General features: G+C 62.7%; 68 protein-coding genes (1 of these 68 cut by a window edge). 42 read left to right on the top strand and 26 right to left on the bottom strand.

From position 1 onward, the window contains the following. Window positions 1–30: 30 nt before the first annotated feature. The 3 genes from HX821_RS31930 to HX821_RS08940 form a co-directional block, all read right to left on the bottom strand. Complete coding sequence (locus tag HX821_RS31930) at window positions 31–1,731, bottom strand: transporter (RefSeq protein WP_177035632.1); 1,701 nt, start codon at window positions 1,729–1,731, stop codon at window positions 31–33. A 69-nt stretch (window positions 1,732–1,800) separates the two neighbouring features. Next, the gene (locus HX821_RS08945) at window positions 1,801–3,231 is read right to left on the bottom strand and encodes a glutamate decarboxylase (protein ID WP_087692662.1); all 1,431 of its coding nucleotides are present in this window, start codon (window positions 3,229–3,231) and stop codon (window positions 1,801–1,803) included. Window positions 3,232–3,419: 188 nt separating this feature from the next. After that, window positions 3,420–4,442, bottom strand: coding sequence for an AraC family transcriptional regulator (locus HX821_RS08940; RefSeq protein ID WP_177035631.1), 1,023 nt, complete (start codon window positions 4,440–4,442; stop codon window positions 3,420–3,422). A gap of 168 nt (window positions 4,443–4,610) precedes the next feature. Between HX821_RS08940 and efeU the strand changes: the two genes are divergently transcribed. The 4 genes from efeU to efeO (HX821_RS08920) are packed head-to-tail and all read left to right on the top strand — an operon-like array spanning window position 4,611 to window position 8,840. Next, window positions 4,611–5,459: an iron uptake transporter permease EfeU gene (gene efeU, locus HX821_RS08935; protein WP_003218412.1), complete on the top strand. Its 849-nt coding sequence runs from the start codon at window positions 4,611–4,613 to the stop codon at window positions 5,457–5,459. Window positions 5,460–5,469: 10 nt separating this feature from the next. Continuing rightward, a complete protein-coding gene (gene efeO / locus HX821_RS08930; protein WP_008436219.1) occupies window positions 5,470–6,672 on the top strand; it encodes an iron uptake system protein EfeO in 1,203 nt (400 codons plus the stop codon). Between the two features lie 14 nt (window positions 6,673–6,686). Then, a complete protein-coding gene (gene efeB / locus HX821_RS08925; protein ID WP_008436218.1) occupies window positions 6,687–7,994 on the top strand; it encodes an iron uptake transporter deferrochelatase/peroxidase subunit in 1,308 nt (435 codons plus the stop codon). 27 nt (window positions 7,995–8,021) lie between these two features. After that, complete coding sequence (gene efeO, locus HX821_RS08920; protein WP_003218415.1) at window positions 8,022–8,840, top strand: iron uptake system protein EfeO; 819 nt, start codon at window positions 8,022–8,024, stop codon at window positions 8,838–8,840. A gap of 47 nt (window positions 8,841–8,887) precedes the next feature. Here the strand turns inward: efeO (HX821_RS08920) and HX821_RS08915 are convergent, their stop codons facing one another. The 9 genes from HX821_RS08915 to HX821_RS08875 are packed head-to-tail and all read right to left on the bottom strand — an operon-like array spanning window position 8,888 to window position 26,442. Continuing rightward, on the bottom strand, window positions 8,888–10,297 hold the full coding sequence (locus tag HX821_RS08915; protein ID WP_003218416.1) for an isochorismate synthase: 1,410 nt from the start codon (window positions 10,295–10,297) through the stop codon (window positions 8,888–8,890). Next, window positions 10,290–10,604, bottom strand: a complete 315-nt coding sequence (locus HX821_RS08910; RefSeq protein ID WP_003218417.1) for an isochorismate lyase — start codon at window positions 10,602–10,604, stop codon at window positions 10,290–10,292. Before HX821_RS08910 ends, HX821_RS08915 begins: the two co-directional genes overlap by 8 nt. A 12-nt stretch (window positions 10,605–10,616) precedes the next feature. Then, window positions 10,617–11,396 (bottom strand): thioesterase II family protein, encoded by a 780-nt coding sequence (locus tag HX821_RS08905; RefSeq protein ID WP_177035630.1) that lies wholly within the window; start codon window positions 11,394–11,396, stop codon window positions 10,617–10,619. Then, entirely contained in the window at window positions 11,393–12,481 is a 1,089-nt protein-coding gene (locus HX821_RS08900; RefSeq protein ID WP_177035629.1) for a saccharopine dehydrogenase NADP-binding domain-containing protein, read from the bottom strand. The genes HX821_RS08905 and HX821_RS08900 overlap by 4 nt, the downstream gene beginning before the upstream one ends. Next, window positions 12,478–17,901, bottom strand: a complete 5,424-nt coding sequence (locus HX821_RS08895; protein ID WP_003218420.1) for a non-ribosomal peptide synthetase — start codon at window positions 17,899–17,901, stop codon at window positions 12,478–12,480. Before HX821_RS08895 ends, HX821_RS08900 begins: the two co-directional genes overlap by 4 nt. Continuing rightward, complete coding sequence (locus tag HX821_RS08890) at window positions 17,898–21,305, bottom strand: non-ribosomal peptide synthetase (RefSeq protein ID WP_177035628.1); 3,408 nt, start codon at window positions 21,303–21,305, stop codon at window positions 17,898–17,900. Before HX821_RS08890 ends, HX821_RS08895 begins: the two co-directional genes overlap by 4 nt. Continuing rightward, window positions 21,295–23,052 carry an ABC transporter ATP-binding protein gene (locus HX821_RS08885; protein WP_003218423.1) on the bottom strand — a complete coding sequence of 586 codons (1,758 nt, stop codon included), beginning with the start codon at window positions 23,050–23,052 and terminating at the stop codon, window positions 21,295–21,297. The genes HX821_RS08890 and HX821_RS08885 overlap by 11 nt, the downstream gene beginning before the upstream one ends. Next, window positions 23,049–24,797, bottom strand: a complete 1,749-nt coding sequence (locus HX821_RS08880; protein WP_003218426.1) for an ABC transporter ATP-binding protein — start codon at window positions 24,795–24,797, stop codon at window positions 23,049–23,051. Before HX821_RS08880 ends, HX821_RS08885 begins: the two co-directional genes overlap by 4 nt. Next, window positions 24,790–26,442 (bottom strand): (2,3-dihydroxybenzoyl)adenylate synthase, encoded by a 1,653-nt coding sequence (locus HX821_RS08875; RefSeq protein WP_003218428.1) that lies wholly within the window; start codon window positions 26,440–26,442, stop codon window positions 24,790–24,792. The genes HX821_RS08880 and HX821_RS08875 overlap by 8 nt, the downstream gene beginning before the upstream one ends. A gap of 352 nt (window positions 26,443–26,794) precedes the next feature. Between HX821_RS08875 and HX821_RS08870 the strand changes: the two genes are divergently transcribed. The 8 genes from HX821_RS08870 to HX821_RS08835 all read left to right on the top strand — a co-directional run bounded on the left by HX821_RS08870 (window position 26,795) and on the right by HX821_RS08835 (window position 35,673). Beyond that, window positions 26,795–27,697 (top strand): AraC family transcriptional regulator, encoded by a 903-nt coding sequence (locus HX821_RS08870; RefSeq protein ID WP_003218429.1) that lies wholly within the window; start codon window positions 26,795–26,797, stop codon window positions 27,695–27,697. Between the two features lie 133 nt (window positions 27,698–27,830). Beyond that, window positions 27,831–30,059 carry a TonB-dependent siderophore receptor gene (locus tag HX821_RS08865; RefSeq protein ID WP_003218431.1) on the top strand — a complete coding sequence of 743 codons (2,229 nt, stop codon included), beginning with the start codon at window positions 27,831–27,833 and terminating at the stop codon, window positions 30,057–30,059. Window positions 30,060–30,064: 5 nt separating this feature from the next. After that, on the top strand, window positions 30,065–30,916 hold the full coding sequence (locus HX821_RS08860) for a PepSY domain-containing protein (protein WP_177035627.1): 852 nt from the start codon (window positions 30,065–30,067) through the stop codon (window positions 30,914–30,916). Next, window positions 30,913–32,028 (top strand): ABC transporter substrate-binding protein, encoded by a 1,116-nt coding sequence (locus tag HX821_RS08855; RefSeq protein ID WP_003218435.1) that lies wholly within the window; start codon window positions 30,913–30,915, stop codon window positions 32,026–32,028. The genes HX821_RS08860 and HX821_RS08855 overlap by 4 nt, the downstream gene beginning before the upstream one ends. Further along, window positions 32,025–33,092 (top strand): iron ABC transporter permease, encoded by a 1,068-nt coding sequence (locus tag HX821_RS08850; RefSeq protein WP_023658859.1) that lies wholly within the window; start codon window positions 32,025–32,027, stop codon window positions 33,090–33,092. Before HX821_RS08855 ends, HX821_RS08850 begins: the two co-directional genes overlap by 4 nt. 26 nt (window positions 33,093–33,118) lie before the next feature. Beyond that, complete coding sequence (locus tag HX821_RS08845) at window positions 33,119–33,898, top strand: ABC transporter ATP-binding protein (RefSeq protein ID WP_177035626.1); 780 nt, start codon at window positions 33,119–33,121, stop codon at window positions 33,896–33,898. A 3-nt stretch (window positions 33,899–33,901) separates the two neighbouring features. After that, complete coding sequence (locus HX821_RS08840) at window positions 33,902–35,122, top strand: MFS transporter (protein WP_177035625.1); 1,221 nt, start codon at window positions 33,902–33,904, stop codon at window positions 35,120–35,122. 107 nt (window positions 35,123–35,229) lie between these two features. After that, window positions 35,230–35,673: a hypothetical protein gene (locus HX821_RS08835; protein ID WP_008436193.1), complete on the top strand. Its 444-nt coding sequence runs from the start codon at window positions 35,230–35,232 to the stop codon at window positions 35,671–35,673. Between the two features lie 18 nt (window positions 35,674–35,691). Here HX821_RS08835 and pssA read toward each other — a convergent pair whose 3' ends face one another. Next, on the bottom strand, window positions 35,692–37,035 hold the full coding sequence (pssA, locus tag HX821_RS08830; RefSeq protein ID WP_177035624.1) for a CDP-diacylglycerol--serine O-phosphatidyltransferase: 1,344 nt from the start codon (window positions 37,033–37,035) through the stop codon (window positions 35,692–35,694). A 125-nt stretch (window positions 37,036–37,160) separates the two neighbouring features. On the opposite strand from pssA, the gene HX821_RS08825 reads away from it, so the two are divergent. Together HX821_RS08825 and HX821_RS08820 are read left to right on the top strand one after the other, a co-directional pair. Next, on the top strand, window positions 37,161–37,712 hold the full coding sequence (locus tag HX821_RS08825) for a TetR/AcrR family transcriptional regulator (protein WP_177035623.1): 552 nt from the start codon (window positions 37,161–37,163) through the stop codon (window positions 37,710–37,712). Window positions 37,713–37,744: 32 nt separating this feature from the next. Further along, complete coding sequence (locus HX821_RS08820; RefSeq protein ID WP_102604993.1) at window positions 37,745–38,224, top strand: nuclear transport factor 2 family protein; 480 nt, start codon at window positions 37,745–37,747, stop codon at window positions 38,222–38,224. Window positions 38,225–38,350: 126 nt separating this feature from the next. Here HX821_RS08820 and HX821_RS08815 read toward each other — a convergent pair whose 3' ends face one another. Together HX821_RS08815 and HX821_RS08810 are read right to left on the bottom strand one after the other, a co-directional pair. Continuing rightward, window positions 38,351–39,511, bottom strand: coding sequence for a PQQ-dependent sugar dehydrogenase (locus HX821_RS08815; protein ID WP_177035622.1), 1,161 nt, complete (start codon window positions 39,509–39,511; stop codon window positions 38,351–38,353). A 30-nt stretch (window positions 39,512–39,541) separates the two neighbouring features. Then, window positions 39,542–39,862, bottom strand: coding sequence for a hypothetical protein (locus tag HX821_RS08810; RefSeq protein ID WP_177035621.1), 321 nt, complete (start codon window positions 39,860–39,862; stop codon window positions 39,542–39,544). A 196-nt stretch (window positions 39,863–40,058) separates the two neighbouring features. Here HX821_RS08810 and HX821_RS08805 point away from each other — a divergent pair, with 196 nt between their 5' ends. After that, entirely contained in the window at window positions 40,059–40,907 is an 849-nt protein-coding gene (locus HX821_RS08805) for a Ku protein (RefSeq protein WP_177035620.1), read from the top strand. An 11-nt stretch (window positions 40,908–40,918) separates the two neighbouring features. Continuing rightward, window positions 40,919–43,417: a DNA ligase D gene (gene ligD / locus HX821_RS08800; protein ID WP_177035619.1), complete on the top strand. Its 2,499-nt coding sequence runs from the start codon at window positions 40,919–40,921 to the stop codon at window positions 43,415–43,417. An 18-nt stretch (window positions 43,418–43,435) separates the two neighbouring features. Here ligD and lpxO read toward each other — a convergent pair whose 3' ends face one another. Then, window positions 43,436–44,335: a lipid A hydroxylase LpxO gene (lpxO, locus tag HX821_RS08795; RefSeq protein WP_008436177.1), complete on the bottom strand. Its 900-nt coding sequence runs from the start codon at window positions 44,333–44,335 to the stop codon at window positions 43,436–43,438. Between the two features lie 262 nt (window positions 44,336–44,597). After that, window positions 44,598–45,938 carry an LPS O-antigen chain length determinant protein WzzB gene (locus tag HX821_RS08790; RefSeq protein WP_087692674.1) on the bottom strand — a complete coding sequence of 447 codons (1,341 nt, stop codon included), beginning with the start codon at window positions 45,936–45,938 and terminating at the stop codon, window positions 44,598–44,600. A 400-nt stretch (window positions 45,939–46,338) separates the two neighbouring features. On the opposite strand from HX821_RS08790, the gene HX821_RS08785 reads away from it, so the two are divergent. The 4 genes from HX821_RS08785 to HX821_RS08770 all read left to right on the top strand — a co-directional run bounded on the left by HX821_RS08785 (window position 46,339) and on the right by HX821_RS08770 (window position 51,789). Continuing rightward, the gene (locus HX821_RS08785; protein WP_177035618.1) at window positions 46,339–46,725 is read left to right on the top strand and encodes a TIGR03067 domain-containing protein; all 387 of its coding nucleotides are present in this window, start codon (window positions 46,339–46,341) and stop codon (window positions 46,723–46,725) included. A gap of 541 nt (window positions 46,726–47,266) precedes the next feature. Next, a complete protein-coding gene (locus tag HX821_RS08780; protein ID WP_087692676.1) occupies window positions 47,267–48,505 on the top strand; it encodes an MFS transporter in 1,239 nt (412 codons plus the stop codon). 162 nt (window positions 48,506–48,667) lie between these two features. Beyond that, window positions 48,668–50,257, top strand: a complete 1,590-nt coding sequence (locus HX821_RS08775) for an ABC-F family ATPase (protein WP_008436174.1) — start codon at window positions 48,668–48,670, stop codon at window positions 50,255–50,257. Between the two features lie 347 nt (window positions 50,258–50,604). Then, entirely contained in the window at window positions 50,605–51,789 is a 1,185-nt protein-coding gene (locus HX821_RS08770; RefSeq protein ID WP_177035617.1) for an MFS transporter, read from the top strand. On the opposite strand, the gene HX821_RS08765 is transcribed toward HX821_RS08770, so the two are convergent. Then, window positions 51,783–52,820, bottom strand: a complete 1,038-nt coding sequence (locus HX821_RS08765; protein WP_177035616.1) for a dienelactone hydrolase — start codon at window positions 52,818–52,820, stop codon at window positions 51,783–51,785. The genes HX821_RS08770 and HX821_RS08765 overlap by 7 nt on opposite strands. Window positions 52,821–53,047: 227 nt before the next feature. Further along, the gene (locus HX821_RS08760) at window positions 53,048–53,659 is read right to left on the bottom strand and encodes an FMN-dependent NADH-azoreductase (RefSeq protein WP_177015418.1); all 612 of its coding nucleotides are present in this window, start codon (window positions 53,657–53,659) and stop codon (window positions 53,048–53,050) included. 125 nt (window positions 53,660–53,784) lie between these two features. Between HX821_RS08760 and HX821_RS08755 the strand changes: the two genes are divergently transcribed. Next, on the top strand, window positions 53,785–54,693 hold the full coding sequence (locus HX821_RS08755; RefSeq protein WP_003215364.1) for a LysR substrate-binding domain-containing protein: 909 nt from the start codon (window positions 53,785–53,787) through the stop codon (window positions 54,691–54,693). Continuing rightward, the gene (locus tag HX821_RS08750) at window positions 54,690–55,052 is read left to right on the top strand and encodes an MmcQ/YjbR family DNA-binding protein (protein WP_032899493.1); all 363 of its coding nucleotides are present in this window, start codon (window positions 54,690–54,692) and stop codon (window positions 55,050–55,052) included. The genes HX821_RS08755 and HX821_RS08750 overlap by 4 nt, the downstream gene beginning before the upstream one ends. Here the strand turns inward: HX821_RS08750 and HX821_RS08745 are convergent. Beyond that, window positions 55,035–55,418 carry a DUF1294 domain-containing protein gene (locus HX821_RS08745; protein WP_003215359.1) on the bottom strand — a complete coding sequence of 128 codons (384 nt, stop codon included), beginning with the start codon at window positions 55,416–55,418 and terminating at the stop codon, window positions 55,035–55,037. The genes HX821_RS08750 and HX821_RS08745 overlap by 18 nt on opposite strands. After that, window positions 55,415–56,245, bottom strand: a complete 831-nt coding sequence (locus HX821_RS08740) for an undecaprenyl-diphosphate phosphatase (RefSeq protein ID WP_003215357.1) — start codon at window positions 56,243–56,245, stop codon at window positions 55,415–55,417. The genes HX821_RS08745 and HX821_RS08740 overlap by 4 nt, the downstream gene beginning before the upstream one ends. 229 nt (window positions 56,246–56,474) lie before the next feature. Here HX821_RS08740 and HX821_RS08735 point away from each other — a divergent pair, with 229 nt between their 5' ends. The 4 genes from HX821_RS08735 to HX821_RS08720 all read left to right on the top strand — a co-directional run bounded on the left by HX821_RS08735 (window position 56,475) and on the right by HX821_RS08720 (window position 61,041). Further along, window positions 56,475–58,109 (top strand): methyl-accepting chemotaxis protein, encoded by a 1,635-nt coding sequence (locus HX821_RS08735; RefSeq protein WP_102369157.1) that lies wholly within the window; start codon window positions 56,475–56,477, stop codon window positions 58,107–58,109. A gap of 191 nt (window positions 58,110–58,300) precedes the next feature. Continuing rightward, window positions 58,301–58,864 (top strand): nicotinamide riboside transporter PnuC, encoded by a 564-nt coding sequence (gene pnuC, locus HX821_RS08730; RefSeq protein ID WP_003215352.1) that lies wholly within the window; start codon window positions 58,301–58,303, stop codon window positions 58,862–58,864. Beyond that, window positions 58,861–59,382, top strand: a complete 522-nt coding sequence (locus HX821_RS08725) for an AAA family ATPase (protein ID WP_177022621.1) — start codon at window positions 58,861–58,863, stop codon at window positions 59,380–59,382. The genes pnuC and HX821_RS08725 overlap by 4 nt, the downstream gene beginning before the upstream one ends. Window positions 59,383–59,523: 141 nt before the next feature. Then, entirely contained in the window at window positions 59,524–61,041 is a 1,518-nt protein-coding gene (locus HX821_RS08720; RefSeq protein ID WP_177035615.1) for an FAD-dependent oxidoreductase, read from the top strand. On the opposite strand, the gene ggt is transcribed toward HX821_RS08720, so the two are convergent. Further along, window positions 61,038–62,762, bottom strand: coding sequence for a gamma-glutamyltransferase (ggt, locus tag HX821_RS08715; protein WP_003215346.1), 1,725 nt, complete (start codon window positions 62,760–62,762; stop codon window positions 61,038–61,040). The genes HX821_RS08720 and ggt overlap by 4 nt on opposite strands. Window positions 62,763–62,915: 153 nt before the next feature. On the opposite strand from ggt, the gene HX821_RS08710 reads away from it, so the two are divergent. Further along, window positions 62,916–63,572, top strand: a complete 657-nt coding sequence (locus tag HX821_RS08710) for a TetR/AcrR family transcriptional regulator (protein WP_003215344.1) — start codon at window positions 62,916–62,918, stop codon at window positions 63,570–63,572. A 121-nt stretch (window positions 63,573–63,693) separates the two neighbouring features. Here the strand turns inward: HX821_RS08710 and HX821_RS08705 are convergent, their stop codons facing one another. From HX821_RS08705 to HX821_RS08690, 4 genes are all read right to left on the bottom strand, one after another. Then, window positions 63,694–67,230, bottom strand: coding sequence for a molybdopterin cofactor-binding domain-containing protein (locus HX821_RS08705; protein ID WP_177035614.1), 3,537 nt, complete (start codon window positions 67,228–67,230; stop codon window positions 63,694–63,696). Between the two features lie 16 nt (window positions 67,231–67,246). Then, the gene (locus tag HX821_RS08700; RefSeq protein WP_008436149.1) at window positions 67,247–67,723 is read right to left on the bottom strand and encodes a (2Fe-2S)-binding protein; all 477 of its coding nucleotides are present in this window, start codon (window positions 67,721–67,723) and stop codon (window positions 67,247–67,249) included. A 193-nt stretch (window positions 67,724–67,916) separates the two neighbouring features. After that, entirely contained in the window at window positions 67,917–68,351 is a 435-nt protein-coding gene (locus HX821_RS08695) for a MarR family transcriptional regulator (RefSeq protein WP_177035613.1), read from the bottom strand. A 189-nt stretch (window positions 68,352–68,540) separates the two neighbouring features. Then, window positions 68,541–69,593, bottom strand: a complete 1,053-nt coding sequence (locus HX821_RS08690; RefSeq protein WP_003215335.1) for a 2,5-dihydroxypyridine 5,6-dioxygenase — start codon at window positions 69,591–69,593, stop codon at window positions 68,541–68,543. Between the two features lie 308 nt (window positions 69,594–69,901). Here HX821_RS08690 and HX821_RS08685 point away from each other — a divergent pair, with 308 nt between their 5' ends. The 15 genes from HX821_RS08685 to HX821_RS08615 form a co-directional block, all read left to right on the top strand. Continuing rightward, window positions 69,902–71,035 carry an FAD-dependent monooxygenase gene (locus tag HX821_RS08685; protein ID WP_177035612.1) on the top strand — a complete coding sequence of 378 codons (1,134 nt, stop codon included), beginning with the start codon at window positions 69,902–69,904 and terminating at the stop codon, window positions 71,033–71,035. Continuing rightward, window positions 71,032–71,841 carry an alpha/beta fold hydrolase gene (locus HX821_RS08680; RefSeq protein ID WP_177022551.1) on the top strand — a complete coding sequence of 270 codons (810 nt, stop codon included), beginning with the start codon at window positions 71,032–71,034 and terminating at the stop codon, window positions 71,839–71,841. Before HX821_RS08685 ends, HX821_RS08680 begins: the two co-directional genes overlap by 4 nt. A gap of 11 nt (window positions 71,842–71,852) precedes the next feature. After that, window positions 71,853–72,605, top strand: coding sequence for an Asp/Glu racemase (locus HX821_RS08675; protein WP_102606103.1), 753 nt, complete (start codon window positions 71,853–71,855; stop codon window positions 72,603–72,605). 139 nt (window positions 72,606–72,744) lie between these two features. After that, complete coding sequence (locus HX821_RS08670) at window positions 72,745–73,377, top strand: N-carbamoylsarcosine amidohydrolase (protein WP_003215327.1); 633 nt, start codon at window positions 72,745–72,747, stop codon at window positions 73,375–73,377. 223 nt (window positions 73,378–73,600) lie between these two features. Next, window positions 73,601–74,911, top strand: coding sequence for an MFS transporter (locus HX821_RS08665; protein ID WP_008436141.1), 1,311 nt, complete (start codon window positions 73,601–73,603; stop codon window positions 74,909–74,911). A gap of 24 nt (window positions 74,912–74,935) precedes the next feature. Then, a complete protein-coding gene (locus tag HX821_RS08660; protein WP_177035611.1) occupies window positions 74,936–76,018 on the top strand; it encodes a nucleoside hydrolase in 1,083 nt (360 codons plus the stop codon). A gap of 71 nt (window positions 76,019–76,089) precedes the next feature. After that, window positions 76,090–77,373 carry a glycosyltransferase gene (locus HX821_RS08655; RefSeq protein WP_177035610.1) on the top strand — a complete coding sequence of 428 codons (1,284 nt, stop codon included), beginning with the start codon at window positions 76,090–76,092 and terminating at the stop codon, window positions 77,371–77,373. A 71-nt stretch (window positions 77,374–77,444) separates the two neighbouring features. Then, window positions 77,445–78,350 (top strand): AraC family transcriptional regulator, encoded by a 906-nt coding sequence (locus tag HX821_RS08650; RefSeq protein ID WP_003215319.1) that lies wholly within the window; start codon window positions 77,445–77,447, stop codon window positions 78,348–78,350. 336 nt (window positions 78,351–78,686) lie between these two features. Continuing rightward, window positions 78,687–79,997: a sugar ABC transporter substrate-binding protein gene (locus HX821_RS08645; RefSeq protein ID WP_177035609.1), complete on the top strand. Its 1,311-nt coding sequence runs from the start codon at window positions 78,687–78,689 to the stop codon at window positions 79,995–79,997. 178 nt (window positions 79,998–80,175) lie between these two features. After that, window positions 80,176–81,102, top strand: a complete 927-nt coding sequence (locus tag HX821_RS08640; RefSeq protein ID WP_003215314.1) for a carbohydrate ABC transporter permease — start codon at window positions 80,176–80,178, stop codon at window positions 81,100–81,102. A gap of 10 nt (window positions 81,103–81,112) precedes the next feature. Beyond that, entirely contained in the window at window positions 81,113–81,943 is an 831-nt protein-coding gene (locus HX821_RS08635) for a carbohydrate ABC transporter permease (RefSeq protein ID WP_003215312.1), read from the top strand. A gap of 37 nt (window positions 81,944–81,980) precedes the next feature. Continuing rightward, window positions 81,981–83,084 (top strand): ABC transporter ATP-binding protein, encoded by a 1,104-nt coding sequence (locus HX821_RS08630; protein ID WP_003215310.1) that lies wholly within the window; start codon window positions 81,981–81,983, stop codon window positions 83,082–83,084. A gap of 18 nt (window positions 83,085–83,102) precedes the next feature. Continuing rightward, window positions 83,103–84,584 (top strand): mannitol dehydrogenase family protein, encoded by a 1,482-nt coding sequence (locus tag HX821_RS08625; RefSeq protein WP_008436132.1) that lies wholly within the window; start codon window positions 83,103–83,105, stop codon window positions 84,582–84,584. Window positions 84,585–84,731: 147 nt separating this feature from the next. Next, window positions 84,732–86,213, top strand: a complete 1,482-nt coding sequence (gene xylB / locus HX821_RS08620; protein ID WP_003215305.1) for a xylulokinase — start codon at window positions 84,732–84,734, stop codon at window positions 86,211–86,213. A gap of 12 nt (window positions 86,214–86,225) precedes the next feature. Further along, window positions 86,226–86,228, top strand: the beginning of a protein-coding gene (locus HX821_RS08615; protein WP_177035608.1) for a carbohydrate kinase. 936 nt of this gene lie beyond the right edge of the window; 3 of the gene's 939 nt are visible here — the first part of the coding sequence; its start codon is at window positions 86,226–86,228; the stop codon falls past the right edge of the window.

Raw genomic sequence — 86,228 nt, 5'->3', positions numbered from 1 at the left:
ACCGCAGCAACGGATATGTACCCAATACAGCTACCGCGCCAGCACCATGGCAAAATACCCAAACACCGTGAGCAAAATCCCCGACACCGCATACGCCACCGGAAACCCAATCCACGGCACCGTACTATCAATTTCCTTGGCCGCCTCCCGCGCCGGCCCCGAGTGACTCCGCGCCCCCGCAACACCGCCCATGAGAATCGCCGGGTTGATCTTGAACACATGAAAACCCACAGCCCAAACAATAAACGGTGGAATCGTACAAGCCACGAACCCAAGCAAAAAGATCTTCAACGCAATGATCGCGCTAATCTGCGAAACCAAGTTAGCCCCCGCATTCACCCCCACAATCGCGACAAAGAATATCAACCCCATGTCCTCGAGAATGTTGCGCGCCGCATTCGGCGTATTCCCAAAAAACCGCACCCGCGACACCAGCGACGAGACGATAATCCCCGACACCAGCAACCCGCCCGCATTGCCCAGCCCCACCGCCGCACCGAACGCCGGCACCTGAATCAGCCCGATCAACAACCCCAGCACCATACCCAGCGACAGCGTCAGCAAATCCGTCGCCGTACTCGCCCGCCCCGCCTTGCCCAGCAACGCCGTGGCCTTGTCGATGGCACTGCGCAAGCCAATCAAGTGCATCACATCCAGGCGCTGCAACCGCGTTTCCAGCCCCACCGGAATCGGCGCACCACCCCGCTCAATCCCCACCAACTGCACCTGCCCGGCAATCGGCGACTGGCTGAATTCCTTGAGCGCCCTGCCCACGGCATCCTTGTGAGTCACCAGAATCACCGCCTCATCCAGCGGTATATTCAACGCCCGGGCATCCGGTACTTCCGGCCCGATCAGGCCCATGTGATCGGTCAGCGCATCCAGGCTGCCGCCCAGGGCGATCACATCGCCCAGCTGCAACACCAGCGTCGGATCAGCCCCCAGCAACTCGTCACCACGCTCGACGTTCTCGATCTGGTACAACGCAAAGCGCTGGCGAAACTGCGCGATGCTCTGCCCCACCAGCTCCGGGTTCACCAGGCGATAGGCCCGCAGGTCAAACGGCCGATACCCACTGAGCCCGGCATCGTCGACGTTCGGCACACCGTGCTCCACCTCGAATTCCTTGGCCGCCTTGCGCGCATCCACACCCCACCAGCGCGGCAGGTATTTGCAGATCAGGATGATGCCGACCGTGCCCCAGATATAGGTGATGCCGTAAGACAGCGCGATCATCGCGGTGGCCGCCGCCGCCGTGGTGCCCGGTGGCAGCGGCACCACGCCCGAGGTAATCGCCTGTTCGGCGGAGCCAATCGCCGCCGACATGGTTTGCGAACCGGCAAGAATCCCGCCCGCCGCGCCCACCGGCAGGGATAACAGCCGCACGCCGAGCACCACGATACCCAGCCCGAGGAACGAGGACAGGATCGCCAGGAAGGTGAATTTCAGGCCATCACCCTTGAGACTGTTGATGAACGAAGGCCCGACCCGCAGCCCGACGCCGTACATGAACAGGTAGTAAAACAGGCTCTTGGTAAAGTTATCGAGTTCGAAATGCACGCCGTAGTAAGACGCCCACGTCGCAATCGCGCAGCCGATCACGATGGCCCCGGCCACCGCGCCCAGGCCATAACCCTTGATGGTGCCGCGCCCGACCCAGACGGACAGGCCAACCACCAGGAACAGCAGGATGTAGGGGTTGTCATGCAGGAAAGTAAAGAAGGCAGTCACGATGATTCGTACCTGGCGATGCAACGCTAAAGGCACCGGGCCTCGAGGCCCGGTGAGTGTTCAGTGCGTTCAGTCGAGGTTCGGGGTGTCGGCCGGGATGACCGGGTCGGCGATGGCGCCATGGCTGAAGCTGGGGCCCGCATCGGAATGCGCCACCGGGTTTTTCTGCAGGTGGGCAACGGCCTTGCGCAGGTCTTCCAGCAGCAACGCCACCAGGTCACGGCTCACGCCATGCCGCACCAGGATGCGCTGTACCACGACGTTCTGCCGATCGGACGGCAACGGGTATGACGCGATCTGCCAGCCGCGCATGCGCACGCGCTCCGACAGGTCGTAGAGGCTGAAGCCGTGGTCGACGCCGTCCTTGAGCTTGTAGCAGACCGCCGGCAGCCCATCCTTGCCGTCGTACACCAGTTCCAGCGGGGCAAACTTGGTGATTTCCGAGGCCAGCCATTGCGCCGTGTCGGAGCACGCTTGTTGAATCCGCGTGTAGCCGTCGCGCCCCAGCCGCAGGAAGTTGTAGTACTGGGCGATGATTTCACCGCCGGGCCGGCTGAAGTTCAGGGCAAAGGTCGCCATGTTGCCGCCCAGGTAGTCGACGTAGAAGATCAACTCTTCCGGCAGGTCTTCGGTGGAGCGCCAGATAACCCAGCCGACGCCCAGCGGCGCCAGGCCGTACTTGTGGCCGGAAGCGTTGATGGACTTGACGCGCTCGATCACAAAATCCCATTGCAGCTCTTGCTGGATGAACGGGGCGATAAACCCGCCGCTCGCCGCGTCGACATGGATCGGGATATCCAGGCCGAGGTCACGTTGCATCGAGTCCAGCTCGGCCGCCAGGGCTGCGACCGGTTCGTAGATCCCGGTGAAGGTCACGCCCAGGGTCGCGACGACACCGATGGTGTTTTCGTCGCAATATTCCCGCAGGTCGGCCGGGCGCAGGCCCAATGCGTCACCGCGCAACGGCACTTCGCGAATTTCCACATCGAAATAACGGGCGAATTTCTTCCAGCAGATCTGCACCGGGCCGCACACGAAATTCGGTTTGTCGGTGGGCAGCCCCGCCGCTTCGCGGCGCTTTTTCCAGCTCCACTTCAGGGCCAGGCCGCCAAGCATCGCCGCCTCGCTGGAACCGGTGGTGGAGCAACCCACGGTTTGCCACGACTTCGGCGCGTGCCACAGGTCGGCAATGATATGCACGCAACGGTTTTCGATCTCGGCCGTCTGCGGGTACTCATCCTTGTCGATCATGTTTTTGTCGAGGGCATCGGCCATCAACTGCTGCACTTCGGGCTCGACCCAAGTGGTGCAAAAGGTCGCCAGGTTCTGCCGGGAATTGCCGTCCAGCAGCAGTTCGTCGCGCACCAGGTTATAGGCGGCCGACGGCGTGGTCGAGTGGTCCGGGAGGCGGTACTTGGGCAGTTTGTGCTGGGCGGAGCCACTCGAATAGACGTCTTCGATGGCTTGGTCCTGGGTCTCTACGGTTCTGTGAAGTGCCATGAAATCCTGCTCTTGAATGAGGGAAATGGCGTAGACGTTGATCGCGACAAATGCCGATCAGGCTGCGTCAGGAAACGAACGATGGAGCGGTGGCGCCGAATATCACACGCACGGCGGCGCAGGAAAGTGACCCAGATCATTAAAGGCGTGGATAAGCAGGCAAACGTGCCGGGGTGCCTGGCAGTGACCTACTGGCTCAGTGCTTCGTTCAATATCAGGCTGCGATAGTGCCCGGGGTTGGAGCCCGACCACTTGCGAAACGCCTTGTAGAACGAGCTGGCATCGGCAAACCCCAGGCGGGTGGCGATCTCGGCAAAGCTGATGTCGGAATCGGCCAGCCAGACGATCGCCAACTCCTTGCGCACGCTGTCCTTGAGGCCCTGGTAGGTCTGCCCTTCTTCCGCCAGGCGCCGGCGCAGGGTCGAGGCCGAGATGCACAGGGATGCGGCCAGGCCTTCGGTTTCCGGCCAGGTGTCGGCGGGCATGTGCCGCAGGTCGGTCTTGATGCGGGTGGCAAGGCTGTCCGGGTCGCGGTATTTGACCAGGATGTTGGCCGGCGCATGGGCCAGGAAGCGATTGAGCTCCTCCGGGCTGCGCTTGATCGGCAGGTCGAGGCAGTCGGCGGAAAAGATCATCCGGGTACGCGGCCGGTCAAAGCGCAAGTTGTCGGAAAACATCACCTGGTAGTCGTCGCAGAAGTCCGGCTGCGGGCAACGCAGTTCAATCGCCAGGATCGGGATCCGGCGCCCCGCCAGCCAGCAGGCGACGCCGTGGACGATCATCCAGTAGGCGAAATAGGTGAAGGCGCGCCTGGGTGCGGGCTCCGGCTCCAACAGTACGATTTCCGCCAGGCTCTGCTGGCGCACCAGTTGCGCCGGCATGCGCTCGAGCATCAGCGACAGGAACCCCAGGCCGGTTTCCAGCGCAGTGGCCAGGCTCGGTTGTGCCATGGAGGCCCGGCAGAGGAACTCCAGGCTGCCGGATTTGAGCTTGCGCGGGTCCATGCCAAAGAATTCATCGTCCATTCGCCGTGCCAGCAAGCGCCATAAGCGTGCGTAAGCGGTTGCCGGGACGCGTGCGGTTGGCTGGCCCAGCAGTGCTGGATCAATCCCGACCTTGGTCAACACTTCATCGGTCGCCGCACACGGCGCACAGCTCTGCAACAGGGCTTCGCGGACCAGTTGGATGGAAATCGTGTCTTTTTCCGACATGGGGAATGGCGCAATCCGGTGGCTGGGACGATGCCGCGCATTCTAGTGTCGGATGCGGTTTGCCACCACCGTTCAGTCAAGGTTCAGTAAAGGTCAATATTCCCTGTTTAGTAATGAGTATCATTATGTTACAACTTAGCATCCTATCTAGTGACGATTCGGTGCCGAATGCTTGTTCCCTTTTTAATCATGCTGCGCGAAGGCATAGAAGCCGCCTTGATCGTTGGCATTATCGCCAGCTACCTCAAGCAAACTGGCCGTGGCCAGTACATGCCCGCAGTGTGGATCGGCGTATTTCTGGCAGCGGCCCTCGCGCTGCTGGTCGGCGGTGGCCTGGAACTGGTGAGTGCCGAATTCCCGCAGAAACAACAGGAACTGTTCGAAGGCATCGTCGGCCTGGTGGCCGTGGGCATTCTCAGCTCCATGGTGTTCTGGATGCGCAAGGTCGCGCGCTCCATCAAGCATTCCCTGCATGAATCCCTCGATCATGCCCTGGCCGGCTCCAAACACCAGGTCACCGCACTGATTGCCATGGTGTTTTTCGCCGTGGCCCGTGAAGGCCTGGAAACCGTGTTCTTCCTGCTGGCCGTGTTCCAGCAAAGCGAAGGTCCGGGCGCGCCGATTGGCGCCCTGCTCGGCCTGATCCTGGCGATCATCGTCGGCTTCCTGATCTACACCGGCAGCATGCGCCTGAACCTCGGTGCGTTCTTCCGCTGGACCGGCCTGTTCATCCTGGTGGTGGCCGCCGGCATCCTCGCCAACTCGGTACAAGCCCTGCACGAAGCCGGGGTATGGAACCACCTGCAAACCGTACTGTTCGATTTCAGCGCGACGCTGCCGATGGATGGCCCGCTGGGCTCGGTGCTGGCCGGCATGTTCGGCTATCAGGACGCCCCGACCATCAGCACCCTCGGTGCCTACCTGATTTACCTGGTGGTGGCCCTGGTGATGTTCTTCCTGCCGGCGCCGCCGAGCAAGCCGGCTACCCGCACAACCTCTTCCGTTTCCAGCCAGTAAGGACCGCCTCTTGTCCAACCAAACCCCTCAACCGGCTCCGCCCTCCCGCGCCTTGCGCTGGGCGGTGGGCGGCTCGGTGGTCGTGATGATCGCCGCCGGTGGCCTGTTCTACTACGCCTCGCAACTGGCCGCCTCCAAACGCCAGGCCAACCACAATGAAATCGCGGTGACGATCCACGCCCATAGTTGCGAACCGAATGCGCTGACGGTACCGGCGGGACGCGCCAGCTTCCGCATCATCAACCGCTCGGACCGTGCCGTGGAATGGGAAATCCTCGACGGCGTGCTGGTGGTCGAAGAGCGCGAGAACATCGCCCCGGGCCTGAGCCAGGTGATCAACGCCAACCTGCTGCCCGGCGACTACCAGATCACCTGCGGCCTGCTGAGCAACCCGCGTGGCACCTTGAAGGTGACACCGACTGCCGAGTCTGACGCCCAAGCCAAGGCCAAGCCGTCGATGGTCGCGTTTATCGGCCCGCTGTCGGAGTTCCGCGTGTACCTGAGCAGCCAGGGTAGCGCCCTGGTCAAGGCCGTTACCGCGCTGGACCAAGCCATCGAAGCCGGCGACCTCGCCCAGGCCCAGGCGCTTTACGTACCGGCCCGCGAGGCTTACCAGCGCCTGGCCCCGGCCTCGCAACGCCTGGCGGAACTGGACAACGCGATCAACGCCCGCGCCGACTACTTTGAAAAGCGCGAGCAGGACCCGGCCTTCAGCGGCTTCCACCGTCTCGAATACGGCCTGTTCCAGCAACGCAATCTCGACGGCCTGGCGCCGATTGCCCAGCGCCTGGTCACCGACGTCACCAGCCTCAAGCAACAGCTGCTGGCCCAGTCGCTGCCGCCGGAGCAACTGGTGAGCATCGTGGTGCGCAACCTCAACAGCCTGGCCGACGTACGTGCCGCCAGCGGTGAGGAAGAACGCTACAGCCATACCGACCTCAACGGCTTCGCCGCCAACCTGGACGCCGCCCGCAAAGTGGTCGACCTGATGCGCCCGCTGCTGACCAAATCTGCCGCGCAATTGCTGCCGGGGATCGACAGCGCGATCACCGCCCTCGATGCCGAACTCAACGGTTTGAAAGTCGATGGCCGCTACGCCTCGTATGACAGCGTTACCGCCGATCAGCGCAAGCAGATCGCCGACAAGGCCAAGGCTCTGGCCGTTGCACTCGATGGAATCGACCCCGCCCTTGGCCTTTCCGGCCTGAAGTGAAGACGACCGTAGACATGAGTGATTCAGAACAATTTTCCGCCCAGCGTCGTCGTGTATTGTTGGGTATGGCCGCCACTGGCGCGGCCATTGCCGGCAGCAGCCTGAGCTGCCCGGCAATGGCTGCCAACGCGGCGGCACAAGTGACCACCGCGCCAAGCAGTGAAAAGACCCAGGATCACCACGATTTCCATGGCAAGCACCAGACCGGCATCGTCACTCCGCGCCCGGCCTGCGGCATGCTGGTGGCATTCGACGTATTGGCCAGCGACCGTGAAGACCTGGAGCGGCTGTTCCGCACCTTGAACGAGCGTATCGCGTTCCTGATGACCGGCGGCACCGTGGTGCAAGTCGACCCGAAACTGCCCCCCACCGACTCCGGCATCCTCGGCCCGGTGGTGACACCGGACAACCTGACCATCACCGTATCGGTGGGCGAGTCGCTGTTCGACGAACGCTTCGGCCTGGCCGCAGCCAAGCCCAAGCGCCTGATCCGCATGGTCGGTTTCCCCAACGATGCACTGGAACCGGCGCAGTGCCACGGCGACCTGAGCCTGCAGTTCAGCTCCAACACCCCGGACACCAATATCCACGCCCTGCGCGACATCGTGAAAAACCTGCCGGACCTGCTGCTGGTGCGCTGGAAGCAGGAAGGCAGCGTGCCGCCCCAGGCCCCTGCCCGCCCCGGCGAGCCGGCACAAAGCGCGCGCAACTTCCTCGGTTTTCGCGACGGTTCGGCCAACCCGAACTCCAACGACAACAAGGCGATGGATCAGATTGTGTGGGTCCAGCCAGGCAGCGACGAACCGGCCTGGGCCGCCAATGGCAGCTACCAGGCGGTGCGGATCATCCGCAACTTCGTCGAACGCTGGGACCGCACCCCGCTGCAAGAGCAAGAAAGCATCATTGGCCGGATCAAGACCAGTGGCGCGCCCATGGATGGCCAGAAAGAAACCCAGGTCCCGGACTACAGCAAGGACCCGGAAGGCAAGTTGACCAAGCTCGATGCCCACATCCGCCTGGCCAACCCGCGTACTGCACAGACCCAGGCCAACCTGATCCTGCGCCGGCCGTTCAACTACTCCAACGGCGTCAACAAAAACGGTCAGCTGGACATGGGGCTGTTGTTCATCTGCTACCAGGCTGACCTGGAGAAAGGCTTTATCAGCGTGCAAACCCGGCTCAACGGCGAGCCTCTGGAGGAATACCTGAAGCCGGTTGGCGGCGGTTACTTCTTCACCTTGCCAGGCGTCACCGGGGCCCAGGATTTCATCGGGCGCACGCTGCTTGATGCGACACATCCACAAACCACTGCCAAAACCTAAAACAAACCCCAGAGCGGAAATCGTCCCATGAAGAAGTCGTCTCTCGCATTGTCGTTGTTAATGAGCCTTTCGCCGCTGGCCGCCTTCGCCGCCACCGCGCCGCTGGACCTGGTAGGGCCGGTGTCGGACTACAAGATCTACGTCACCGAAGAAATCGGCGAGCTGGTCACCCAGACCCAGGCGTTCACCGACGCCGTGAAAAAAGGCGACCTGGCGACCGCCAAGAAGCTGTACGCGCCAACCCGCGTGCACTATGAGTCGATCGAGCCGATCGCCGAACTGTTCAGCGACCTCGACGCCTCCATCGACTCCCGCGTGGACGACCACGAGAAAGGCGTGAAAGCCGAAGACTTCACCGGCTTCCACCGCATCGAGTACAGCCTGTTCTCCGAGAACACCACCAAAGGCCTCGACGCCCTGGCGGACAAGCTCAACAGCGACGTACTGGACCTGAAAACCCGCGTGGACGGCCTGACCTTCCCGCCGGAAAAAGTTGTCGGTGGTGCTGCTGCCCTGCTGGAAGAAGTGGCCGCGACGAAGATCTCCGGTGAAGAAGACCGCTACAGCCACACCGACCTGTATGACTTCCAGGGCAACATCGACGGCGCGAAGAAAATCGTCGACCTGTTCCGTCCGCAGATCGAGAAGCAAGACAAGGCCTTCGTTGCCAAAGTCGACAAGAACTTCGCCACCGTGGACAAGATCCTGGCCAAGTACAAAACCAAGGATGGCGGTTTCGAGACCTACGACAAGGTCAAGGAAGCCGACCGCAAAGCCCTGGTCGGCCCGGTCAATACCCTGGCGGAAGACCTGTCCACACTGCGTGGCAAGCTTGGCTTGAACTGATCCAGACGCTGCATGCTCTCGCCCGGCCTGCCGGGCGAGAGCCTTCCTCAGGCTGACGCCACCTGCACTCCGTCCGAAGGCCGCAAGGCATCGCGGATAGTCCGCAGCTTCAAGCACGTTTCCTCGTACTCACTCCCGGGATCCGACTCGGCGACAATGCCGCAGCCGGCGAACAGGTGCGCCTCACAGCCTCTGATCAACGCCGAGCGCAACGCCACGGCAAATTCACCATCACCCTGCGCATTCATCCAGCCCACTGGCGCTGCGTACCAGCCACGGTCGAGCTGCTCGTGCTCTCGGATATAGGCCATCGCCTCACGTCGCGGCAAGCCACCCACCGCCGGCGTCGGGTGCAGGGCCTGCACCAGTTGCAGCAATTGCACCTGGGGATGCAAGCGGCCCATCACCGGCGTCAACAGGTGCTGCACGTTGGCCAGCCGGTGCAACTGCGGCTGGCTGGCAATGTCGAGCATCGCGCAATAGGGCTGCAATGCTTCGCGCAGGGTTTGAACCACCAGGGTGTGTTCGTGGCGGTCCTTGGGGCTGTCCATCAAGGCCTGGCCAAGTTCGGCATCGTGCTGCTCGTGACGACCACGCGGGCAAGTACCGGCCAACGCCACCGTGTTCAGCGTGCCACGAGTCACCCGCACCAGCCGCTCCGGCGTTGCGCCGAGAAAGCAGCTGTCACCACGGCTGAACGCAAACAGGTACGCCTGGGGATAGGCCGCCTTGAGGTTTTCCAGCAGCGGGCCACAGGGGATCGTCCGTGAGGTGGTCAACCGCACTTCGCGGGCCAGCACCACCTTGCGCAGGTCGCCGGCGTTGATGCGCTGCACGGCCGTCGCCACGGTGTCTTGCCATTGCTGCGCGCTGATGGTGTTTTCGTCGCTCGGTGTGCCGAGGGGAATCTCCTGGCGTGGCGCACTGGCGTAGCGGGACAGAAGCAACGTCCACTGGGTTTCCAGGCTCTGGGCGCAACGCACCGCGTCCGCCCCGGGCTCCAGCCACTGGCTGAAGATCACATGATGTTGCTCGGCTTCCCGCAGCAGCAGGATGCGCGGCAGCACCAGGGAGGTGGCGGCGAATGACTGCCATTTGAGCGAGCGTGGGCCCTTCGGGTCAAACGCAAAGCCGCCACACAGCAACGGCTGGCGCGGCCCCACCTGATGGGCCTGGCTGAGCAACGCCTGCCACGCCAGGGCACTGGCGTTGAAGCGGTCATCGGCCCCGGGGCTGATTTCCTCGGTACAACCAAAGCCGGCCATGGCCAGTGCGCCCCGGTCACTTGACCAGAACAGGCTTTGCCCGAGTACCTGGCGGTTGGCGGCAAATAACCGCAGCGGGTCCAGGCGCTCCGAGGCCAGGCTGAACACCACCAGCACTGCGCCGCCCTTCTCGCGCGCCAGGCGTTCGCCCTCGGTCAGCGCCTGAAGCAATCCCGGCAGACGTTCACTCATGCTCCGCTCCTTGATGCTGCTGGCGCCAGTGGCGCACTTGCTGGTCGATATTCCATTGGATGATCTGCGCAAACAGCGGGACCACGAACATCGGGTCCAACCCTTCGCGCTCGGCCCAGCGGCGGCGATGGGGCAGCATGGCGGCCACCCGCTCGGGGGCGGCGATGCTGGCTTCGTCAGGCTTGAACTGCGCCGCAGCTTTCACATAGGCCAACCGCTGGCCGAGAGCGCGGATGATCTGTTCGTCCAACGTGTCGATACCCAGGCGGACGTCTTCCAGCCCGCTGCACTGCTCAGGTGTTTTCATAGGATTCTCCGGTCATGGGGTCGACGGCCAGCACTGCCACGCCGGTTCGGCGGGGCTGCCCAGCAACAGTTCCAGGTGCTCGATCAGGTCGGCCTGGCTGTCGCGCAGGTAAAAATGCCCGCCGTTGAAGGTTCGAAAGTCGGTGACCTGGCGCGTCACGTCCGACCAGGCATGGGCTTCCTCCCGATCGACTTCGCGGTCGGTGCTGCCCAGGCATACGCTCACGGGCACGTCCAGCAGCTCGCTGATATCGCCGCAGTAGTTTTCGATCAGGCGGTAATCATTGCGCAATGCGGGCAGGTAAAGTGCCTGCATCTCGGGTTCGTCCAGGGGTGATGGCGCACCACCCGACAGGCGCCGCACATCCGCCAGCAGACCGGCATCCGGGCCCTGGTGCAATTGGCTGTGACGTTGCCGGTGAGGGGCCGGATGGGCGGAGACGATCAGCCGTTGCAGGTCCTTGCCCTGGCGGTTCAGGCGCCGCGTCACCTCATAGGCCAGCGCCGCACCCATGCTGTGGCCGAACAGCACCAGCGGCCGGTCGGACAGGTCCCACAGCGCCCGGGTAATAGTGCCCGCCATCCATTCCAGGCTGCCGGGCCAGGTTTCACTCAGGCGCTCTTCGCGGCCGGGGTATTGCACGCTGACCAGTTCGATGTCAGCCGGCAACAGTGCCTGCCAACCGCTGAAAAATCCCGCGCTGCCGCCGGCGTGGGGCAGGCAGACCAATCGGCAACGCGGCGTTTGATGCTGCGGGTAACGTCGCAGCCATGGGCTGGGGATTTTCTTCATAACACGCCCTCCTCCAGTTCAGTGGTGACGTGGATCCGGGTCTGCGGCAACCAGCGCAGCACCTGGCGCAAGCAGTCATCGGCGTCCATCACCTGGGCAGCGTAGTGCGTGCCTTCGGGCAGTTTGGCCAGTTGCAGGGCGCAGATTGCCGCCACTGTGCCGGTCAACGCCGAGCCGTCGGCGGCACGCAACCAGGCGGTGGCCTGCTGCGGTTCGCCGTGTTGCAGGCCTGCCATTTCGACTGCGAGCAACTGGTAAGGCGTGCGCCCTGCCAGGTCCAGCGCACTGGCCTGTACCAGGGCGGCAATGTTCTCTGCCGTGTGTCGCAGAGCCGGTGGCGAGCCCTGAATGCGCCCGAGTGCGGCCCGCAGGTGGCCGCCCTCGAACAGGTTGTAGGCCTGGGCTTCGCGCACCCGCAAGTCAGTAAACAAGCGCTGTTGCTCAGTGGTTAGATACGGGTGGGCCGTTACGGGACCGCCCACCAGCCAGGGCCGCTCGAAGTGTTCATCGACGAGTACGGCGGACTTGATTGCACGGCCATCGCACCAGCCCATCGAGGCCTGGCCATAGCCGTTGCCGAGGCTCAATAGAAAGTCCTCGGCCGCCGTTGTCGACAACCGCCCAAGTCCGACGGCATAGCAATGCACGGCATCGACGCGCTCGAACGACGCCGCAAGCACCTTGGGAAACAACCCCGACAGCCCGGGCAACATGCCGGCTGATAACACCACACGACGACCCGGCGGCAACTGAGCGGGCAGCAGCTGATGCAGCGGATCATCGCCGCCGACATCGATGTAATCGGCGCCACTGGCCAAAGCGGCCAGCGCCACCCGGTCGAGCACCTGGTAGCTGGGGCCCGCGCAATTGATCAGCAGGTCGCAGCCGCTGCAAAACGCCGCCAGGCTTTGGGCGTCCCACAGGTCCACTTCACGGATCTCGGCCTGCCCGTTCAACTCGCCGTCGTTAAAACGCTGCCCTTGCCCAGGGTCGCGACCGCCCAGGCGCAAGCGGCAATGACCGACCAGCACCCGCGCAACCTGCCGACCGACATGCCCATAGCCGCCTACAATCCCGACTCTCACGCCGCCACCTGCGCCAGCCGTTCGAACGCGCGGGCCACGGCTTCGACCTGGGGGCTCTGCATGCAGCTGAAGTGGTCGCCCGGCACGTCCACCACCTGCAATTCGCCAAGGCACAGGGCCTGCCAGTATTGGCTCATGTCGCGGTGCATGCCGGGCAGTACCTGGACTTCACCGCACTGGCGGATAAACACCATGTCACCGTCGTAAGGCGTGGCCTGATGCAAGGCGACGGCGGCCAGGCTGTGGCGCAGCACCTGCAGTTGCTCGCGCAGCCAGTCCAGGTCGCTCAGTTGCGAGCCGGCGTGGCGCATCGCGTCTGCAATTGCCTGCAAGCGCTCATCTGCCGACTTGGATGCCAGGGCCCGCAGGCAGGCCAGGGCCGTGGCACAGTCGGGCTCATCCTGCAGCGCCAGCAACGCACCTTGGGGCACGCGGCCCGGAGTTTGGCGCAGCACCTTGGCAATCGCCCGCTCCATCGCCTGTTCATCCACCGGGTAACCCAGGGTGTGCGGGTCGGCCTGCATCACGCGGGCGAACACGTACTCCGCCAGCAGGTCATCCTCGATCATGAACGGCACGCGGTAGCTGCTGATCACTGTCAGTTGCAGCACCTCGATGTCCCTCGCCGCGAGGCATGACGCCAGCTCCGTCGCCAGCAACCCGCCGAGGCAATAACCGACGATGCTCACCTGGCGCCGGCCTTCGGCGTGCAAGGTGTCGGCATAACGCTCGGCCAGTTCACGAATCGCCGTAGCCGGTGCCAGAGCCAGGTAACCCGGTACATCATTGAGCACCAGCCCCTCCAGTGGCGCTTCTTCCCCGAGTGCAGCAAACAGCGCGCGATACGGTGCCAGGGTGCCGCTGCCATCATGGACAAAGATCCGCGCCGGGCCTTGCGCCTCCTCACGAATCCGCACCAGCGGCGACAGGCTCTCGCTGCCCTGCCCCCGCAGGTAATCCGCCAGGGCCGCAACGGTGGGCTGGTTGATCAACTGGCGCAGCAAATCCCCCCAGGGCACGTTACGGGCCTGGGGCAGGCTTTCCCGCAGGCGACCAACCACCTGCGCCACCAGCAATGAATCACCGCCCAACTCAAAGAAGCCCTGTTCACGGCCCACACTGGGCACCCGCAACAGGGTTTGCCAGACCTCTGCGATACTGCGCTCCAGCGCATCCAGCGGTGCAGCCCCGCTGTTGGCCTGTTGCGTGGCCTGGGCCATGCCGAGGTTGGCCAACGCCTGGCGGTCGACTTTGCCGTTGACCGTCAGCGGCATTTCATCCAGTACCCGCCACTCGGTGGGTACCATGTAATCCGGCAGGCGCTGGCCCAGATGCGCGCGCAACGCCTCCGGCTCAAGGGTCTGGCGCTCGGTCTTGAAGCGCGTGATGAACAGGTGCTGGCCGATCTGTGACATCGCATCGTCAGCTGCCGGCATGCACAGCGGCGTCTGCGCGCCGGCTTCCTGCAACAGTTGCTGCCACTGCTCGCGGCGGATGAACGTGGTGTCCTGCTCGGCGCGGAAATCCTCGAACGCGGTCAGGCCCTCCTTGAACTCCATGGACGCCATGATCTGGTAGGTGTCGCGGGTGGCTTCGATAAAGATCAGCCAGCCGCCGGGGGCGAGCATTTCCCGCAGCCGGGCGAGTACCTGGCTGGCATGCCGCGAGTTGTGCAGCACGTTGGCACACAGAATCACATCCAGGGAGTTGGCGGCGATGCCTTGGGCCCAGTGGTCGAGGTTCAGGTCAAACAGCCCGTAGCTGACCCACGGAAACTCGACGAAATGCTCCCGCGCTTCGTTGAGGAAAAACTGCGACAGGTCGGTGAACTGGTAGTCCACCGCCAAGCCGTCCAGGGCCGGAATCAGGTCGGCACTGGTGCCGCCCACGCCTGCGCCGATTTCCAGCAACTGCAGACGCCAGCCCGCCGGTTGCAGTGCGGCGATTTCCTGCACCGCCGCACACACCGCCTGGTTCAGGTACTGGCTGATCAGGTTCTTGCGATAGGCGCCTTCGGCGGTGTCGGTACGGCCTTCGGGAAACAGCAAGTGCAACGGGTCGAGCCGGTCGCTCATCAGGGCAGGCAATTGCTCCTGGCTTTCCCGCAGGTAGCGCAGCACTTCACCGCCCCAGCCCACACTCGGTTCCAGCGCCTCGATGCGCTGCCACAGCTGACGGTATTCAGCACCCGAGACCCGCAGTGACGAATAGGCGCCGGTGCCTGGGTTGCGGTCTACCAGTTGTTCGCGATGCAGCGCTTGCAGCCAGCGGCGGATCAGCCGTTCGTTGCGTGGCGCCACTTCGCACAGGCTCATGATCTGGGCCAGGTCGTGCTCGACGCCCGGTTGATCAAACAGCCCCGGGCGTTGCAGGGCCAGGCCCATGGAGAGCAACGCGGCACGCTCGACGCAATCGGACATCTGCGTAATCAGCGCTTCCGTCAGTTGGCCTTTCACGCCGTTGGCCGCCGCCAAGGCGTTGGGTGCCAACCGGGTCGGCCAAGGCAATGGAGTATCACGCAAAGTCCCGCGCACGCAGGCCTGCAAACGCCGCTCGAACGCGCCCTCGCCCGCAGCGACCACCACGGCCGATTCGACATGAGGATGACTGAGCAAGGCACTTTCGACTTCCGCCAACTCGATGCGATGCCCGCGAACCTTGACCTGGAAATCCTCACGGCCAAGGAACTCAATCAACCCGCTTTCAAGGTAGCGCCCCAGGTCGCCGGTGCGGTACAGCCGCTCGCCGCTGTGGGCATGCTCGATAAAACGCTCGGCGGTTTTCTCCGCGTCCCCCAGGTACCCCATCGCCAACCCCGTGCCGGCGATGAACAGCTCACCGGCAACGCCTTGCGGGCGATCGCGGCCTTGTTCGTCGAGCACCATGAAGCGTTGATTGGCCAGCGGCGCGCCGTAGGGAATGCTGCGCCATTGTGCGTCCACCTCGGTGATTGGATAGGCAATCGACCAGATCGCCGCTTCTGTGGCGCCGCCCAGGCTGATCAGTTGGAGCTCAGGCAACAACGCAGCGATTTCGGCGGGCAGGTTCAGCGGGATCCAGTCGCCGGACAGCAAGGCCAGGCGCAGGCTCTGAGGTGCCGCGGCCGGCACGGCTTGCAGGTAATGGGCAAGCATCTGCAACTGCGCGGGCACCGAGTTCCACAGGGTCACACCGTGCTCGCGGGCGCATTCGGCCCAGTGGGACGGGTCGGCGCGGCGTCCGGCGTCGGGCAACACCAGGGCGCCACCTACGGCCAGCAGGCCGAAGATGTCGTACACCGAGAGGTCGAAGCCCAGGCTGGCCAAGGCGAGTACCCGGTCTTCGGCGCCGATGGCGAAGCGCTGATTGATATCCACCACCGTGTTGAGGGCCGCCTGGTGACTGATCATCACACCCTTCGGAATCCCGGTGGAGCCGGAGGTGTAGATCACGTAGGCAAGTTGTTGCGGTGTCACCTGCGGCGCCGGCAGTTCACGTCCGGCACTGGCTGCGGCCTGATCAACGGGTATGCACTGGGTCACCTGGGCGGGCCAGGCCACGTCCTCGCTCAACCACGACTGGCTGAGCACCCGGCTGACCTCGGCGTTCTCAAGAATCAACGCGCGCCGCGCCATCGGCTGATTAGTGTCCAGCGGCAGGTACGCCGCGCCGGCCCGCAAGATCCCGAGTACACCGACCACCTGGTCGATGCCTTTTTCCATGCATACCGCGACCCGCTCGCCGGGCTGGCAACCGCCATCCAGTAACTGCTCGGCAATCGCCTCGGCACGGGCGGCGAGTTGCGCGTAAGTGAGCTGTCGCGCGCCCTGGATCAGGGCGACACGTTGGGGTTGCGCCCGGGCCTGGCGAAAGAACGGTTCATGCAGCAAGCCTGGGGGAATCGGCTGCGCCGTCTGGTTGATCAACTCCCGCACCAGTCGCTGGGGTGCCGGCAGTTCAAGGCAATCGTCCAGGGTCCAGGCCGAAGGCTCCCGCGCCAAGCGCTTGAGCAGACGTTCGAAGGTGTCGAACATCGCTTCCAGCATGGCCTCATTGAACACGCCCTGGCGAATGTCCCAATTGATGAACAGGCCGTTGTCGCGCTCGCTGACCTGGCAATCAATCAACACTTGCGGGGTCTGGCTGATGCCGTGCACCAGTTCTGCGCCGGGCATAAATGCCCCGCCGCCACTTTCGCCACCGGCGCCCAGGGTGCTGGTGAAGGCATAGGGCATCAAGGCCGCATCACGGCCTTTGCGCCGCGCCAGTTCGCGCAGTACTTCAATGCCGGAACACAGGCGGTGGTCCATGTCTTGCCACAGTCGCTCCTGCAACTGCTGGCTGCGTTCACCAAAGCTGCCGCCTTGCAGGGTCTGGACTTCCAGCAATTCCACCGAGCTGAAATCCCCCACCAGCCGATCGACCTGCGGGTGCAGCGACAGGCGATTGAGCAAGGTCAGGCTCAAGCAGAAATGCCCCTTGCGGCTCCAGCGCCCCAGGGTTTCGGCATAGCAGGAAAGAATCGCCGCCGACGCACCCACGCCGGCCGCCGCTGCATTCAGGCGCAGGGCGTTGAAATCCCGGGCCTCCAGGTTCAGGGCGCGGCGCTCGAAACGCGGTCCGCTGGGAGCGCCCTGCATGGGCAATTCCGGAGCACCGGGCAGGCTGTCGACCCGCGCCCACCAGTACTGGCGGTCACGCTGGTAACGCGGCTGTTCCCGCAACCGGCGCTCGCCCAGTACGTAGTCGCGAAAACTGATGGGCGCCGCCGGCGGCAAGGCTTCGCCACGATAGACCTGCTGCAACTCGGCCAACAGCATGCGCACGCTCTGGTAGTCGCACACCAGCAGATCCACTGAGAGATGCAGGCGCGCATGTTCACGGCCCTGGCTGACGCACAACTCGATCAGCGGCCACTGCTGGGGCGACGCCAGGCGAATTTCCATGCGTTCGCGCAGAGCGGCCAGTGCACGGCCGTCGTCTTCGCGCAGGTCATGCCGGGCGATCAGGTAATGCGGCACCTGGGGCAGGATTTGTTGGTAGCCGTCTTCCAGCACCACCGCCCGCAGCATGTCGTGACGCGCAATCAGATGGTTCCATGCCTGCTCCAAGCGCGCCGGGTCCAGTTCCCTGAGTTCAAATTCCAGGTAACCGTGGCACGCCACCCCGCCGTAGCTGAATGCCTGGGTGCGGCCCATCAGGTAAGCGGCCTGCACGTCGGTCAGCGGAAACGGTTCGCTGCGGGCAGCCAGGTCGGCCGAGACGGTGGGCATCACCGGTTCCATCAATTGCTGCAACAACGCGTCCTTGTGTTCGCGCAATTGTTGCAGGCGGCCTTCATCCATCACCCCGGCGGGCGCCCGGTAGCGCAGGCGGCCCTGCTCTTCCCAGAGTTCCACACCCAGTGCTTCGAGGTCCTGTTGCAGTTGCTGCAGTGTCATAGCGCACCCTCCACCATTGCGTTCCGGTTGACGTGGTCCTGTTCTCGTCGGGCGACAAGCCATTGGGCCTGGCGGGCGACGGTGGCCGCGTTGAAAAAGTCCTTCAGCGACAGTTCGACGTCGAACTGTCGGGCGATACGTTCGATCAGGCGAGCGGCCAACAGACTGTTGCCGCCGAGGGCGAAAAAGCCCTGGTTGCGTCCCACCAGGGGAATGTCGAGCAATTCGCGCCAGAGCCCGGCCAACAGTTGTTCGGCTTCGCCTTGAGGCGCGTCTTCATGCTCGGGTCTGGCGCCCTGGCGTTGCTCCTGCACCAGCCACAGCAGTGCGGCGCGGTCGACCTTGCCGTTGGCGCTCAGGGGCAGTTCGGTGAGGTTCAGCCAGTGGTCCGGCAACATGTGTTCCGGCAACCATTGGCAGAGCCACTGGCGCATGGCTTCGGCATCCGGCAGCGCGTCGCCCATCAGGGTTGCTGCCAACTGCGGGTTGGCCCCGGGCAACACCAGGGTGACGGCACGACTGACGGCCGGATGGCGTTCCAGGGCCACGTCGATCTCACTGAGTTCGATGCGGAAGCCACGGACCTTGACCTGCTGGTCCATACGCCCGAGAAATTCGAGGCTGCCGTCGGGCCAATAACGGCCCTGATCGCCGGTGCGGTACCAGCGTTGCCCGGCGTGCTCGACGAAGCGTTGGGCGCTGAGATGCGGCAGGCCACGATAGCCCTGGGCAACCCCGGCGCCGCCGATCCACAACTCCCCCGCCACCCAGTCCGGGCAATCGCGGCCCTGGCTGTCGACGACTCGAAAGCTTTGGTTATCCAGGGGTTTGCCGTAGGGAATCGAGAGCCAGTGAGCCGGCACTTCGTCGACGTCCTGGACGTTGGACCAGATGGCCGCTTCAGTGGCGCCGCCGAGAGCGGCGAACCGGGCGCTTTCGCCGGCTGCCAATCGCAGGCGGCGTGGCAGGTCCAGCCCGACCCAGTCACCCGAGACCATCGCCAGGCGTAATCCGCTCAGGGCATTCGGCTCGCGGGCCTTGAGGGTCAGCATGTCGAGCAACGCCGGTACCGAGTTCCACAGGGTCACGCGCTGCTGGCGGATCAGCCGCAACCATTCGGACGGCTCCTTGCGCCGCGCATCCGCTGGCAGCACCACGGCGCCACCGACACTCAGCAGGCCAAACAGGTCGTACACCGACAGGTCGAAATCGAGGGCGGAAACCCCGAGCACACGGTCATCCGCGCCCACCTGATAACGCCGGTTGATCGCGGCGACGGTGTTCAGCGCCGCCTGGTGGGAAACCTCGACGCCCTTGGGTTCGCCGGTAGTGCCAGAGGTAAAAATCACATAGGCCAGTGCGTCCGGCGCCACCTCGATCGGTTGTTTCAGGGCCCTGGCCGAACGCGCCTGGGCCAGGTCCACCACTTGCAAGTCCGCCAGCCATACACCGCGATCACGGTGGGCCGTATCGGTGATCACCACCTTGGCTCCGGCGCGTTGATAGATCATGTCGCGACGGGCTGCCGGCTGTTCGATACCCACCGGCACATACACCGCGCCCGCCGCCAATATGCCGAGCACCGCAACGATTTGCGCCTGGCCTTTGGGCAAGGTGATCGCCACCGTATCACCCGGTTCAATCCCCCACTGGCGCAGGGCACCTGCCACTTGCAGGGCCTGGGCCGCCAGCTCGGCGTAACTCAACTCAGCGTCCTCGGTGATCAATGCCACCCGCTGCGGGTGCACCTGCGCCTGTTGGAAAAAGCCATCGTGCAGCAAGCCTTTGTCATAGGCCCAGGGCGTGTGGTTGACCGCTGCACGGACCTCTTGCTGGCCTTGGGGCAACGGCAGCGGCGCGGGTTGGCGCCAGTCACCGGTACACAGCCACGCCAGCAGGTCGCCATAGGCGGTGAACATTTCGTCCAGCAGGCCTTCGGGGAACAGCGCATCTACCCCGTCCCAGTTGAGCAACAGGCCACCGGGCAGCGGATAGCTCTGGTGGTCAAGCCACACTTGGGGCGTTTGCGACAAGGCCCAGCCCGGTTCGCCCAGGTGCTGCCGGCAAGTGGCGTCGACAAACGCTTCGCCAAGGTTGCAGGCAAACACTACGGGGGCGCCGCCTTGCCGGGTGCGGGACAACTCACGCAGCACTTCCACACCAGGCCAGGCGCTGTGGGCGATGTCGCGGTGCAGTTGGCGTTGCAGGGCTTGCGCCTGCTGCGCGAAAGAACCCGCCTGGCGCTGGTCGATCTCCAGCAGCACCAGGTTGGAAAAATCCGCCAGCAGATGCGGGACGCAGGGGTGCAGCTCCTGGCGGTTGAACAGCGGCACGTTCAACAGGAAATGCTGGCTGGCGCTCCAGCGGCCCAGCACTTGGGTATAGGCGCAGCACAGCACGCTGGCCAGGGTCAGGCCGTGTTGGCGGGCCTGGTCTTCCAGGGCTCGCAACTGCGCGCGGCCGAGGCGCATCGCCAGGCGACGAAAACGCGGCGGGCCGAGGGATTGCGGCTCGTGTGCCAAGGGGAGTTGCGGGCCGTCGGGCAGGTCATCCAGACGTTGCAGCCAGTAGTCCCGCGCGCCGGCATCGCTGGTTCGGGTGGCGCCCAGGTAGTGGGCAAAATCCCATTCCAGACGTGGCAGCTGCGCCTCTTGCCCGCTGTAGATCAGCGCCAGATCCCGCAGCAGTACGCTGATACTCAGGACGTCCGCCACCAGCAAATCGATGTTCAGGTGCACCCGGCTGCGGCCGTCGGGCAAGCGGCTGAGTTGCACATCAAACACCTCGCCCTGGCGCACATCCAGGCAGCGGTGGGCCAGGCGCTCACGCAAGGCCAACTCATCCGGCCGTTCATGCACGGTCAACCCAGGCCACGGGCTGGTCGGCAGCACGCGCTGGCAAGTGGCGTTCGGGAAACAGGCGCGCAGCATGGGATGGCGGTGAGTCAGGCGCATCACCGCGCTTTCCAGGCGTTGAGCGTCGACCTGATACCCGTCCAGCTCCTGATACAGGTGACAGCCAACGCCCCCCAGCGGCATGGCCGGGTCGCGACCAAACCAATAAGCCTGCTGCAACGGTGTGAGGGCGAAATCGTTGTCGGCGGCGACGGGCTTGAGGTGCGTCGCCTGCCCGCGACGGCGGTCGATCAGCAACCACCAGGCCTCAAGGGTCGGCTGCTCAATCAGTTCGGCAAAGCTCACCTGCACACCTTCGCGGGCGAGCAAGGCCGGCAGGCGCATCATGCTCACCGAGTCCAGGCCCTGCTCGATCAGCGAGGCATCGGGCTCCAGGTCCTGGGGGGCATAGTCGAGCAACTGCGCGACACCGGCGCACAGCGCCTCGGGGCTGTGTGCGAGGCCGCCGGGTGCAGGATGAACGCATGCCAGTGATGGGTTATCGGTCATGGGGGACGGTCCTTTGGGGAACGGTAGGGTCTGGGCGCAAGCGCCAGCGATTGATCGCTTCGCGCTCGTGGAACAACTCGCGGTAACGGCCGGGCGTGGCCATCAACGCGTCATGGCGGCCGACCTGGGCCAACTGGCCGTGGTCGAGCAGCAGAATCTGGTCGGCATGGGGCGCCAAGGTCGGTTTGTGGGTGACCAGCACCACCGTGTGCCGGCGGGCCAGTTGCAACAGGGTCCGATTGACCCGCGCCTCGCTGATGGCATCGAGGGCGGCGGTCGGCTCGTCCAGCAGGATCAGCGACGCGTCCTTGAGCAACACCCGCGACAACGCCAGGCATTGGCGCTCGCCGCCGGACAGGCTGACGCCCTGCTCGCCCAGCACGGTGTGCCAGCCCTGGGGCAGGCGCTCGGCGAGGCGGTCGAGGCCGGTGGCGCGGGCGGCGTGCTGCCATTGCTCTTCGCTGGCGTCGGGGCGGCCCAGCAGCAGGTTGTCCAGCAGGCTGCCCGGCAACAGCGGGCTGTCCTGGAACATCAAGGCGACCTGGGTATCTCGGGCCAGGGCCGACAGTTGCCGCAGGTCGACACCGCCGAGGTGAATCGCGCCACTGCTTACATCGCTGAAGCGCGCCAGCAGGCGCAACAGGCTGGACTTGCCGGAGCCGGACGCCCCCACCACCAGGTTCAGCGAACGCTCCTGCAACGTGAAGTCGATGCCTTGCAAGATCGCCTGGCCCTGGCGGACCAGTCCTACGTCCCGCACTTGCACGTCGTAACCCAGGGCAGGTTGGGGTTCGAGAGGCTCAGGCAACCCCGGCATCTGCAGCAGGTGGCGCAGGCGATTCAAGCCGTGGCGGGTCTGGCGCAACGTGGTACCGAGGTTGACCAGCGCGCCCATTGGCTCCACCAGGCAGGTGGCGAGAATCGCCAGCGCCAGGAACTTCGCCGCATCGAGGGTGCCACCCAACACGGCATACAGGCCGCATAACAGGATGGCGCTGTAGCCGGCCTGCAACACCACCGCCAAACCCAGCGCGGCGGGAAAAGTGCGCCAGTGGGCGTGACGCTGTGCCTGTTGCTGCTGGGCCAGGGCCTCGGTGAGCAGGTCGAAACCTTGCTCGGTGCGCCCGCTGGAGCGCAGCAACGGTTGCTGGCGCAGAAACTCCATCACCCGGGCCGCCGCTTCATTGGCTGCGGCTTCGCTCAGTGCTTCAGCTTGCCCGCCCCAGCGCACGCCCCAGTGGTACACCAGCACCAGCAACGGCAACGCGGCCAGTGCCGCCAACGCCATGGAGCGGTCGTAGAAAAACAGCGCCAGCAGGAGTGCCAAAGGCGTCAACAGCGCATTGGCCATTGGCTGCAAAAGGTGCGCCGGGGTGCTCATGATTTGCAGCACGGTGTGAGTCACCAGGCGATTCAGTTCAGCGCTGCGCCGCTCCACAAACCATTCCAGCGGCAGTTGCACCAGCTTGTCACCAATGCGTCGGTTCAACGCCTGGGCTGCTTCGGCACCGGCGCGATAGCCCGCCAGCTGGGCATACCGGCGCAGCCAGAGGCACAACAAGGCCATGCCGGTGAAACCGATGGCCCAGGCCCAAGGCGTGGTGTTGCCGAACCACTGGGCAAAGGCCATCGGCAACAACGCCAACGCTGCGCCCTGGGCCAACGCACTCAACGCCATCGCCATCAGCGCACGCCGCAACAAGCCGGCTTCACGGGGTTGCAGGCTGCGTAACAGCGCGCGAATCATGCCCGTGCCCTCTTCAGTGCGGCCGCCGAAAACTGCTCAGCGGCCCACAGCCCGGCGTAAGTGCCCTGCTGGTCCAGCAAGCCGTGATGCGTACCGCGCTCGACAATCCGCCCGCCTTGCAGCACGACGATCTGGTCGGCGTCCTGGATGCTGCTCAAGCGGTGGGCGATTACCAGCACCGTGCGGGCACGGGCCAGGCGAGACAGCGCCTGCTGGATCGCGGCTTCGGACTCAGGATCACTGGCGGCGGTGGCTTCATCGAGAATCAGGATCGGCGCTTCACTGAGCATCGCCCGGGCAATGCCCAGGCGTTGCACTTCACCGCCGGACAGTTGCACGCCGGCTCCGAGGACGGTGTGATACCCCTGGGGCAGCGCGAGGATGCGCTGGTGAATCTGCGCGGCCCGGGCGGCGGCTTCCACCTCGATTTGCGTGGCGTCGGGGCGCGCCAGGCGCAGGTTGTCGAGGACGCTGGTGCGCAGCAGGCGCACATCCTGGAACACAAAGGCGACCTGGCGATACAAGGTGGCGCTGTGCATGTCCCGCAGGTCGACGTCGCCGATGCGGATCGCCCCGGCACTCACATCGGCAAAGCGCGCAAGCAAAGTGGCCAGGGTGGATTTGCCGGCGCCCGAGTCGCCCACCAATGCGGTCAGCGTGCCGGGCGGTAGATCCAGGTCAATGTCATGCAGCACCTGCGTGCCGTCGGGGTAGCGAAAGTCCACGCCTTCAAAGCTCACCTGGCGGCCCTTGGGCTCGCGGGATTCGCGAGGTTGCGTCAACGTCGCGCTGTTGAGCACGGTGGCGATACGGCTGGCGGCCATGCGGCCCTGCACCAGTGCATCCGCACCATGCCCGACGGCCGCGACCGGCGCTGCCAGGGCCGGCCCCAGCAGCAGGAACGGCAGCAGTTGCACCGGCATCAGCCAACCGCCAGCCACCAGCGACGCACCGCCCAACAGCACCAGGGCCAGCACCAGCAACGGCGAAAGCAGCACCTCGACACTCGCCCCAAGCCCGGCCCAGCGTTGGGCCCAGCAGGAAAAGAAACTGGCGAAACGTTCCACCGCACCGAAGAACTTTGACTGCACCCGATCGGCCCGGCCGAATGACTTGACCATGGCGATGCTCTGCACAAACTGCTGGGTGGCCAGGGACAGGTTGCCCAGCGCGGCGCCCAGTGCCTTCTGGTCATCCCGATAAGCCTGGGAGCGCAAGGCTCGCAGTCGCCACAGCGCCAGCGCTGGAGGCAGCAGCACCACAACGGTCATCGGCACACTTACCGTCAGCAGGTACAACAGGCACGCCAGGGGCGCCACCAATGCGGCGGCGAGGTTGTTTGGCAAGTGCGCCACCAGTTGATGCAGCGCACCTACGTCGTCGAGCAAAACACGGTCGACTTTTTGCCCACCACGGGCGCTGAACCAAGCCAGCGGAACCCGCGCCAAATGCGCGGCCAGCCGTTGGCGAACCTGGCGTTGCAGGTCGCTGTCGGCCAGGTGGGTCATCTGCAAGGCGGCAGCCAGCCCGAGCATGCGCAACAGCAAAGCGCCCGCACCGGCCAACAACCACCAGAACCCATCGTGCAGATCGAGTTTTCCGTCCAGCAACGACGGCGCCAACTCCGCCACCGCGATCAACGGCAGCAGGCCGATCAGGGTCGCCAGGGCTTGCAGCAGCATGGCGCAGATCAACCGGCCACGTACAGGCGCGAGCAGTTCACGCAGCGAGTCTTGATCAGCCACGGGCGGCGCTTCCCTCAGGTTGTTTTGCCCCGAAATACAGCTGCTGGATAGCCTCCCGCAGGTGCTTGCGGCTGACCTTGCCCACGCCGGTTTGCGGGAAACCGGGGATAAATTCGAAGCGGTCCGGCAGCTTGAAGGCCGCCAACCCTTGCTCACGCAGATGGCGCAGCAGTTCCGGCGGGCGCGGTGCCGTGCCACGGGGAATCACGAAGGCGCAGGTGCGTTCGCCGAGGTAGGCGTCCGGCATCGCCACCAAGGCCACATCGGCGACGGCAGGATGGCTGAGCAGGAGGTTTTCGACTTCTTCGGCGGCGATCTTTTCGCCGCCACGGTTGATCACGTCCTTGTCGCGACCTTCGACCATCAGGTAGCCGTCGTCGGTGAGCATTACCCGGTCGCCGGTGCGGTAGAAACCGTCAGTGGTAAACGCCTGGGCGTTGTGCGCAGGGTGGCGGTAGTAACCGCGAATCGTGTACGGACCACGGGTCAGCAATTGGCCGACCTGGCCCTGTATCACGTCCTGTTCGTTGTCGTCCACCACCCGGATTTCGTCGCCCGGGGACATGGGTTTGCCCTGGGTGTGCAGGACTCGTTGCGGTGGGTCGTTGGGGTCGGTATAGCAAATCAGCCCCTCGGCCATGCCGAACACTTGCTGCAAGCGGCAGCCGAGGGTGGGTTCCACGCGGCGGGCAGCCTCGAAGCTCAGTTTGGCGCCGCCGACTTGCAGCAGTTGCAATCCTGGCAGGCCCTGCCCGCGCGCCTGGGCGGCATCCAGCCAGACCAGCACCAGTGGCGGCACCAGCGCGGTATGGGTCACGCGTTCATGCTCGATCAGGGCGAAGCAGGTTTCGGCGCTTGGCGAGCCGCTCAGCACCACACGGCCGCCCATCAGCAAGGTGCCCATGAACCCCGGGCAGCACATGGGAAAGTTATGGGCCATGGGCAGCGCGGCGAGGTACACCGTGGCGTCGGTCAGGCCGCAACGTTCGGCGCTGGTCCGCACGTTGTAGAGGTATTCATTGTGGCGACGCGGGATCAGTTTCGGCACGCCGGTGGAGCCACCGGACAACTGGAAACACGCGACGGCATCCGCGGGCGGCGCAGAAAAGGTTGGCTGCGGGTCGTCCAGATAAAGGTCTTCGAGCGCGATGAATTCTTCAGCCTCACCGGCCACGATCACCCACGCAAGGTCGCCATGGGCCGCCTTCAAGCCACGGGCCATGCCCCGATAATCAAAACCTGCCGTGACGTCAGCGCAGAGGTATGCCCTGGCCTGGGCAAACTCGCAGAAGCGGCCGATTTCCAGATGACGATGGGCCGGTAACGCAAAGATTGGCCGTACGCCGAGGCGATACAGGGCGAAGCACACTTCGACAAAACCCACGCAGTTCGGCAGTTGCACCACCACGTTGTCCCCTGCCACCAACCCCAGCCGGGAGAACCCGCCGGCCAGTTGATCGACCCGTTGATCCAGTTGGCGATAGCTCACCCGCAGCGTTCCATCGGTGATCGCTTCACGCTCGCCAAAGGTGCGGGCGGCGTTGCGCAGCAGGTCGCCAAAGGTCTCGTCGCGCCAATAGCCTGCGTCGCGATAGCGTTGGGCAAACGCTTCGGGCCAATCGGGGCAGTCGTCAATGATAGTCATGGGGTCTCCAGAGTTTTTTTCGGCAATAAGGGGCCGATGCCGTGAACAAAAGGCCTGCGGGGCAAGGGTGAAAAGGGCTAGGGAGAATGGGTCATTGAGCGGTTCATCCATGAGTCGCCAAGGGCTGCGGAAATGAGAGTGATTATTAATAGGCAAAAGCCGCAGCACGGCAACCGGCAGGACATTCGTTTGCGCGGCTTTTTCTTTTGATTGCGCTACAGCGTGAGTTTCTGCGGCCTGCAGCGATGAGGCGTGGTCCGGGCTTTCGGCTAAAGGATAATCATTCTTAATTACAGGTAAGAAATTTCCTGCTAGCGTATGCCCCTCTTTTCCGGTTCACAGGGAGTCCGCCATGCTCAGCCCACACGCTGCGCCGCTACCGACCCAAAGGGATTTCACCCTCAATTTTCCCAACACTTTGAACACGGGTGCCGCCACCGTCGTGCCGGAAATCACCCTGTCCGCCGGGACTGTGTTGATGGACAGCCAGATGTGGATGCAAGAGCCGCTGTGGCAAGGTTTGAAGATCATCCTGGTGCTCAGCGGCCAGCTCAATTGCCGGGTCGAAGGCCAGCAGGAAGTGGAGATTCGCGGGCCGACCCTGTGCGCCGTGGCCAACCAGGGTGAACATTGTGGCGATCACCTGTTCGCCAGTGGTGTGCCGGTGCGCTACACCACCGTGCAGCTGGATTTCCCGTCGATCCGCAGCGTCGGCCTTGAGCCTGAGCGCCTGCTGGATAAACGCGGCGGCGGGCCGATGATGTTCTGCCAGCCCGCGAGCAAACCGTTGCTCGCCCTTGCCCAACAGATTTTCACCTGCCCGTTGCAGGGCCCTGCCCGCTCCTTCTATCTGGGCGGCAAGGCCCTGGAGCTGACAGCGCTGGGGGTGGAGGGAATTCTCGCGCAAACCGAGTCGCGCCCGGTGCAGGACGCCCATTGCAACTCAGCGGACATCGAACGCATTCATGCCGCCCGCGACCTGTTGCTCGGTTCGTTGCAGGCTTCGCCGTCATTGGCCGAGCTGTCTCGCGCAGTCGGCCTCAACCCGCGCAAATTGACCGCGGGCTTTCGTCAGGTATTCGGCACCAGTGTCTATGTGTACTTGCAGGAACAGCGCCTGGCCGAAGCCTATCGCCTGCTCGCCAGCGGTGAGACCAATGTGTCCAGCGCCGCGTACCGCGTGGGTTACAGCCCGGCGCATTTCTCCACGGCGTTTCGCAAGCGTTTCGGGGTTTCGCCCAAGGCGTTGCGCTGACGGGTTGTGAAAGTTCCGCCCTGCCCCGCAAACGAAAGAAATGATCGCTCGACCCAAAGCAATAGCCCTGCGTCACAACGCCTGGATGAGATACGTTTGCATTCGCATTGAACACCTCATCATGGAGTGAAGCATGGGCACCCGCGTTCTGTACCGAGACACCCCAGGTTTGCCAATCGATACCGCAGTCCCGCACTTGAAAACCAGTCGCAAGCCCTTGGCAACCCTGATCCATGGCGTTGCCCTGGGCCTGTCGCTGACCCAGATGAACCTTGTGCAGGCCGCCGAGGCGGACACCGATCACGCCCTGGTGCTCGACAGCAGCGTGGTCACCGGGACCCAAGCCGACAGCCCCACCGGACAACAGGCCGGCTACGTGGCCAAGCGTAGCCTCAGCGGGACCAAGACCGACACCGCGCTCAATGAAATCCCCCAGTCGATCTCCGTAGTGACCCGCGACCAGATGGACGCGCAGCAAGTGCAATCGGTGAGCGAAGCGTTGCGCTACACGGCCGGCGTGCAGGCCAACACTACCGCCGCCAGCCAGCGCTTCGACAACCTCTCGATTCGCGGCTTCGACGTGACCAGCACCGGCATGTTGCGCGACGGCTTACGTGGCACCACCACCCAGGCCTGGCCAAAAGCCGAAGCCTATGGCCTGGAACGCATCGACGTGCTCAAGGGCCCGGCCTCGGTGTTGTTCGGCCAGAACGCACCGGGCGGTGTGGTCAACCAGATCAGCAAGCGGCCACTGGACCAGTCGTTCCATGAAGTGCAGCTCCAGGGCGGCAGTTTCGACCGCGCCCAGGGCCAGTTCGACTTCAGCGGGCCACTGGATGACCAGAGGCAATTCCTCTATCGGCTGGTGGGCCTGGAGCGCAGCAGCGGCACCCAGTTCGATCACATCAAGGACGACAAAACCTTCATCGCGCCGTCGTTTACCTGGCGGCCGAACGACGACACCAGCCTGACCGTACTGGCCGATTACTCGGAGGATGAATTCGGCGCGCCCCGGGTGTTCCTGCCGACGGTGGGCACGCTCAAGCCGAACCCGAATGGCAAGGTCAAACACAACGTCTTTCTCGACGAACCCGGCCTGGACAACGGCCGCACGCAATACTCGCTGGGCTACCTGTTGGAGCACCGGATCAACGATGTGTGGAGCCTGAATTCCAGCGCACGTTATGGCCACGTCAACCTGCTGACCAACACCGCCAGCGGCATGTCCCTGGCGCCGGACCTGCGCACCTTGAACCGGTCGGCCTACCGCTTCCGCATCGTCGGCGACGTGTACTCCCTGGACAACAATGCCCAGGCCCGCTGGAACCTTGGCGAGGTGCAGATGGTGTCGCTGCTGGGGGTCGATTACCGGCGCACCCGTGAAGACTATTACCTCAACGGCGGCGCGGCATCGTCGATCGACATCTACAACCCGGTGCACGGGGGTGTGTTCGCGCCGAACACCCCGTTCGCCAGCACCTTGCAGCGCGCCGACCAGACCGGGCTCTACGCCCAGCAGCAGATGACGTTCAACGACCGTTGGGTACTGACCGTCGGCGGTCGCCAGGATCATTCGAGTGCGCGCACCGACAACCGCCTGACCGACACCGGGCAGAAGCAGGACGACAACAAGTTCACCTACCGTGCAGGCCTCGTTTACCTGGCCGACAACGGCCTGTCGCCGTACATCAGCTACGCCACCTCGTTCGACCCGGTGCTCGGCACTGATTTCTACGGCACCAGCTTCAAACCGAGCACCGCCAAGCAGTCGGAAGTCGGCATCAAGTACCAGCCGCCCGGGATCGACAGCTACATCACCCTGTCGCTGTTCGACCTGACCCAGCAGAACGTCAAGACCACCGACCCGAGCAACCCGCTGAACAGCGTGCAGACCGGTGAGGTCAACGTGCGCGGCGTGGAGCTGGAAGGCAAGGCCAGCCTCGCCAAGGGCCTGGACCTGCTGGCAACCCTGACCTACAACGACGCCGAAGTCAGCAAGAGCAACAACCCGCTGGAAAAAGGCAACCGCCCCACCGACACCCCGGAAAAAATGGCGTCGTTGTGGGCTGACTACACCCTGCCCTTTGGCCCGCTCACCGGGCTCGGATTTGGCGTCGGCGTACGCTATATCGGTTCCACCGAGGCCGATGCTGCCAACACTGTGAGCGTGCCCTCCTACACCTTGCTCGACGCGGCGGTGCACTACGATTTCGACAAGCTGATCCCGGCGGCCAAGGGCCTGCGCCTGGCGGTGAATGCCACCAACCTGACCGACAAGCACTATTACGAAGGCTGCTCCCTCTCCAGCTGCAGTGCCGGGTATGACCGCAGTGTCATCGCCAGCCTGCGCTATCGCTGGTAACTGCCATGCGTGGGTGGTGGCTTCGTGTGCATCGATGGCTGGCGCTGAGCGTCGGCCTGCTGCTGGCGCTGATTGGCTTGAGCGGTGCGCTGCTGGAACTCAAGGGGCCGATCCTGCGCTGGGAGGTCGGCAGCCAGGCCTTGGACCTGGCTCCGGTTGAACACGGCGCACTGCTGGATGACGCGCAGTGGATCAGCGCGGCACTGGGTGCCTACCCGCAATTTCAGAAAGTCTTTGGCGCCGCAAAACCGCGCCAGGGTTTCCTGGAATCGGACAACGCGATCGTCTTCGGAGCCCTGGAGGATCGGCCCGGCATCGGCATTGCGATGATCGATCCCTACAGTGCCGAGCCACGGGCATTTTTTGTGTTCGATGACCTGTGGCTGGCGAAGCTGGTGGCGCTGCACCGGGCACTGCTGTTGCCGCCGCCCATTGGCGCCGTCGCCCTGTTTGCCTGTGGCCTGGTGCTGCTGGGCTCGGTGGGCAGCGGCCTGTACCTGTGGTGGCCGGGGCGGCGCAGCTGGTGGAAAGCCGCCAGCTTGCGCCCGGGCAGCCAGGGCCTGCGCCGCCTGCGGGAATGGCACAACGTCGCAGCCGCCTGGCTGTGCCTGCCGTTGGCGGTGATTGCCGGCAGCGGCGCCTGGCTGGCCCGGCCCGACTTGTTCTTCGCCAACCCCGCCGCGATCAAACCGCTGTTCTCCGCCGCCCACGGCCACCTGTTGCTCGGGTTGCCCGGCGCGGCCCTGGCCTTTCTTTGCGGCCTGGCATTGCCGCTGCTCTATCTCACCGGGCTGTTGTTGTGGTGGCGCAAACGCGTCCGCCACGTGCGCCCAACTGTTCAAGGAAATTGTTCATGAAACACCCTCTGTTGTTGCAACGCGGCCTGCTGCTCGGTCTTGGCCTGTTAATGAGCGGCCTGGCCTGCGCCCACACCGTCACCGACCTGGCGGGGCGCAAGGTCGACGTACCGGACAAGGTCTCGCATATCCTGCTGGGTGAAGGCCGGATGATCTACTCGCTGTCGCTCCTTGAAGGCAAGAACCCGTTTACCCGCATCGCCGGCTGGCAAGGGGATTTTCGCGGCCTGGACGTGCAGGGTTACGCCGCGTTCCAGAAGCACTTTCCCGAAGCCGACAACGTACCGTTGGTAGGCGGCACCTCCGCCGAAACCTTCAGTGTGGAAAAGGCCCTGGCGGTACACCCGGACCTGGCGATCATGGCCTTGAGCGGCGGCCATGGCCCGAGCCCCGACAGCGAGGCGGTCAAGCAGCTGGAAGCGGCCGGCGTGGCGGTGATTTTCGTCGACTTCAGCGACCATCCGCTGAGCAACACGGTGCCGAGCATGCGCCTGCTGGGCAAGGCTCTGGACCGTAATCAACAAGCCGAGGACTACATCGCGTTTTACCAGGCCTCGCTGGCCAAGGTCACCGATACCCTGGCCAAGGCCGGGACGGTAAAACGGCCGAAGATCTTCATCGACATGCTCGCCGGCCTGCAGGATTGCTGTGGTTCGCCGGGCACCGGCAACTTCGGGGAAATGATCAAGCTCGCGGGTGGCCGGAACATCGCCGACGGGCGCATTCCCGGCCCGATCGGCACATTGAACGTCGAATACATTCTGTCCAGCGATCCGGATGTGTACGTCGCCACCGGCGTATTCGGCCACGGCCAGGGCGGTGTGACCCTCGGCTATTCGGCCACGCCGCAGCAGGCCAACGACAGCCTCAAGCAAGTGTCCCAGCGCGCGCCGCTGAATGAACTGCGGGCGGTACGTGAAGGCAACGTGCATGGCCTCTGGCATATTTTCTATGACTCGCCGGAACACTTGATCGCAGTGCAGGCCCTGGCCAAGTGGCTGCATCCTGAGTTGTTCGCCGACCTGGATCCGGAACAGACCCGAGCCGAATTGTACCGGCGCTTTATGCCAATTCCGGCCAGCGGCGTATTCACCACGAGCCTTGTGCCGTGACGCAGGTGCAAGCCTGTGCGAGCGCCGATGGCGCAGGTGAGCGCTATCGCCACCGCCATGGACGACGGGTATTGCTGTTGTCGGCGCTGGCGTTGGCATTGGTGGTTTCCCTGGCGGTGGACATCACCACCGGGCCTTCCGGCATGAGCCTGACGCGCCTGTTGCAAGTGCTGTGGGACCCGGCTTCGATGCCGCGGGTGGAGGCGGTGATCGTATGGAATGTGCGCCTGCCTTACGCGTTGATGGCGGTACTGGTGGGCGCGGCACTGGCCCTGGCCGGCGCCGAAATGCAGACGGTGCTGGATAACCCGCTGGCCAGCCCGTTCACCCTCGGCGTTTCCGCCGCCGCCGCCTTCGGTGCAGCCCTGGCCATTGTGCTCGGGATGGGCATTCCTGGCGTGCCGGCGCAGTACCTGATTTCGGCCAACGCCTTTCTGTTCGCACTGGCATCGGTGGCATTGCTGTATCTGTTGGCACGCTGGCGTGGGTTTGGTGTGGAGAGCCTGGTGCTGTTCGGGATTGCCCTGGTGTTTGCGTTCAATGCGCTGGTGGCACTGCTGCAGTTTGTGGCGAGCCAGGACAGCCTTCAGCAACTGGTGTTCTGGACCCTGGGCAGCCTGGCCCGGGCGTCCTGGGAAAAGCTCGCGATCCTCGCTGCGGCGTTGCTGCTGTGCCTGCCGTTTTCCCTGCGTCAGAGTTGGGCGTTGACTGCCCTGACCCTGGGCGAGGAACGCGCCCGCAGTTTCGGGATTGATGTCGGCCGCCTGCGGGTGCTGTCGTTGCTGCGCATCAGCCTGCTGTCGGCGCTGGCGGTTTCGTTTGTCGGCACTATCGGTTTTATCGGGCTGATTGCTCCGCATATCGCGCGGCTGTTGGTGGGTGAAGATCACCGCTTGTTCCTGCCAGCGAGCGTGCTCAGCGGTGGCTTGATCCTGTCGATGGCGTCGATTGCCAGCAAGGCATTGATGCCCGGCGTGTTGATTCCGGTGGGGATTGTCACCGCACTGGTGGGAATTCCGTTTTTCATGGCGATTGTGATGCGTAACCGCCGAGGTGCTCTGTGACCGGATTAAGCACACAAGCATTGAGCATGCACTACGGCAGTCGCAGCGTGCTGCAGGACATTCATCTGCCGGCGTTGCTGCCCGGCACCATCACCGCGCTGATCGGCCCCAACGCTGCCGGCAAGTCGACCTTGTTGCGTGGCATCGCCGGACTGCACAAGGCGCACGGCCAGATCTGGCTGGAGGGTGTCGATCTCAATCGCCTGCTGCAAGTCGAGCGCGCGCAACAAGTGGTGTACCTGCCTCAGAGCCTGCCGGAGCGTACGCGCCTGTGCGCCTTCGAAGCGGTACTGAGTGCGGCCATGGCCGGCCATCGCGGCGCGGGTTTTGCGCCTGGGCGGCCGAGCCCGACGGTGCTCAAGGGCGTGGAAAAAATCCTCGCCGACCTCGACCTGACCGCCCTCGCCGACCGCCCGATCGATGCACTTTCCGGTGGCCAGCGCCAACTGGTGGGCCTGGCCCAGGCCCTGGTGCGCCAGCCTCGGGTGTTGCTGCTGGACGAACCCACCAGCGCCCTGGACCTGTATCACCAGTGCCAGGTGGTGGAAGCCATCACCCAGGCCACCCGCGAACGCAACCTGATCACCCTGGTGGTGGTGCACGACATCAACCTCGCCCTGGGCTTCAGTGATCAGGTGGTGGTGTTGCACAACGGTCAGTTGGCCGCTGCCGGACCACCGCAAGTGGTGATCAATCAGGCGTTGCTGAAAAACGTCTATGGTGTGAGTGGCCGCCTGGAACAGGTGCATGGCCGCCCGCTGGTGATGGTGGATGCACGACTGCCCTTTTCTCCTGCCCTTGGATAACCGATGAACAGCTCCCAAGACGCTGCACTCGCGACTTTGCACACTGACCGCCCATTCAACCTGAGGCCGCTGCTGTTGGCCAACATGGCCTGCACCATGGCGATGATGGCATTTGTCTCGCTGATTGGCCCGATCGCTCGGGTGCTTGGCCTGGCCACCTGGCAGGCAGGTGCGGCGGTCACCGTGTCCGGGGTGATCTGGATGCTTCTGGCTCGTCCATGGGGCCAGGCCAGTGACCGACTGGGCCGGCGCCGTGTGCTGCTGCTGGGCACCGGTGGTTTCACCCTGGCCTACTGGGCGCTGTGCGTGTTTATCGATGCGTCCCTGCAACTGCTGCCATCGGCCATGTTGGCGTTTATCGGGCTGATTCTGGGTCGTGGCCTGATCGGCGTGTTCTACGCTGCGATACCGGTGGGCGGCTATGCGCTGGTGGCCGACAACATTGAGCCTGAGCACCGCGCCAAGGCCATGGCTTCCCTGGGCGCCGCCAACGCCTGCGGCCTGGTGCTGGGCCCGGCGATTGCTGCGCTGTTGGCGCGTCACAGCCTGAGCCTGCCGTTTTATGCGATGGCGGTGTTACCGCTGTTGGGATTCTTGTTGCTGCTGGCCAAATTGCCGCGCCAGGAGCTGCACCTCAAGCAGCCGCCCAAGCCGGTCAACCTCTCGGACCCACGCCTGCGTCGACCGTTGGTGGTGGCGTTTGTCGCGATGCTGTGTGTGTCGATCGCGCAGATAACCGTGGGTTTTTTCGCGTTGGATCGCTTGAAGATGAACCCGGCCGATGCGGCACAAACTGCCGGTATCGCCCTGACCATGGTCGGGCTGGCGTTGATCTGTTCGCAACTGGTAGTGCGCAAACTGGAGTGGCCGCCGCTGCGGATGATTCGCATCGGTGCGGTGGTGTCAGCCCTGGGATTTGCCGGCAGCATGTTCGCTGATACGGCCTGGATCCTGTGGCTGTGCTTTTTTGTGTCCGCGGCCGGCATGGGCTGGATCTTCCCGTCTTTCGCGGCGCTGGCGGCGAATGCGGTGGATGCGTCGGAGCAAGGCGCCACGGCAGGTTCGGTGGGTGCGGCCCAAGGCCTGGGCGTGGTGGTCGGGCCGTTGGCCGGGACCTTGATCTACGCGATCGAAGCTCGCCTGCCCTACTTGGTGGCGGCGGCGCTGCTGCTATTGATCGCGTGCTGGCCGGCGGCACGGCAACCAGGTAACACCCCAGGTTGAGCTACCTGTTATTTCTGACAGTAGACGTCCATCCCTGAAAAGCCTCTGATAAAGCGCGTGGCCACAGCATTAGCTGAGGCCACCTACCTTTTCTGGAGACAAGCACCATGAGCGACGACCTGAATGACTTGACGACATTTACTGACAGAAATTGGAATGGCTGGCACCCGGACCGCCCAGACACCGCAAAGCTTGAGCCACGGACGCCTGGGAACGATCACGAGTTCTACCTCACCAATGCATCCGATGCGGTTCATGAGATGGGTATCTCCAAGTCCTACTCATTCATAAAGGGCACTGAATACACAGTGATCTTTGAATACCGGACCCTATCGGAAACGGACATCATCGTGTTGGCGGGAGGCTTGGAGCAAGCATACGGGCCACATCCACCGTCTCCCGGCTGGACGCGCCTGACTGTCCCTCTTCCGTACGTGAAAGAGGACGGAGGCACTCACCCAATCTCAATCAGACTCTGGTCAAGAAGTGCAGGCAGCGAACCCCATCGCTACGACTTGGACAACATTCTTGTCAGGTCGATTCCGGATTAACCTGCAAGGTCTCGGGCCCTACAAAATCCGATACAGCAAACGCTCGATCCGCACCCGGCTGACCCGGCGCAAGAACTTGCCGACGGCCGCCGGGTACTCCACCAGGGTTTCCAGCTGCTGGTAGCGTTCAATACGCGAGGTGTGCTGGAAAATCTCGGCAAGCTCGGTGCGCCGTGGCCCTACCCACTCACCCTTGGGATCATCGATCAGCAAGGCGTTTTCCAGGTCGAGGCGAAACGCTCGTGGGTTGATGTTGTTGCCGGTCAGCAAGGTGTAGCGCTGGTCGACCCACATGCCCTTGAGGTGGTAGGTGTTGTCGCCGTCGCGCCACAGGTGCAGGTTCAGCTGGCCGCTGTCGATCATGCGCTGGTGGCGCTTGGCGAAGCGACGCAGGCTTATTTCGTAGAGATACGGTAGCGCGGCGATGACCTTGAACGGCTCGCTCGGCGGGATGTAGAAGTCGTTGGCAGTCTTGTCGCCAACAATGATGTCAATCTTCACCCCGCGGGCCAGGGCGCGGTTGATTTCCCGGGTCACCGGCAGCGGCAGGTTGAAGTACGGCGTACAGATAGTCAGCTGGTGCTGGGCGCTGGCAATCAGCTCGCAGATCACCCGGCTCAGGGGGTTGTTCTTGCACACGCCCAGCAACGGACTGACCGTCAGGCTGCCGTTGGGCAACTGCCCCGCCGTGGTGTCATACACCGCGTGTTTCAGGCGGCTGCGCAGGTCGCCGATGTCGTTGCGCAGGCTGCGGGTGGTCGGCGGGTTGGGCAGGTCCAGGCGATGCACCGCCTTGGCGGCCACCAGGCCGTGCTCCACCAGGTGCTGCATCGAGTCGGCCAGCGCCTTGTTGTAGATCAGGTGATAACGGTCATAGCGGTACTTGTCGAACTTGTGCAGGTACACGTTATTCAGGCTGGCGCCGCTGTACAGCACGCTGTCATCGATCACGAAGCCCTTGAGGTGCAGCACGCCGAACAGTTCGCGGGTTTGCACCGGCACCCCATACACCGGCACTTCGGTGCTGTGGGACTCGGTCATGGCCTGGTACCAGGCGCTGTTGCCCGGCTGCTTGCCGGCGCCGATCAAACCACGCTGGGCCCGCAGCGAGTCGACCACCACCACGATATCCAGCCCGGGCCGGGCGGCCTTGGCAGCGTGCAACGCGTCGTAGATCTCTTGCCCCGCCTCATCCTGCTGCAGGTACAACGCTACGATGTAGATGCGCTGGGTGGCCTGGGAAATTTTCTCCAGCAGGCAACGGCGGTACTCGGCGGCGCCGGACAGCACCTCGATCGCGTCGGGCGTGAGGGGAAAACCGCGCAGCTTGGGCAACAGGGAGCGTTTGAATAACGACGGCATAGGGCTCGCAATGGGTCGAATCCGAAGGACTCCAGAGCTTACACCATGGGCTGGCTCAGGTCTTCCCGCCCAGGGTTAAAAATAATTAATTGACCAAGGAGAACGATCGTTCTACTGTAATCTCCATGAACGATATCACTCGCGACATTATCCTCGACGTCACCGAAAAGTTGATCTACCGAAATGGCATCGCTGCCACCGGCATGGATCTTCTGGTGAAAACCGCCGGCGTCTCCAGAAAGAGCGTCTACCGCTACTTCGCCAACAAGGACGAACTGGTGATTGCCGCCCTGCAACGCCGCGACGAGCGCTGGATGCAGTGGCTGCGCAGCGAAGTTGAACACCACTCCACCACGGGCGAGCGCCTGCTGGGTGTGTTCAGCGCGTTGAAAACCTGGTTCGGCTCCGATGACTTTCGCGGCTGCGCCTTCATCAACACCAGCGGCGAGACCGGCGACCCGCACAACCCGGTGCGCCAACTGGCCAAGGCCCATAAACAGAAACTGTTCGAGTACGCCCTCGAACTGTGTCAAGCACATGGCACCCCCGACCCGGAACGCCAGGCCGCGCACCTGCTGATCCTGATTGATGGCGCCATTACCGTTGCCCTGGTGATGGGCGACACCACCGCTGCCGATAATGCGCAATCCATCGCGCGAACCCTATTGCAACTTTGACCTGACCTTTAAACCTGTGAAGGAGCCGTCCCATGTCATCCACTGCTGAAATACGCCCGCCGTTGCCGCCGTTCACCCGTGAATCGGCGATTGAAAAAGTTCGCCTGGCCGAAGACGGCTGGAACTCCCGGGACCCGCAACGGGTATCCCTGGCCTATACCCTGGATACCCAATGGCGCAACCGCGCCGAGTTCGCCCACAACCGCGAAGAGGCCAAGGCATTCCTGACCCGCAAATGGGCCAGAGAGCTGGATTATCGGTTGATCAAGGAGTTGTGGGCGTTTACCGGCAACCGCATTGCGGTGCGCTATGCCTATGAATGGCATGACGACTCCGGCAACTGGTTCCGCTCCTACGGCAACGAGAACTGGGAGTTTGACGAGAACGGCTTGATGGCGAACCGGTTTGCCTGCATCAACGACATGCCGATCAAGGAAAGCGAGCGCAAGTTCCACTGGCCGCTGGGGCGGCGTCCGGATGAGCATCCGGGGTTGTCGGAGCTTGGGTTGTAGGCTCGACGCTACACAACTGTGGGAGCGGGCTTGCTCGCGAAGGCAATGGCTCAGCCAACATCTCCAGCGACTGACCCACCGCTTTCGCGAGCAAGCCCGCTCCCACATTGGTATTTGCCGTATCCGTCAGTCCTGGTTCAAACCCACCCGATACAACACGCCGTTATCTTCATCCGTGAGCACATACAGGTAACCATCCGGGCCCTGGCGCACATCGCGGATCCGCGCTTTCAGGCCGCCCAGCAGTCGCTCTTCGTGGATGATCTTGTCCCCATCGAACTGCAAGCGAATCAACTCCTGGCTGACTAATGCCCCGATAAACACGTTGTGCTGCCAGGCCTTGAACCGGTCGGCGTCGTAGAACGCCATGCCACTCACGCCGGGGGATTTCTCCCAGACATGGTGCGGCGGCACTGTGCCTTCGGCGGTCTTGCCCTTGGCCTCGGGAATCGGCGTCAGGGAATAGTTGATGCCATGGGTCGCCAGCGGCCAGCCGTAGTTTTTCCCTCGTTCAATGATATTGATCTCATCCCCGCCGCGCGGGCCATGTTCGTTTTCCCAGAGTGTGCCGCTCCACGGGTTGAGTGCCGCACCCTGGGGGTTACGCTGGCCGTAGGACCAGATTTCCGGCCTCACGCCTTCCTGGCCGACGAAGGGGTTGTCTTCAGGTATACGACCGTCCGGGAAGATCCGCACCACTTTGCCTTGCAGCTTGTCGAGGTCCTGGGCGGTGGGGCGGTCGTTGTTTTCCCCAAGGGTCACAAACAGGTAACCATCGCGGTCAAACACCAGCCGCGAGCCGAAGTGGTTGCCCGTGGACAGCTTGGGCTCCTGACGCAGGATCACCTTGAAGTCTTGCAGGCCGCTCAGGTCATCGCTCAAGCGCCCACGCCCGACTGCGGTGCCTGCGGTGCCATTAGTGCCGCCGCCCTCGGCGTAGGACAGGTACACCAGGCGGTCCTCCTTGAAGTCCGGCGACAGCACCACGTCCAGCAGGCCGCCCTGCCCTTTGGCAAACACCTTCGGCACGCCACTCAGAGGCGCGGACAGTTTGCCTTCCGGGCTGACAAACCGCAGGTTGCCGGGACGTTCGGTGACCAGGAAGCCTTGCTTGTCCGGCAGGAACGCCACCGCCCACGGGTGATCGAGGCCCTTGGCAATCGGGGTGACGGTGATACTCCCTTGCTCGCTGGGAAACTGTTGGGTGGCGGCCGCCGAGACAGGCAGCGCCAGGGGCAGCAAGGCAGCGGCGCAGAAGGTCGCTAGAAGGGTTTTGCGTAACAGCATACGGTGGGTTTCCTTGTCGTCTTTACACACTCAATCGCCGCGATTGCCATTGGCGTCACGGGTGGGAGTCTTGGGCTGGATAGCCGGCGGGGTCTGCGCGCCGTCACGGCGCTGGACGCTGTTGCCGATACCGCCGTTTTGCAGGGTCGGCGGCCGCTGTGCCGGCGGAATATAGGTGCCTCGCGCTGCCGGCGCGTTGGGCTGGGTGCCCTGCATGCTGTTGGGATTGGCCTGGTGGATGGGGCCGTTGTAGGGGTTGTTGCTGCTGCCGCTCAGGTTTTGCGCCTGTGCCAAAGAACTCAAGGCCAGGCCCAACGCCAATACGGCAAGGTTGCGCAAACGGGTGTTCATGACAAAGCCTCTCTGGGCGCAAGTAATACGTGCTTTCGATAACACGCTACGCCTTGGGTTCGGCTTTGGTAACTAAATAGTTTCTCATCAGGTGTAACACGATCTGTCTGAAACCCTGGTGCCAGCCGGCTGGCCAGGGAAACTTTTGCCGAATCCGCCCTGTCACCTGAAGACCACACACTTCAGGAATACCGACATGCCACGGGCTATCTGGAAAGGCGCAATCAGTTTTGGCTTGGTGCACATCCCCGTGTCACTGGTCTCGGCCACGTCCTCCCAGGGCGTCGACTTCGACTGGCTGGACAAACGCAGCATGGACCCGGTGGGTTACAAGCGCATCAACAAGACCACGGGCAAGGAAGTCACCAAGGAAAATATCGTCAAGGGCGTGGCCTACGAGAAAGGTCGCTACGTGATCCTCAGCGAAGACGAAATCCGCTCGGCCCACCCCAAGTCCACCCAGACCATCGAAATCATCGCGTTTGTGGCCAGCGACCAGATCCCGTTGCAGAACATCGACACGCCCTACTTCCTGGCCCCCGACAAGCGCGGTGGCAAGGTGTATGCCCTGCTGCGCGAAACCCTGAAGAAAACCCGCAAGGTCGCCCTGGCCAACGTGGTGCTGCACACCAAGCAGCACCTGGCGGCACTGATGCCGCTGGAGTCGGCGCTGGTGCTGGTGATGCTGCGCTGGCCTGCCGAAGTGCGTGGCCTGGACGAATTGGAATTGGGCAGCGACGTGACCAAACCGACATTGGCCAAGGGCGAACTCGACATGGCCAAGCGTCTGGTGGAAGACATGAGTGCCGACTGGCAGCCGGACGAATACCGCGACAGCTTCCAGGAAAAGATCATGGCGCTGGTGGTGAAGAAGGCCAAGGCCGGCAAGATCGAAGACGTGGAATCCAGCGAAGGTGTCGACGAGCGCAAATCTGCGGACGTGATCGACCTGACGGAGTTGCTCAAGCGCAGCCTGGCCGGCAAGCCCGCGACCAAGGCTGCAGCCAAGAAACCTGCCGCGAAAAAGACCAGCAAGGCTTCATGAGGTAGACCGCCATGGCCAAGCCCCTGAGTGAATACAACGCCAAGCGCGACTTCGATGTGACCGCCGAACCCGCCGGCAGTGCGCCTCGCGCCAGGAACCGGGCGCATGCCCTGTCGTTCGTGATTCAAAAGCACGATGCGCGCAACCTGCATTATGACTTTCGCCTGGAGCTCGACGGCGTCCTCAAAAGCTGGGCGGTGCCCAAGGGCCCAAGCCTCGACCCGAGCCAGAAGCGCCTCGCGGTGCATGTGGAAGATCATCCATTGGGCTACGGCAGTTTCGAGGGCAGCATTCCGGCAGGCCAATACGGCGCTGGCGATGTGATCGTGTGGGATCGCGGTGTATGGCAGCCCCACGATGACCCGCACAAGGCCTACGCGGCCGGCAAGCTGAAGTTCAGCCTGATCGGCGAAAAACTGGCAGGCGACTGGACGCTGGTGCGCACCCGACTCAAGGGCAGCGGCGACAAGGAGCAGTGGTTGTTGATCAAGGAGAACGATCAGCAGGCACGCCCGGTGGCTGACTACGATGTGGTCCAGGCTGAACCGAAAAGCGTGCTGAGCGACGCAACGGTGGGGGCTGCGAAAAAGCCCGCAGCGCCGAAGAAAGCCAGGCGCAAGCCCTCAACCGACCTGCCCGATCAACTCGCGCCACAGCTGGCGACACTGGTGGACCGTGCACCGGAAGGCGATTGGGTGTACGAGATCAAATTCGACGGCTATCGCATCCTCGCGCGGATTCGCGATGGCGAAGTTCGGCTGTTCACCCGCAATGGCCATGACTGGACCGATCGCCTGCCACGCCAGGCCAAGGCCCTGGAAGCCCTGAAGCTCAAGGACAGTTGGCTTGACGGTGAGGTGGTCAGCCTGAACGCCGACGGGCTGCCGGATTTCCAGGCGCTGCAAAACGCCTTTGATATCGGCCGCAGCCTGGACATTGTCTATTACCTGTTCGATGCGCCGTTCCTGGACGGCCGCGACCAGCGCGAAGCCGCTGTCGAAGAGCGCCGCACCGCACTGAAGGACGCGGTTAGCCGCAGCAAGAGCAAGCTGCTGCGCTTCTCCGAGTCCTTTGCTGCCAACCAGCGGGATATCTTCGAAAGTGCCTGCGACCTGGCGCTGGAGGGCGTGATCGGCAAACGTGCCGGCAGCCCCTACGTTTCCAGGCGCAGCCCGGACTGGATCAAGCTCAAGTGCCGGCTGCGCCAGGAATTCGTGATCGTAGGGTTCACCCGCCCGCAAGGTTCGCGCAGCGGGTTTGGCGCGCTGTTGCTGGCGGTCAATGATGACAGCGGCCTGGTGTATGCCGGGCGCGTAGGTACCGGATTCGATCAGGCCGCGCTGAAAAAGATCAGTGCACAGTTGAAGGCGCTGGAACGCCAGACTTCACCGCTGGCCAAGCCCCTGACCAGTGCCCAGGCACGCGGCGTGCACTGGGTCGAGCCGCAGCTGGTGGGCGAAGTGCAATTTGCCGAATGGACCCGGGAAGGTGTGGTGCGCCAGGCGGCGTTTGTCGGGCTGCGCACCGACAAGCCGGCGGAGCAGATTGTGCATGAGCAGCCGCGGACGGCCAAATCGCTGAAGGAAAAACCCCGCAAAAAGACGGCGGGCACCGGCGCCGTGGCTGGGGTCAGGATTACCCATCCGGACCGAGTCATCGATGCCCAGAGCGCTACACAGAAACTGCAACTGGCACAGTTCTATGAGGGCATCAGCGAATGGCTCCTGCCCTTTCTGCGCAACCGGCCGGTGTCCTTGCTCAGGGCACCGGAAGGCATTGCCGGCGAACAGTTTTTCCAGAAGCACTCCGAGCGCCTGTCGATCCCGAATATCAAGCAACTGGACCAGGCCCTGGACCCGGGCCATGCGCGGCTGATGGAAATCGACAGCCCGGCCGCGCTCATCGGTGCCGTGCAGATGGGTACCGTCGAGTTGCATACCTGGGGCGCTACCGCTGACAAGATTGAAACCCCGGACCTGTTTGTGCTCGACCTCGACCCGGACCCGGCACTGCCGTGGAAAAGCATGCTTGAAGCGGCGCAACTGACCTTGTCGGTACTCGATGAACTGGGGCTTGAAGCGCTCGTCAAGACCAGCGGCGGCAAAGGCCTGCACCTGGTGGTGCCGCTGGCGCGCCGCGACGGCTGGGACTCGGTAAAAGCCTTCGCCAAGGCCATCGCCCAGTTCATGACGCTGCAGTTGCCTGAACGCTTTACCGCGACTTCGGGCCCGAAGAATCGCGTGGGCAAGATCTTCATCGACTACCTGCGCAACGCCCGGGGCGCCAGCACGGTAGCCGCCTACTCGGTGCGGGCGCGGCCCGGCCTGCCGGTATCGGTACCGGTGAGTCGTGATGAGTTGAAGAGTTTGCACAGCGCCCAACAATGGACGGTGGCTAACCTGCACGAGCGTTTGCAGGGTTTGAAGAAGGACCCGTGGGCGGGTTATGCCAATCGGCAGAAGATCAGCAAGAAGATGTGGGAGAAGCTGGGGGCGCATCCGCCAGGCTGATGCGCTCCGCTGCCCGGTTCAGATGAGGATGAAGATCGCGGCCAGGCCGGCAAAGATCGCCCACTTTTCCAGGTAGTAACGGGTGCGGTTGCGTTTCTTCAACTCCTTGCCCCGCAGGCGAATCTTGTACAGGCGGGTAAACGCACGGTTCAGGCCGCCGGTCTTGTCACCGGCATCGTTGGGCGAACCGGCCGCGGCCATCACATTGCGGCTGAACCAACGGTTGAACGCGGCCGCCCAGCGGTACTTCATCGGGCGTTCGATATCGCAGAACAGAATGATCCGGTTCTGCTCGGTGGTGTTTTCGGCGTAGTGGATGAAGGTCTCGTCAAACATCACCGGTTCACCGTCGCGCCAGTAGTAGTTTTCACCGTCCACGTTGATGTAGCAGCCCGGGGAGTTGGGCGTGTCCAGGCCCAGGTGGTAACGGTAGGAACCGGCATACGGGTCACGATGGCGTACCAGCTTTGAGCCCGGTGGCAGCTCGGCAAACATCGCGGCCTTGATCGAGCCGATGCTTTGCACCAGCTCGGTGGTGCGCGGGCACAGCTTCATCGCCGAAGGATGGCTGTCGCCGTACCACTTCAAATAGAAACGCTTCCAGCCCGACTTGAAGAACGAATTGAAACCCACGTCATTGTACTGGTCGGAGCGCTTGATCTCGCCTGCGCGCAGCAGGTTCTGGCCTTCCTCGCGGATCTCTTGCCAATGCTCCTGAAGCGGGCTCAGGTCGGGAAAGTCGCTGGGGGACAGGTACGGTCGGCTGGGCAGTTTGGAAAAGAGGTAGAGAAAGCAGTTCACCGGAGCCAGGAAGGTCGAGTGATCACTGAGCTGGCGCCCCAGCTTGTGGCGAACCCGGCCACGCAGGTGGACATACGCAATAGAGGCAACGTAGAGAGCAACAATGATGAGTTTCAAGGTATTCGTCACAAGTCAGAAGAGAACAGGCTGCTCCCGCGTGCCCACAACGGCCGAGGATTGAAGATGCAGCACCTGAAATCACAATTCACAAAACCGGCAACACGAACGGCTGGGTGACAATCCGGTCGTGGCCATTGGCAGCTATTTTAGCCACACTTTGTAACCAAAGGTTAATCAAGATTTGTGAAAAGGTGTCCAGTGAGTGTGCCAGGAAGAGCAGCAGCGGGCTTGCCGGGCGGCCTGCCCGCTGCTGAAGGCGTCAGCTTTTCGGTTCATCATCCTTGCGTGTACGCAGAGAAAGCCGATATTCATCCAACTCCGAGTAGGGTACGGCTTCGCGTCGTGCCAGCAGATGGCGGCCCAGCGCAATCAGTACACCCACGGTCAACCCTGCCAGCAGGCTCAGTATCATAACCAGGGCTTTCTTGGGCTTGATCGGGCTCAGCGGCTCTTGGGCACGACGGTCAATGGTTACCAGCTTGAGGCCACTCATGTCGATATTCAGGCCTCGCAAACGCGCGACTTCCGCTCGTAACGGTTCAACATCCTGCAAGAAAATGTCTTCATTCCCGCGATTTTTCAGCACCTCCACTTCACGGTTGACCTCCAGCATCTGCAACTCTTTGCCAATCTGTGCAATGCGGCTGTTGGTAAAGTCGTCGCTGGTACGCGCCTGCAACGCGGCACGTTCCGCCTCAAGCGCCTCTGTACCGAGGAAGTACAGCGGGATTTTCTGGTTGTTGACCTCGGTGCGCATTACTTGATTCGAGCCGCTACGCGAGGCATCTGCCATGGACGAAGGAGTGGTCGGGGTCTTGATGCCCATCGACTTGGCGATGGAAATGGCCTCCGCCAGCTCTGCCAGCCGGTCCGTGCGCTCCATTTTCATCTGTAAGCGCAGGGCACCCAGTTCGTCCTCCAGCTTGGCCCGTTTGAGCCTGTCGGCTTCAAGCAGCTTGGCAATCTTCGATTCCTTATCGGTTTCGTAATTGGAGCGCGCCGCGTCGATTTTGCCCTTGAGTTCGTTCAAGCGGTTATTGACGATCACTTTAAGGTCAGCACCGACCTGGGCACGTTCCGAATCAATTGCGTAGTCTACAAAGCCGTTGAGAATCGCTACCCCGTCGATGTCTGCCGGGTATTCCAGCTCAAGCTTGATATAGCTGCTCAGGGAGTCGGACTTCTTGGGATCGGGCAGGCTCAGGTTGATGGAGTTTCGATTGAATTCTTCAAAACTCTGCTCGAGGCTTTGCCCGGTTTTCTGGAACGCCTTGAACAGGTCCTCATGGGACTTGAAAAACCCCAGGCGCGCTTCGTATGAGTCCAGTTGCGCCCCCACTTTGTTCAGGGCGTCGGCCGGCGGCAACTTATAGACTTCGGAGCGGTTCAGAGCATCCAGCTCATTGATGGCAGCCGGGCGCAGCACACTGCTGACCTGATACTCCCGCGGGGCCAGAAAAGCGTAGCCCGCCCCCAGCACCCCTGCCAGAATCGTACAGCCCAGCACCAACTTCTTTTGCCGCCAGATACCATGACACAGTTCAAACAGATCAATTTCGTCCGATGCCGCATGAGCGTGGAGCCGAGGAGTTTTATTCAAAACTGATGCACCTTAAAAAGTCGACAGTCAGCGGTCACACATATTCATCAAATACTGAATGGCCGCTTGAAAATCAGGGACAACGCCCTGTACACAAGACACGAACGGTCTACCGATGGTCATCGGACCACCTCGGTCATGGAAAAATCCCACATCACCGTAGATTGTTTTCGTTCAGATTACGCAGGAGCCCCTACCCTGGTGCTGAGCGTAGACGAACTTGTAAAGAACCGTTTCCGAATCAACGCACAAAATGGCGCTAAATACCCGTGAATACTGGGAAAATTCGTACGCAACAATGAGAAACCAGACAATTCTCACAAAATCGATTCAGCTTATCCGTCAGGCATCTACACACCAAGGTATTGACTGCTCGTTTTTTAACCAAAAAGGAATTTATATGACACCTGCTTCAAATGCGGATTTCCAGACGCTCCAGGGGGCATGGGAACAAACGGCGCTGGAAGACAACGGTGTGCTCAATCCCACGGATGAACACAGCGCGCCGGGCGCGATCACGACAATCTCGGGCGATCAATTCCAGGTGGTGACGGTCGACGGCGAGGTTTTACTGGCAGGCAGCTTCACGCTCGATGCCAGCACGGCACCCAAAAGCATTACCTGGGTTGACTCGATGGGAGAGGATGCCGGCAAGCAGTTACCCGCGAGTTACCGGCTGGAAGGTGATCACTTCGTGTTTATTGCGGCAGATGAAGGCATGCCCCGCCCTACCCGCTTCAGTACCGGCCCAGGGCAAACCATGCGCACGTTCGTGCGCAAACCCTGACACGGAGATACATCCGTTCCTGCGACATGGTTTTCACATGGCCTTCACGTGTTGACCTATAGGGTGAAGGCTACCTACTCCAGTGAACACCTTGGCCCGTCTACCCCACGGGCCTTTTTTTGCCTGCACGGCAGCCAATCAGCACGGGCGCTTGATGGCGGTGAGGGTGTAGCACGGGGCAGTTGAGCGGGCTGGTTTTGATACCTGGGCTGACAGCATGTCCATTGCGTCTCCAATATGTTCCGGTCATTGCGACAAAAGAAGTCCGCCCTACACCGAAAGCCTCGCCATCCTTGAACCGGTAAAGAGCCTTCACTGTAGGGCGAACGGACGGAAAATAAGCCAGGCTTATTGGATGTTCAACTGTTAACAATAAAAAGCCCTGAAAAAGCCTCGATCAGCGCTATTTTTCGATGCAAATGGCTCCACTTTGTAAATGTTTTTGCTTGTATTGCCATACGAGTGCAACGCCACCTTCAGAAACTATACCTTCACGCCATGGGTCACTACTGCTACCGACCTCTTGCCTGAAGACCGTGCCATGGCCACTCGCTCTGACCTGCGCAACACCCTGTCCCTGGACAGCCTGAACTTCTTCCTGGCGGACGTGCGTGACGGACTGGGGCCGTACCTGGCGATTTATCTGCTGGCCGTGCACCACTGGGACCCCGCCAGCATCGGCGTCGTCATGACCCTGGCCGGCATCGCGGCCCTGCTCACCCAGACGCCGGCCGGCGCATTGATTGACCGAACCCGCAGCAAACGGGCAGTGATCGTGATCGCCGCGCTGCTGGTGACTGCCAGTTGCCTGCTCCTGCCCTTCGTCAGCTCCTTCAGCCTGGTGGCGCTGACCCAGGCGGCCAGTGCAGCGGCGGCCTCGGTGTTTGCGCCGGCCATCTCGGCGATTTCCCTCGGGATCACCGGGCCGCGCGCTTTTACCCGGCGCACCGGCCGCAATGAAACCTTCAACCACGCCGGCAACGCGGTGGCGGCCCTCCTCGCCGGTGGATTTGCCTACCTGTTCGGCCCGGTGGCGGTGTTCTATCTGATGGCAGTCATGGCTGCGGCGAGTGTCATCGCGGTCAGCTGCGTGTCAGCCCAGGCAATCGACCACGAAGTCGCACGGGGTTTCGACCCTGCGCATGGCACCGGCCATGAACAACCGTCGGGGTTGGCCGTGCTTCTGGCGAACAGGCCCTTGATGCTGTTTGCCATCTGCTGCGCGCTGTTTCACCTGGCCAATGCGGCCATGCTGCCGCTGGTCAGCCAGAAGCTGTCGCAGATCAACCTGCAGATGGCCACGCCGCTGACCTCGGCGTGCATCGTCGCGGCCCAGTTGGTGATGGTGCCGGTGGCCTGGCTGGTGGGCGTGAAGGCCGACGTGTGGGGGCGCAAGCCGTTGCTGCTCGCCGGTTTCATGATCCTGCCGCTGCGGGGCGTGTTGTATACGCTGTCCAGTGATCCTTATTGGCTGGTGGCGGTGCAGATGCTTGACGGGGTCGGTGCCGGGGTGTTCGGCGCGCTGTTTCCGGTGATCGTCAAAGACCTCACCCAGGGCACCGGACGCTTCAATGTCAGCCTGGGCGCGCTGTCCACGGCATTCGGCCTCGGGGCGGCCTTGAGCAGCAGCCTGGCAGGTTTTGTCGTGCAGTGGGCGGGTTACAACGCCGCGTTCCTGACCCTGGCCGGCGTGGCGGCCGTCGCATTGGGGCTGGTGTGGGTGGCAATGCCGGAGACTCGGGCGAATCCATCCGTGCAGCGCCATACAACTCCCGCCTGACATATGCGACAATGCGCGCCAAATTCCAACATGCACCCATTTTTCTGCTCAGCGACTGGGCCCCAAGCCTTGATGTCGCTGCCGACGTATGCCCGTTGGCCTGGGCCACAAAATGGGCCCGGCTCAAATTAGCGCACTCCAAGCTATTGATAGGTAAAGTAATTGATCTCCACAGCTAACATCACCATGCAGTTCGGCGCCAAGCCGCTATTTGAGAACGTTTCGGTCAAGTTCGGCGCAGGCAACCGTTATGGCCTGATCGGTGCCAACGGTTGCGGCAAGTCGACTTTCATGAAAATCCTCGGTGGCGACCTCGACCCGTCGGGCGGCCAGGTCATGCTGGAGCCGAACGTGCGCCTGGGCAAACTGCGCCAGGACCAGTTCGCCTACGAAGAATTCACCGTACTCGACACCGTGATCATGGGTCACGAAGAGCTGTGGAAGGTCAAGGCCGAGCGCGACCGCATCTACTCGCTGCCGGAAATGACCGAAGACGACGGCATGGCCGTGGCCGAGCTGGAAACCGACTTCGCCGAGATGGACGGCTACACCGCCGAATCCCGCGCCGGTGAGTTGTTGCTGGGCCTGGGTATCGGCATCGAGCAGCACAACGGCCCGATGAGTGAAGTGTCACCAGGCTGGAAGCTGCGTGTATTGCTGGCCCAGGCGCTGTTTTCCGATCCGGAAGTGTTGCTGCTCGACGAGCCAACCAACCACCTGGACATCAACACCATCCGCTGGCTGGAAAACATCCTGACCCAGCGTAACAGCCTGATGATCATCATCTCTCACGACCGTCACTTCCTGAACAGCGTCTGCACCCACATGGCCGACCTGGACTACGGCGAGCTGCGCCTGTTCCCGGGCAACTACGACGAATACATGACCGTGGCGACCCAGTCCCGCGAGCAGTTGCTGTCGGACAACGCCAAGAAGAAAGCACAGATCTCCGAGCTGCAATCCTTCGTCAGCCGCTTCTCGGCCAACGCCTCGAAAGCCAAGCAGGCCACTTCCCGTGCCAAGGCGATCGACAAGATCCAGCTGGCCGAAGTCAAGCCATCGAGCCGCGTCAGCCCGTTCATACGCTTCGACCAGACCAAGAAGCTGCACCGCCAGGCGGTCATCGTCGATCGCATGGCCAAGGGCTTTGACGGCAAGACGCTGTTCAAGGACTTCAGCTTCCAGGTTGAAGCCGGCGAGCGCGTGGCGATCATTGGCCCGAACGGTATCGGCAAGACCACCCTGCTGCGTACCCTGGTCAACGAACTGACCCCGGATGCCGGTACGGTCAAGTGGACCGACGCGGCTGAACTGGGCTATTACGCCCAGGACCATGCTTCGGACTTCGAAGACGAGTCCAACCTGTTCGACTGGATGGGCCGCTGGACCAAGGAAGGCGAGCAAGTGGTTCGCGGTACCCTGGGCCGCATGCTGTTCTCCAACGACGAGATCCTGAAGTCGGTGAAGGTGATTTCCGGTGGCGAGCAAGGTCGCATGCTGTTCGGCAAGCTGATCCTGCAAAAGCCGAACGTGCTGATCATGGACGAGCCGACCAACCACTTGGACATGGAGTCCATCGAGGCGCTGAACCTGGCGTTGGAGAACTACCCGGGTACGCTGATCTTTGTCAGCCATGACCGGGAGTTTGTGTCGTCCCTGGCCACCCGCATCATCGAGCTGAGCCCGAGTGGGGTGATCGACTTCAGCGGGACTTATGACGATTACCTGCGTAGTCAGGGTGTGGTTTTCTAAGAGCCGCCGGTAGTTTGAAATGCGAAAGCCCCGTCCAGTGTGATGGGGCTTTTTTTTGGGATATGGCTCTGCTTTTCTGTGGGAGCCGTCGAGCTTTAGCGAGGCCGCGATAGCGGTGTGCCAGGCAACATCTTTATTGACCATGCCGCCGCCTTCGCAGCCTTGCTACAGCTCGACAGCTCCCACACTTTACCGCGTCCGCTTTAGTCGTCCCGGGCCAGGGAGGCCCCATGGATCCAAAGCCGGATAGGCACGGGCCGCAATATCATCAAATATAGTTAGCCTGCTTCCTTTTACCCCAAGCCCTTGCCATGATGCCCTCACCGCCCGCCCGCGAACGAGTCCCCATGCCTGCCACACAGCCCGCCACCCCCAGTTCCTTGTCGATCACCCTGCAGATCGTCTCCATCGTTTTCTACACGTTTATCGCGTTTATCTGTATCGGCCTGCCGATTGCCGTCATCCCCGGCTATGTCCACGGTGAGCTGGGTTTCAGCGCGGTGGTCGCCGGGATAACCATCGGCTCGCAATACCTGGCCACGCTGCTCAGCCGCCCCATGGCGGGGCGCATGTCGGACAACGTGGGCACCAAGCGCGCTATCGTGCTGGGCCTGAGCGGGATTCTGCTGAGCGGGGTGCTGACGTTCATCGCCACGCTGGTGCAAAGCTTGCCGTTGCTGAGCCTCGGCATATTGATTGTCGGCCGGCTGTTACTCGGCGTCGCGCAGGGCCTGATCGGCGTCGGCACCATCAGTTGGTGCATGGGCGCGGTCGGTGCCGAACATACGGCACGATCGATCTCGTGGAACGGCATCGCCTCCTACGGCGCGATTGCCATTGGTGCACCGCTTGGGGTGGTGATGGTTGCCGACTACGGCTACACCAGCCTCGGAATCGCCCTCACGGCACTTTCCGCCCTGGGCCTGCTGCTGATTCGCAACAAACCTTCGGTGCCCGTGGTGCGCGGCGAGCGGCTGCCCTTCTGGGCGGTATTCGGGCGTATCGCGCCGTTTGGCGCCAGCCTGTGCCTGGCATCGATTGGCTACGGCACCCTCACCACGTTTATCACCCTCTACTACTTGAGCCGTGGCTGGACCGGCGCAGCCTGGTGCCTGACGGTATTTGGCGTGTGTTTCATCCTGTCACGGCTGGTGTTTATCTCTGCCATCAACCGCTTCGGCGGCTTCACCGCGGCGATTGCCTGCATGACCATCGAAACCCTGGGCCTGACGCTGCTGTGGCTGGCACCGTCCACCGGCGTGGCCTTGATCGGCGCCGGGCTGACCGGCTTTGGTCTGTCGCTGGTGTACCCGGCGCTGGGCGTGGAGGCGATCAAGCAGGTGCCCAACAGCAGCCGGGGCGCCGGGTTGAGTGCATATGCGGTGTTTTTTGACCTGGCGCTGGCCATTGCCGGGCCGGTGATGGGTGCGGTGGCGCTGAACCTGGGCTACTCGTGGATCTTCTTTTGCGCCGCCCTGCTTTCCATCACCGGCCTGGGCCTGACGTTGCTGCTCAAGCGCCGCGCTTACTGATCAGCCGTCTGCAAGCCCGCCCGGGTGGATTGCCCGAGGGTGTGATTAAAGAACCGCCCGGCCTCGGAAATCAGGTCGCGGTGTATGCTTTCACGGTCAACCCCGTCGGCATCGGTGCACATGGCGGGCATCGCGGCCAGTTGGCTCTCGTCGCAAGGCGCCATGAACACAAAGTGCCCTGCCCCGGCCAGCAGCTTGAAGTCCGGCGGCTCCGGCAGTTTGCGCGCCAGGGCCTCGGCGTTCTTGTCCACGGCCACCAGCTTGTCGCCGTCGCCGCTGTAGAGCAGCACCGGTACATGCACGTCCGCCAGGGTGTGGCGGCCGAACATCAGGCTCAACGGCGCCATCAACATCAAGGCATGGATACGCGGGTCGGCCTGCGGTTGCAGGTCGTCGCGGTCGACGATCAACTCGCCCTTGGTGGTGCAGGCGTCGCGATCTTCCGGGCGTTGCTGGCAGTAGCGGCGCAGGCGGTCGAGGTCCGGCTTGGCGCCGGCGAGGATCAGCGCGGTTTCGCCACCGGCCGAATAACCGATGACGCCTACCTGGTCGACGTTGACGAATGGCGACAGCATCGGGTCGCCGAGGGTGGCGGTGATCGCTTCGGAAATCTGGATCGGGCGCCCGTACAGGTTGCTCAAGGTGCCCAGCCGGCTGTGATCCTTGTAGTTGTCGCCAGGGTGCAGCACCGCCACCACCACAAACCCCTTGCGCGCCAGGGAGGTGGCGAGGTCGTGCAGGGCCAGGGGCGTGCCGGTATTGCCGTGGGACAGCATCAGCATTGGAAAGCGGCCGATGGCGATTTTCGAGTCTTCAGTGGCGGCGACGTGATAAGCGCCCACCTGGGTGGTGTGTTCCAGGCCGGTGGACGGGTAGAACGCGACGGCTTTCATCGGCTGCAGATCCAGCGGGTCGAGAAAAGTCATGCGGTGGAAGCCCACACTCCAATGGGGGTGCGGCGCGGGCGCGGCTTGCACTGAAATCAGGCCGCCGAGCAGGGAGAGAACCAAGACTGCACAAAGACGCATCATGGGGATGTCCACCTTTGTTGCGTAAGCCCGCGTAGCTGTTGAAGTATCCATGGTTCAGGCGCTCGGACTGGCAGGGTTTACCCATGCGTGCATAACCTGGGCCAAAGTAGTGACAGCGGGTAAACGAAAAAACTCCGTACTCCGATCGCTTTTCAGGCGAGCAGAATACAGAGTTTAGGCGCCTCGAATCAGATTGATATCGAGGAACAGCAAAATTTACACAAGTCTTACGCTGCAGCGAACAATTGTTCGCTGATCACTGCGTTGGCGTCGCTGATCGCCTTGCTGCGCACTTCATCGCCATAGCCCAGGCCGTGGGCGCGGACGATTTCGATGTCGGTGATGCCGAGGAAGCCCAGCAGTACTTTCAGGTAGTCTTCGTGAGCCACACCGGTAGGCTGGCCAACGTGCAGGCCGCCGGAGGTCGACACGATGATGACTTTCTTGCCACCGGCCAGGCCTTCAGGACCGTTTTCGGTGTAGCGGAATGTCTGGCCGGCGACGGCGATACGGTCGATCCAAGCCTTGAGTTGGGTCGGGATGGTGAAGTTGTACATCGGCGCAGCCAGGACGATGGCGTCGGCCGCGAGGAATTCGGCGAGGGTGTTGGCGCTCAGCTCGGCTTCATGTTTCTGTACGGCATCACGCAGCTCGGCAGCGGTGCCCAGTGCACCCAGGGTCACGCCGGAAAAGTGGTTGATGCCTTCGCTGGCCAGGTCACGGTAGGTCACTTCAACGCCTGGCTCGGCCGCCTGCCAGGTCTTGACGACACCTGCGCTCAACTGACGGGAAACCGAGTTGTCGCCGAGGATGCTGGAATCGATATGCAACAGTTTCATGGTTAATCTCCAAGTAAGCATCGCCAAGGGCGACGGAATGGAAATAAGCCTACAGATGAAACCAATCAGCGATTAGTCAGGCAATATGCGATTATTCGTCCCACTGACAGGACAGTAGGCCCACCATGCAAGATCTGAATGACCTCTACTACTTCGCCAAGGTGGTGGAAGCCGGCGGTTTCGCCGCTGCCGGACGGCTGCTGGGGATTCCCAAGTCGCGGCTGTCGCGGCGCATTGCCGAGCTGGAAGAACGCCTCGGCGCCCGCTTGCTGCAACGTACCACCCGCCAACTGACCCTCACCGCCGTGGGTGAACGCTACCTGCGCCACTGCCAGGCAATGCTGCTGGAGGCGGAAATGGCCGACGAGGCAGTGGCCAGCATGTCCAGCGAACCCCGTGGCCGGCTGCGGGTCAGCAGCCCCGTGGGCCTGGCTCACCAATTCCTGCAGACCGTGGTGGCGGAGTTTCTCACCGCCAACCCGCTGGTGCAGTTGGAGATGAACCTGGTCAACCGCCGCGTCGACCTGGTGGCCGAAGGCATTGATGTGGCCTTGCGCGTGCGCGAGCTTGGGGATGAAGACCCGCTGCTGGTGACCAAGCGCCTGCGCCAGGCCCAGACCGCGATTGTCGCCAGCCCCGACTTTGTGCGTGAGCGGCAGATCGACACCCTGGAAGACCTCAAGCAACTGCCGGTGCTGGGCGCCCTGGAAGCAGACCGCATGGTGCACTTCCGCATGCTCAGCCCGGAGGGCAGCAGCCACGACCTGGTGATGGAAGCGCGGCTGGGGATCGATGATTTCCTGGTACGCAAGGCCTGCGCCCTCGCCGGCCTGGGGTTTACCGTGCTGCCGATGATGTATTGCGAGGAGGAATTGGCCAACGGCCAATTGGTGCAGCTCTTGCCGCAATGGTCATTGCCGGGTGGCTGGTTGCAGGCGGTGTACCCACATCGGCGCGGCGTGTTGCCGGCCGTGCGGGCCTGGATCGACCACCTGGATAACGCCTTCAAAGGTTGCGGAGACCGTTTGCTATGAGAATGACCGAAGAACAAGTCGCCACGTTTTGCCTGGGCTTGCCCGGCGCGCGGGAAGATTACAAATGGGGTGGCGTGCGGGTGTTTTCGATTGCCGGCAACAAGATGTTTGCCTTGCAGAACCTGCGGGGCGACTCGCTGGCCTTCAAGGTCGACAAGGAGCTGTTCCTGGGCCATGTGGATCGCCCCGGCATCCACCCGGCGCCGTACCTGGCGCGGGCGCAGTGGATCATCATGGAAACGCCCTACCCGCTGGGCGCCGAGGAACTGCGTGGCCTGTTGCAGCGCTCCCACCAGTTGGTGGTGAGCAAGCTGCCCAAGCGCACGCAGGTCGGCTTGTTGCTAGAAGATCGAGAGTAGCGTGCCACCCAGGAACAGCTGATCAATCCAGAACACCTGGTGCAGCAACACGATCAGCCAGAACACCACCTGATAAGACACCTTGCGCGTCTTGTGGCGGAACACCTGCTGGGCAATCAACGCCCCCGGCCAACCGCCTGCCAGCTCCACCGCGTGCAGGACGTTTTCAGGGGTGCGCCAGCTGTCTTCGCGAGCCTTGCGCTTGTCGCTCCAGTACAGCAGGAACGCCACCACGCTGACCACGCCATAGGCCACCAGCGGGATCAGCGAAACCCCGCGGTACCCCAGCAGCGCCGCACCAAACAGCGGCGCGGCGCACAACAGTGCAAACACCAACGCCTTGAAGCGCGGATGCTGGATGATCATGGCTTGACGGCCGACCAGTCGATCCAGCCGAACTGCCAGGTGGCCAGGATCACCAGGCCGAAGGCGATCCGGTACCAGGCGAACGCCGCGTAGCTGTGGCTGGCGATGAACTTGAGCAGCGCCTTGACCGCGATCATTGCGAAGATGAACGAGGTGACAAAGCCGATGGCAAACACCGGCAGGTCATCCGGCTGGAACAGGTGACGGTACTTGTAGCCCGAATACACCGCTGCGCCGACCATGGTCGGCATCGCCAGGAAGAACGAGAACTCGGTGGCGGTCTTGCGTGACAGGCCGAACAACAGGCCGCCAATGATGGTAGCGCCCGAGCGCGAGGTGCCCGGGATCATCGCCAGGCACTGGGCAAAGCCGACTTTGATCGCGTCCTTCCAGGTGATGTCGTCGACGGTTTCGGCGTGCACTTCATGCTGGCGGCGCTCGGCCCACAACATGATGACGCCGCCCACCACCAACGCCGCCGCAACGGTGATCGGGTTGAACAGGTAGTGTTTGATCAGGTCGGCGAAAATCACCCCCAGCACCACCGCCGGCAATACGGCAATGATCAGGTTGACGGTGAAACGCTGGGCATTGCGCTGGGTCGGCAAGCCAATGACCACGTCGAGGATCTTGCGTCGAAACTCCCACACCACCGCCAGGATCGCGCCCAGCTGGATGATGATATTGAACGCTTCAAAGCGTTCGCCACCGAAGTTGATCAAGTCGGCCACGATAATCTGGTGCCCGGTACTGGAGATCGGCAAAAACTCCGTCAGCCCCTCTACAACGCCGAGTATCAGTGCCTGTACGGCGGTCCAAAGATCCATCGATTCCCCCAAAGGTCATGCCCACGGCATGCCTCGTTGATATTTTTTAGACGTTCACTAACGAAGAGTGCGCTGCAAGCACAGCGCAAATAATCAAGGCCGAACTGCGAAAATTCCGTGAAAAATCAGGCAGGACTCAGGTTTTTTGATTCTGGGCCGAAAGCCTATCAGACAAGCCGGAAATGTCGATGCAGCACCCAAAATTATAAGAACACGGAGTGACAGGACCATGAACAGTTTGCGCAATATGTCTATCAGCCGGCGCCTCTGGCTGATCCTGATCGTCGCCGTGCTCATGCTGCTAACCCTCGGCCTGCTTATGCTCAAGCAGATTCATGACGACCTGTACCAGGCCAAGAGTGAGCAGACCCAGCGCGTGGTGCAAACCGCCAGCGGGATCCTGACTTATTATCACAGCCTCGAAACCAGCGGCGTCCTGACCCGTGAAGCGGCGCAGAAGCAAGCCTTGAGCGCGGTACGTGGCTTGCGCTACGGAAAGGACGACTACTTCTGGATCAACGACCTCACGCCCGTGATGATCATGCACGCGGCCAACCCCAAGCTCGACGGCCAGAACCTGTCGGCCATCCGCGATCCGGACGGCTTTGCGGTGTTCAACGAGTTCGTGATCCTGGCCAAGGCCAAGGGCGCGGGGATGGTGAACTACCGCTGGCCCAAGCCCGGCGCCGATGCACCGGTGGCCAAGACCTCCTATATCCAGCTGTTCGAACCCTGGGGCTGGATCATCGGCTCTGGAGTGTATGTCGATGACGTGCAAGGCGAGTTCCGCGGCCAGGTGTGGAAAGCCTCGGTGGTTGGTCTGGTGATCGCGCTGATCATGGCCCTGCTGGTAGTGCTGATAGCCCGCAGCATCGTGCGCCCGTTGCAGCAGGCAGTGAATGCGATGGCCAATATCGCCAGTGGCGAAAGCGACCTGACCCGCACCCTCGACACCCATGGCCAGGATGAAGTCACTCAATTGTCGCGGCACTTCAACAGCTTTACCGCCAAGCTGCGGCAGGTAGTGGGCCAGTTGCAGACCTGCGCCAACGCCTTGGGCCAGTCGTCCACCGAGCTGGGCAGCAACGCCAGCGATGCCCATGACCGCAGCCAGCAGCAATCGCAGCAGATGGAACTGGTGGCGACGGCGATCAATGAAGTCACCTATGGCGTACAGGACGTGGCCAAAAATGCCGAGCATGCCGCCAGCGAAATGCGCGATGCCCAGGTGCAGGCCGAACAGGGCCAGCTCAATATCGATGGCAGCCTGCAACGGATCGACCAGCTCTCCGGCACCATCAGCCAGGCCGTGGAGGTGATCCGGACGCTGTCGACTGAAAGCACGCAGATTGGCGGCGTGCTGGAAGTGATCCGGTCGATTGCCGACCAGACCAACTTGCTGGCCCTCAACGCCGCCATCGAAGCGGCCCGCGCCGGGGAGCAAGGCCGTGGTTTTGCGGTGGTGGCCGACGAAGTACGGCTGCTGGCCCAGCGCACGCAAAAATCCACGGCAGAGATCCAGGCGATGATCGAGCGCCTGCAAGGCCATTCGGAGGCAGCGGTCAAGGTCATCAGTGACAGCCACCAGGCCTCGCAACTGACCATCGAACAAGCAGGCCAGGCGGGCGCGAGCCTGACTGCCATCGGCCAGGCGCTGCGTAATCTCAACGGGCTGAACGCCTCGATTGCCAGTGCCACGTTGCAGCAGGCGCATGTGGTGGAAGACATCAACCAGAATGTCACCCAGGCAGCCGGCTTGTCCCACAGCACGGCACTGGCGGCGCAGCAGTCAAGCGTCGCGAGTGCGCACTTGAAAGGCCTGAGCGAACAACTCGACAGCCTTCTGCGCCAATTCAAGGTCTGACGCCGATGATCGTTCCCACGCTCTGCGTGGGAACGCACCCTGTGACGCTCTGCGTCACCGTTGCGCAGAGCCGGGACGCGGAGCGTCCGGAACTGCATTCCCACGCAGAGCGTGGGAACGATCTATCGTCGCACCGCCGCTCCCACATTGGTTACAATCAGCGCCCTCTTCGACTCCCCCAAGGAACCGCCATGTCCGGGCTTGAACTGTTTGCCGCCGCCCTGGGGGTGATCGCTGTCTGGTTGACGGTTAAACAGAACCCGTGGTGCTGGCCCATCGGCCTGGTGATGGTGCTGCTGTACACCTGGATCTTCTTCGATGTGAAGCTCTACTCCGACATGCTCCTGCAAGTGATCTACGCCGCCCTGCAACTCTACGGCTGGTGGCAGTGGACCCGCGCCGGTGAGGTCAAGCAAGGCCGGCAAGTCACCAGCCTGGGCCTGCAACCGATCCTGCAAGGCCTGGCTGTGGGTGCTGTGGGCAGCCTGTTGCTGGGCGCAGCCATGGCCCACTGGACCGACGCCGCCCAACCCTGGCTGGACGCGGCCCTGACCGGCTTCAGCCTGGTGGCGCAGATGTGGATGGCGCAAAAACGCGTGCAGTGCTGGCCGTTGTGGATCACCGTGGATGTGATCTTCGTCGGGCTGTTCCTCTACAAAGGCCTGTACCTCACCGCCGCGCTCTACGCCTTGTTCACCGTGATCGCCGTGCAGGGCTGGCGTGAATGGCGCGCCGACCCGGCGCTGCACGCATGAAGGTGGTGGTACTGGCCGGCCCGGAATCCAGCGGTAAAAGCTGGCTGGCCGCTCAGTTGCAGGCACATTTTGGCGGGGTGATGGTGGGCGAATACGTGCGTCATTTCATCGACCACCACCAGCGCGATACCACCCTGGCGGATATCCCGGAGATCGCCCGGGGCCAGTTGGCCTGGGAAGATGCCGCCCGCGCCGCGCAGCCGGCATTGCTGATCCTCGACACCAACCTGCTGACCAACAAGCTGTGGAGCCAGACCCTGTTTGGCGACTACCCGGCGTGGCTCGACAGCGAACTGCTTGCCCGCCACTACGACCTGCACCTGCTGCTGTCTCCGGAAGACGTGGAGTGGACCGCCGATGGCCAGCGCTGCCAGCCTGAGTTTGCCGATCGCCTGGCGTTTTTCCAGGCCAGTCGTGACTGGCTGGAGCAACATCATCTACCGCTACGGGTCATCCGTGGGGATTGGCAAGCACGCCAGGACCAGGCCTTTTCAGCTGTGGAACAACTGCTGGATTGACCGGCGGGGACGGTTTTCATGCACCGCTCGTTAGGCATGGCCCACTTTCAACGCTCTGGCGCGCAGGGCTGAAGACCGGTTATCGGGTCAACGCAGTCCTCTACCAGGGGCACAGGTCAATCCTTAAAAGGAGATTGGCCTATGAACATGCGCATCGTTGCCCGCTTGATCAACTTGCCCGAAGACCGTGGCGTTCGTGTTGAAACCGCCGCCCATCACATCCTGCTGGTGCGTTCGGGTAGCGAGGTTCGTGCCTATCAGGCGGATTGCCCCCACGCCGGGGCGCCCCTGGAGCAAGGCGTGGTCTGTGACGGGAGGATCATTTGCCCGTGGCACAAGGCGGCCTTCCGGGTGGATGACGGCCAGGTCTGCGAGCCGCCCGCGCTGGTGCAGCTCAAGCAGTACCCGGTGGAGATTCACGACGGCGTGGTCAGTGTGGGCGACGAGGCACTGCCCTCGCCCGTTGCCCCGCACACCAACGATTCGCGCTGCTTTATCGTGATTGGCGCCGGTGCAGCCGGTTCGGCGGCCGTGGCCACGCTGCGCCGCAAGGGTTTCAGCGGCCGGTTGTTGTGGATCGACCAGGAACAGGACCCCGCCTACGACCGCACCGCCCTGAGCAAATTCGTCATCTGCGGCGAGATGCCGCCGCAGGAAACACCGCCCTTGCTGGACGAGGCCACCTGCCACGCGTCGCGGATCCACGGCGAAGTGCGCCACCTCGACCCTCAAGCCAAGCGCCTCGAGCTTGCGGATGGTCGCCACTTCGACTACGACGCCGCACTGCTGGCCACCGGCGGCGAAGCCAGGCCGCTGGATGTTCCAGGCACCGTACTCAACAACGTGTTCGTGCTGCGCTCCCGGGACGATGCGGCGCGTATCGTCAAGGCGGCTCAACCGGGCACATGTGCAGTGATCATCGGCGACAGTTTTATCGGCCTGGAAGCCGCGTCCGCCTTACGCAAGCGCGGGTTGACGGTGCAGGTGGTGGGCCGTCACGAGATTCCGCTGGCGGCCCAACTGGGCAAGCGCATCGGTGCCTCACTGCGCCAATTGCATGAAGCCAACGGCGTGATATTCCACACCGCCAGCGAGCCTGCACGCCTGGAAGGCCACATGGACGTGACGACGGTGGTGCTGAAAAACGGCCACAGATTGGCCGCAGACCTGGTACTGATAGGCGTCGGCGTCACGCCTGCCACGGGGTTTGTCGAGGGGCTGGAAAAAGCCGAGGACCAGTCGCTCAAAGCCGATGCCGGTTTGTCTGTCGCGCCCGGACTATGGGCGGCGGGCGATATGGTGACCTTTCCATGGAACGGCCAACCCGTGCGCATCGAACACTGGCGTGTGGCGCAGCAACTCGGGGTGCTGGCGGCGCGCAATATGCTGGGCGCACAACAGGTGTTTGCCGATGTGCCGTTCTTCTGGACGTATCACTTCGGCAAGACCTTTGAACTGCTGGGCCACCCCCGCCACTGGAATCAGCTCCACGTGGAAGGCGACCTGCAGCGCCACGACTTCATCGCCCTGCTCTGCCAGGGCGATGAAGTGGAAGCGGTGGTTGCCTGTGAACATCAGCGGGCCATGGCGCTGCTCTCGCAACGCCTGAAGCACCCGCTGAAGAAGGCCGAGGTGCTGGAGCTGATCCGCGGGCTTTAGTAGCCCAGCGACAACCCGGTATTGCGCCGAGGGTCGTTGGCCCCATAGAAACGGTTATTGCCGACCGGCTTGCCGTCCAGGGACGGCGCGCCTACCAGGATCGCCGCCAGGTGGTTGGCGTCCTGCGGGCCGGCAAACTTGTGGCCCCAGCCTTCGAGGATTTTCTGGGTGTCGGGGCTCAGGGCAAAGCGTTCGATATTGGTCGCCTCAGGCAGCCATTGCTGGTGGAAACGCGGGGCGTCCACGGCTTCCTGGATGTTCATCTTGTAGTCGATCACGTTGAGGATGGTCAGCAAGGTGGCCGTGATGATACGGCTGCCACCCGGCGTACCCACCACCATCACCGCCTTGCCATCCTTGGTGACGATGGTCGGGCTCATGGACGACAGCGGCGTCTTGCCCGGAGCAATGGCGTTGGCTTCGCCCTGCACCAGGCCGTACATGTTCGGCACGCCGATCTTGGAGGTGAAGTCGTCCATTTCGTCGTTGAGGATCACCCCGGTCTTGCTCGCCATCACGCCCGCGCCGAACCAATCGTTGAGGGTGTAGGTCACCGAGACCGCGTTGCCCCACTTGTCGACGATGGAGTAGTGGGTGGTGTTATTGCCTTCGTGGGGCGAAACGCCCGGCTTGATGTCCTGGGAGATCCCGGCTTTCTGCGGGTCGATGGCAGCGCGCAGTTTGGCGGCGTAATCCTTGTCCAGCAGGTGCTCGACCGGGTTCTGCACGAAGTCCGGGTCGCCGAGGTAGCTGTTGCGGTCGACGTATGCGTGGCGCATGGCTTCGATCTGGTAGTGCAGGCCCTGGGCCGAGTGATAGCCGAGGTCGGCCATCGGGTAGCCTTCGAGGATGTTCATGATTTCGCAGATGACCACCCCGCCCGAGCTCGGTGGTGGCGCGGACACCACGTGGTAGCCACGGTAGTCACACTCGATGGGCGCCAGTTCGCGGGTCTTGTATTTGTCCAGGTCGGCCTGGGTGATGATGCCTTTGCCCGATTGGCTGGAATCCACAATCGCCTTGGCTACCCAGCCTTTGTAAAAGCCATCGGTGCCCTTGGCGGAGATTTCCCGCAGGGTTTTCGCCAGGTCTTTCTGCACCAGCTTCTGGCCCACCAGCATCGGCTCGCCGCCGTGCAGGAAGATGCCGCGCAGGTCTTTGTCTTTCTTGAATTCGTCGGTGGCGGTGTGCAGCAGGTCGACATCGCCCTGCTCCAGGGCAAAACCGTCTTCGGCCAGCTTGATCGCCGGGGCGATGACCTGGGCGCGCTTGAGGGTGCCGTATTTGCTCAGCGCCAGTTCCATGCCCGACACAGTGCCGGGAACGCCGACCGCCAGGTGGCCCTTGGAGCTGAGGTCCGGGACCACGTTGCCGTCCTTGTCCAGGTACATGTCGGCAGTCGCGGCCAGCGGGGCTTTTTCGCGGAAATCGAGGAAGGTCTTGCGGCCGTCGGCCAGTTGCACGGTCATGAACCCACCGCCGCCGAGGTTGCCGGCTGCCGGGTACACCACGGCCAGGGCGTAGCCCACCGCCACCGCCGCATCCACGGCGTTGCCGCCGGCCTTGAGCACATCCACGCCCACATGGGTCGCCAGATGCTGGGCGGTGACCACCATGCCATTTTCGCCAGCCACCGGGGCCTGGGAGGCCGCCTGCACGCCGCTGACAGTCAGCACCAGCGCGGTGGCAATCAAAGTTCGGGTAAACGGTTGGTATTTCATCCCTGCATACTCTGTTTATTAGAAGAACTAGAAAGTAATACGTTTCCGATCCAAGCCCCAGCGTTATGCCGCGTTTGTGACAGAGCCTGTCGGTAACGGAATAATGCCCATGCTATATTCCGGGCCTTTACGCCGCGCAGCAGAGGCTTTTCGATGGTGATCAAGAAGACCGGTATCCGCGCCCAGCAAGCCGACCAGACCCGCGCGCGGATTCTCCAGGCGGCGGTCAAGGTCTTCACCCGCGACGGCTATTCCGGCGGGCGCGTGGAAAGCATTTCCCGCGAGGCCGACTCCAACGACCGCATGTTGTATTACTACTTCGGCAGCAAGGAGCACCTGTTTGTGTGTGTGCTGGAGCACACCTATGAACAGTTCAACAAGGCCGAAAGCAAGCTCAAGCTCGACCTGACTGCACCGGTGCAAGCGTTGCAGGCGCTGGTGGGGTTTATCTGGAATTACTACGTCAAGCATCCCGAGTTTGTGGCGATCCTGAGCATCGAGAACCTGCACCAGGGCAAGCATGCGAAGCAGTCGGGTGAACTGCGGCGGTTGTCCGGGGAGGCGGTTGGGGTGTTGCGACCGATCATTGAGGCGGGCCAGGCCCAGGGGCTGTTTCGTGAAGATGTGGACATCAAGCATGTGTACTTGATGATTGCTTCGTTGTGCTACTTCTATAACTCCAACCAGCACACGCTGAGTTCGTTTTTGGGGGAGGATTTGGCGGATAAGACCCAGCAGCGGGATTGGCTGGGGTTTATCAGTGATCTGGTGTTGCGCGGGGTATGCGTGACACCGCCCATCCAACGGTAGAACCTGGATCTAAATGTGGGAGCGGGCTTGCTCGCGAATGCGGTGTATCAGTCAATATATTTGGCGACTGACGAACCGCTTTCGCGAGCAAGCCCGCTCCCACATTTTTTGACCGTGTGAATCAATGGGTACCGGGATTGGCTCGCAGGTGTGCCACGGTTTGCTCCAGGCCTTCCCACTGCGGTGCATGGGGTGCGAAGCGCCCGCGCAGGTAGGCGGCCAACTCCGCCACTTGGGTGTTCGACAGGCTGTCCTTGAACGCCGGCATGTAACCCAGATCCCTGGTCGCCGGAGTGCTGATCCCTTGCAAAATCACCTTGATCAGGTTGTCCGGTTGATCGCTGTGCACATTGGTATTGGTCGCCAGTGACGGGCTGACGCCGAACAGCTTCGGGCCCTGTCCGTCGGCATGGCAGGCCTTGCATGAACCTTCGAATACCCGTCGCCCATTCGCATTGGGCACCGTCGCAGCTGCCACCACCTGCGCTTCGGCGGCGCCGCTGTCGTTCAGCGAAGCCAGGTACACCGCCATCGCGCGGATGTCGGTCTTGGGCAGTTTCGCCAGTTCAGTCACGACCGGTCCCATCGGCCCCGTTGCCACGCCATGGGCATCGGAATAACCAGTGCTCAGGTAGCTGAACAATTGGTCTTCGGTCCACGGCGTCGGCGCCTTGGACAAGCCATTCAAGGCCGGCGCTTCCCAACCGTCCACCCTGCCGCCCGCGAGGAACGCCTTGCCGCCCTTCTCCGCCCCCATCAGGTTGCGCGGCGAATGGCACGCCGCGCAGTGCCCCAAACCGTTGACCAGGTAAGCGCCACGATTCCATTGCTCGCTGCGCTGTGGCTGCACGCTGATTTCCCCACGGCGCAGGAACAGCGCATTCCAGCCGGCCATCAACGGCCGGATATTGAACGGAAACTTCATCGCATTCGGCACCGGTGCCTGGCTCACCGGTGACTGGGACATCAGGTAGGCATACAGCGCCTGCATGTCGGCATCGTTGATATTGCGAAACGCCGTATAGGGAAACGCCGGGTACAGGTTGCGCCCGTCGCGGCCAATGCCGTCGCGCATCGCCCGCTCGAACGCCGGGTAGGACCAGTTGCCAATCCCGGTTTTCTCATCCGGGGTGATGTTGCTGCTGTAAAGGGTGCCGAACGGCGTGTGCATGGCCAGCCCGCCGGCATTGGTGGCGCCACCCGGTGCCGTGTGGCACACCGCGCAATCCCCCACGGCAGCCAGCAAGCGCCCGCGCTCCAGGGTCGCCTTTGACCAGGTGCCTGCACTGGGCGGTGCAATCGGGGCAATTTCGCTGTGAAACGGCCACGCGGTAGCAGCCATGCCCAGCACCGCGCCAAAGGCGGCGAACAATGAGCCGAACAACCATTTGCGGCGCTTTTCCGGGGACTTCGCCGGCTCGCCCAGGGTGCCTGCATTCAGCGCCGCCAATACCCGCTCGGGAGTAATCGGCAGCTCGCGAAAACGGATGCCGGTGGCGTCATAGATCGCGTTGGCAATCGCCGCCGCGCTGGGCACCGAGGCCGACTCACCGGCGCCCATCGGGGGCTGGTCCTGGCGCGGCATCATCAGTACGTCGATCTGCGGCACTTCCGGGAAGGTCAGGATCGGATAACCGCCCCACTCCTTGCTCGCCACGGTCGACTCTTCAAAGGTCACGCGTTCCTTGAGCACACGGCTGGTGGACTGGATCACATTGCCGTGGATCTGATGCTGCACCCCTGCGGGGTTGATCATCATCCCCGAGTCATGCCCGATCACCACGCGCGTCACCGAGACATCGCCGGTCTGCTTGTCGATGGCCACGTCCGCGACCCACGCCGCCCACGCCGCGCCGAAGCCGGGAAACTTGCTGTGGATGTAGCGCGCGTAGGCAAAGCCCCGACCACGCAGCAGGTGGTCCTCATTCGCGGTTTGCATCGGCGCGGTACGCGGTGCCCAGTTGGCGCGTTCGGCGGTGGATTTCACCAGGTCGATGGCGCGCTCGTCCTTCAGGTAACGCAGGCGGTACTCCACCGGGTCGACCCCGGCGGCAAACGCCAGTTCGTCGATATAGGATTCATGGGCGAAGGTGTTGGGCAACGCCGACACACCGCGCATCCACGAGGCGCGAACGATCGGCGCCATGTCGTTGATGGTGACGCGCATGTTCGCGATGTCGTAGGGCGGGATCGAGGTGCGGTCGCCCATCTCGAACATCGCCGCCACCGGCTCGACCCGGCCGGTCAACAGCAGCGCCAGGGTGGGCGCGCCGTTGGACGGGTAGCTGGTTTCAAAGTCATAGGCGGCGATGCTGCCGTCGGCGTTCAGGCCGCCGTCGACATCCATCAATTGCGCGGTGCCCTTGGGCTCCCACAGGTGCTCCTGTTCGCGGGTCAGTTGCACCCGCACCGGCTTGCCCACCGCACGCGACAGCAGCAAGGCGTCGGCGCATACATCATCGGCGCAGTTGCGGCCGTAGCAGCCGGCGGCCTCCATGCGAATCACGTCGATGGACGCTTCCGGGCATTCCAGCAACCAGGCCAGGTCGGCCCGCAGCAGGTGCGGGTTCTGGCTGCCCGACCAGACGCGGCTGCCACCGGGCTGATAATCCGCCACGCCACAGGACGGGCCGATGGAGCCGTGCATCTGGTATGGCCACAGGTAGGTGCGCGGCATGCGCTGGCTGGCGGCGGCCAGGGCTGCGTCGACGTTGCCCTGGTCGAGCACGGTGCGGCGTACCCGCGGGTTGTCGCGGATTGCCTGCTCCACATCGCTCATGTCCGGCAGTGGGTGGTTCCAGGGTTTCCAGTGCACCTGCAGTTCCCGGGCGGCCTTGATTGCCTGCTCTTCGCGCAAGGCCACCACGCCGACAAAATCACGGATCACCACCACCGCAACAATGCCCGGGATATGGGCGATGGAAGACTCGTCGACCTTCAGCAGGCTGTTGCCGACAAAGTCACCGCAATCCAGGCCCGCATACGGTGGGCGGATCACCCGACCGTGGAGCATGTCCGGCACGCGCATGTCGTGCACGTACGTCAGTTCGCCGGTGGCCTTGCCCGGGATATCCACCCGGGCTGCGCCCTTGCCCACCAGGCGGTAATCGGCGGTGGCCTTGAGCGGTGCATCGCCGCTGATGCGCAGTTGGTCATGCTCGCCCGTCACCAGTTCACCATAAGTGATGGTGCGCCCGTCTTCGCCGCGGATAACGCCTGCGTCGACCTTGAGACTTTGAGCATTTACGGACCAGCGTTGCGCCGCCCGCGCCAGCAGGAAACGCCGGGCTTCGGCGGCGGCATTGCGCAGCGGAATCGCGGAGATCTGCAAGGTTGCGCTGGCAATGGTCGCGCCCTGGTTCGGCGCACGCTCGGTGTCGCCCAGCACCATGCGCACCTGGTCCATGGTCAGGTCCAGTTCTTCAGCGACGATCTGCGCCAGGGAGGTGCGAATGCCGGTGCCCAGGTCCACGTGCCCGTTGAAGGCGTACACCAGCCCATCATCGTTCACTGCGATAAACAGCCCCAGCTCCTTGGGCTTGACCGTCGGTGTGCCGCCTTTGGCCACCGGCCCCGAAGGTGGCAGCACATCGTCGACGATCAGCAGGACGCCGGCCTTGGCCAGCCATTGGTCGCGGGAAGGGATTGCGTCAGTCATGGTCATCGATCCACGTTCAAGGCGTTTGGCGGGCGGCACGCAGCACCGCGCGGAGGATTTCGATATGGGTGCCACAGCGGCAGAGGTTGCCAGACAGTTCGCTGCGCACCTCGGCTTCGCTGGGGTTGGGATTGCGGTCGAGCAAGGCCTTGGCGGTCATGATCATGCCGTTGAGGCAGTAGCCGCACTGGGCGGCCTGTTCATCGATGAAGGCCTGCTGCACCGGGTGCGGGGTCTGGCGGGTGCCGAGGCCTTCGAGGGTGACGATGTTGCGGCCCACGGCACCCGACAGGGGGAAGACGCAGGAGCGTGCAGCCACGCCGTCGATGATCACCGTGCAGGCGCCGCACTCCCCCAGGCCGCAGCCGTATTTGGGGCCGTTGAGTTGCAGGTCATTGCGCAGGATCAACAACAGCGGGGTGTCGGCCATTGCGCTGACCTCGCTGGTGTGGCCGTTGACCTCAAGCGTTACCGTGATGTTCTGGCTGGTCATTCGCTTCGCCCGTTGGATTTGGTGAAGTGTCCACTACATCAAACAGTCAAAAAAAAGCGTCGCGTACCTGGGGTCTCGCGACACACTTGACGGGTGAAGTGGTTACTACATCAACGTAGAGCAAAAACGGTGCCAGAAGATGGATGAATACCTGTGGCGAGGGAGCTTGCTCCCTTACCACAGGGGATCGGGGTCAGGTTTGGGGGTCTTCGATCATTTTGCGGAGCAGGAAGAGTACGGCGACGCGTTCGGCGGGGTTTAGGTTGCTCAGGGTCAGTTCGGTGATGGTGGCGGCGCAGGGCACGGTTTGCTGCACCAGGGCGGCGCCGGAGTCGGATAGGTTGACCACGACTTTGCGTTTGTCCTGCGGGTCGGGTTCGAGGGTGATCAGTTCGCGGGCCTTGAGGCGTTCGACGATGCCACGGATGGTCGCCTGGTCGACGGCGGTGGCCTTGACCAGTTCGGTGAGCGAACTTGCACCGTGATCGCGCAGGGCGCACAGGGTGACGAACTGCACGGCGGTGAGCTGGGAGTCGCCGACGTTCTGCTGGAAGATCGCCAGGTGACGCTGGTAGGCCTTGCGCAGCAGGTGGCCGACTTGTTCGGAGAAAACGTAGGAATCACGCACGGCGGGCTCGGGAAGGCGGTGGTCGATGGGGTGGCATGATGGCGGGGTTGTGGAAATGACTCAAGGATCTCATTGCCGGAACGCGGTTGAAATGTGGGAGCGGGCTTGCTCGCGAATGCGGTGTGTCAGGTGGCGCATGTGTGACTGACGTACCGCATTCGCGAGCAAGCCCGCTCCCACATTGGATGTTTAGTGGGCCAGGGAGGCCTTGGGGGCTACGACGTCGCCGGCGATGACTACGGCCTCATCATCGAGGTAGACGTCGCAATTGCGCAGCGGGATGTCCATGTGGCACGGGGTCTTGCGGGTGCCGCCGACTTCGGTGTTGGGGCCGGTGGAGAACAGGAAGTTGCCGTAGAACGCGCGGGCGTCCATGCACATGCCGTCGTTCTTGTCGTGCAGGCCCATGGCCGTCCATTGCGCCCGTGGCTGCAGGCCCCAGCCGATGTGGGAGATGCCATATACCTCGGGGTCGTTGAAGTATTTCATGTAGTCGCGCAGGTATTCGGCCTCGAAACCACCGTGGATTCTGGTGATGAAGCCCTTCTCGATCTCCAGGGTGATTTTCTCCCGGGTGTAGGTCTTGAACGGCAGCAGGATGTCGCCGATATCCAGCACCAGCACGCCCTCTGCAGTTTCCTCATTGGGCCACGAGAACAGGAAGCCGCTCGGCCAGTGGTCCCAGCGCCCCGGTTCGTCGGCAAAGCCGTATTCGGTGACGGACGGGTATTGCCCCAGCGCCGCCCGGAAATCACTGCCGGCGCGGGATTTGACGTGGATCGAGCGGGCTTTTTTCAGCAGTTCTTCAGCGGCCAGCACGCGCACTTTGTCCTCTTCGGTCGGCAGCATGCGCGCCAGCACTTCCGGGGGTTCAACCGCCAGCAGGATGCGCGTGCCGGTCTTGAGGATCTGTTCCTGCTCCGGCGAGTGCAACAGCATCATGGTGTCGACGATCAGGTCGGCCGCTTCCAGCGCCCGCTGCGCCGCGATATTGCCGGTCAGGGCAGTGTCGCCACAGTAGGCGGTCATGTCATTGCCCATCGCCCGGGGATGGTTGAACGACGGCAACTCCACCGCATACACCTTGGCCCCCAGGCGCTGCGCAGCGTCCATCGCGGCGCGCACGGTGCGCGGGTCGGAGTAATGGCTCTTGAGCACGGCGACGCTCTGGGTCGGGTCGACCTTCGAGAGCTTCAACACATGCTCAAACATCTGGGTCAGTTCGCAATCACTTACCGGCATTTCCTGTCTCCTCAGCTGCTGCACCAAGATCTTGCAGGGCGCTTCACTCTAGTGCGTTTTTATAGCGTATACGCCAATTAATCACGATAAGAACTGATTTCATCCTGGACTGCAAGCACCACGCCAAAACGTTACGAATCCACACAAGCCCAGTTATATATGGAGATAACCGGTTACAAGGGATCGATATGGCCAAAAAAACAATTTTTCAGGCGTGGGCTTTTCATTTGAAAAAATGAGCGTATACACTTTAAAAACCTTGCGGACAGACGCCGCCGGCCATTATTCGAAAAAGAGGACCACGCCCCATGGGAAGCACACAAAAAATCGCAATCGTCGGCGCCGGCCTTGGCGGTGCCGCCGCTGCCACCCTGCTGCAACAGGCAGGGTTCGACGTGGACATCTACGAGCAGGCGCCGGAGTTTTCCCGCCTGGGTGCCGGGATCCACATGGGCCCCAACATCATGAAAATCTTCCGCCGCATGGGCATCGAAAAACAGCTGGACCTGATGGGGTCGCACCCCGAGCACTGGTTCAGCCGCGATGGTGAAACCGGCGACTACCTGTCACGCATTCCCCTGACTGGCTACGGCGCGTCCTACATCACCGTGCATCGCGGCGATCTGCACGCGCTGCAGATGTCCACCCTCAAGCCCGGCACCCTGCACTTCAACAAGCGCCTGGAAACCCTTGAAGAAACCGATACCCAGGTGCGCCTGACTTTCGCCGACGGCGAGGTAACCTACGCCGACATCGTGATCGGTGCCGACGGCATCAACTCGCGCATTCGTGAAGAGCTGCTGGGTGCCGAAAAACCGCTGTACAGCGGCTGGGTCGCGCACCGTGCGCTGATCCGTGGCGAACAGTTGGCCAAGTACGACCTGAAGTTCGAAGACTGCATCAAGTGGTGGACCGAGGACCGGCACATGATGGTCTACTACACCACCGGCAAGCGCGACGAGTACTACTACGTCACCGGCGTGCCGCACCCGGAATGGGACTTCCAGGGCGCCTTCGTCGACAGCAGCCGGGAGGAGATGTTCGACGCCTTCAAGGGCTACCACCCGACCGTCCAGGCCCTGATCGAATCCACCGAAAGCGTGACCAAATGGCCGTTGCGCAACCGCAACCCGCTGCCGTTGTGGAGCCGTGGTCGCCTGGTATTGCTGGGCGATGCCTGCCACCCGATGAAACCCCATATGGCTCAGGGCGCCGGCATGGCCATCGAAGACGCCGCGATGCTGACGCGCTGCCTGCAGGAAACCGGGATCGGCGACTACCGCACCGCGTTCGAGCTGTATGAAGCCAACCGCAAGGAACGCGCGTCCCGGGTGCAGGCCGTGTCCAACGCCAACACCTGGCTGCGCACCCAGGAAGATCCGGACTGGGTCTACGGCTATGACCTCTACGCCCAGCAACTGAAATCGGGGGTGGCGGCGTGAGCAGCTTTCTCTACGGCGGCAACGTCCAGGCCAATGGTATCCGCCAGCATTACCTGCGTTACGGCGGCAAGGGCCCGGCACTGATCCTGATTCCCGGCATCACCAGCCCGGCGATTACCTGGGGTTTTGTCGCGGAACGCCTGGGTTTGCACTTCGACACCTACGTGCTGGACGTGCGCGGTCGCGGCCTGTCGTCCACCGGACCGGAACTGGACTACAGCGCCGACACCTGCGCCGATGACATTGGCGCGTTTGCCGACGCCCTGAAGCTCGACAGCTATCACCTGGTCGGCCACTCCATGGGCGCGCGGTTTGCCGTACGCAGTGCGGTGCGCCATCCACAAGGTGTCAACCGCATGGTGTTGATCGACCCGCCGATGTCCGGCCCGGGTCGCCGCGAATACCCAAGCAAACTGCCGTGGTACGTCGATTCGATTCGTCAATCCCAGGTCGGCATGGATGCGGAGGCGATGCGCGCCTTCTGCGCCACCTGGACCGACGAACAACTGCAACTGCGCGCCGAATGGCTGCACACCTGCTACGAGCCGGCGATCGTGCGTGCGTTCAATGACTTCCATACCGTCGACTTCCATCAGGACCTGCCGCACCTGGAGGCTCCTGCCCTGCTGATTGTTGCCGGACGCGGCGGTGTAATTCAGGCCGAAGATGTCGCGGAAGTCCGACAGTTACAGCCGACCCTACAGGTCGCCCATGTGCCAAATGCAGGACACATGATCCCCTGGGACGACCTTGAAGGCTTTTTCGCTGCCTTCGGCGACTTCCTCGGCCAGCCCCTGACTGCATAACGGAGACCACCATGCTCAAGCCTTACCGCATCGGCCAGATCGTGCCGAGCTCCAACACCACCATGGAAACCGAGATCCCGGCGATGCTTAACGCGCGCCAGGCGATCCGCCCGGAACGTTTCACCTTTCACTCCAGCCGCATGCGCATGAAGCAAGTGCGCAAGGAAGAACTGGCGGCCATGGACGGTGAGTCCGACCGTTGCGCCATCGAACTGTCCGACGCCAAGGTCGACGTGCTGGGCTACGCCTGCCTGGTAGCGATCATGGCCATGGGGCTGGGTTACCACCGCAAGTCCGAGCAACGCCTGCGCAAGGCCACCGCCGACAACGACGCCAACGCCCCGGTGATCACCAGCGCCGGCGCCCTGATCGAAGGCTTGAAAGTCATGGGCGCCAAACGCATCGCCATTGTCGCGCCGTACATGAAACCGCTGACCGAACTGGTGGTGAACTACATCCGCGAAGAAGGCTTTGAAGTGGTGGACTGGCGCGCCCTGGAAATCCCCGACAACCTTGCAGTGGCCCGCCACGACCCGGCCAACCTGCCGGCGATTGTTGCCGGGATGAACCTGGAAGGTGTCGACGTAATCGTGCTGTCGGCCTGCGTACAAATGCAGTCGCTGCCCGTGGTCGCGAAGGTCGAAGCCCAGACCGGCCTGCCGGTACTCACCGCCGCCATCGCCACCACCTACGCCATGCTCAAGGCCCTGGACCTGGAACCCATCGTCCCCGGCGCCGGCGCCCTGCTCTCCGGCGCCTACTAAAAACGCTTTTGTGGCGAGGGAGCTTGCTCCCGCTGGGGTGCGAAGCGCCCCCAAAAAAACAGGCCTGCTACGCAGCCCAACGGGAGCAAGCTCCCTCGCCACAAGGTTATGTGCACTGTCCATTACCGAGGACTGAAAGATGAGCGAACAATCCGCCGACGCCAACTACCAGGGCGTCTGGGGTAACCGAATCGGCTTCGGCAAAAAATCCGCCCTGCTGATGATCGACTTCATGCAAGGCTATACCACCGAAGGCGCGCCACTGTTTGCCCCCGAAGTGCGCATCGCCGTGGCCGAAAGCGTCGAGCTGCTGGCCTGCGCCAGACGTCACGGGATCAGCGTGGTGCACACCAATATCCGCTACCATCCGGGCCATTTCGCCGACGGCGGTATCTGGGTAAAAAAGGCCCCGGTGATGAAAGACATGGTCGAGGGCAACCCCCTCGCCGCCTTCTGCACCGAAGTGCTGCCCCTGGCCAATGAAGTGGTCATCACCAAACAATACGCCAGCGCGTTTTTCGGCAGCAGCCTGGCCCCGATGCTGCACGCCCAGGGCATCGACACCGTGGTGCTCGCCGGCTGTTCCACCAGCGGCTGCATCCGGGCCACCGCAGTGGATGCGGTGCAACACGGGTTTCGTACCATCGTCGTGCGCGAATGCGTCGGCGACCGCCACCCGGCGCCCCATGAAGCCAACTTGTTTGATATCGACAGCAAGTACGGCGACGTGGTGAGCAAACAGGAGGCGATGAGCAAGTTCAAGGAGCAATAACGCGTCAACAGGAACCACGACAAAGAGCGTGGTCCGGAAAAAACTGAGCGCCCATGCTGGAATGCAGTCGAATGAGGGAGCAAGCCCGCTCCCACACTTGATCACCTCCAACAGGGCCACCTCAGTCTTCTGTCACTGCCTTTGGAAGTCGCTTTCACAGCACTCCGAAGTGCTGAAAAAGCGGCCGTATAAAAACCATAAGTCACCGCCAGGAGACACCCCAATGCCCATTGCGAATGCAGCGCCCGCGACTACGGTCGCCGATCCGGTCCACACGCTCTACCACAAGATCACCTGGAAGCTGATTCCGTTCCTGTGTTTCTGCTACCTCGCGGCCTACCTGGACCGCATCAATATCGGCTTCGCCAAACTGCAGATGCTCGACCAACTGCACTTCAGCGAAACCGCGTTCGGCCTCGGTGCCGGGCTGTTCTTTGTCGGCTATATCATCTTCGAAGTCCCCAGTAACCTGATCCTGGAAAAGGTCGGGGCGAAGATCTGGATCGCCCGCATCATGATCACCTGGGGCCTGCTGTCGGCCTGCACCATGCTGGTCACCTCCACCACCCAGTTCTACATCCTGCGGTTCCTGCTGGGTGCGGCCGAAGCCGGGTTTCTACCGGGCGTGCTGTATTACCTGACCACCTGGTTTCCCACCCATCGCCGGGGGCGGATCATCGCCCTGTTCATGATCGGCCTGCCGCTGTCCAGCGTGATCGGCGGCCCGTTGTCGGGCTGGATCATGGGCCACTTCGACAACATGGCCGGCCTGCGCGGCTGGCAGTGGCTGTTCCTGATCGAAGCAGTGCCCAGCGTGCTGCTCGGTGTGTGGACCTTCTGGGCGCTGCCCAATACCTATCAGCAAGCCAAGTGGCTGTCGCCGGAAGAAAAAAACCTGCTGGAAAGCGAACTGCGCAAGGACGACGCCGACGGTGCCGCCAGCAAACACAGCTTCCGCGACGGCTTCTTCAACCTCAAGGTGTGGATGCTCGGCGGTATCGATTTCTCGATCCTGCTCAGTGCCTATGCCATGGGGTTCTGGATGCCCACATTCATCCGCAACGCCGGGATTACCGACACTTTCCACATCGGCATCCTCACGGCCCTGCCCAGCGTGGCGGCCCTCTTGGGCATGCTGCTGATCGGCGCCAGCTCCGACAAACACCGCGAACGCCGCTGGCACATCATCGTGCCGTTCTTCATCGGCGCGGCGGCGATGGCTACCAGTACGTTCTTCACCCATAACGTGGTCGCCACCGTGGCGCTGTTTGCGATTGCCTCGGCGGCGATCATCGGTGCGGTGCCGGTGTTTTTCAGCCTGCCGGCGACCTTCCTGAAAGGCACCGCAGCGGCCACCGGCTTTGCCCTGGCCTGCTCGCTGGCGAACATCGCAGGCCTGGTGAGCAACTCGTTGATGGGCGTGGCGATTGACGTCACCGGCAGCAGCGCGGGGGCCTTGTGGTTTTTTGCCGGCTGCCTGATTCTCAGCAGCTTCCTGGTGATCGCCTTGCCGGCGAAGCTGGTAAACCGTTAACAACAATTTTTCGGGTGAGTCTCCATGCAAGGTTTCATCAAGCGCTGTGCCCTGCTTGTCGCCGTGGGCCTGTGTGCCGGTGCGGCGCAGGCCGCAGAAAAGGTCATCTTCGACACCGACTTCAACGTGCTCAACGATGACGGCCAGGCCTTTATCATGCTCGCCCAGCTGCACGGGCAAAAACGCATCGACCTGCTGGGCATGACCCTGGTCAGCGGCAACGCCTGGGTCGACCAGGAACAGGTCGACGCCCTCAAGGCGGTGGAACGCATGGGTGTGGAGAAGGAAGTCGGCGTGTATTCCGGCGCCGCCTACCCGCTGCTGCATGACTACGCCACCTATGAGGCGGAAAAAGCCCTGTTCGGTTCCGGCTGGCCGGGTGCGTTCAAGAACCCGCGGCCAACCAGTGCCTCACAACTGGTCGCGCCACCGGACGGCCTGGCGACCCACACCAGGCTGCGCAAGGAAACCGCCGCCCAGTTCATCGTCGACAGCGTACGGGCCAACCCCCACGAGGTAACGATCCTGGCGGTCGGCCCACTGACCAACATTGCCCTGGCGATTCGCTCGGCACCGGACATCGTGCCGCTGATCAAGCGCATCGTGTACATGGGCGGCGCGCTGGAGATCCCGGGCAACACCACGCCGGCGGCGGAGTTCAACTGGTGGTTCGACCCGGAGGCGGCGAAGATCGTGTTGCGCTCGCCCATCGAACACGTGATTTTTCCCAACGATGTCTGTGAGAAAGTCACCTTCGACAAGTCGGTGTATGAGCGGGTGATCGCACACAAAGGCCCGATTGCCGACCTGTACAAGCACGAGTTCGGGCCACTGTTCGCCAAGGACCCGGCTTACCACAGCTTCACCTGGGACAGCCTGCCGGCACTGTTTCTCGTGAACCCCGGGATCGTCACCGAATCCCGCGAGCTGTGGGTGGACGTGGATGCCACCTTCGGCGCCGACTATGGCCGGGCACTGGGCTACAAGAAAGGCGCGCCGGTCGGCACGCAAAAGGCCAAGGTGGTCTTCGCGGTGGACCAGAAGCAGTTCTGGGACGGTTATGTAGGGTTGGTGACGCTGCCGACGCCGGTCAACATCTTCCGCTGAGTGCGCCGGAACTTGAGGGGCTGTGGTTTAATTGCGCGCCTTTGCCCAGCCCTTCAAGGAATCCGTTGTCGATGAATCAGCCCGCCACCAAAGTCCTGGTCATTGGCTACGTCTGGCCAGAGCCTCGCTCCTCGGCGGCCAGCGGGCACATGATGCAGATTCTGGAGAGTTTCCTGGCCCAAGGCTGGGACATCACCTTCAGCAGCCCGGCGGTCACCGGCGAACACAAGGCCGACCTGCCCGCCCTGGGCATTCGCGAATGCGCGATCGAGTTGAATAACAGCAGTTTCGACGCGTTTATCCAGCAATTGGCTCCGGATATCGTGCTGTTCGACCGTTTCATGATGGAAGAACAGTTCGGCTGGCGCGTGGAAAAATCCTGCCCGAATGCTCTTCGGGTGCTGGAAGCATCCGACCTGCAAAGCCTGCGGGACGCCCGCCACCAGCGCCTCAAGGATTTCCTGAAGGCGCACCCCGAAGCTGATGACTTCGACGCGCTGTTCAGCCGGGACCTGGCCGCCGAATTCGATGACATGGCCGACACCGACCTGGCCAAGCGCGAGATCGCTGCGATCTACCGCTGCGACATCAGCCTGATGATCTCCGATGTGGAAATCCAGTTGCTGACCGAACACTTCAAGGTGCCCGCTGCCCTGCTCCACTGGTGCCCGCTGATGCTGGTGCCGCCCACCGAAGCCTTTGCCCCCTTTGAGGACCGTGCCCACTTCCTGAGCATCGGCAATTTCCGCCATGCGCCGAACTGGGATGCGGTGTTGTGGATGAAGAACAGTGTGTGGCCGCTGATCCGCCAGCAACTGCCCGGCGCTCAACTCCACGTGTACGGCGCCTATACGCCACCCAAGGCCACCGCGCTGCACAACCCGGCCCAGGGCTTCCACGTGATGAATTGGGCCGAGGATGCATTGCAGGTCATGAGCGCTGCGCGTATCTGCCTGGCGCCACTGCGCTTTGGTGCCGGGATCAAGGGCAAGCTGGCCGACGCGATGCTCTGCGGCACACCCAGCGTTACCACACCGATTGGCGCCGAAGCCATGGGCGAACCGTGGCCCGGCGTGGTCGAACACAGCGCCAGTGCACTGGCGGCTGCGGCGGTTGCGTTGTATCAAGACCCGCCACGCTGGACCCAGGCCCAGGAAGATGGCCGGCAGTTACTGGCCCGCCGTTACGCCCACGACCTCCACGGCCCGGCCCTGGTGGAGCGCCTGGAGCAGTGCCGCCGCCAGTTGGCCGAGCACCGTCGGAACAATTTCACCGGCAGCATGCTGCGCCACCACCTGCACAAAAGTACCCAGTACATGGCGCAGTGGATCGAGGCGAAAAACCGTACGCTGTAGACACAGACGCTGGCGAGGTGGCGCGCAAGGGGGCATTATCCTTTTCGCAACCACAATAAAGCGACTGCAGCATGACCCGAGCAGCGAGAATCACCGATCCTTCCTACGAGCTGATGGACGATCACAACGGTCTGTCCATCATTTATCGCCAACACGGCTTCCCGTGCCCGTTGGTGCGCTGGCATTTCCACAAGGAATACGAGCTGCACCTGATCGTTGCCAGCTCCGGCAAGGTGTTTATCGGCGACTACATCGGCAACTTCTACCCGGAAAGCCTGTTCCTCACCGGCCCCAACCTGCCCCATAACTGGATCAGCCAGGTGGCCGAGGACGAAGTGGTGCCCAAGCGCGACATGCTGGTGAACTTCACCGACGAGCTGTTCGACGGCGGCAGCCATGTCTTTGCCGAGCTCAAGACCCTGGCGCCACTGCTGGAACGGGCGCAATACGGCATCGAATTTCGCTGCAAGAAAACCATCGCCCAGGCCATGACCCTGATGCAGCGCATCGAGGACGCCCAAGGCATGGCGCGCCTGGGGCACTTCTTCATCCTGATGGAAGTGCTGAGTGCCTGCGAGGACTACCAACTGCTCTCCGGCGTGACCACGCCGCAACTGGCGGACGAACACAGCATCGACCGCACCAACCGCGCGGTGGACTACATTTTTGCCCACTACGCGCGGGAGCTGTCCCTGGAAGAGGTGGCCGAATACCTCGGCATGAAACCCACCTATTTCTCCCGCGTATTCAAACAAGCCACCGGCCGCACCTTCATCGAATTCGTCAACCGCCTGCGCATCAGCAAGTCCTGCGAGCTGCTGGCCGATGGTGACAAAGCCGTGACCGATGTGTGCTTCGAGTCAGGCTTCAACAACATCTCCAATTTCAACCGCCGCTTCCAGCAGCTCAAGGGCATGACCCCCTCGCACTACCGGCGCCTGGCGGTGCAGCGCCTGACCGAGCAAAACCTCGCCTGAAAACGCGCGCTCCTGTGGGAACCCGCTTGTGTGGGAGCGGGCTTGCTCGCGAATGCAGTGTGTCAGGCAGCGCAAATGTCTGCTGATTCACCGCCTTCGCGAGCAAGCCCGCTCCCACATTTGCATCGCGCTCACGCAGGAAGCCGATCGCTCCCAGCGAATCGTTTCAGCAATTTTCCGCTTCAGTGCAAAAAAGTATCAGTAAAAGTGCTCCCAAGGATTTGTCAGCACGTCAATTGAAGGCTGTAATCAACGCACACTCTTCCAGCTGTCGTGGAAGACACAACAACAATAACTGTCCTTCTGCAGCCCCTGGGCGCAGAAATGGAGTGCGCGATGAAGTTCACAGCCAAAGCTCTGCTTGCCTGCACCTGCATGACCCTCAGCGCCGTCAGTCTTGGCGCGCAAACCCTGACCATTGCCACCGTCAACAACAGCGACATGATCCGCATGCAAAAGCTCTCGAAAACCTTCGAGACCGAGCATCCGGAGATCAAGCTGAACTGGGTGGTACTCGAAGAAAACGTCCTGCGCCAACGCCTCACCACCGACATCGCCACCCAGGGCGGACAGTTCGACGTGTTGACCATCGGCATGTACGAAGCTGCACTCTGGGGCGCCAAAGGCTGGCTGGAACCGATGAAGGACCTGCCTGCTTCCTACGACCTGGACGACGTTTTCCCTTCCGTGCGTGACGGCCTTTCCGTCAAGGGCTCGCTGTACGCCCTGCCGTTCTACGCCGAAAGCTCCATCACCTACTATCGCACCGACCTGTTCAAGGACGCCGGGCTGACCATGCCCGAGTACCCGACCTGGACCCAGATTGGCGAATTCGCCGCCAAACTCACCAACAAGGACAAGGAACAGTACGGCCTGTGCCTGCGCGGCAAGGCTGGTTGGGGCGAGAACATGGCGCTGATCACCACCCTGGCCAACGGCTACGGTGCACGCTGGTTCGATGAGAAGTGGCAACCGGAATTCAACGGGCCAGAGTGGAAAGACGCACTGAACTTCTACGTCGACAACATGAAGAAATCCGGCCCGCCGGGCGCTTCCAGCAACGGTTTCAACGAAAACCTGGCGCTGTTCAACAGCGGCAAGTGTGCGATCTGGGTCGACGCCAGCGTCGCCGGCTCGTTCGTCACCGACAAGACCCAAAGCAAGGTGGCGGATCACGTCGGCTTCACCTTTGCACCGCACGAGAAGACCGACAAAGGGACTTCGTGGCTGTACTCCTGGTCCCTGGGGATTCCAACCAGCTCCAAAGCCAAGGACGCCGCCAAGGTGTTCACCACCTGGGCCACTTCCAAGGAATACAGCCAGTTGGTCGCCAAGACCGACGGGATTGCCAACGTACCGCCAGGTACCCGCAAATCGACCTACAGCGACGAATACATGAAGGCCGCGCCGTTTGCCAAGGTCACGCTGGAATCGCTGAAAGTCGCCGACCCGAAAGACCCGTCGGCCAAGCCGGTGCCGTATGTGGGCATCCAGCTGGTGACCATTCCTGAATTCCAGGCGATTGGTACCCAGGTCGGCAAGTTCTTCTCCAGCGCACTGACCGGTGGCTCCACCGCCGAAAAAGCCCTGGCGGATGCACAGACCTTCACCGAACGCGAAATGAAGCGGGCTGGTTATCCCAAGTAAAGCGGTCTCACCACACTGAATGTGGGAACCCGCTTTATGTAGGAGCCGGGCGTGCCCGCGATGCAGACAACTCGGTCTGTCAGTTTCACCGAGGCGCTCTCATCGCAGGCAAGCCAGCTCCCACATTTGACCGCACTCCGACCCGCATTCCGCATGTACCTGACTGGTCCTGATCACCATGAATACCACCACTGCCCAAGTGCAAACCGCTACGCCGGACAAGCCGCGTAAAAGCCGCCTGATCAACCCCGGCTGGTTCCTCGTCAGCCCCTCGGTGGCCTTGTTGCTGCTGTGGATGATCGTGCCGCTGGGCATGACCCTGTACTTCTCGCTGATTCGCTACAACCTGCTCTACCCCGGCGAAAACCAATTCGTGGGGCTGGAGAACTTCACCTACTTCATCACCGACTCGGGCTTCCTGCCCGGCGCCACCAACACCCTGTTGCTGGTGGGCAGCGTGTTGCTGATCAGCGTGGTGTTTGGCGTGTTGATCAGCGCCCTGCTGGAAGCCAGCGAGTTCTTTGGTCGCGGCCTGGTGCGGGTGTTGCTGATTTCACCGTTCTTCATCATGCCCACCGTTGGTGCGCTGATCTGGAAGAACCTGATTTTCCATCCGGTGTCGGGGATCCTCGCCTACGTGTGGAAGCTGTTCGGCGCCCAGCCGGTGGACTGGCTGGCCCATTACCCGTTGCTGTCGATCATTATCATCGTGTCCTGGCAGTGGCTGCCCTTCGCGATCCTGCTGCTGATGACCGCCATGCAGTCCCTCGACCAGGAACAGAAGGAAGCCGCCCGCCTCGACGGTGCCGGCGCCATCGCGATCTTCTGGCACCTGACCCTGCCGCACCTGGCACGTCCGATTGCCGTGGTGGTGATGATCGAAACGATCTTCCTGCTCTCGGTGTTCGCCGAAATCTTCACCACCACCAACGGTGGCCCCGGCTACGCCTCGACCAACCTCGCCTACCTGATCTACAACCAGGCGCTGGTGCAGTTCGACGTGGGCATGGCCTCGGCCGGCGGCTTGATTGCCGTGGTCATCGCCAATATCGCGGCGATCATCCTGGTGCGGATGATCGGCAAAAACCTGACTGACAAGCCTTGAGGGCCGCGCCATGACGCTTCAACAATCCCGCCGCCTGCAAAGCGTGCTGCTCGGCACCCTGGCCTGGGCCATCGCGATCCTGATTTTCTTCCCGATCTTCTGGATGGTGCTGACCAGCTTCAAGACCGAAATCGACGCGTTCGCCACGCCGCCGCAGTTCATCTTCACACCGACGCTGGAGAATTACCTGCACATCAACGAGCGCAGCAACTACTTCAGCTACGCCTGGAACTCGGTGCTGATTTCCTTCAGCGCCACCGCCCTGTGCCTGCTGATCTCGGTCCCGGCCGCCTACTCCATGGCGTTCTACGAGACCAAGCGCACCAAGGGCACGCTGCTGTGGATGCTCTCCACCAAGATGTTGCCGCCGGTGGGCGTACTGATGCCGATCTACCTGCTGGCCAAGAGCTTCGGCCTGCTGGATACGCGCATTGCGCTGATCATCATCTACACCCTGATCAACCTGCCGATCGTGGTCTGGATGGTTTACACCTACTTCAAGGACATCCCCAAGGACATCCTCGAAGCCGCCCGCCTGGACGGCGCCACCCTGTGGCAGGAAATGGTCCGGGTGCTGCTGCCGATCGCCAAGGGCGGCCTGGCTTCCACGGTGCTGCTGTCGCTGATCCTGTGCTGGAACGAGGCGTTCTGGTCGTTGAACCTGACCTCGTCCAACGCCGCGCCGCTCACCGCGTTGATCGCCTCCTATTCCAGCCCCGAAGGCTTGTTCTGGGCCAAATTATCTGCCGTGTCGACCCTGGCCTGTGCGCCGATCCTGATCTTTGGCTGGATCAGCCAGAAACAGCTGGTCCGCGGTTTGTCCTTCGGCGCCGTGAAGTAACGGCTCCTTCAAAAATATTTAGAAGCGGAGGCCCATCATGGCCAACCTGAAAATCAAGAATCTGCAAAAAGGCTTCGAAGGCTTCTCCATCATCAAGGGCATCGACCTTGAAGTGAACGACAAGGAGTTCGTGGTGTTCGTCGGCCCGTCGGGCTGCGGCAAATCCACCCTGCTGCGCTTGATTGCCGGCCTGGAAGAAGTCACCGAAGGCACCATCGAGCTGGATGGCCGCGACATCACCGAGGTCACCCCGGCCAAGCGCGACCTGGCAATGGTGTTCCAGACCTACGCCCTGTACCCGCACATGAGCGTGCGCAAGAACATGTCGTTTGCCCTGGACCTGGCCGGCGTCGACAAGAAGATTGTCGAGAGCAAGGTCAACGAAGCAGCACGTATCCTGGAGCTGGGCCCTTTGCTTGAGCGCAAGCCAAAGCAGTTGTCCGGCGGCCAGCGCCAGCGTGTCGCCATTGGCCGTGCGATTGTGCGTAACCCGAAGATCTTCCTGTTCGACGAACCCCTGTCCAACCTCGATGCCGCCCTGCGGGTGCAGATGCGCCTGGAGCTGTCGCGCCTGCATAAAGAGCTGCAAGCCACGATGATCTACGTGACCCACGACCAGGTCGAAGCCATGACCCTGGCCGACAAGGTTGTCGTACTCAACAGCGGCCGCGTGGAACAGGTGGGCTCGCCGCTGGAGCTGTATCACCAGCCGGCCAACCTGTTTGTGGCAGGCTTTTTGGGCACGCCGAAAATGGGTTTCCTCAAGGGCAAGGTCACTCGCGTTGACCCACAGAGCTGCGAAGTCGAACTGGACGCCGGCGGCCGCATCAGCCTGCCCCTGAGCAGCGCGACCTTGAGCGTCGGCAGCGCCGTGACCCTGGGCATTCGCCCGGAGCACCTGGAAATCGCCGCGCCGGGGCAAGCCACCCTGACCGTCACCGCCGACGTCGGCGAGCGCCTCGGCAGCGACACCTTCTGCCACGTGATTACCGCCAGCAAGGAGCCGTTGACCCTGCGGATCCGTGGCGACATGGCCAGCCAATATGGCGAGACCCTGCAGCTGTACCTGGACCCGACCCAATGCCATCTGTTCGACGCTGAGGGTGTTGCCGTGGCCCGCCCACTGCGCGCCGCCGCCTGATTTCGCGAGAATTTCCCGATGAAACTGAACAAGCAAAACCTCACGCAACTGGCGCCCGAAGTGCAACTGCCGGCCTATGCGATTGCCAATACCAGCCAGGGCATCGCGCACATCGGCGTTGGCGGGTTTCACCGAGCCCACCAGGCGTATTACACCGATGCCTTGATGAATACCGGCGTGGGCCTGGACTGGAGCATTTGCGGCGTGGGCCTGCGGGCTGAAGACCGCAAGGCCCGGGACGACCTGGCCGGCCAGGACTACCTGTTCACCCTGTATGAACTGGGCGACACCGACGATACCGAAGTGCGCGTGATCGGCTCCATCAGCGACATGCTGCTGGCCGAAGACGGCGCCCAGGCGTTGATCGACAAGCTGGCCAGCCCGCAGATTCGCATCGTCTCGCTGACCATCACCGAAGGCGGCTACTGCATCGACGACAGCAACGGCGAGTTCATGGCCCACCTGCCGCAGATCCAGCATGACCTGGCCAACCCGGGCTCGCCGAAAACCGTGTTCGGGTTTATCTGCGCGGCGTTGACCCAGCGCCGGGCCGCCGGGGTGCCGGCATTTACCGTGATGTCCTGCGATAACCTGCCCCACAACGGCGCCGTGACTCGCAAGGCGTTGCTGGCCTTCGCCGCGCTGCATGACGCCGACCTGCACGAGTGGATCAAGGCCAACGTGAGCTTCCCGAATGCGATGGTCGACCGCATCACGCCAATGACCAGCACCGCGCACCGCCTGCAACTGCATGACGATCACGGCATCGACGACGCCTGGCCGGTGGTCTGCGAGCCGTTTGTGCAATGGGTGCTGGAAGACAAGTTCGTCAACGGCCGCCCCGCGTGGGAAACCGTAGGCGTGCAGTTCACCGACGACGTGACACCGTATGAAGAGATGAAGATCGGCCTGCTCAACGGCAGCCACCTGGCATTGACGTACCTGGGCTTCCTGAAGGGCTATCGCTTCGTCCACGAGACCATGAACGACCCGTTGTTCGTGGCCTACATGCGCGCCTACATGGACCTGGACGTGACGCCCAACCTGGCACCGGTGCCGGGGATCGACCTGACCGAATACAAGCAGACCCTGGTGGACCGCTTTTCCAACCAGGCGATCGCCGATCAGCTGGAGCGTGTGTGCTCCGACGGCTCGTCGAAGTTTCCCAAGTTCACCGTACCCACCATCAATCGCCTGATTGCCGACGGGCGCGAGACCGAGCGTGCCGCACTGGTGGTGGCCGCGTGGGCGCTGTACTTGAAAGGCGTGGATGAAAATGGGGTGATCTACCGCATTCCGGATCCCCGCGCCGAGTTTTGCCAGGGGCTGGTGACGGAAGATGCGTTGATCAGCAAGCGACTGCTGGGGGTGGAAGAGATTTTTGGTACGGCTATTCCCAACTCGCCCGAGTTTGTGGCAGCGTTTGAGCGGTGTTTCGAGAGCCTGCAGGATGTGGGTGTGAGCAAAACGCTGGAGCGGCTGCTCGCCAATCTCAACTGACGGAACCGAATCAAAAATGTGGGAGCGGGCTTGCTCGCGAAAGCGGTGGATCAGTCAGTATTTGCATTAACTGACACACCCTATTCGCGAGCAAGCCCGCTCCCACATTGACCGAGTTCTCCATAACAATGTGCTGAGCGACCTACCATGACCCAGCAAAACCTCTACCTCGGCATCGACTGCGGCACCCAGGGCACCAAGGCCATCGTGCTGGACGCCAGCAGCGGCAAAGTCCTGGGCCTGGGCGCCGCCAGCCACACGCTGATCAGCGGTGCCAACGGCCGCCGCGAACAGCACACCCAGGAGTGGCTGGACGCGTTTACCGAAGCCACTCACCGCGCCTTGCAACAGGCCGGGGTTGACGGCCAGGACATCCTCGCCATCGGCGTTTCCGGCCAGCAACACGGCCTGGTATTGCTGGATGACCAAGGCCAGGTGCTGCGCCCGGCCAAACTGTGGTGCGACACCGAAACCGCGCCGGAAAATGATCGCCTGCTGCAACACCTGGGCGGTGAAAGCGGCTCCCTGGAACGCCTCGGCGTGGCCATCGCGCCGGGCTACACCGTGTCCAAGCTGCTGTGGACCCGCGAACAGCACCCGGAGGTGTTCGCGCGCATCGCGCATATCCTGCTGCCCCACGACTACCTCAACTACTGGCTCACCGGCCGCGCCTGCGCCGAATACGGCGATGCCTCCGGCACCGGTTATTTCAACGTGCGCACCCGTGAATGGGACCTGGCACTGTTGCGCCACATCGATCCCGACGGGCGCCTGGAAGCTGCGCTGCCCGAGTTGATCGAGGCCAACCAGCCAGTGGGCACCATCCTGCCAGCCATCGCCGAGCGCCTGGGCATCAACCCGAATGCGCGGGTGTCCAGCGGCGGCGGCGACAACATGATGGGCGCCATCGGCACCGGCAATATCGCCCCCGGCGTGATCACCATGAGCCTGGGTTCATCCGGTACCGTGTATGCCTTTGCCGATCAGGCCAATGTCAGCCCGCAGGCGTCGGTGGCGACTTTCTGTTCATCCAGCGGCGGCTGGCTGCCGTTGATCTGCACCATGAACCTGACCAACGCCACCGGGGTCATCCGCGAGCTGTTCGACCTGGATCTGGCGGCGTTCAACGGGTTGGTGGCCCAGGCACCGATCGGCGCCGACGGCGTGAGCATGCTGCCGTTCCTCAATGGCGAGCGGGTGCCCGCCCTGCCCCACGCCACCGGCAGCCTGCACGGCCTGACCATGACCAATCTGACCCGCGCCAACCTGTGCCGCGCCGTGGTCGAAGGCACCACCTTCGGCTTGCGCTATGGCCTGGACCTGCTGCGCCAGACCGGCCTGCAGAGCCAGAGCATCCGCCTGATCGGCGGCGGCTCGAAAAGCCCGGTGTGGCGGCAGATGGTCGCGGATATCATGAACACCGAAGTGGTCTGCACCGAACAAAGCGAAGCAGCGGCCCTGGGCGCGGCAATCCAGGCCGCGTGGTGCCAGTCCGGTGAAAGCCTGGCACAGTTGTGCCAGCGCTGCGTGAGCGTCGACGCAGCCAGCCGCACACTGCCGGATGCCGGCAGCGTCAGCGCCTACCAGCAGGCTTATGAGCGTTATCAACAGCACGTGGCATCCCTTTAAGAGCGAACGAATATG

Origin of the sequence: Pseudomonas sp. B6001 (assembly GCF_013386015.1) — a bacterium.
In the GTDB taxonomy this organism is placed as follows: domain Bacteria; phylum Pseudomonadota; class Gammaproteobacteria; order Pseudomonadales; family Pseudomonadaceae; genus Aquipseudomonas.
The sequence above is the reverse complement of the archived record's forward strand: the minus strand, read 5'-3'. Positions and strand labels throughout refer to the sequence as shown.

Excerpts from the sequence above, each read along its gene's own strand:
- HX821_RS08945 (WP_087692662.1), bottom strand. The coding sequence starts at position 3,231 with ATGGCACTTCACAGAACCGTAGAGACCCAGGACCAAGCCATCGAAGAC.
- HX821_RS08940 (WP_177035631.1), bottom strand. The coding sequence starts at position 4,442 with ATGTCGGAAAAAGACACGATTTCCATCCAACTGGTCCGCGAAGCCCTG.
- efeU (WP_003218412.1), top strand. The coding sequence starts at position 4,611 with ATGCTTGTTCCCTTTTTAATCATGCTGCGCGAAGGCATAGAAGCCGCC.
- efeB (WP_008436218.1), top strand. The coding sequence starts at position 6,687 with ATGAGTGATTCAGAACAATTTTCCGCCCAGCGTCGTCGTGTATTGTTG.
- efeO (WP_003218415.1), top strand. The coding sequence starts at position 8,022 with ATGAAGAAGTCGTCTCTCGCATTGTCGTTGTTAATGAGCCTTTCGCCG.
- HX821_RS08915 (WP_003218416.1), bottom strand. The coding sequence starts at position 10,297 with ATGAGTGAACGTCTGCCGGGATTGCTTCAGGCGCTGACCGAGGGCGAA.
- HX821_RS08910 (WP_003218417.1), bottom strand. The coding sequence starts at position 10,604 with ATGAAAACACCTGAGCAGTGCAGCGGGCTGGAAGACGTCCGCCTGGGT.
- HX821_RS08905 (WP_177035630.1), bottom strand. The coding sequence starts at position 11,396 with ATGAAGAAAATCCCCAGCCCATGGCTGCGACGTTACCCGCAGCATCAA.
- HX821_RS08895 (WP_003218420.1), bottom strand. The coding sequence starts at position 17,901 with ATGACACTGCAGCAACTGCAACAGGACCTCGAAGCACTGGGTGTGGAA.
- HX821_RS08890 (WP_177035628.1), bottom strand. The coding sequence starts at position 21,305 with ATGACCGATAACCCATCACTGGCATGCGTTCATCCTGCACCCGGCGGC.
- HX821_RS08885 (WP_003218423.1), bottom strand. The coding sequence starts at position 23,052 with ATGATTCGCGCGCTGTTACGCAGCCTGCAACCCCGTGAAGCCGGCTTG.
- HX821_RS08875 (WP_003218428.1), bottom strand. The coding sequence starts at position 26,442 with ATGACTATCATTGACGACTGCCCCGATTGGCCCGAAGCGTTTGCCCAA.
- HX821_RS08870 (WP_003218429.1), top strand. The coding sequence starts at position 26,795 with ATGCTCAGCCCACACGCTGCGCCGCTACCGACCCAAAGGGATTTCACC.
- HX821_RS08865 (WP_003218431.1), top strand. The coding sequence starts at position 27,831 with ATGGGCACCCGCGTTCTGTACCGAGACACCCCAGGTTTGCCAATCGAT.
- HX821_RS08860 (WP_177035627.1), top strand. The coding sequence starts at position 30,065 with ATGCGTGGGTGGTGGCTTCGTGTGCATCGATGGCTGGCGCTGAGCGTC.
- HX821_RS08855 (WP_003218435.1), top strand. The coding sequence starts at position 30,913 with ATGAAACACCCTCTGTTGTTGCAACGCGGCCTGCTGCTCGGTCTTGGC.
- HX821_RS08845 (WP_177035626.1), top strand. The coding sequence starts at position 33,119 with ATGCACTACGGCAGTCGCAGCGTGCTGCAGGACATTCATCTGCCGGCG.
- HX821_RS08840 (WP_177035625.1), top strand. The coding sequence starts at position 33,902 with ATGAACAGCTCCCAAGACGCTGCACTCGCGACTTTGCACACTGACCGC.
- HX821_RS08835 (WP_008436193.1), top strand. The coding sequence starts at position 35,230 with ATGAGCGACGACCTGAATGACTTGACGACATTTACTGACAGAAATTGG.
- pssA (WP_177035624.1), bottom strand. The coding sequence starts at position 37,035 with ATGCCGTCGTTATTCAAACGCTCCCTGTTGCCCAAGCTGCGCGGTTTT.
- HX821_RS08825 (WP_177035623.1), top strand. The coding sequence starts at position 37,161 with ATGAACGATATCACTCGCGACATTATCCTCGACGTCACCGAAAAGTTG.
- HX821_RS08820 (WP_102604993.1), top strand. The coding sequence starts at position 37,745 with ATGTCATCCACTGCTGAAATACGCCCGCCGTTGCCGCCGTTCACCCGT.
- HX821_RS08815 (WP_177035622.1), bottom strand. The coding sequence starts at position 39,511 with ATGCTGTTACGCAAAACCCTTCTAGCGACCTTCTGCGCCGCTGCCTTG.
- HX821_RS08810 (WP_177035621.1), bottom strand. The coding sequence starts at position 39,862 with ATGAACACCCGTTTGCGCAACCTTGCCGTATTGGCGTTGGGCCTGGCC.
- HX821_RS08805 (WP_177035620.1), top strand. The coding sequence starts at position 40,059 with ATGCCACGGGCTATCTGGAAAGGCGCAATCAGTTTTGGCTTGGTGCAC.
- ligD (WP_177035619.1), top strand. The coding sequence starts at position 40,919 with ATGGCCAAGCCCCTGAGTGAATACAACGCCAAGCGCGACTTCGATGTG.
- HX821_RS08785 (WP_177035618.1), top strand. The coding sequence starts at position 46,339 with ATGACACCTGCTTCAAATGCGGATTTCCAGACGCTCCAGGGGGCATGG.
- HX821_RS08780 (WP_087692676.1), top strand. The coding sequence starts at position 47,267 with ATGGCCACTCGCTCTGACCTGCGCAACACCCTGTCCCTGGACAGCCTG.
- HX821_RS08770 (WP_177035617.1), top strand. The coding sequence starts at position 50,605 with ATGCCTGCCACACAGCCCGCCACCCCCAGTTCCTTGTCGATCACCCTG.
- HX821_RS08765 (WP_177035616.1), bottom strand. The coding sequence starts at position 52,820 with ATGATGCGTCTTTGTGCAGTCTTGGTTCTCTCCCTGCTCGGCGGCCTG.
- HX821_RS08760 (WP_177015418.1), bottom strand. The coding sequence starts at position 53,659 with ATGAAACTGTTGCATATCGATTCCAGCATCCTCGGCGACAACTCGGTT.
- HX821_RS08755 (WP_003215364.1), top strand. The coding sequence starts at position 53,785 with ATGCAAGATCTGAATGACCTCTACTACTTCGCCAAGGTGGTGGAAGCC.
- HX821_RS08750 (WP_032899493.1), top strand. The coding sequence starts at position 54,690 with ATGAGAATGACCGAAGAACAAGTCGCCACGTTTTGCCTGGGCTTGCCC.
- HX821_RS08745 (WP_003215359.1), bottom strand. The coding sequence starts at position 55,418 with ATGATCATCCAGCATCCGCGCTTCAAGGCGTTGGTGTTTGCACTGTTG.
- HX821_RS08740 (WP_003215357.1), bottom strand. The coding sequence starts at position 56,245 with ATGGATCTTTGGACCGCCGTACAGGCACTGATACTCGGCGTTGTAGAG.
- HX821_RS08735 (WP_102369157.1), top strand. The coding sequence starts at position 56,475 with ATGAACAGTTTGCGCAATATGTCTATCAGCCGGCGCCTCTGGCTGATC.
- pnuC (WP_003215352.1), top strand. The coding sequence starts at position 58,301 with ATGTCCGGGCTTGAACTGTTTGCCGCCGCCCTGGGGGTGATCGCTGTC.
- HX821_RS08725 (WP_177022621.1), top strand. The coding sequence starts at position 58,861 with ATGAAGGTGGTGGTACTGGCCGGCCCGGAATCCAGCGGTAAAAGCTGG.
- HX821_RS08720 (WP_177035615.1), top strand. The coding sequence starts at position 59,524 with ATGAACATGCGCATCGTTGCCCGCTTGATCAACTTGCCCGAAGACCGT.
- ggt (WP_003215346.1), bottom strand. The coding sequence starts at position 62,762 with ATGAAATACCAACCGTTTACCCGAACTTTGATTGCCACCGCGCTGGTG.
- HX821_RS08710 (WP_003215344.1), top strand. The coding sequence starts at position 62,916 with ATGGTGATCAAGAAGACCGGTATCCGCGCCCAGCAAGCCGACCAGACC.
- HX821_RS08705 (WP_177035614.1), bottom strand. The coding sequence starts at position 67,230 with ATGACTGACGCAATCCCTTCCCGCGACCAATGGCTGGCCAAGGCCGGC.
- HX821_RS08700 (WP_008436149.1), bottom strand. The coding sequence starts at position 67,723 with ATGACCAGCCAGAACATCACGGTAACGCTTGAGGTCAACGGCCACACC.
- HX821_RS08690 (WP_003215335.1), bottom strand. The coding sequence starts at position 69,593 with ATGCCGGTAAGTGATTGCGAACTGACCCAGATGTTTGAGCATGTGTTG.
- HX821_RS08685 (WP_177035612.1), top strand. The coding sequence starts at position 69,902 with ATGGGAAGCACACAAAAAATCGCAATCGTCGGCGCCGGCCTTGGCGGT.
- HX821_RS08675 (WP_102606103.1), top strand. The coding sequence starts at position 71,853 with ATGCTCAAGCCTTACCGCATCGGCCAGATCGTGCCGAGCTCCAACACC.
- HX821_RS08670 (WP_003215327.1), top strand. The coding sequence starts at position 72,745 with ATGAGCGAACAATCCGCCGACGCCAACTACCAGGGCGTCTGGGGTAAC.
- HX821_RS08665 (WP_008436141.1), top strand. The coding sequence starts at position 73,601 with ATGCCCATTGCGAATGCAGCGCCCGCGACTACGGTCGCCGATCCGGTC.
- HX821_RS08660 (WP_177035611.1), top strand. The coding sequence starts at position 74,936 with ATGCAAGGTTTCATCAAGCGCTGTGCCCTGCTTGTCGCCGTGGGCCTG.
- HX821_RS08655 (WP_177035610.1), top strand. The coding sequence starts at position 76,090 with ATGAATCAGCCCGCCACCAAAGTCCTGGTCATTGGCTACGTCTGGCCA.
- HX821_RS08650 (WP_003215319.1), top strand. The coding sequence starts at position 77,445 with ATGACCCGAGCAGCGAGAATCACCGATCCTTCCTACGAGCTGATGGAC.
- HX821_RS08645 (WP_177035609.1), top strand. The coding sequence starts at position 78,687 with ATGAAGTTCACAGCCAAAGCTCTGCTTGCCTGCACCTGCATGACCCTC.
- HX821_RS08640 (WP_003215314.1), top strand. The coding sequence starts at position 80,176 with ATGAATACCACCACTGCCCAAGTGCAAACCGCTACGCCGGACAAGCCG.
- HX821_RS08635 (WP_003215312.1), top strand. The coding sequence starts at position 81,113 with ATGACGCTTCAACAATCCCGCCGCCTGCAAAGCGTGCTGCTCGGCACC.
- HX821_RS08630 (WP_003215310.1), top strand. The coding sequence starts at position 81,981 with ATGGCCAACCTGAAAATCAAGAATCTGCAAAAAGGCTTCGAAGGCTTC.
- HX821_RS08625 (WP_008436132.1), top strand. The coding sequence starts at position 83,103 with ATGAAACTGAACAAGCAAAACCTCACGCAACTGGCGCCCGAAGTGCAA.
- xylB (WP_003215305.1), top strand. The coding sequence starts at position 84,732 with ATGACCCAGCAAAACCTCTACCTCGGCATCGACTGCGGCACCCAGGGC.